The sequence below is a fragment of the Rhizobium mesosinicum genome (genome assembly GCF_019511345.1).
In the GTDB taxonomy this organism is placed as follows: domain Bacteria; phylum Pseudomonadota; class Alphaproteobacteria; order Rhizobiales; family Rhizobiaceae; genus Rhizobium; species Rhizobium mesosinicum.
The window spans coordinates 395,440-509,136 of record NZ_JAEUAK010000002.1 but is presented as its reverse complement, the minus strand read 5'-3'; the positions used below and the strand labels follow the sequence as shown (position 1 = coordinate 509,136).

The following is a 113,697-nucleotide window of genomic DNA, read 5'->3' as shown; positions in this document are numbered from 1 at the left end:
GCGCATCCTGCTGCTGGGCGGTGCGCTTGTCTAGGTTCTTGGCTGTCAGCCGCCATTTCGTATCCGGACGGCGGCGCCACGTACCCGTGCCGGTGCAGGGCGCATCGACCAGCACCTTGTCGCAGCGGCCACGCAGGCTGGACAGGCCCCTGACATCGTCATGGACTTGGACATTGCGCGTTCCGGCGCGCTTCAGCCGCTCGATGATCGGCGCAAGCCGCTTGCGATCGGCATCATAGGCGTGGACCTGGCCCTTGTTGTGCATGGCTGCCGCCATGGCGAGCGTCTTGCCGCCGCCGCCAGCGCAATAATCCAGCACCTGCTCGCCATCCCCGGGCAAAACCAGATCAGCAACGATCTGCGATCCCTCGTCCTGAACTTCGAACCAGCCTTTCTGAAACGAAAGCTCGGCCGTGACGTTAGGAAGACGTGAGGCACCTTCGCCGGCGGGAATCCGGATGCCGTAGCGCGCGATCTTCGCCTCATTCGCGCCGGCGCGTTCCAGCGCCTTGACAGCCTTTTCGCGGGTGGCCTTCAGGATATTGGCGCGCAGATCAAGCGTCGGGCGTCCGGCAAGCGCCTGAGCCTCGGAGAGCCATTCGTCGCCGAAAGCCTGTTCGAAGGAGGATAGCACCCATTCTGGAATATCGCCCTGCACATGCGGGGCAGCGTCGGAAAGAGAGCGGCTCGTAAAGGCCGCGAGTGCGTCGGCGGAAAGCGGCGTCGGCGCGAACTTGTCGTCGGCAAGTTCGGCAGCCAGTGTTTCCGGCGTAAAACCCCATTGGCGGAACATGACGGCATGGGCAATGGCAACGGCGCTGTCGTCGTCCATCAGATAGGCATGGGACAGTCGCATGCGCAGCGCGTCATAGACGATGTTGCCGATCGCCGCCCTGTCGCCGGAACCGGCGAAACGATGGGCGAGGCCCCAGTCCTTCAGCGCATCGGCGACAGGCCTTTTTCGGGCATCGATATCAGCCAGAACCGAAATCGCCCCTTCGAGGCGGCCGCCCAAACGCATTCAAACTTCTCCTGTTGCCTTGGCTGGTGAACGATCCGCGCGGAGAAAGCCTCGGCAAGCCTGATCGGCAGGGCAGATTGTTCACAAGTCTCAACCGCGTGGTTACCCGCGATTGACGGCAAGAGCAAGCGCCGCATCCGGCGCAGGGACTTCGCGGAGGATGTGGCCTCAGCTGATGACTTGGTAGCAGACCTTCGCAGTGCCTGATGAGACCATGCCGATATTCTGCGCGGCAGCGCGCGACAGATCGAGCACGCGACCGCGGATGAACGGGCCACGATCATTGATGCGAACGACGACGCTGCGGCCGTTGTTGCGGTTGGTGACCTTCACCTTGGTGCCGAACGCGAGAGAGCGATGTGCGGCAGTATAGATGGCCGGGTTCATGCGTTCCCCGGAAGCAGTTTTGGAGCGAAGTGCGTACCACGAAGCACCGCCACATCCGTTAGCAGCAAATCCTTCCGCCGGGAGGATGAAAGAGCAGGCTGCAATGGCTGCGGTAGTGATTAGAGAACGGCAGATTTTCTTCAAAACGGATTGTCCCTCAACTATTGAACTTGCGCCTTCGCAGGCGGTGGGGCTTCAATCCGGGGAAAAGTGGCGAAAAAGTGCCGAGCGCGATCACGGAACGTTACATCCTGTAACATTCGTGATTCCAATAACATTGCGGTAGCAGGACACCGCTTTGACGAATTGTGGAAAAAACCCAATGAAATCAGCTAAAATCCGAACGATTTTTTCTGGAAAGCAGTAAACATTTGACGACCGTTGGAAATCACAAAATTTTTTTGCTCACACCGCCATATTTGCTGCCACATTTGCGCAAATTTAGAGGCCGTTAACCATAATGCGGAGCGAAATCGGTTCGCTAAAATAAGAAAGTAGGAAATTTCTACTCTTTTGGGATTATAGCCCTCTCACCCGATTGGAGGGTGCCGTTAGCCCCGCCACCCGTCATTTTGCCAGAGCTGGGCAAGCGACATCGGATAATTTGGGAAGGCAAAATGGAAGCCCGCAGCCTTCAATTTGGCATTCGAAACCCGCTTGTTCTCCCCATAGAACGAGCGTGCCATCGGCGTCATCTCGGCCGTCTCGAAAGGCTGCTCAGGCGGCGGTGCGATGCCCATCAGGCGGGCGGCCTCGACGACGACATCCTGCGGCGGGCCGGGCCGATCGTCGGTGACATTATAAATGCCGCCGAGAGCATGCTCCGACAGAAATCGGGTGGAAGCGCCAATGTCCTCCACGCGGATACGGTTGAAGACCTGGTCCTTCTTGATGATGCGGCGCGCCGTGCCGCAGTCCAGATTGACGAAGGCATTACGTCCCGGCCCGTAAATGCCGGAAAGACGTAATACAGCGGCGGGCACGTTGCGAGCACGCCCGAGCGCAAGCCAGGCCTCTTCAGCGTCCAGACGTTCCTTGGAGCGGCCGGAAACCGGTACGCAAGGCGTTTCCTCGGTCACCCAAGAACCCTTGTGGTCGCCGTAAACGCCGACCGTGGAGAGATAGCCGATCCATTGCAGGTCAGGCAAAAGCGTCGTGCTGTCTTTGCCGAGCAATGTAAGCAGCGGATCGGCATCGCGTGGAGCGATCGACTGCACGAGATGGGTGACATTGGCCATCGCCGCGCGCAGATCGTCGCTCAAGGTTTCGCCGTCGAAGATGAAGGCTTCGATCCCGGCTTTGCGCAACTCTTCGGCTTTCTCTTCGGAACGGGTCGTGCCGGAGATGCGCCTGCCGCTTGCGACAAAAGCTTTGGCGATCGCCGTACCGGAATAACCGCAGCCAAAGATCATCACATGCATCGACCTATCCCCGCCAGTCGCCATTCTTCGAGGACGCCTTCGTCCGACTCATCTTTCCTTTGTGCAGCAAAGGCTGCGAATTCACCAGCCTCCATCAGCCGCGACAACGCCCAAACCGCCATGCCGCGCACGACAGGCGAGGCATCTGCGGCAAGGGCACGACATTGCTCGATCAGGCTACGCTCGCCGGAATTGCCGGCAGCGATCAGTGCATTGCGAATGAAGCGGTCACGCCCGATGCGCTTGATTGGCGAACCGCTGAAGAAGGTACGAAAGGTCGGATCGTCGAGTGTCAGAAGGAACACGATCGAAGGTTCCTTCAAATCCTCACGCGCCTTCAGCTTCATTTCCGACGCTTCGTTTGCAAACTTGTTCCAGGGGCATGCGGCGAGGCAATCGTCGCAGCCGTAAATGCGGTTGCCGATCAGCGGCCTGAACTCGGGATCGATTGGCCCCTTATGCTCGATCGTCAGATACGAGATGCAGCGGCGCGCGTCGATCTGGTAGGGCGCCGGAAAGGCAGCGGTTGGGCAGACATCGAGGCAGGCGCGGCAGGACCCGCAATGATCGGTCTCGGAGCTATCTATATTGAGATCGGCGGTCGTGAACATCGATCCAAGGAAAAGCCAGGAACCGTGCTCGCGGCTGACGAGATTGGTGTGTTTGCCCTGCCAGCCGAGACCGGCGGCCGCGGCCAGCGGCTTTTCCATGACCGGGGCAGTATCGACGAAGACCTTCACATCCGCGCCAGCCTTGGCCGCGAAGCGCGTGGCAATCTCCTTCAGTCGGCCCTTGATCACTTCATGATAGTCGCGGTTGCGGGCGTAGACGGAGATTGCCGCCTTATCTTTCTCTCCGAGAATGCCGCGCGGATCCTCGTCCGGCCCATAATTGAGCCCGAAGACGGCGACCGAGCGCACATCGCTCCAAAGCGTGCGTGGATCGCTACGGCGCTCGCGCGTTTCCGCCATCCATTCCATCGTCCCATGCCTGTTGGCATCGATGAATTGGCCGAGCCGCTCTTTTGCCTCAGGGATCGAATCCGGCCGGGTCACACGGCAGAGATCGAAGCCGAGAGTGACCGCTTCCGCCTTCAGGAAGGCGGTCAAATTGTCGCGGCGCTTGCGCTCTTTTATATCTTCGGCTTTCGGTTCGGGCATCGAACGCCCTCGTTAGAAATCCAGGTCGGCGTAATGGGAGACCGGCGTCAGGCCGCGTACGCGCTCGGTCAGAAGCGGGCGAAAAGACGGGCGCGATTTCAGCCGCTGGTACCAGTCCTTGGCGAGGGGCGATTCCGACCAGTCGATCTCACCGAGATAATCGAGAATGGAGATCGAGGCTGCGGCGGCAAGATCGGCATAACTCATTCGCTCGCCGGCGAGCCATTGGCGCGAGCCCGCTAGCCAGGTGAGATAACGCATATGCTGGCGGATATTGGCGCGTGCCGTCCGCAACATCTTGGAATCCGGGGCGCCACCGCCCTGGTCGGCCGTCATCTGCAGCTTGTAGACGCGCTCGCGTGCCAGCGGCTTGGTGACGTCGTTTTCCATCTTCTGCATGAACCATTCCGTCAAACGGCGGATTTCCGCGCGCTGGAACGGGTCCTCGGCGAGCAACCGGCGGTCGCGTTTCAGCACGCCATGCGTCTCGTCGAGATATTCCGAAATGACGGTCGCGCCACAGAGCGCCCGCATGCTGTCATCGACATAAACAGGCAGTGTGCCGGCCGGGTTGAGCGCCAGGAAGTCCCGGCGCTTCTCCCAGGTCTGTTCCTCGATCAGCTCCGCCTGATAGCCGTATTCCGCCAGAATGAGCCTGACGAAGCGGGATGCGGACGACATGGGATGATGATAAAGCGTGGGCATCGATACTCGGACTTTTGATTGTGGTGCATGGGCTCAAGGGCGCGCCGATTATACCGCCCTAGTCATGACTCATTCGTTGAAGCTATAGGAGTTTGGCCCCTCCAATACAAGCGAATCGGGCTAGACCGCCTGACAAGGGACAAAACATGGCTGCCTGAACGATCGCAACTCCCCGCTCGCCTTTCTTGCCTCCCGCTCTGGCGAATGGTGATTGTGCAGTGCAATATAGCCTGACCGCCACTCCCGTCCGACCGAACCCCAACCGGAGACACTTATGGACTATATAAACTCTATAATTCTGGGCATTATAGAAGGGATCACAGAGTTCCTGCCGATTTCGAGCACTGGCCATCTGATTATTGCGGAACAGTGGCTTGGCGCACGCAGCGAGACATTCAACATCGTCATTCAGGCAGGAGCGATCCTTGCCGTCACGATCATCTATTGGCGCCGCCTGCTCGATCTCCTGCTCGGCTGGCGCGATCCGCAAAACCGTGATTATGCTTTTAAACTGATCGGCGCCTTTCTGATCACTGCCGTCCTCGGGCTGTTGGTCAAGAAGCTCGGGTTCGAACTGCCTGAGAACGCAACCCCGGTTGCCTGGGCGCTCATCATCGGCGGTATCTGGATGATCTTCGCCGAATGGGCCGCTGCCCGCCGCCCGCCGAGCTCCCACATCACCTGGCTCGTCGCCATTCTGGTTGGTATAGCCCAGGTCGTTGCCGGCGTCTTCCCCGGGACGTCCCGCTCCGGCGCCACGATTTTCGTCGCCATGCTGGCCGGCACGGCTAACCGCGCCGCTGCAACCGAATTTGCCTTCCTCGTCGGCATTCCGACCATGTATGCCGCAAGCGCCTTTTCGCTGCTGAAAACCGTCAAGGATGGCGGCGCGGCAAACGAGGACTGGACTGCGCTCGGCATCGCCTTCGTCGTTTCGACCGTCGTCGCCTTCGTCGCCGTCAAGTGGCTGCTGGCCTATATCAGAAGCAACCGCTTCACGGTCTTCGCGATCTATCGCATCATTCTGGGTTTTGTGCTGCTCGGCATGGCGATGGTAGGCATGATCAGCTGAGTCATTACGCGGGCGAGCGAATATGAGTCGCGCGCCGGGATAAAATTAAAGCCGGTTCGAAAGGACCGGCTTTTTATTAGTGGGTAATGGAGGCCGTCGAGCAGGGATCGACGCCGTAAGCCGGCGAGCAGCCGCCCTTCACCGCTGCGACGGAGCCCGGCGCAATGAAGGAGCCTGCGAGGATTACCAGTGCCGCACACGCAAAAAGAAGCGCGATTGACTTACCCATCAGAAATAGCCTTTCACGTGATGCCGCACGCCTGCGAGGCGCTTGAGTCTGTCTGGAGACGCGCGGGGGTGTTTAGTCAGTGGAATAGCAAATAGCAATAAATGTTCCTGCTAAATTTGGTGTTAATTCCAGTAAATTTCCTATGCGTCTTTTATGCAACGTCACACACCATGAGATGCGTCGTAACACGCAAGGCTTGCGCCGGGTTGGCGCCTCGCCAAAATGGAAAACGCCGCCCGCGAAAGGTCGCGAACGGCGCTTGAGTTGTCGGGCGTCGGATTGATCAGGCAGCCTTACCGGAGCCTGTATACTGGCCGTGCGGGCGATACTGCACGAGGTAGGAGTCGAGCACCGAAGTCGCCATCGTCGGCGTGATGCCAAGGCCCCTCAGCGTGCGGCCCTCGGCTTCGGCTTCTTTCGAAACGACGTTGTCATGCTTGAGAAGCTTGACCTGGTCCGGCGTGATCGGCGGCGCGATGAACGGCACCAGCGAGGCGATGCTGCCGATCAGCGATGCGATGCTGAAGGGCAGGGAAACGAGCGGGTTCTTGCGAACTGTGACCTTGAGTATGGTTTCGAGACATTCGCGGAAGGTCAGGACCTCAGGACCGCCAAGTTCATAAATCTTGCCGGTTTCGACCTTGCCGTCGACGGCACGGGCAACGGCCTCGGCGACATCCTCGACGTAAACCGGTTGGAACTTCGTCTTGCCACCGCCGACGAGCGGCAGGACAGGGAACATGCGCGCCATGTCGGCGAACTTGTTGAAGAAGCTGTCTTCCGGACCGAAGACGACAGATGGGCGAAAGATTACCGCATCCGGCTTGATCGACAGGATTGCGGCTTCGGCACGGCCTTTGGTGCGGCCGTAGGTTGAGTTCGAACCGGCGTTGGCGCCGATGGCGGAAATGTGCGTCAACGTTGCACCGGCGTTGCGGGCGGCTTCCGCCACGGCGCGGCCGCCGAATTCCTGCACGGCATCGAATGTGTTGCGGCCGCTCTCGAAGAGAATACCGACGCAGTTGATGACGTGGTCGGCGCCTTCGACAGCCCGGTCGATCGAGTTGCGGTAGCGCAAGTTGGCCTGGACGAAGGAGATCTGGCCGACATTGCCGAGCGGCTGCAGGAAACCCGCAAGGTCGGGGCGGCGCACGGCAACGCGGATGCGATAGCCGCGCTTGGCCAGCACGCGCACGATATGTCTGCCGATGAAGCCGGACCCTCCGAACACGGTGACGAGTGGCGGCAGGTTGGCAAGGGTCATGGCAGGCTCCTCGAAAGGCTTTGAAATGCTGTGATTGCTTTCGTATTAGCCGAATACCGACGCGACGAAAAGGGCCATCGCGCCGCAGTTTTTACCCGTTCGAAACTGGCTCAGACGCCCTCGACTACGACCATTTCCGCGTCGGCCGCCTCACGGCGGATTTTTGCAGCAGCCTGGTATTCGGGCGAATTATAGCAGTCGACTGCATGCTGCATCGAGGGAAACTCGATGACCACGTTGCGGGCGCGCGCCTTGCCTTCAAGCTCGGTGATTGCACCGCCGCGGGCGAGGAAATTCGCCCCGTATTTCTCGAATGCCGGCTTTGCGGTTGCGACGTAATCCTTGTAGCGCTCGAGGTCGCGCACATCGACGCGAGCGATCCAGTATCCCTTGGGCATTTTTGTCTCCCCGTTCAGCGGACGTGTCAGCGGTTCGCCGGCCAGAGCGCGGCGACCATTTCATTGAGGATTGCACGTGCCGCTTCCCGCGGCTCCGGTGCCTTGACGATCGGGCGGGCGACGACGAGATGGGTGGACCCGGCCTTCAGTGCATCCTTAGGCGTCATCACCCGCTTCTGGTCGCCCTTCTCGGCACCTGTCGGGCGGATGCCGGGTGTAACGATCGCCATATCAGGCCCGACGATCTCGCTGACAGCAGCGGATTCTTCGGCGGAGCAGACGATGCCGCCCATACCGGCGGCACGCGCCTGTGCGGCGCGGCGCGCGACCAGTGCCTGCGGATCATACTGATAACCGGCCTCGGCGAGGTCCTCGGCATCCATCGAGGTCAGCACGGTCACGCCGAGCAGGCAGAGGCCGGAGCCCTTCGCTGCCTCGACCGCGGCCTTCATCGCTTTCGGATAGGCATGCAGCGTCAGCATCGACATGCCCATCTTGGCGATGTTTTCGACGCCGGATGCCACCGTGTTGTCGATGTCGAGCAGTTTCATGTCCAGGAAGATCTTCTTGCCGCTGGCGGCAAGGTCGCGGGCAAATTCCAGCCCGCCGGCAAAGACGAGTTGGTAGCCGATCTTGTAGAAGAGAATGTCGTCGCCGAGCGTGGAAACCAATCTTTCCGCTTCGCCAATCGTTGGAACATCCAGTCCGACGATCAACCGCTCGCGTGCGTCCATCTCAATTCATCCCCGCCAGTCTTCGATGGGTGTCCAGTCGCATGATAAGCGCCGATCTGCAAGGCCGAAAGCATAGAGATTGCCGCCGCCGCCCGGCTGGTCGCGATCACGCGCAATCGGCAAGCCCATCAGATGGCATTTGAGCAGCGTCCCGACGCCGCCATGGCCGACAAAGGCGATCGGCGCATTCGCATCATGCGACGACAAGATGCTCTCGACGGCAGAGACGATGCGGTTCTGCGCATCGGCGGCCCGCTCCCAGCCCCTGAAGCTCTCTTGCGGGTGAGCGAAGAACCAGTTGGCCGCCTCTTCGAATTTGTCGGGCGGCAGGAAACCGGTGGCGGAGCGGTCGTTCTCGTGCATGCCATGCACGATCTCGATTTTCCCGCCTGAGGCCGCAGCAAGGATTTCTGCTGTCTCGATCGCCTTGGTCTCATCGCTGGAGACAATGCGGGTCAGCCGCTTCGCCCAAGCGCTCGTCGCAGCCTTGCGGGCGCGCTCCGCGCCGATCTCGGAAAGACCCCATTGGGGAACGGGAACCGCAGGATCGATCTTGACCTGAGGGTGGGTGATATAAAGTCCGAACACTTATCCGCGCCGATAGATCCAGAGTTGAGCCGGAGGAATATTGCGCACGATGAAATCAAAATGATGAATGCTGTAGCGATCGGCATTGGCGACGATCGGCGAGACCGCGCCATAGGAAATCTGCACCATCGGCCGGCCAGCCGGCATGCGGTCGAGCAGGCTTTCCAGGAGCGCGATGCGCGCCTGCATTGGGAAATTCAGCAGCGGTATGCCTGAGATAACGGAGTCGAATTTCTGATCCTTGAGAGAGCCGAGCGTTTTGTCGAGATCGAAGGCATCGCCGTTGATGAAGGTCACATCAGGATAAAGCTGCACGAGATGTTGGTAGAAATCCGTCGAATATTCGATGGCGACGAGCTTTTCCGGTTTCACGCCATGGGCAAGGATCGCCTTGGTGATGGCGCCTGTGCCGGGGCCAAGTTCGAGTACAGGCAGATCCGAATGCGGATTTGCGACACTCGCCATCTTTCGGGCGGTGATCGAAGAGGTCGGTACAATGGAGCCGACAGTTTTCGGCCCCTGCATCATGCCCTTGAAGAAGCGGATCTCCTCGTCGAATTTCCTGCCGAGTCGTTCCTTGAGTCGCAATGCCATGCCGTCCTCCCATGCCTGCTGTTCGTCCTGCCCTTAATTGCAGGAGGGTGAAGCAAAAACAAGAGGCGATGTCGCAATCAGGAAGGTTTAAGACAGGAAGGCGACGCGCGTTTAAACGCGCATCGGCATCAGCACGTAGAGAGCGTCGTCGCCGGCGGTGTCACGCACGAGTGTCGGCGAACCGGCATCGGCCAGAAGGAAGATCGCCTCGTCGCCTGAAAGCTGCGCAGTGATGTCGAGCAGGTATTTGGCATTGAAGCCGATTTCCATCGGATCCGTATCATAGCCGACGGCAACTTCTTCCGTAGCACTGCCGGAATCCGGATTGTTGACGGTGAGCAGCAGCTGGCCGTCGGAAAGTGCGAGCTTTACGGCGCGGCCGCGCTCGGACGAAATGGTGGAAACGCGGTCGACGGCCTGGGCAAAGCTCGTGCAATCGACGCGCATTTCCTTGTCATTATTGGTCGGGATGACGCGCTGATAATCCGGGAAGGTGCCGTCGATCAGCTTCGAGGTCATGACGATGGAGCCGATGGTAAGGCGGATTTTGGCATCGGAGACTTCGACGGTGACGATCGCATCCGGGGTGTCGACGAGCTTCTGCAATTCACCGACCGTCTTGCGCGGAATGATGATGCCTGGCATGCCTTCGGAGCCCGAGGGCGCATCCACATCGGCGCGGGCCAGACGGTGGCCGTCGGTCGCAACGGCGCGCAGCTTCAGGCTGCCCTCGCTTTCGATCGTATGGAAGAAGATGCCGTTCAGATAGTAGCGGGTTTCTTCGGTCGAAATCGCAAACTGCGTGCGATCGATCAGCATCTTCAGATCGCTTGCCTTCAGCTTGAAGGAATGCGTGAAGGTGCCGGCGGTCAGATCGGGGAAGTCGGATTCCGGCAGGCACTGCAGCGAGAATTTCGAGCGGCCGGACTGAACGGTCATCGAGCCGCCATCCTGGGAAGTGGCAAGAAGCACTTCCGCACCATCGGCAAGCTTGCGCACGATGTCGTAAAGAAGATGCGCTGGAACGGTAGTGGCGCCGGGCTGCTCGACATTGGCAGGTGTAGCTTCGGTGATTTCGAGATCGAGGTCAGTGGCCTTCATGTCGAGGTTTTGCCCGTCGGCCTTCAGGAGCACGTTGGACAGGATCGGGATCGTGTTGCGGCGTTCGACCACGCGATGCACGTGGTTCAGCGACTTCAAAAGGTTTGACCGCTCAATAGTAATACGCATGGGATGCTACCGCTTTCGACCTTTATTGTCCGGGCGCCCGGAAGCGCCGCGTCACTGCTTTCCCCTTTGGGAGAGGGGAGTGGACGGGCAAAATGGCAGAACTTTGCCGGCGATTGCAAGAGGCATGGTTGCCCGCAGGCCCGCAAATGCCGTTTTGCAGCGCAATGCTCACAGAAATTGCGGCCCTTGTCGAAGCCACACTGCTCGCCCATAAAAGGAAGAGGCCGGCGGAACGAAAGCGAATGGCATGACGGAAGAGACGACAGCGGAAACTGGCGCCCGGCGCGGTTTTCGCCTGCATAATATCGCGGTGCCGGCGCGCCCGCTCGAACCAGCTCTCTATCTCGTCGCCACACCGATCGGCAATCTCGGCGATGTCACGCTGCGGGCGCTGGAAACGCTGGCCGGTGCCGATGTTTTGGCTTGCGAGGATACACGCGTCACCCGCGTCCTGCTCGATCGTTACGGCATTCAGAACCGCCCCTTCGCCTATCATGAACATAATGCCGATGAGGCCGGGCCACGGCTCCTGCAGGCGCTCGAGGCCGGCAGGTCGGTGGCACTCGTTTCCGATGCCGGCACACCACTTGTCTCCGATCCCGGCTATCGCCTGGCGCAGCAGGCGATCGAGGCCGGTTACCGCGTTATCCCCATTCCCGGCGCTTCCGCGCCGCTTGCGGCTCTCGTCGGCTCAGGGCTGCCGAACGACGCCTTTCTCTTTGCCGGTTTCCTTCCGACCAAGGACAAGGCGCGGCGCGACCGGCTCGCGGAATTCATGAGTGTACCGGCCACGCTGATCTTCTTTGAATCACCTCATCGCATCGGCGCAACGCTGCTGGCCGCCGCTGATGTGCTCGGCACTGAACGCCGGGCCTCGGTCTGCCGCGAACTGACGAAGACCTATGAGGAATTCCGCCGCGGCACGCTTGCCGAACTCGCAGCCCATTATGAAGAGCATGACAATGTGAAGGGTGAGATCGTGTTGGTGATCGGCCCACCGAAAGAGCAGCCTGCCACGGAAGCTGATGTCGACGCGATTCTCACCGATCTCGCAAAATCCCTGCCGACGGCCAAGGCCGCGACCGAGGCCGCCCGCCTGACCGGACTGCCGCGCAAGGTGCTCTACCAGAAGCTTCTCGACATGAAGGCGGCGAATGGCTGACGGCGAAGCAACGCTCCGCAGGAGGAGGGCGCTGCGTCGCGGCGCGGCGGCGGAATATATCGCCGCCATTTTCCTGATACTGAAAGGTTATCGCATTCTCGCCCTGCGGCACCGGACGAAGCTCGGCGAGATCGATATTATCGCCCGTAAGGGGGATCTGGCCGTCTTTGTCGAGGTCAAGGCGCGCGCCGACGAAATGGGCGCGGTGGATGCTGTGTCCTACGCCTCGCAAAAACGCATCCGGGCTGCGAGCGATCTGTGGCTCGCCCGTCAGCGCGATTATGCTCGGCTTTCGCAACGCTATGATATTGTCGCGATAGTGCCGGGGAGGCTGCCTCGCCATTTCCCTGATGCTTTCTAGGATTTTGCTGTGCGTTGTTCTTGCGGCGGTGTCCGCGCAGTCGTCGGCGACCAATAGGCTTTCATTAAAATTTTAGCGTCTGCTTGAACGGGCTTTTACGACTCTTTTGTTATCCACGGTTCAGCTAGGGGTAGCAAACTGGGGGTAATTCATGGCCTTGAAAATGATGCTTGCAACCGCCGTCGCCATGGCTGCGCGGTCCGTGCCTTATGCCGCGTTAAAGCCATCAGGCAAATCTTTCGTCGCGCAGGCAAGCGACCGCATGGTGCTGAAGCCGACGCCGATCAATCCGGACTGGATTATCAGCGGCAATCCGCAGGCGCGCACGGCAGAACATTCCCGCGGCCATGACGATGCATCGCTGACGGCGATCTGGGATTGCACATCGGGCGAATTCCGCTGGCGGTTCGGTTGGGACGAGACGGTCATGATCCTTGAAGGTGAAGTGCACGTCGCCACTGAAGACGGCGTGGAGCGCACACTGCAGACGGGCGATGTCGCCTTCTTCGCCGGTGGCACCTGGGCGAACTGGCGGGTCGACGATTACGTCCGCAAGGTCGCCTTCCTGCGCAGGCCTTTCCCGAAGCCGCTCGCCATTGCCTATCGCCTGCGCAACCTCTTGCGCAACGGCGGCGGCACCGGCATCGCGGCCTGAAAATTGCGCCAGCGGAGGCATGCGAAGCCATTGATTGCCGTTGCGTTTGACGCCTGACCGACCTACATCTGGGCGGCATCAGCTCAAGGGACGGAAATGGCCAAGATCAAGAACGTAGCGGTCCAGATGGACCATGTCTCCGGCATCAATATCGCTGGCGATTCCACCTTCGCCATGAGCCTTGAGGCGCAGGCGCGTGGCTACAAGCTCTTCCATTACACGCCTGACCGCCTGAGTTTGCGCGATGACAAGCTCTATGCCGCCGTCGAGCCGATGGTGCTGCGCGACGTCAAGGGCGATCACTATGAACTCGGAGCGCCTGAGCGCGTCGATCTCTCGACGATGGATGTCGTCCTGCTGCGCCAGGACCCGCCTTTCGACATGTCCTACATTACGTCGACGCATCTTCTGGAGCGCATCCATCCGAAGACGCTCGTCGTCAATGATCCGGGCTGGGTACGCAACTCACCGGAAAAGATCTTCGTCACCGAATTTTCCGACCTGATGCCGAAGACGCTGATCACCAAGGATCCGGGCGAGATCCGCCGCTTCCGCGACGAGATGGGTGATATCATCCTGAAGCCGCTCTACGGCAATGGCGGCGCCGGCGTCTTCCATTCCACCAGGGATGACCGCAACCTGTCCTCGCTGCTCGAAATGTTCGGTCAGCTCTTCCGCGAGCCCTTCATCGCCCAGCAGTACCTGCCTGACGTGCGCAAGGGCGACAAGCGCATCATCCTCGTCGACGGTGAATTTGCCGGCGCGATCAATCGCGTCCCGGCCGAGCATGACAGTCGCTCCAACATGCATGTCGGCGGCCGCGCCGAGCCAACCGAACTGACCGCACGCGAAAAGGAAATCTGCGAACGCATCGGCCCGGCTCTGCGTGAACGCGGCTTCCTGCTCGTCGGCATCGACGTGATCGGCGATTATATGACCGAGATCAACGTGACTTCGCCCACCGGCATCCGCGAAGTGAAGAAGTTCGGCGGCGCCGATATCGCAAGCCTTTTATGGGATGCCATCGAGCGCAAGCGCGGCTAAAGCGAAGCCAAGAACAGACTACAAAAAGTGTCCTTATCGTTCCGCCTTTGATCGCCTCCGTTCCAGAATTGCAACCCGCTGCAATTTGATTGCAGCGGATAGCTGAATTCGTTCGCTTGTCGTTCTTGTTTTATTCCGATTTCCATGCCAGATTGTGACCGCCTTCATAGGTTGGGGTTCAGGGTCACGGGGCAGGGGCATGGTCGCGCGCGTCAGCACGGTTGCATTTCAGGGCATTGAAGGTGTTCCGGTCGAGGTCCAGGTCATGGTCGCTCCCGGTAAAATGGGAATCCAGATCGTCGGGCTTCCTGATAAAGCGGTTGCGGAAAGCCGAGAGCGGGTGCAGGCAGCCCTGCACGCTTCCGGTCTGGCGCTGCCATCCAAGCGCGTGACGGTAAACCTTGCGCCCGCGGACCTTCCCAAAGAAGGCAGTCACTTCGACCTTCCGATCGCGCTTGGTTTGATGGCAGCTCTCGGCGCCATCCCGGCGGATGCCTTGTCCGACTATGTCGTCGTCGGCGAACTCAACCTCGACGGTACGATTGCAGCAATCGCCGGCGCTCTGCCGGCGGCAATCGGTGCCAACGCCAGCGGGAAAGGCCTGATCTGCCCGGCCGAAAGCGGATCCGAGGCCGCCTGGGCTGGGTCTGAGGTCGACATTCTGGCGCCGCGGAGCCTGATAGCACTCGCCAATCATTTCCGCGGCACACAGATCCTTTCGCGCCCGGAACCGTCCATTCGCCCGAATGCCGCCAATTTGCCCGATCTCGCCGAGATCAAGGGACAGGAAAGCGCCAAGCGGGCGCTCGAAGTGGCGGCTGCCGGCGGCCATAACCTCTTGATGGTTGGGCCGCCCGGCTCCGGCAAGTCGATGCTGGCTTCGAGACTGCCATCCATCCTGCCGCCGCTATCGCCCGCCGAATTGCTTGAAGTCTCGATGATCCATTCCATCGCCGGCCAGCTGTCCGGCGGCAAGCTCTCCGACCGCAGGCCCTACCGCACGCCGCACCATTCAGCGACGATGGCAGCCCTTATCGGCGGCGGCCTGCGCGCCAGACCAGGCGAGGCTTCGCTTGCCCATCACGGCGTGCTTTTCCTCGACGAGTTTCCGGAATTCACACCGCAGGTACTCGACGCCTTGCGTCAACCGCTGGAAAGCGGCGAATGCGTCATCGCGCGGGCCAATCACCGCGTCTCCTATCCGGCGCGGATCCAGCTCATTGCGGCCATGAATCCCTGCCGCTGCGGCATGGCGGGCGAACCGGGCCATACATGTGCCCGAGGGCCGCGCTGCATGACCGATTATCAGGCCCGTATTTCCGGCCCGCTGATGGACCGCATCGATATCCGCATCGACGTGCCGGCTGTTTCCGCCGCCGATCTCATCCGGCCGACGGTCGCCGAAGCGAGTGCCGATGTTGCCCGGCGTGTCGCGCGTGCCCGCGACATTCAGCGCGAACGCTATGCTGCTGCAGGCGCTGTGGGCATTTCCACCAATGCCGGATGCTCCACGGCGATGATCGAGAAATTCGCCGAGCCGGATGCCGCGGGATTGCAGCTATTGCGGGATGCCGCAGACAAGATGAAGTTTTCGGCGCGCGGTTACCACCGCGTCCTCAAGGTCGCCCGCACGCTTGCCGACCTCGACGGCAAGGAAATGGTCGGACGTATTCACCTCGCCGAGGCTATCTCCTACCGCGTTGCTGGCGCGCGGTTGACGGCAGCGGCATGAGGTTGAGTGAGTGGTGAGCAGTGAGTAGCAACTCGCAATGATTGGCAAGCCAAAGCGATTTGCGGCAGGCACCGAAAGCAGCCTCAGTCGCTACTCGCTACTCGCTACTCACTACTCACTAATTTCCCTTCAGCTTCCGAGGCCTTCGAACAACGCCGTCGAAAGATAGCGCTCGGCAAAGGACGGGATGATGACGACAATGTTCTTGCCGGCATTTTCCGGACGGCGGCCGACCTCGATTGCCGCCGTCAGCGCCGCACCGGAGGAGATGCCGACAGGCACGCCTTCAAGTCTGGCGACGAGCCGTGCCTGCTGGAATGCGTCGTCATTGCTGACGGTGACGACCTCGTCATAGATGCTGGTATCGAGGATCTTTGGCGCGAAGCCTGCACCGATGCCCTGGATCTTGTGCGGGCCGGGCGTACCGCCTGACAGTACGGGCGAATCCGCCGGCTCGACGGCCACGATCCGGATATCCGGCTTGCGGCTCTTCAGCACCTGGCCGACGCCGGTGATCGTGCCGCCGGTGCCGATGCCGGCAACGAAGATATCGACGTTGCCATCGGTGTCGTTCCAGATCTCCTCAGCTGTTGTCTTGCGGTGGATTTCCGGGTTGGCCGGGTTTTCGAACTGCTGCGGGATGACCGCGTCGGGGAGCGAAGCGGCGAGTTCCTCCGCTTTGGCAATCGCTCCCTTCATGCCCTTCGGCCCTTCGGTCAGCACCAGTTCGGCGCCGAGCAGCGCCAGCATCTTGCGGCGCTCGACGGACATGGTTTCCGGCATGGTGAGGATCAGCCGGTAACCTTTGGCAGCCGCAGCGAAGGCAAGCGCGATGCCGGTATTGCCCGAAGTCGGTTCGATCAGCACCGTCTTGCCGGGAGAAATCTTGCCCTGCGTTTCCAGGCTCTCGATCATGGCAACGCCGATGCGGTCCTTCACCGAGGCGATCGGGTTGAAGAATTCCAGCTTGGCAAGGAGGTTGGCCACCACGCCCTTTTCTTTGGCGAGTTTGTCGAGACGAACGAGCGGCGTGTCGCCTATTGTGTCCGTTATCGAGGAATAGATACGGCCGCGGCCTGGTTTGTGCGACATGGTGCTCTCCCTTTGAAATCCATCCTGAAATCTGCAGAGAGAATAGGGTCAAAGTGGCGGTGAGACCAGAGTGGCTTCACCTGCCGGCCGCTTGAGCTGGAGAAAAAATCCTTTGAGAACCGTTCGTTGCCGAATGTTTATTTCAGGCAGCACGCGTGGCGATGAAGGCTGCTGTGCCTGCCAGGATGCTGGCGGCGACGCGATTCAGAACCTGCAATGCGCGTGGCTGTTTCAGCATCGTGCGGGCGCGCGACGCAAGCAGCATATAGGGAACGAGCACGATCATCAGCACCGCGAAAGTGACGGCGAGCAGGATGAGATACTCGCGCATGCCGATGCTGTTCAAATCGATCAGCGTCGGCACCAGCGCCACATAGAAGAGCATGGTCTTCGGGTTTCCGAGCGTCACCAGCAGGCCGGACAGGAACGACATGCCTGCACTGCTGGATTTCTTCGCGGCAATATCCTGCGGCAGCAGGCCGGCCGCCCAGAGCTTCCAGGCGATGTAGCCGAGATAGAGAGCACCGGCGATCTTGATGATGAGGAATATTTCGGTGAAAGTCTGCGCCACGAAGGCAAGGCCGAGGATGACCGCGGTCAGATAGGTCACGTCGCCGAGCACCAGGCCGAGGCCCATGAAGAAGGTCTCGCGGAAATTCGAGCCGAGCGCGCGGGCGACGATTGCCGTGATCCCCGGGCCGGGAATGGCGGCGGCGATGAACAGGGCTCCGGCATAGGCGATCAGGACGGTAAGGCTCATCTTCATATCCACTGACTTGCGGATACTTCTATAGGCGGGTGAGGCGGGCCTCATCAATCGCCTGGCGCTGATCTGTCCATAACCATAAGGAATAGGTCGGCTGAACCATGATCTACTTGGAAACCGATCACGCCTTGCTATTTTCCCTGTCGCAAGCGGCCGCTGACACGGCCCGCCGCGGCTTCCCAAAGCTGTCGGCGCAGACGGTTTTCATCACCAAGGAGAGAATATATGTCGCCTACCTCAGCCGAAGCCCGCAGACGTTCGCCGCTCAAGACCCCTTCCGACCTGCCGACCAACGCGATCACCGATATTTCGGCCGCGCTGACCGGGCTGCTCGCCGATGTCTTCACGCTCTACGTCAAGACCAAGAACTTCCACTGGCACATGTCCGGCCCGCATTTTCGCGATTACCATCTGCTGCTCGACGAGCAGGCGGAACAGATCTTCGATATGACCGACGAGGTCGCCGAACGCGCCCGCAAGATCGGCGGCACGACGCTACGCTCGATCGGCCAGATCGCCCGCCAGCAGCGCATTCCGGACAATGATGCTGACTATGTCACCCCCGAGGACATGCTCTCGGAACTGCGCGAAGACAACCTTCACCTCGTCTCCATCCTGCGCGAAGTGCACGAAGTCTGCGACGAACATAATGACGTTGCGACCGCCAGCCTGATCGAGAACTGGATCGACCAGAGCGAACGCCGCACCTGGTTCCTGTTCGAAACGACGCGCCAAGCGAAGTAACACGTAAGCCAAACTAGTGGCTCACCGTCCGGCTGCCGGCAGGCGAATAAGTCTCGCCGGCGACCAGCCCAGATTCATGCCGGCGGCGGCGAGCAGAATAACTGCCGCCCCGGCAATCTGCATTGGCTGCAATGCGTGGCCGAAAGCGAAGCGGTCGACCAGGATGGCAGCGACCGGATAGATGAAAGACAAGGCGCCGGTCAGATGCGTCGGCAGTTTCTGGATCGCGCCATAGAGCAACACATACATAAGACCGGTGTGGACGACGCCGACCGCGATCAGGATCATCCAGGAACTGGTATCGGCAGGTAGGTTGGAAAAATCGGTCATCGGCGCCAGCATGACGATGCCGGTCGAAACTTGGATCAGCGCGATCAGATGCGGCGGCGTGCCGCGCAGCCATTTGGCGGCAAGCGCGGCGAGTGCATAGAAGAATGCAGCCCCCAGCGCCATTAGGATGCCGAGACCGTAGCTGCCGGAGACGGCATCGCTATTTGGTTTCGCCTCGACGATAGCAGCCATGCCGGCAAAGGAAAGCCCGAGCCAGAAGAGCTTGGTGCCTGTGATCTTCTCCCCGAGAAAGAGCGCGCCGAGCGCAAGCAGCATGAAAGGCTGAGTGTTGTAGACAGTCGTCGCGATCGAGATCGACGCATGCGAATAGGAGGCGAACAACAGCAGCCAGTTGGAGACGATGGCGATACCGCCGAAGACAGCGATGCCGAGCGACCGCACGCTGATGATACCAGGCTTCAGCAGGCCGAGCGCAGTGCAGACCACCAGCAGGGTCAGTGCGCCGAAGAAGCAGCGCCAGAAGACTACGCCGCTGACGGGCTGGCCCGACGTGACGACGAACCAGCCGATCGTTCCCGAGATCAGCATCGCTGCCGTCATCTCTGCTGTGCCTCTTTTGATCTCACCCTGCATCGCCATCTCCATTCGTTAGCGGGAAATTGTATTGCGGCATCGCAGCATTTTCTATAAGCTGAAAAAGGGAAAGGCTGGATAAACCTAATCTTGTTAGGAGTTTTTGCCATGTTGGCTAACGAGATGCAGGCAGTCGATGATATTGACCGCGCAATGATAGAGGCGCTGGCCGGAAATTCGCGTATTTCCCTAAAGGAACTCGCCCAGGCTGTAGGACTTTCTTCGCCGAGCGCGGCAGAGCGTCTGCGTCGGCTTGAGGATCGTGGGGTGGTGACGCTCTTCACCATCGATCTCGATCCGGCCGCGATCGGCTATCCTCTCCAGGCGATCGTGCGGGTGCGCCCGCTGCCCGGCCAACTCCATATCGTCGAGCGCATTATTCAGGACACACCCGAATTCATCGAATGCGACAAGGTGACCGGAGACGATTGCTTCATCGCACGCCTCGTCGTCCGTTCGATGGGTGAGCTCGACAGCATTCTCGACAAGGTGGCCGAGCGGGCGGAGACCAATACGTCGATGATCAAATCCTCGCCGGTCAAGCGGCGCCTGCCGCCCCTGATACGAAAAAAATAGCCTCAGAAATCCGCCATTGGCGACAGCATGGCGGGATGATCGACGCTTGTCTCCTCAAGTCCACGCAGCATCAGGCATGTTCCGCCTCCGTAAGGCATCGCCTCGCCTGACCAGCCGAGCCGGTCAGGGCGGAAGAGCGCCTCGACTGTCGTTGCCCGGATGCCGAGACCGGAAAGGACGACGGCGAGTGAAGGGATCTCCGCCGCGACCACGTCGAGAAGAACGACGTGGCCGGGTACCGGCATCCTCCATGCGACGATGGCCTTGCTCTCTTCCAGATAGCTCAAGCGAACATCGGGATCGAGCTGCGTGTTGATGAGGAACATCGCAGCGCTGCTGGCAACGGCGAGCGTCTCCGAAACTGGCTTGCGGTTCCTCAGCAGGCCCTGAAGCAGGGCGAGATCATCTGCATCGCGCGGCTGAAGAGGCCGTGATACGGCGGCACCTTCAGACATTGGTGCAGCGCCTACATACTTGTGAAGCGGAAGCGAGCGGAAACCGTAGGGCTCATAAAGCGCCGGCTTATCCGTGTAGAGGATGATGGCCTCGAAACCCCGCGCCTCACACCAGGCAAGCGCCTTGCCGGTCACGTCGCGATAGAGACCGCGGCCGCGCCATGGCGCGCGGACCGCGCCGGACTGAAAGGCGGCGGCATTGACGAGCCTGCCGTTGAGGACAAAAGGCATGGCGAAGGCGGAGAGATTGGCGGCGAGCAGACCTTCATTCGTAAACCAGCCGAACGGCATGCTGGTCGGGTCCGGGCCGCCAAGTTCGCGCAGCGGATCGATATCGATGCCGAACGTATCATCGAGCAGGGAGACGAGAGAGCTCCAGGCCGCGGGATCGCCGAAATAATCCTGCCGGAAGGTAAGCCCGCCGGAATCGACGACGCTCATACCCCGGTCGAGCCGAAGCCGCCGGCGCCGCGTGCGGTTTCGGTCGTCTCCGAGACTTCGACGATGCGGGTCTGAATGAATGGTGCAATCACCATCTGCGCGATGCGCATGCCGCGCGTGATGGTGAAATCCTCCTCGCCATGATTGACGAGAATGACCTTCACTTCGCCGCGATAATCGCAGTCGACGGTACCGGGCGCATTGAGGCAGGTGACGCCGTTCTTGGCCGCGAGACCGGAACGCGGGCGCACCTGGCCCTCGAAACCCTCAGGAATTTCAAAGACGAAGCCCGTCGGAATGAGCGCGCGTTTGCCCGGCGCCAGCACCAGCGGCTTGTCCTCGTCGATCGCCGCGCGCAGGTCCATGCCGGCTGCACCACGCGTTTCATAGGTGGGCAGATCCAGGCCCTGGCCGTTCGGCAGGCGGATCAAATTGAGGGTTGGGCGGGTATCTGTGTGAATGGTCATGCGGCATTACTTCGTGCCTCATGCCGCAAGGTCAATTGCAATGGCGCGCTTTAATCGCTAGATACGCCGCAATTCCACAGGATTCACATCATGGCCGAAAGTCTCGCCGAGGCGGTCTCCCGCCGTCGCACATTCGCTATTATCGCACACCCGGATGCGGGTAAGACGACGCTCACGGAAAAGCTGTTGCTTTTCGGTGGCGCTATCCAGCTCGCCGGTGAAGTGAAGGCGAAGAAGGATCGCATGCAGACCCGCTCGGACTGGATGAAGATCGAGCGCGAGCGCGGCATCTCGGTCGTCACCTCAGTTATGACCTTCGAATATGAAGGCAATGTCTTCAATATTCTCGATACGCCCGGTCACGAAGACTTCGCTGACGATACCTACCGCACGCTGACGGCAGTCGACGCCGCCGTCATGGTGATCGACGCCGCCAAAGGTATCGAGCCGCGTACACTGAAGCTTTTCGAAGTCTGCCGCATGCGCGACATTCCGATCATCACCTTCATCAACAAGATGGACCGCGAAAGCCGCGATCCCTTCGAGATTCTGGATGAGGTCGAAGAGAAGCTGGCACTGGATACCGCCCCGATCACCTGGCCGATCGGCCGCTCCAAGACCTTCTGCGGCTCCTATCACTTGAAGGAAAATACGGTGCGCGGCTCCGATACGGAAGTCGACGTTACCCCCGTCAACGGACCGCAGAGCGTTGCCGATCGGCTGCCGGAAAATGAACGTGATGCCTTTATCGAAGAAGTGGAACTGGCGATCGAAGCCTGCCGACCCTTCGATCGTGAATCCTTCCTCGAAGGCCACATGACGCCGGTTTTCTTCGGCTCGGCCCTGCGCAATTTCGGGGTTCGCGACCTCATCAACGCGCTCGGCGATTTCGCGCCGCCGCCGCGCGACCAGGTCGCCGATATCAGAACCGTGCATGCCGCCGAAGACAGGATGACGGCCTTCGTCTTCAAGATCCAGGCGAACATGGACCCGAACCATCGCGACCGTATCGCCTTTGCCCGCATCTGCTCCGGCAAACTGGAGCGCGGCATGAAGGCCCGGCTGGCACGTACCGGCAAGCAGCTTGGTCTCACCGCGCCGCAGTTCTTCTTCGCCTCGCAGCGCCAGCTCGCCGATACGGCCTTTGCCGGCGATGTAGTCGGCATTCCGAACCATGGCACGCTGCGCATCGGCGATACGCTGACGGAAGGCGAAAGCCTGGTCTTCCAGGGCGTGCCGAATTTCTCGCCGGAAATCCTGCGCCGCGTTCGACTGGAAGATGCCATGAAGGCCAAGAAGCTGAAGGAAGCCCTGCAGCAGATGGCCGAAGAAGGCGTCGTCCAGCTCTTCCAGCCGGAAGATGGCTCGCCGGCTATCGTCGGTGTCGTCGGCGCGCTGCAGCTCGATGTCCTGAAGGAGCGCCTGATGGCCGAATACGGCCTGCCCGTCTCCTTCGAAATGTCGCGCTTCTCCGTCTGCCGCTGGATTTCGTCCGATCAGGCTGCTGAACTCGACAAGTTCCTCACCGTCAAGCGCGGGGATATCGCCCGTGATCTCGATGGCGACCCGGTCTTCCTGGCGCAGGATGGTTTCTCGCTGCGCTACGAGGCGGAGCGCTATCCGGCGATCAAGATGGTGGCGATCAAGGAATATCACGCGGCCAAGGCCGCCTGATCACGCCGCCAGCCGTTCGGCAAGGAACTCGACGACGCGACTCCGGAGGGCAATTGCCCCCGTCTGTGTGGCATCAGCATCGTTGTCGTGATGCTGCGGCGGTCCAGCCGGGCAGCAGACGCGCCAGCCAGCGGCTGCGCCTGTCTGGCGCACGAAAGGCGCGCATGCTGCGCTCGATGGCATGGCGCTCGGCAAGCCGCTGCTGGCCTTCGTGCATGTCGAGGCCGCGGGCTGGGGCAAAAGCGAAAGGCTGATGCAGCTCTGCCGCTTTCCCGAGGTGGAGGGGATGCATTGGGTTGCCGGCGATGCCAGCGTTATCTTCAAGTTGGCTCAGGAAGCCCTCGCGCACTGGAAGCCTTTCTCTCGCAAGTTCATGCCGTTCCCGGTGTGACAGGTACAAAGAGCTATGTGGCCCTTTCCACCTATCTTGAGCGGCCGGTTCAAGCGGATATGACGGCGGACTGGCCGGAAAACCCGCTGCCGGCCTGAAGTGCCGCAGCGCTGCACAACCGCGACAGCGCCATGCCATGGCGCCGTTCTTGCAGAGAGCAGTCTATGGTGGCGCGCCTGGCAGACCGTTCAGGCGGCGAGGTCGCCCAGGAAGTCATCGCACCAGCGCGAGACATCGTGCTCCAGCAGATGATTCATCATTCGCCGCCAGCGGTCGCGGCGCTCGTCGAGCGGCATATTGAGGCCGCGCGCCAGCGCGTTGGATGTACCGACGATGTCGTAGGGATTAACCAGCAGTGCGCCGTTCAGTTCACGCGCCGCGCCGGCAAAACGGGAAAGCACCAGCACACCCGGATCATCTGGATCCTGCGCGGCAACATATTCTTTGGCGACGAGGTTCATGCCGTCGCGCAAGGGCGTAACGAGGCCGACTTTGGCGAGCCGGTACAGGCCGGCAAGTACCGGGCGGCTGACAGAACGGTTGATATAGCGGATCGGCACCCAGTCGACCGTGCCGAGTGCACCGTTCACGCGGCCGGCCTGTTCGGCGACCATGCGCTGCATCGCCTCGTATTCAGGCACTTCCGAACGGGATTTCGGCGTGATCTGCAGATAGGTGACCTTGCGCTGATGCGCCGGGTTGTTGGTGACGAAATGTTCGAATGCGTCGATGCGCTGAGTGATACCCTTGGAATAATCCAGCCGGTCGACGCCGATGATGAGACTGCGGTCTTCGATGCTCTGCTGTGCCTTCAAGACCATGCTGTGGCTGCCGGCCCTCCTGGCAAATTCAGCGAAGGCGGCCGTCTCGATAGCGATCGGATAGGCGCCGCCGCGGAACGTGCGTTCGCCGGCGATGAAACGCCCTTCGTCGATCATGTCACCCATCTCCTCGCGGCGGAGGCAGCCCGCGAAGTTTTCGAGGTCATGATCGGTCTGGAAGCCGACGAGATCGTAGGCGGCAAGCCCCCGCATGATTTCCTCATGGACGGGCATGGCGAAAAGCACGTCGGCCGGCGGCCAGGGGATGTGCAGGAAGAAGCCGATCTTGTTCTTGATGCCCATCCGCCGTAACTCGGCGGCGAGCGGGATCAGATGGTAGTCGTGGACCCAGATGATGTCGTCAGGCTTGATCAGAGGCGCCAGCCGATGCGCGAAGAAGCGGTTGACACGGAAATAGCCGGCCATTTCCGTACGCCCATATTCTGCGAGATCCAGCCGGTAATGACAGATCGGCCAGAGCATGCGGTTGGCGAAACCGAAGTAATATTCGTCGACATCCTTGGATGTCAGGTCGGTCAGTGCATAGGTGATGTTGCCCCGCTGCTCGATTGAAAGCGGGCCGGGTTCGCCTTCTTCGTTGATCCTTCCCGACCAACCCATCCAGATGCCGCCGCGCTTTTCGAGGGCGGCTTCCAGCGCCACGGCAAGCCCTCCGGCGGACGCGGCCCCCTTTTTTTCCTGCACGGGGACGCGGTTGGAAACGACGACAAGTCGGCTCATGAAAAATTCCTTTCATTGGAAATAACTGCAAAGACGCAATCAGCCGGCAAAACGCGCGACGATCTCGCGGACCGCTTCCGCGGAAGGCAGAGTGCCGCGAGCGGCGGTCTCGGCAGACGGCGGGCCGACGCGGATGGAGTAACCGCCGAGCCGGTTCGCCATGCTGAACATCGCCTCGTCGGTGACATCGTCTCCGATGGCGATCGGATGACGACCGCGGAAGGCTGGAGTTGCGAGAAAACTCTCCAATGCATCGCCCTTGTTGGCTCTGGCGGGCCGGATTTCGAGAACCATCTTGCCATGCTGCAGGGTCCAATCCGGTCCTGCGCGGTTCAGGAAACGCTGCATAAGTTCAGTCAGTTCCGCCTGCCGCGCCGGCGCAAGGCGGAAATGTGCAGCGACAGCCGCGCCCTTATCCTCGATGACGATGCCCGTCCAGCCCGCCGTTTCTGCCCGAAGCGCGATCTTCAGTCTCTCGAACTCGCCTGTCGGCTCCACCTTGAAGATGCTGCCGTCAGGGCTGCGGCGCTCGGCTCCATGTAGTCCGGCGGTGGGAAACTGGTATGGAGCAAAGAGGCGGTCGGCATAGGTAAGACCTCGCCCCGTCACCAGAGCCAACGCCCTGCCCAGCCTCTGCGACACCGCGTCGAGCTGCGCAGGAAGTGCCGGCGGCACGAATATCTCATCCGGTGTCGGCGCAAGATCGAGGAGCGTGCCGTCGATATCGAGGAAGAGTGCGCCGTTTTGAAGATAAGAAGAGAGTGTGGAGAGGGTTTCTTCCTGCCGGGAGGCGCTGCCGGATGGCGGAGCTTCTGGTAGCTGATTGCTATTTGCCATGCCGGAGAAAATAGGTCAGTGCGCCCCTCCGGCAACCCTTGATCGTCTTCAATCCGCCGGCGGGTTGGCGGGATGCTTGGCATAAAAGGCCTTTGCATCCGTCGTGAATGCGGCGCGCTGGCCGGCGGTCGTGTAGAACATATGCCCGCCACGATAGAGTTTCAGCGATACACGATTCCCCGCAAGGGACGGCGGCAAGTGATCCACCACATAGCGGCTGACGCCATAGGGCGTCACGAGATCGCTGTAGCCATGGGCGATCAGCAGGTGGAAGGACGGATTGGAGGCGAGCATCTGCCTGATATCGTCGGTGGCGCTCGCCTGGAAACGTGAACCACCGCCGCGGCCGCCGCCCCACTCCCAGCGCTGGCTGATGTCATTTTCGAGCAGCGTGTAGGTCATCTCGGTCTTGAAGCCGAGCTCGTTGCGGGCATAGTCGGCAAAGGCGCCGCCATAGGCCCTGGTAAAGCCGTCGAGGATCGCATCGTCGCCTCGGTCGTAATCGGATTCCGGATAGGGGTCAGGTGTTGCGAAGGCAGCATCGTATGGGCTCATGACCTCGCCCGGCTGCTTGCCGGAGTGCTTCGCGTAGGCATCGCCGAGAAAGCCGCGATTGCGGGTGACGACTTCAAGCGGAATGCCTGTGAGATCGGAGACCCTGTTGTAGAAGCTTGTTGCCGCATCGCCTGTCGGTGCAGGGCCGGCGAGCGTCGTGAGGTAGTCTCCAAGCGCGAACCTTTCAGCATCACGCTGGCCGGATTCGCTGAAGCGCTTGCGCCGGTCGGCTTCGGCGGCTGCCAATGAGGGGAATTCCAGCGCAGCACCCAGCGCGAAGTGGTCGGCATCGAACATCAGCTGACCTTCGAGCAGCGGCGAAAGCATGACGGTGCCGGCGATGATGATGCCCTGGCTCTGCTGCAGGGCCGAGGCGACCTTGGCGGCGCGGAAACCCCCATAGCTTTCGCCGAGCAGATATTTTGGAGAATTGCCGCGGTTATTGTGCGCGACGTAGAGGGCGATCACCTTCGCCATCGTCTGCGCGTCGGTGCCGACATTGTAATAGTTCGAGGCGTCATCCGCCTTCACCGTACGGCTCCAGCCGGTGCCGATAGGATCGATCAGCACCAGATCGGTGAAATCGAGCCAGCTATGCGGGTTGTCAACGAGCTTCGCATTTGCGCCGTCACGGCCGTCAGGCCCGAAATCGAGTATACGCGGGCCGACAAGTCCAAGATGCAGGAAGGCGGAAGCCGCACCAGGCCCCCCGTTGAAAACGAAGGTGATCGGCCGGTCCGGCCCGGCATCCTTGGCTACATAAGCGGTATAGAAGATTGCAGCGTTCTGTCCGCCATCCTGGCCGAAGAGATCAAGCGTGCCTGCCGTGGCCGTATAGGCGATCGTGCGTCCATCGGCCGTCCTCAGTTCGTGATCGGTGACGGAATCGCCCGGCAGCAGCTTGAGGACGCCTTCGCGTGGAGAGCCCTGTGCTGCAGGAGCGCGTCGTTCGCCAGCCTCCTGCGCAAATGAGAAGGCGGGCGCGAGCGTAGCGGTCAGCGCGGCGAACAGAAGCACGGATCGGAAGCGCAAAGATTTTCCTCCGGTGGGTCAGAATGCGGCTGAGATAGGGTAGCAGCCGGATTCCTTCGATGGAGATCAAGAGATGGTGATAAGAAGGTGAGCCCGGCTCATTCGACCTTCTCGATCGTGCGCGCTTTCACATGCAGCGCCCGGCCGGCCCGCCACCCATTGAAGGCGGCGCCCAGGCCGAGTGCGATGAAAAGCACCGCGCACCAGGCGAAACTTCCAGTCCAACCGCGGATCAGACCGACGATGAACGGGCCGATGGCGGCAAGCAGATAGCCCACACATTGCGCCATGCCGGAAAGGTGAGCGGCGATATGCGGATCGCGCGAACGCAGCACGATGGCTGTCATCGCCGCGGCGATCAGCCCGCCCTGACCGATACCCTGCAGCACGGCCCAGACCCAGACGGTGGAAAGCGGCGCAAAGAGGAGGCCGAGAAGTGCGACGACGGCGAAGGCGCAGAGCGTCACGTTGATGAGGCGCTGATCCCTACCGCGTACCGCGATATGCGGCACGACGAGACAGGCGGCGGCCTGTACCATCACGGAGACCGAGACGATGCCGCCGGCCACAACGCCGTCAAGTCCGCGTTCGCGCAGGATCGGCACCAGCCAGCCGAAGACGCAATAGGCAAGCGCCGATTGCAGGCCCATGAAAAGCGTGACCTGCCAGGCGAGCTTGTCCCGCCACAGACCATCGACACGGAAACCGCTGCGCCGCGCCTGTCGACTGCTCGCAAAGACCTGCGGCAGCCAGATCAGCCCAACGAGGAGGGCAGGCAGTGACCAGATGGCGAGCGCGCCTTGCAGCGAGCCGCCGAGCGCATGTTCGATCGGTAGCGTCAGGCCGGCGGCACCGGCGGCGCCCGCGCAGAGCGCCATCGTATAGAGGCCGGTCATCAGCGCCGTATTCGCGGCGAAGTCGCGTTTCACCAGCCCGGGCAGCAGCACGTTGCCGATGGCGATCGCAGCACCGGCAAGCGCCGTGCCGAAAAAGAGCAGCGGGACGGAGGAAAGACCGCGCAGCGCCGTACCGAGCGTCAGCAGCAGGAGCACACCGAGCAGCGTCCGCTCCGAGCCGATGCGCTGGGCAAGCCGCGGCGCCAGCGGCGAGAAAGCGCCGAGGCAAACGACGGGCAAGGTCGTCAGCAGACTGGTGCCGAGGGGCGACAGGCCGAGTTCGGTGCGGATTTCCGGCAGCAGAGCGGAAGCGCTGGAAAACACCGGCCGCAGATTGAAGGCGATCAACACGAGGCTGGCACCGAGCAGGAAGCGGGCCGTCGTGCTCTGCTTCTGTGGCGGCAGTGGTACAGGCACGCTGTCGATTTCGGCATCGATCATCGCCTCGTCGACTGCGTCGAACGAGGATGTGGCATTTTGTATGGGCATTGTCATGAAAGAAGCATTCGGTCGAGGGAGGAAAGGATGGGGGCCATGAAGTCTCGCACGGCTGCATCGGCCTTGTCGGGGCTGCCGGTTTCGATAGCGTCGACGATCGACTGGTGTGCTTGCATGTCAGGCTCGGGAATCGCCTTGTCGAGTGTGGCGGCAATCGTTTCCGCGATCGAGGCGGAGAAGAAATCATAGATCTCGATCATGGCCCGGTTACCGGAGGCGGCTATGACGGCCTTGTGGAAGGCAAGGTCGCGTTCGATGAACCCTGCCGCATCGCCGCCTTCATAATTGCCGCGTTCGGCAAGCAACGCACGAAGCCCGGCGATGATGCCGGGTGTCTTGCGGATGGCGACGAGCCGTGCGCCTTCGACATCAAGCGCGCAGCGCGCCTCGAACTGGTCGCGTAGGCTGGTGCGCCGCGCCATGGTGAGCGCACGGCTGTTATCGGTGGTCGAAAGCACATAGGTGCCGGAGCCCTGCCGCGTTTCCAAAAGGCCCTGCGACACGAGGACACGCACAGCCTCTCGCACTGTGCCGCGACTGACCGAAAGCATGGCCGAAAGTGAGGTCTCGTTTGGCAGTTTCTCTCCGACCGCCCAGCGTTTGGCAAGTATCTCGTTGCGGATCGCTTCCGTGGCGGTGTCGGCAAGATTGGTCTTGTTGAGAGGTTGCACTGGTTTAACTCATAAAGTCATCAGATGACTATACGAATAAAGCTCTTCCGCTCATGCGTCAACGGGCAATGAAGGCAATAAAAAAGGGCCGCTTTCGCGACCCTTTCCATGAGGTTTGGCCTGTAACCGGCCCGGACCGTCTCATGCGGCCCTAGGAAGGTGGGGTTTAGAGCGAGGGCTGCCTCGCCTTCATCACCACTTCCATGCCTGTTACGAGGTCCGAAAACTCATTAGACATTGGATCACCTTCCTTTCGTTACGTTGATAATGACTTAAAAGTAGGCGGATTTTCCCGAGATGCAAGAGCAAAGTGCATGGCTGTTTTTTAGCCGGCGTCTGGTTATGTCGTTCAATTGCCTGATTTTCCACCGCCGCAATCACGCAATTTCACATCGTTTTTGCGGAAAGTGATCTCGGCCAGCGTCAGGAATTTGTCATCATTGCCTTGCAAATCGGGTGCCTGTTAAGTCCTTATTAGCCGTAGCGTCGGACAATCCAAGACGTTTTCAGCATTCCTGCCGCAGCAGGCGGCGGGCCGGAGCAAGAGCATGTGTCGCTGGGCAGCCTATCGTGGAGACCCCCTCTATCTGGAGGAACTGGTATCCTCGCCCGCCCATTCCCTGATCGAGCAATCCCACTGCGCCACCCGCGCCAAAACGGCGACGAATGGCGATGGTTTCGGCGTCGCCTGGTACGGTGACCGGCCTGAACCTGGCCGCTACCGCGATATTCTGCCGGCATGGTCCGACTGCAACCTGAAGAGCCTGGCCCGGCAGATCCGCTCGCCGCTGTTCCTCGCCCATGTGAGGGCCGCGACCGGCGGCGGCACGCGACGCGACAACTGCCATCCATTCACGCACGAAACCTGGTCCTTCATGCATAACGGCCAGATCTCCGGCTTCGAGCGTCTGCGTCGGCCGATGGAAACCATGCTCGACGACGAGCTCTTTAATGCCCGCAGCGGCACGACGGATTCCGAACTCATGTTCCTGCTCGCTCTGCAGTTCGGCCTCCGGGATGCGCCGGTCGCCGCTGTGGCCCGGACCATCGCCTTCGTCGAAGGCCTGGCGGAAAATATCCTTGGCTCCGCGCTGCTTCGCTTCACCGCGGCCTTCTCGGACGGGAAGTCTCTTTACGCGGTCCGCTATGCCACTGACTGCAAGGCGCCGACGCTCTATGCCTCGCCCCTAGCCAATGGCTACTGCCTCGTGTCCGAGCCGCTGACTGACGATGGTGATGTCTGGCAGGAAATCCCTAATGGGAGTGCGGTGATCGTCAGTGCCGATGGTCTCCAGATTAAGGCTTTCCAGCCGGAAGAGCCTGCAGCCAAACGGCTGGAACCTCTCTCTATCTCTGCATAAGCTGTTCGGCGATCAGCGCCGCTAGCCGTTCCGCCACCTCGTCCTTGGATAGATCCGGCCATTGTTCGATGCCGTCGCGGCGGATGAGTTTTACGCTGTTGCGCGTACCCCCCATGATGCCGGTCGACGGCGAGACGTCATTGGCGACGATCAGGTCCGCGCCTTTGCGCTCCAGCTTCAGCCTGGCATTGGCTTCGACATCCTGTGTCTCCGCAGCAAACCCGATCACCAGCTTCGGACGCGTCGTGTGATGACCGACGGTCTTGAGAATATCCGGGTTCTCCGTCAGCGCCAGCGTCGGAATGGATTCGCCCGGATGCTTCTTGAGCTTCTGGTCGGCAGCCGAAGCGACGCGCCAGTCGGCAACCGCAGCCACCATCACTGCGACATCGGCGGGAAGGGCAGCGAGAACGGCATCGCGCATCTCTTCGGCCCGCTCGACATGCAGCATCCGGACGCCGACGGGATCGGGAATGGTGACCGGACCGGACACCAGCGTCACATCCGCCCCGAGCCGCGCAAGCGCCGCGGCAATGGCATGGCCTTGCCGGCCGGAGGAGCGATTGGCGATATAGCGCACCGGATCGATCGGCTCGTGCGTCGGGCCTGAGGTGACGATCGCTTTTTTGCCGGCAAGCGGCTTCGGACCATCATCGAGCAGGGCCTCGGCAGCGGCGACGATTTCCAGCGGTTCGGCCATGCGGCCCGTGCCGGTTTCCCGGCTTTCCGCCATCTCGCCGGCAGCAGGGCCGATGAAGCGGATGCCGTCGCGCCGCAATGTCTCGATATTGCGTTTCGTCGCCGGATGCGCCCACATCCTCGGGTTCATCGCGGGTGCCGCGAGCACCGGCCGATCGGTGGCGAGCAGCACCGTGGTGGCGAGGTCATCGGCTAATCCGTTGGCCATCTTCGCCATGAGATCGGCTGTTGCGGGCGCGACCAGCACCAGATCGCAATCGCGCGCCAGCCGGATATGGCCGACGTCCTGCTCGTCCTGTCGGGAGAAGAGATCGGTAAAGACATGGTCTGCAGCAAGCGCGCCAACGGCAAGCGAGGTCACGAATTCCTGCGCACCCTTCGTCATGATCGGGCGCACGGAGGCGCCGCGTTCGCGCAGGCGGCGGATGAGATCCAGGCTCTTATAGGCCGCGATGCCGCCCGAGATGATGAGGAGGATGCGTTTGCCGCTGAGAGCCATGGTTTTTTCCCGTCGCTTCTTTGACCGAGCAAAACCCTAAGCCTTTGGCGGAAAACATGCAATCGCAGCACTCAGGCTTTGCTCTGCTCGGCCCAACGATCGTAATCGCCATGCCGACGCCGATCGGCATCTGAAACTCCAATGATATCGGGCCAGGCAGGAAAAGGAGGAGCAGCGGTCGCGAACGGTTGTAGCCTAGCCGATATGTCCTATCGCGTGCCCTGCCAGGAGCCTGCCTTGCGTCAAGGCGAGCTCGACCTGGTAAGTCGTCGCAATTGATGCGATGATGTCACTAATAATATGACAGAAGCGCACTTCAGTCATAGATCGAGTGACGGCATAGTGAGGCCAATCCAGAAAGGAGTTGCTTCATGTTTGCTGTAACCGGAATGACTGGCCAGGTCGGCGCCGCTGTCGCCGATCATCTGCTGAAGGATGGCGCGAAGGTCCGCGCCGTCGTGAGAAATCCCGAAAAGGCTGCGGGCTGGAAGGAGCGCGGCTGCACGCTGGCCGTCGCCGACATGAACGACGTTGTAACGCTGACATCAGCCTTCAGGGGCGCGGAGGCCGTCTTTCTCGTCATCCCTCCGCTTTTCGATCCCTCGCCGGGCTTCCCGGAGGTGAAAGGCATGCTGGCAACGCTGAAAGCCGCGCTCGAAGCGGCACGGCCCGGAAAGCTCGTCTGCCTGTCGACGGTTGGCGCGCAGGCCACGCAGCCGAACCTGTTGAGCCAGCTTGGCATTGTCGAGAAGGAGCTTTCGACACTCTCCATTCCGGTCGCTTTCCTGCGCGCTGGCTGGTTCATGGAAAATGCAGCGTGGGATGTGGCGCCGGCCCGCGAAAGCGGCGTCATTGCGAGCTTCCTTCAGCCGCTCGACCGTGCCGTGCCGATGATTGCTGTCGACGATATCGGCGCGCTTGGCGCCAAGATGCTGCGGGAGGAATGGCAGGGTGTACGCGTGGTAGAGCTGGAAGGTCCCGAGCGTGTCAGCCCGGCCATGATTGCTGCTGCCTTCGCCAAGGCGCTAGACAAGCCGGTGACGGCGGAAGCCGTGCCTCAGGAGAGTTGGGAAGAGCTGTTCCGTGCCCAGGGCATGAAGAATCCCGAGCCTCGCATGCGCATGCTCGACGGCTTCAACGAAGGTTGGATCGACTTTGAGGGCGGCCGCGAGAAATCGGTGAAGGGTGCGACGACAATCGAAACGGCCATTCGCCGGCTTGTCACCGGCGCATGAAAGCAATGGCCGCGGTCAAAAGAAACCGCGGCCATTGCTTGAGCCCCTGATATCAATGGTCTTAAAGGTTGCTCATGCCCCCGTCGATGATCAGTTCGCTGCCGACGATGTAGGCAGCCTCATCCGAGGCGAAGAAGACGATAGTTTTGGCGACTTCGTTTACGTCGCCGAACCGGCCGGCCGGAATTTGCGATTGGATCTGAGCTGCCATGGCCTTGGCGTCGGCCTCCGACATGCCGAGCTTGCCGTAGAGCGGTGTGGCGATCGGGCCGGGGCTGATGGCGTTGACCCGGATGCCGCGGCCGATCAATTCTCCGGAGAGCGTCTTGGCGAGCGTCAGCAATGCGCCCTTCGTCAGCGCATAGACGCTGGAATTCGGCATGCCGATATGAGCGTTGATCGAGGTGTTGAGCACGATCGAAGCCTTCTTCGAAAAGATCGGCAGCAACGCCTGGATCAGGAAGTAAGGGCCTTTAACGTTGATCGCGAACGACTTGTCGAAAGCAGCTTCGCTCCAGCCTTCGACCGGGTTGAATTCGGCGATGCCGGCATTGACGAAGAGGATGTCGAGCGTGCCAAAGGCGTTCTTTACAGCTTCGGCAACAGCCGCCTGACCGGCAACATTGCCGGCATCGGCCTGGATGACGAGAACCTTGTCGCCGAGTTCGGCGCGGGCGGCTTCCACACTTTTTGCGCTGCTGCCGGTAATGGCGACGCGTGCGCCCTCGGCGATAAATTGGCGGGCGGTCTCAAGTCCGATGCCGCTGGTGCCGCCGGTGATTAGGGCTGTCTTGTTTGCGAGACGGGTCATTGTGTTGTTCCTTGGGATATGGGGCGGGTGCTAGCCCCTTGATGATCGGACTGTGCTGTAGAAGGCCGGCACAATAACCTGCTGGTTTCAGAAGCGTTCATAACCTGCAGCAGATAATCGCCCATAGCCATCAGGTGCGGGTGATCGAGGCACCGCCATCGACCAGCGAAGCCGTACCCGTGACGAAGCTCGCGTCGTCGGAGGCGAGATAAAGCACCGAGCGGGCAAGCTCTTCCGGCGCTGCGACGCGCTTCAGCGCATGCAGGTTGGTAATGAAGGACTGCTTATCCGAAGTGTCGTTCATTTCGCGATACATGTCCGTATCGACAGCACCAGGCAGGATGGCATTGACGCGGATATTCTGCGGACCGTATTCGGCAGCGAGCGCCTGCGTGAGCCCGATGAGGCCGGACTTGCTGGCGGCATAGGCTGCCACACCCGGGAAGGAGAAGCTATAGCCGATAAAGGTCGAGGTGAAGATCACCGAGCCATTGCCATGCTTGGCCATTTCAGCGATCTGATGCTTGGCGGCTAGGAAAGAGGCAGTCAGATTGATCGCCACTGTGTCGACAAAGCCTGCTTCTGAAACTTCGGTGCTCGGACCCGCCTCGCCGATCGTGCCGGCATTGTTGAAGGCGATATCGAGCTTGCCGTAATTTTTGACGGCGGCTGTGACCAGCGCCTTGTGATAATCTTCCGAGCGGACGTCGCCGGCAATGGCGACAGCGTCACCACCGGCAAACTTGATTTCATTGACGAGGCTGTCGAGTTCGGCCCGGCGGCGCGCACCGACGACGACCTTGGCGCCTTCGGCGGCGAAAAGCTTGGCGGTTACGCGACCGATACCCGAGCTCGCGCCGGTGACGATTGCGACTTTGTCGATCAGACGATTCATTGTTCCATCTCCTGACTTTGGGTTGGATCGGCATTGCCGTCCCGTTGCGATGATTGGAAGATGGCACTTCTCCTTCGTTCGGATTAGTCTCCTAAAGGCGGAGTTCGAATTCGGAAAAGCCGAACGATGATGAAGATCGAGGGGATTGCGGCTTTTGTCGCCGTGGTGGAGGCCGGATCGGTCAGCGAGGCCGCGCGACGGCTGCGTCTGTCCAAGTCGGTTGTCAGCGAAAGACTGGCGGAACTGGAGAAGACACTGGGCGCCATGCTCGTCCACCGCACCACGCGCAAGCTGACACTGACGGAAGATGGAGCAGCCTTTCTGGAACGCGCCGGGCGCATCGTCCGCGAGATGGAAGACGCCGCGGCCGATATGGCGGAGCGCCGAGGCACGCTTTCTGGGCCATTGCGCATCGCGGCCCCCGTCAGCTTTGGCCGCCTGCATCTCGGCCCGGCCCTCTATCCGTTTTTGAAGGCGCATCCGCAGATCGCACTGACGCTCGATATGGATGACAGGCGCGTGGATCCGGCCTCGGATGGCTATGATGCCATCATCCGCCACGGTGCTATCGCCGATACGAGGCTGGTCGCCTGGAAGCTCGCCCGTAGCCGCCGGCTGCTCGTCGCCTCGCCCGATTATATCGAGCGTCACGGCAAGCCCGGCTCGCTGTCCGATCTCAATGATCATCGCGGTGTCTTCTATACCAACCGCGGTGCCGCCGATTGGCGCTTCCAGACGGAGGAGGGCGCGGTCGTCATCCGCGCCATGCTCGGTCTCGGCATCAACAATGGCGATATGCTGCATGATGCCGCGATCGAAGGCCTCGGCATTGCGCTGTTGCCAACCTTTATCGCCGGTCCGACAATTCGGGACGGTCGGCTGATAGAGATCGATGTCGGCGCCAAGCCCGAACCGGAATTCATCTACATGGCCCATCCTGAAGGCCGAAACCCCTCGGCCAAACTGCGCGCCATCGCAGATCATTTGAAAAAGACCTTCGGTGATCCGCCCTATTGGGATCCGGATTTCTAATTCAGAAGGCTCATCAGATTTTCGGTTACGGGAGATCGCTGGCTGCGCAGCACGGCAAGCGCCAGCCGTGCCACAGCGGGCGGTCCGTCGATCGGCCGGTAGGCGACGCCGGCAAGTTTGATCTGCGAAATCGAAGCCGGCACGATGGAGACGCCGAGATCGGCCGCGACGAGATTGACGACCGAGGAGATTTGCGGCGCTTCCTGCGCTACCGTCAGTTCGAAGCCCGCCTCGCGGCAGGCGCGCACCACATCGTCATAAAGGCTGAGACCGACTAGCCGCGGGAAGAGGATGAAGGGCTCTATCGCCAGCAAGGCAAGCGCCAGCGTCTTCCGCTTCGCCAGCGGATGGCTTGCCGGCAGGGCGACGACCATCGCTTCGTCCGGCAAGCGCTTCAGCCTGACGCCATCGGGATCGTCGAGGCCCGGCCGCATAAAGGCCGCATCCACTTCGCCGCGTTCGAGCTTCTGCATCAGGCCGAGCGTGTTCATCTCCGTCAGTGAAAGCTGCACATCCGGCCAGCGAGCCTGAAAACGGCGGATCGTCTTGCTGACAATGGGGTTGAAGGCGGAAGAAGCAGTGAAACCGAGCGATAACCGGCCGGTCTCGCCGCGATTGGCGCTCTGCGCCGCCAGCCGTGCTTTCTCGGCTGCCGCGAGTGACGCTTTCGCTTCCGACAGGAAGGCGGCGCCGGCTGCGGTCAGTTCCGCCCCATGCGGCACGCGATGGAAGAGCATCGCGCCGATTTCCGTTTCAAGATCGCGGATTTGCTGGCTGAGCGGCGGCTGACCGATGCCGATGCGTGCGGCTGCCCGCGTGAAATTACCCTCCTCAGCCACCGCCAAAAAATACCTTAGATGCCGCAGCTCCACCGCTATCTCCAAAACATATCGAGATCTCCTATTTCATATATTGGACAAATGGAGGCGGTCTGACTAGATCGGAGGCAGGAAGGAATTGATATGTCCGACTCTGCAATCCAAGACGTTGCCGGCCTGCAAACGCCCGATGAAGACCATCAGAAACTCTATCTCGCACGCGGTACCGGCCCCTATCGCCGTGCCAGCCTGGCGCTCTTCCTCTCAGGCTTTGCCACCTTCTCGCTGCTCTATTGCGTGCAGCCGTTATTGCCGATTTTTTCGCAGGAGTTTTCCATCAGCCCTGCCGAAAGCTCGCTGGCGCTGTCGCTTTCCACCGGCTTTCTGGCGATCGCCATCGTCTGTGCGGCCGCAGTTTCGGAAGCGCTCGGGCGGCGCAGCCTCATGTCCATCTCGTTGGTCGGTGCAGCACTGTTGACGGTCGCCGCGGCTCTTGCCCCGGACTGGCACCTGATACTGGTCATCCGTGCGCTGCAAGGCTTCGTGCTCGGCGGTGTTCCGGCGGTTGCCATGGCCTATCTTGCAGAGGAGATCGATCCGCGCGGCCTCGGTGCCACCATGGGCCTCTATGTCGGCGGTACGGCCTTCGGCGGCATGTCGGGCCGCGTGCTGACGGGCATCTTCGCCGAATACCTCTCTTGGCGGCCGGCCCTATTCCTGATCGGCGCCATCGGCCTTGCCGCCGCAACTGGCTTCATTGCCCTTCTGCCGCCATCGCGCAATTTCGTAGGCCGCGCCGGCTTTGATCCCCAGTTCCACTTGAAGGCGTGGATGGGGCATCTGAGAAATCCGGCGCTGCCTTTCATCTTCACCATCGCCTTCTTCGCGATGGGCTCCTTCGTGACGATCTACAATTACGCCGGTTTCCGTCTCGTCGCATCGCCCTATGGGCTCAACCAAACGGAACTTGGCCTGATCTTCACCGTCTATCTCTTTGGAATCGGCGCGTCCTCGGTTGGCGGCATCCTCGGTGACCGGCTTGGCCATTTCACGATACTCTCAATCGGCATCGTCATCACGGCAGCAGGCTGCGCGCTGACGCTCTCGGCCTCCTTGCCGCTCATCATCCTTGGCATTGTCGTGCTGACGAGCGGTTTCTTCATGACACATTCGGTGGCAAGCGGCCTCGTCGGCAAGTACGCCGCCGGCACCAAAGGGCACGCCTCCTCGCTTTATATGCTCGCCTATTACATCGGCTCCAGCGTCATGGGTTCCGCAGGCGGCTGGTTTTGGGCGATGGAGGGGTGGACCGCGGTCGTGATTTTCACGCTCATCCTGATGGCGCTCGCTTTCTTTTCCGCGCTCGCGGCGCAGCGGCTGGTGCTGCGCCCGTCTTGACTTCCGATCCGGAGCGATTAATTTAACCGACAGGTTAAATATTGGAGCGGAGAAACGTCGTGAAGAAAACCTACCATGGAAGCTGCCACTGCGGCGCCGTCGCCTATGAGGCCGGGCTCGACCTTTCGGCCGGTACCTTCAAATGCAACTGCTCGATCTGCCGCAAGAAGCGCAGCTGGCTGGCGATCGTGCAGCCGGCCGATTTCCGTCTGGTGTCAGGCCGCGATGATTTGCGTGAATACCTCTTTGGCTCCCGCTCGATCCATCATCTCTTCTGCGAGAATTGTGGCGTTGCTTCCTTTGCCCGCAACGACAACGAAACGATGGGCCCCTTCATCGCCGTTGCCGTCAATTGCCTCGACGATGCGAGCGCCGAAGAACTTGCCGCGGCACCGATTGCCTATTTCGACGGCCTGCATGACCGCTACGACGCTGAGCCTGCGGAAAAGCGGCTTCTATGACAATGGCTTTCAGCCAAGCCGGATATAAGGCACATCCTTCTTCGCCACTTCGTCCAGCGCCTCGTCATAACCGGCATCGGCATAACGCATGACGCCGAGTGCCGTATCGTTGGTCAGCGCGTGCTCGAGGCGTTGGTCGGCGGCTTCGGAGCCGTCGGCCACGACGGTGACGCCGCAGCTCGTCATATAACCGGCATAACCGCCGCCGCCGGAGTGGACGACGACAAGGTCGGCCATCGAGGAGCAGAGCATCATTGCGTCGAGGAGCGGCCAGTCAGCAATGGCGTCTGAGCCGTCCTTCATACCCTCGGTCATGATGTTCGGATGCGCCATTGCGCCGGCATCGAGATGGTCGCGCGAGAAGGCGACTGGCCCCTTGAGCTCGCCAATGGCGACCAGTTCGTTGACGCGCCGCGCCAGTGCCGTGCGCTCGCCATGGCCGAGCCAGGCGATACGCGCCGGGAGCCCCTCGAAGGGAATGTGTTCGCGCGCCAGCCGAATCCAGTTGGTGATGATCTTGTTGTCGGGGAACATCTCCAAGAGCAGGTCATCGATGCGAGCGATATCACTTTCCTCACCTGAGAGCGCCATCCAGCGGAAGGGACCGATGGCGCGGGCAAAGAGCGGGCGCAGATAGGCTTCGGTAAAGATCGGGATGTCGAAAGCATTGGCAACGCCGCCCTCGCGGGCCTGCGTGCGGATGAGATTGCCGTTGTCGAAGACTTCCGCACCGCGCTTCTGGAATTCCAGCATGGCGGTCACATGCTCGACGATTGAAGCGCGGCTGGCGGCCATGAGTTGACCTTGGCCCTCGTCGCGCAGGCCTTTCACCTGATCGAGGCTCATACCTTTCGGCACATAGCCGTAGACGAGATCATGCGCCGAAGTCTGGTCGGTGACGACGTCGGGCACGATGCCGCGCCTGGCGATCTCCGGATAGATCTCTGCTGCATTGCCGACGAGACCGACAGAAAGCGCACGCTTTTCCTTCACGGCTGCGTCGATGATCGCGAGCGCGCTGTCGAGATCGGGCGCGATCTCCTGCAGGTAGCCGATCTGTTGGCGCTTGCGGGCGCGTTCGGGATCGATATCGACACAAAGGATCGCAGCGCCCGCCATGCGGCCGGCAAGCGGCTGCGCGCCGCCCATGCCGCCAAGCCCTGCCGTCAGCACGAACCGGCCGGAGAGATCGCCGCCGAAACGGCGCTCGGCAATGCGCATGAAGATTTCGTAGGTGCCCTGAATAACCCCCTGGCTGCCGATATATTGCCAGGCGCCGGCTGTCAGCCCGCCCCAGCAGATCAGCCCCCTGCGCTGCAATTCGTAGAAGACCTCGGCTTTCGCCCATTGGCCGACGATGTTGCAATTCGCCATGATGACAAGCGGCGCCTTGGCATGGGTCTTCACGAGGCCGATCGGCTTGCCGGACTGGATGAGCAGCGTCTGATCCTCATCCATTTCGGTGAGCGCCTTGACGATGCCCCGATGCGCCGCCCAGTTGCGCGCCGCCTTGCCGAGCGCAGCATAGACCACGAGATTGTCGGGGTCTTCGCCGACCGAGAGCACATTTTCCAGAAGCCGCAGCAGCGCTTCCTGCCGCCAGCCTTTGGCGCGCAGCTCCGGTCCGCCGGGGATAGGAAATTTCGGATGGCGGGGATTGGGCTTCGGCATCTTGGGTTCCTCGTCGTTTCGTCAGCGGCGCCTTGAAGGGCACTGGTTCATTTGGCAGGCATCGGTTCCACATAGGCAAGCGCCGCGTCGATGAGGCGTCGCCGCATGGCATCGTCGCCATAGACATCGGCATTGGCGCGCACCCAGCCATGCATGATCCGCTCGCCTGAAAGCATCTGAATCACGCCGGGCAGAACCAGCGCCCAGCCGTCATTGCCCTTGCCGAGACGGAGAAGCATGCCGTCCTGACGCGCGCAGCAGAGAAGGTTGCCGTTGAGCATGAAGGCCCAGCCGCCAAACATGGATTTTTCGGTCAGCCCCGGCCGGTCGCCGAGTTCCTCGCGCATCAGTTCTTCCAGGCCGGGATCGCGTGCCATGGCTCAAGCCCTCGTCTCCAGTGCATAGCGTGCTATCTCGATACCCATCGCCTTTTCGACAGGCGGATAGACGGTCGGATCGAGCACGCTGGCCGACAGCGGAATGATGTCCTTCGGCACGTGCAGGATAAAGACGTGCATGCCGCCCTTGAGCTGCCCGACGGAGAGCGGCTCGCCCTCCTCGGAGAGCGTGGTTATGACCGCCGGGAAGGTTGCGACGCGCCTGCCGTCGGCATCGTCGACAGCCATGTATTCGTTCATCACATGCAGTGTCACGGCCTTGTCGCTAGCGCCGACCGTGATCGTGCCGATGTCGAAGGCCTCCTTGGTGTAGACGACATCCTTCTTGGTGATCGTGCCCTCGGCCAGGATATGGCCGCCTGTCGTCTTGCAGATCGCATCGATGATCGCCGAACCGCCGCGCTTTTCCGCTTCGATGATCGCCTCGCCGAGCTTCAGCGCCATGGAGATGCCGCCGAGTGCGGCATTCCTGCGGACATATGAGGCCCGAAGCGGATTGCGGCAACTGGCGATGAAGCCGCCGGACTGGTCCGCCGCCGCCCGCAGCACCGGAGAAATCTTCGCCGTTGCGCCCTTGACGACCAACTCGATATAGCGGTCTTCAGCCCGGTTGCCGCCAACGGCCGTCTGGATCATCTGTTCCGGCGAACCTGCCATACCGATCGATCCCATGTCGCCGGTCGGATGGGCGCGGATATCGCCAACGGCATCCACGACCTTGGTGCCGAGGATGGCCGAAGGCAGCCAGCCGTTCAGCGTCGAAGACTTGCCGTTCTGGCCGATGATGAGGCCTGACAGCTTTTCGCCAAGCGCCTCCTGGAGAAGCTGCACGGACTTCACATAGTCTATGCCTTGCATTTCCCAGGGCGTGGTGGACGCCGGTGCGCCGATCGCCGCTGCCGTGGCGATCCAGTCGTTGTCGCTGAGTTCCTCGATGGAGACGAGTTCCGGCTTGCCGACATTGACGGCAGCATAACCGAGCATGCGGCCGTGATCGGCCCAGCCGCCGCCGCCGGCCGCATAGACTGAACCGCCCTTGACGGCGGCCTCCACGTCCTTCTCAACCAGTATGCGTCCCATTATCCTTCTCCGTCGTAAGTGTCCTGTCCATCTCGCGCACCGCCTCGAAAAGCACGGCAGCGCCGAGTGCTATATCGTCGTTTTCAGCCCATTCATCCGGCGAGTGGCTGCGGCCCTCCCTGCAAGGCACGAAGATCATCGCAGCTGGCGCAACCCGGGCGATCCAGGCCGTATCGTGGCCCGCACCCGAGGCCATGAAGCGGTGTTTGGCACCGACGGTCTCGCAGGCCCGTTCCAAAATCGAAAGCAGGCTCCCATCGCTCGGTGTGGGGAAATTGTCGGAGATGCGGTTGGGCGGTGCGATCGTCACACCAAAGGCCAAAGCGAGCTTTTCCGTATGGCCGTCCAGCCAGCGGCAAAAGGCCTCCATGTCCGCGCGGATTTCGGCGCGCCCGTCGATCAGCAATACAACACGCGACGGCACGACATTGGCGGCATTCGGCTCGATGCGAAACTCGCCGACAGTCGCTGCAAAATGGCCGGGCGTCTTGGCAAGCTCGCTTGCGGCATTGCGGACATCGAGCACGATCTGCGCAGCGGCTACCAGCGCATCGGCGCGCGAATCCATCGGCGTCGTGCCGGCATGGTCGGCGCGGCCCTCGACGGTGATCTCGATGCGGGTGATGCCCGAGATCGCCGTGACGATACCGATATCCTTGCGCTCGTTTTCGAGAACAGGACCCTGCTCGATATGCAGTTCGAGGAAACCGGCAATATCCGGCTTGTTCTCATGGGTCAGGACGCCTGGCGATCCCCCGACCTCGGCGATCGCCTCTCCGAGCTCCCGACCATCGACGCTGCGAGACAGCCATGCCTGCGGCAATTGCCCGGTCAGGCCGCGGCTGCCGATGCAGGAAACGCCGAAGATGCTGACCTCCTCGGCCAGAAAATCGACAATCTCCAGATCATGGTCGAGATGGATCTCCTGTTCACGCAGCGCCCGCGCCACTTCGAGCGCCGCAGCGACGCCGGCAACGCCGTCGAAGCGCCCACCGTCGGGCACAGTGTCGGAATGGGAGCCGAGCATGATAATGCCCGAGCCAGGCTTTGCGCCTTCGCGCCGGCCGATGAGATTGCCTGATGCGTCGATGCGGGTATCGAGGCCGATCGCCCGCATGCGAGCCTCAAGATAGGCGCGGCCTTCGAGGAAAAGCGGTGAAAATGCCCGTCGCGTCCACGGATGCCCCGGCTCGGTGATGGCGGAAAGAGCTTCGATATCGGCGGAAATCCGGCCGGGGTTGACGGGCAGGTTGCGGCTCATGCCAGCACCTGTCGTGGAAGCGGGCGCACGAAACGACCGGCGCCGGGCTCGGCCAGGACCTTCGATCCTTCGGTGATCTTTTCACCGCGCAGCCAGGCTGCCGAAACCGTCCACGGCAGGCGGATACCGTTATAAGGGCTCCAGCCGATGACATTGTTGCCGCTCGCTGAAGCGTCATAGACCGCCTCATTGGGTTCCAGCACGACGATGTCGGCATCCTTGCCCGATCCCAGCGCGCCCTTGATATGGTCCAGGCGGAAATGTTTTGCCGGATTTTCGGCCATCAGCTTTGCCGCCCAGGTCAGGGGAATGCCGCGCTCCAAGGCGCCCTTGACGAAGAGCGGTACCATAACCTCGAGTCCAGGGACGCCAGACGCATTCGCAAGCATGTCGGGATTGGTCTTGCGATTTTCCGACCAGCTCACGTGATCGGTCGAAACCAGCCAGACATTGCCTTCGGCGACCTTGCGCCAGAGCGTCTCGACTTCGGCGCGCGGTCGCACCGGCGGATTGATCTTCGCCTTGCCGCCAAGCCGCTTCACGTCGTTTTCTTCATCGAGCGTCAGGTAATGAATGCAACATTCCACCGTCGCTTCGAAGCCGTCGCGGCGATAGGCCCGCGCGATGTCGTAACCGCGTCCGAGCGAGCAATGCACGACATGGGACGGGCAGCCGGTATTGGCACCGGTCTCGAAGATCGTGTGCATGGCAAGCAGCTCGGTGATCGGCGGGCGCGACAGGCCATGGGCGCGCCAGTCGGTAACGCCGCTTGCCTTCACCTGCTCCATATAGGTGCGGACCGCCTCGTCATCCTCGTTGTGCACACCAGCCGTCAGACCGGTTGGGGCGATGGCCGCAAAACAGGCTTCGAGAAGGGCGGGCGGAATGCGCGGGAAGCGTTTGGGATCGGTGCCGAAGGTAGAAAACTTGAAGGCGGCAACGCCTGCCGCCACCATCTCGGCGATGCGGGCAGCACCCTCCGCGGGATCGACCGTGCCGTAGAGGGCAAAATCGACGCGCGCCTGCGGGCCGGCATGATCGACCTTCTTCTTCACCGCTTCGGCTGAGCAGACGAGATTGCCTTCGTCATAAGGCATGTCGACGATGGTGGTGACGCCGCCGGCAGCGGCCGAGCGCGTCGACCAGATGAAATCCTCCTGGTCCTTCTGGGAAAGCGAGTGGACCTGCGCATCGATAGCGCCCGGCAGGATCAGTGCCTCGCCGAGCAGGTGCCGTTCTTTGGCCGCCGGCGGCACGCCGATACCGACTTCAGCGATCTTTCCGTCGTAAACGGCCACATAGCCGCCCTCGACAATACGCTCCGGCAACACCACTGTGCCCTGCAGAACAAGATCGAAATCCATGCCGCGTCTCCCTCGGTAGGTTCGAAATTCAGATGATGACTGTTTCCTGCGTCAGTCGCTCCTCGATGCGCTCGAGCGACCCGAGTGCAAAGAAATCATCAAAGGAGGCGATCGGCACCCGCTCGATCAGCTTGGAGAGAAACGCATCCGAGCCGAGTTCCTCTTCGATCGCCTCGACCTCGGCCGAAAGCGGCCGATCGACCGTATAGAAGTCCGCATGTTTACGCACGACCTCATAGAGCATGCCGGCAACGCCTTTCGGCGTGTCGCCGATAATATCGATCGCCTGTGCCGAAAGCAGGGCTTCCAATGCGGCGAGACGCTTCAGCGCTCGCATCTGCCGGTCGAAACGTTCGATGACGAGCGGCAGAAAGGCTGCCTCATCCTCAAGACCGGCCGCAACGACGAGCGATTGCGCCGAAACCGGGTTCGACATGGAAAGTACGCGCGAGAAAATCTCCCCTGCAAGCTTGATGATCGGTCCGAAGCCGGTCGCGATGCGGCCGGGGGGCACGAGATTGACCGGCAGGCCACGCCGCTGTCCGTTGCCGAGCAGGACACAGCGGTTGAAGGCGTTTCGCGCCGCATGTGCCATGCAGAGTGCCGCCGATTCCAGCAGAATGGTCACGTCGAGGGGCAGGGAGCCTCCCGATGTCATCACCCGTCCTTCGACGACGACGGGATTGTCGTCGGAGCGACCCGTCGCGGCCAGAATCTTGTGGCCCGTCGAAAGCAGGTTTTCGATAACGGCGCCGAATACCTGGGCGATCATGCGCAGGCTGAGCGCATCCTGCACATGGGTTGCGACCGGCCATTCCCATTCGTCCGAAGCATTGCACAGCCAGGCGCCGATCAGCGCTTCCCGTGCCGTGCCGACATGACGCACGGCACGCCAGGGATCGCGCGAAGCGCCAAGCGCGCCAGACGCCATCATGCCTGTGGCAAGCAGGATGCGGATCGAGGCCGCGGCATTGCGCGTCGTCTCGGCGGCAGCGGCAAAACTGACGGCATTGACACTGAGTGAGGCGAGGCTGTCGCGCGGCGCCATTTTTACCGGCTCCATGCCGGCGGCCCGGAAGGCTTCGGCGGCCTGCATGCGGTTGCCGCGATAGATCGCCTCGCCGACGCCCGTCAGCACTGCGCCGATCTGGCCCATCAAGCCGATATCGGCGCAGCCGATCGAGCCAGTGCGGCGCACGACCGGAATGACGTCCGCCTTCAGCATCCGCATATAGGCGTCGATGAGGTCAGGGGTGCAGCCGACCTGGCCGGTCAGCGCCGTGTTGACGCGCATCGCCATCGCATTGCGTACGACATTGCAGGAAAAAGGTGTGCCGGTTCCGAAGTGGTGGGCGCGCACGAGACCGAGGTTGAAAGCGTCGAGATCTTCCGGTGACCATTCGACATCCTTCATGGCGCCGACGCCTGTCGTCGCCCCGTAGACCGGCATACCGGATTCGATGGCATCCTCGACAATCGTGCGCGCGATCTTTACGCGCTGCATGCCGATCGCCGAGGCTGAAAGCGCAACCTTGCCGGACCCGATCCTCACCATCTCGGCAAAGCTGAATGGCTGGCCGCTCAGTTCTATTCCCGGCCGTTCGTGCTTCATGTGCTCATCTCCATAGAGGCGAGACTAAGCGAGCCTCATCTCTGACGGGATATCCCAAATGCCGAACACATCATGCTTTTGTTGGCGTCCCATCAACTCAGTATCCAGGCAATATAGAGAAGCGTGAGCGCAATGATCCAGAGTGCCACTTTCGCAGAGCGGTTATGGCGTGCTTCCGCCTTGCCTATGGCCTCGGCGGTCTGTTCGTCGAAGCGCAACCCGTGTTCGCTCATATGAAGAAGCTGATGGTGGAATTTCTCGGTCTGGGCGGCAATCTCGGGCGCGGCTTCGGCAAGCTTCACGGCCGCCTTCAGCCCGTCTTTGAGATCGGTGACGATGCGCTTCGGGCCGAGATTGTTCTTGATCCAGTCGCCGACAACGGGCTCGGAGGCCTTCCACATATTGAAACGCGGATTGAGCATACGCGAGACGCCTTCGACGACGACCATCGTCTTCTGCAGCATCACGAGCTCGGGCCGCGTCTGCATGTCGAAAAGCTCAGTCACCTCGAAAAGCAGCGTCAGGAGTTTGCCCATGGAGATGGTTTCGGCCGGCTGGCCATGGATCGGCTCGCCGATCGCGCGGATCGCCTGGGCAAAGCTCTCGACATTGTGGTGGCCAGGTACATAACCTGCCTCGAAATGCACTTCCGCCACCCGGATATAGTCCCGGGTAATGAAGCCGTAGAGGATCTCGGCAAGGAAGCGGCGCTCCTTCTTCCCGAGACGCCCGACAATGCCCATGTCGACGGCAACGATCATGCCGTCGGAATCGACGAAGAGATTGCCCGGATGCATGTCGGCATGGAAGAAGCCGTCGCGCAGCGTATGTCGTAGGAAGGACTGGATCAGCGTGTCCGCAAGCTCGTTGAGATCGTGGCCGGCGGCACGCAGGCCTTCGACATCGGACATTTTGACGCCGTCGATCCACTCCATGGTAATGACGTCGCGGCCGGTGCGTTCCCAGTCCACCTTCGGCACGCGGAAGCCCGGATCCTTTTCGGTATTCTCGGCAATCTCGGAAAGGGCGGCCGCCTCAAGGCGCAGGTCCATCTCCACCTTGGTGGTCTGTTCCAGCGTTTTCGTCACCTCCACCGGCCGCAGGCGTCTGCTGGCCGGCATCAAGCGTTCCTGCATATGGGCGACGAGATACATCGCCTCGATATCATGGGCAAACCGCGACCGGACACCGGGTCGCACGACCTTCACGGCAACCTTCTTGGGTCCTGTCGGCGTATCGACCTCCGCCGGATGCACCTGCGCAATGGAAGCCGCTGCAATCGGATCGCCGAAGCTCGCGTAGAGATCGGCCATCGATCGTCCTAGAGAGCCTTCGATATTCGCCTTGGCCGCTGCCGCAGGGAAGAAGGCCATCCGGTCCTGAAGCTGCGACAGGTCGTCGGCGAACTCGACGCCGACGACATCAGGACGCGTCGCGAGGAATTGACCGATCTTTACATAGGACGGCCCAAGCCGCTCGACGGCTTTCGCCAATCGGTCGCTGCGCTTCTGATATTTGCTGCGACTGCGGGCGAACATCCCGACGAAGGATTTCGCCAGACTGACGGATGGCGGCAGGCCCTCCGAAGGCAGCGCCGAAATGACGCCCTCGCGCACCAAAATCCAGCCGACCCTTGCGAGCCTGAAATATGCCCCGAAAGCACTCATGCGGATCAGAGCTTCCAGCCGGAATGCAGCGCTGCGATGCCGCCGGTATAATTCGTGTATGTCACGCGCGAGAAGCCGGCCGTCCGGATCATTGCCGCGAAATTCTCCTGGTTCGGGAACTTGCGGATCGATTCCACCAGATACTGGTAAGGCTCGGCATCACCGGTGATCGCCTTGCCGAATTTCGGAATGGCATTGAACGACCAGGCATCATAGACCTTGTCGAGAACCGGTAGCTCCACTTCCGAAAATTCGAGCACCAGCAGACGGCCGCCCCGCTTCAGCACGCGATAGGCCTCCGAGAGAGCGACCTCGATTCGCGGCACGTTGCGGATGCCGAAGGCGATCGTATAGGCATCGAAACTGTTCGCCTCGAAAGGAAGGTCCTCGGCATTGGCTTCCACGAAGGTGATGTTGTCGGAAAGCTTCTTCTTTTCCGCCCGCTCGGCGCCGACACCGAGCATCGAGCCGTTGATGTCGAGCACGGTCGCATGCGCCTGGCGGTTCGATGCTTCGACGATGCGGAAGGCGATATCACCTGTGCCGCCGGCAACGTCGAGCACCTTGTAGCCGGGCTCCTTGCGCGGGTTCAGAGCGGCAATCATGGCGTCTTTCCAGACGCGGTGCATGCCCATGGACATGACGTCGTTCATAATGTCATAGCGCTTGGCGACCTTGTGGAAGACCTCGTTGACGAGGCCCTGCTTCTCACCGGTCGGCACCTCGCGGAAGCCGTAGGATGTTTCCATGCCGCCATCGGCGGAGGTCCGGCTGTCTGGCATCAAGCTACTCCGTTCACATCAAGAATTCGGCGCGGCGACCATAGCGAAAGTGTGGCGGCGGCGCTATCTGTGGGCCACGGTCCGCCCGCGGCACGTTGGCGCTATAGCGCACATCGCAGGCGGTTGAAACACGTTAGACATAGATGGGTTAAGATGCCGGAATTGCCAGAAGTCGAAACGGTGAAGCGCGGCCTGACGCCGGCAATGGAAGGGGCGCGCATCGAAAGACTGGAACTGCGCCGCGGCGACCTGCGGTTTCCTTTCCCCCAGGATTTCGAAGCCCAGGTCTCCGGCCGCACGATCATCGGCCTCGGGCGGCGGGCCAAGTACCTGCTGATCGATCTCGACAGCGGCAAGACGATCATTTCTCATCTCGGCATGTCCGGCTCTTTCAGGATCGAGCAGGGGCAGCTATCCGCCACGCCGGGCGATTTTCACCACGTGCGTTCAAAGGATGAGAAGCACGATCACGCCATCTTCCATCTGGATGGCGAGGGCGGCCCGCGCCGCGTCATCTACAATGATCCGCGCCGCTTCGGCTTCATGGACATTGCCGACCGCTCTGAACTCGACGCCAGCCCCTTTCTGTTCGGCCTGGGGCCGGAGCCGACAGGCAATGAGCTGTCGGCCGCCTATCTGGCCGAACGTTTCCAAGGCAAGGCGCAGCCGCTGAAGAGCGCGTTGCTCGACCAGAAGACCATCGCAGGGCTCGGCAATATATACGTCTGCGAGGCGCTCTGGCGGGCGCATCTGTTGCCGACGCGCACAGCCGGCGCGCTGGTGACGAAGACGGGCAAGCCGAAGGAGGCGCTGAACCTGCTTGTGACCTCGATCCGCGATGTCATCGCCGATGCGATCGCCGCCGGCGGATCGTCGCTGCGCGATCATATCCAGACGGATGGTTCGCTCGGCTACTTCCAGCATTCCTTTTCCGTCTATGATCGTGAAGGTCTTGCTTGCCGCACACCGGGCTGTGGCGGTACGGTCTCGCGCATCGTGCAGGCTGGCCGTTCCACCTTCTATTGTTCCGCCTGCCAGAAATAGGAGAGCGCCATGGCCTATGAAACACTTCTTGTCGAAACCCGCGGCAATGTCGGCCTCATCACGTTGAACCGGCCGCAGGCGCTGAATGCGTTGAATTCAACCGTGCTCAAGGAATTGAAGCAGGCCTATGCGGCCTTTCATATCGATGACGGTATCGGCGCGATCGTGCTGACCGGCTCCGAGCGGGCCTTTGCCGCCGGCGCCGATATCAAGGAAATGCAGCCGCTCGAATTCGCCGAGGTCTATAAGAACGATTTCATCAGCGGCTGGGACGAGATCGCCAAGGCCCGCAAGCCGATCATCGCCGCCGTCAGCGGCTTTGCGCTCGGTGGCGGCTGCGAGCTTGCCATGCTCTGCGATTTCATCATCGCCTCGGAGACGGCAAAGTTCGGCCAGCCGGAGATCACGCTGGGCGTCATTCCCGGCATCGGTGGTTCGCAGCGTCTGACGCGGGCGGTCGGCAAGGCCAAGGCGATGGACCTCATCCTGACCGGCCGGATGATGGATGCGGCGGAAGCCGAGCGCTCGGGACTCGTTTCACGTGTGGTGGTACCTGAACGGCTGCTGGACGAAGCGATGGAAGCGGCAACCAAGATCGCATCCCTGTCGCACCCATCGGTGCTGATGGCGAAGGAGGCGGTCAGCCGCGCCTTTGAGACGACGCTGGAAGAGGGGCTGCGTTTCGAGCGCCGTCTCTTCCAGAGCCTCTTTGCGACCGAGGATCAGAAAGAAGGCATGGCCGCCTTCATCGAGAAGCGCAAACCGGTCTTCAAGAACAGGTGAGCGGGCGGCGGCTGGAAAGGGGCTTTTCGTCGAAAATGCGCGTTGACGTGGCGCGGCTTTAGCGTTATATGCCCGCCCACGGTTCGGAAAGCCGCCTAGGTTTTCCACTAATGCTCCCGTATTGCTGAATTGAGTGGCCGCAGGGCCAGCGCGGCAATGGCGGAGTTTTGTTCGAATTCTTGAGAGAGGCATCCATGGCCAATACAACTTCGGCGAAAAAGGCGACCCGCAAGATCGCACGCCGCACCGCAGTCAACAAGGCTCGCCGTTCGCGCGTTCGCACCTACGTTCGCCAGGTCGAAGAGGCACTCGCCGCTGGTGATGCCGCCAAGGCGAAAGAAGCCTTCATCGCCGCCGAGCCCGAGTTGGCGCGCGCCGCAAGCAAGGGCGTTCTGCATGCCAATACGGCATCCCGCAAGGTTTCGCGCCTCGCTGCTCGTGTGAAGGCTCTTTCGGCTTCCGCGAACGCCTAAATATCTCATTAACGAATTGCTCGTTATGATTAGCCCGGTAATTTTACCGGGCTTTTTCGATTCCACCGCCTGCCACGAGTATGGTTAATCCGGAGACGATTTCGTGTCAGAGGCATGACAGGAAAAATTGTTTTAAAACAATGGTTTACGCAAGGATCTTTTTAGGGCTTGCGACTCTGGTCACCCAGCCCGTGGCCCTAAATGAGTCAAGCAGATTTTTTCTTTTTTCTTTTTATGCGTGTCCAAAATACCCCACTTGGGGAATCTCCTTGATTCAAAAGCGATTCTTTTTTGACGGTGGTGTGACGCCCTAAAAGGGCCGCCGGAGTCAATGGCCGCCTGTAAATTTTGCGTAAAATTCATCGTTGATCTTGCCTTTTGATCCTGCCTAAATGGCGTCCAGCAAAGGGCGCGGACATCACCTGCAGAAGTCAGTCCAAACTGCCACGTCGGCAGGATGATGGTACTGTGTCACTTGCGACGGAGCGGACAGCTTCCGTTTTCTCACGCACTCGACGGCATTGTACCGTGACGTGGCTGTCACGGGGCGGGGACGTTTTGTGCGCTCCGCGGCCGCACGTATTGCGCGAGGCCAGGAGAAGGGCAGGGGAAAGTGTAACATTGCGTTCGGGCTTGCGGGCGAAAAACGAGGATCGGCCGCCAGCCTGACATAGAGCGTTTAACGGTTGTCGCATGACCGCGACCGCCGCAGGGGCTCTGTGTCAGTCTCGAAAGGGACAGTGTTTGAGTGAACCGGCATGCCGGGCGGATCATGAGGATGCCGCCGGCTTTGTCAAAGCGGGGAATGATCGGGCGGCTGTCAACGAATGACCGCCCGAGGAAATGAAAGGCGGCATTATGCAGATGAATTCGATGACCACGGGTGCGCTGGATAACGGGGAAGCTGCACCGCAGTCTTTCGGTTCCATCGACCTGGGCGCAACGGAAGAAAAGGGCGAGATGAAGCATGGCGTTCTCTTCGACCGCGTCAGCGCGCGTCTGAAGGCACAAGTCGGCCCGGACGTCTACGCAAGCTGGTTCGCACGACTCAAGCTTCATTCGGTCTCCAAGAGTGTCGTTCGTCTCACCGTTCCCACGACCTTTCTGAAATCGTGGATCAACAATCGCTATCTCGATCTCATCGTCGGCCTGTTCCAGGCAGAAGATCCCGAAATCCTGAAGGTCGAGATTCTTGTGCGCACGGCAACGCGCACCGGCGTGAAGGCGCTGGACGAGGCAGTTGCCGTCGAGCCGGTGGCCCAGCCCACCCAGCTTCGCCGCCCGGCATCTGCCCAGCCGGCGGGGCAGATCGTTCAGCAGGCCGTTTCGGCCGCCGCTGCGGCGCGCCCGGCAAGTGTCGGTTCGCCGCTCTTCGGCTCGCCGCTGGATTCCCGCTTCACCTTCGACACCTTCGTTGAGGGCAGCTCCAACCGCGTGGCGCTCGCCGCCGCAAAGACCATTGCGGAAGCAGGTCAGGGCGCCGTGCGCTTCAACCCGCTCTTCCTTCATGCGACCGTCGGCCTCGGCAAGACCCATCTGCTGCAGGCGATCGCCAATGCTGCCGTGCAGAACCCGCGTGGCCTGCGCGTCGTCTATCTGACGGCCGAATACTTCATGTGGCGCTTCGCGACCGCGATCCGTGACAACGACGCGCTGACGCTGAAGGACTCGCTGCGCAACATCGATCTTCTGATTATCGACGACATGCAGTTCCTGCAGGGCAAGATGATCCAGCATGAGTTCTGCCACCTGTTGAACATGCTGCTCGACAGCGCCAAGCAGGTCGTCGTCGCAGCCGATCGTGCGCCGTGGGAGCTGGAATCGCTCGACCCGCGCGTCCGTTCGCGTTTGCAGGGCGGCGTGGCGATCGAGCTCGATGCCCCGGATTACGAGATGCGTCTTGAAATCCTCAAGCGCCGTTTGACGGCCGCACGCCTGGAGGATCCGTCCCTGGAAATACCGGCCGAGCTGCTGCAGCATGTCGCCCGCAACATCACTGCGAGCGGCCGCGAACTGGAAGGTGCCTTCAACCAGTTGATCTTCCGCCGCTCCTTTGAGCCGAACCTGTCGATCGAGCGCGTGGACGAGCTGCTGGCTCATCTCGTCGGTTCCGGCGAGCCGCGTCGTGTGCGTATCGAGGACATCCAGCGTATCGTCGCGCGTCACTACAACGTTTCGCGCCAGGAACTGGTCTCGAATCGCCGCACGCGCGTCATCGTCAAGCCGCGCCAGATCGCCATGTATCTGGCGAAGACGCTAACGCCACGCTCCTTCCCGGAGATCGGCCGCCGCTTCGGCGGACGCGATCACACAACGGTTTTGCACGCCGTACGCAAGATCGAGGAGTTGATCACGGGAGATACGAAGCTTTCCCATGAGATCGAGCTTCTGAAGCGCCTCATCAACGAATAAGCGGTGTACAATCATCGCGTTCCGGCAGCCGGGAGCAGTTCCGGCTGTTTTCTTTTATAAGCGTTTCATTCTATATAGCCCCCACGTGAAAAATACGCCGGTGAAGAACGTCGGCATTGGGAGGACATCAATGAGTTTCGAACGGGTTGCCGTGATCGGCCTGGGCAAGGTCGGACGGCTGGCGGCAACGCTTTTGCACGAGGGTGGCTTCGAGGTTATCGGTGTCGACGCGCAACTGCCCGTGGGTGACTTGCCGTTCAAATGCCGGGCTGGCGATATCACCGACGTCTCGGTCGTCGGCGAGCTGCTGTCGAGCGTCGAAGCGGTCCTGTCCTGCTTGCCCTATCATTTGAATATCGAGCTGGCGCGGGCTGCCCATCTCGCGGGCATTCACTACTTCGACCTGACCGAGGATGTACCGACTACCAATTTCATCATCGAGCTTTCCAAGACCGCCCGCGGACTGATGGCGCCGCAATGCGGCCTTGCGCCAGGCTTCGTCGGCATCGTCGGCGCAAGCCTTGCCGATGGCTTCGATCGCTGCCGCTCGATCCGCATGCGCGTCGGCGCTCTGCCGCAGCATCCGACCGGCCTTCTGGGCTATGCCTTCAACTGGTCGCCAGAGGGCGTGGTCAATGAATATCTGAACGACTGCGAGGTTATCGAGGGGGGCGTGCGCAAGCTTGTCTCACCGATGGAATGGCACGAGACGATCTATGTCGGCGGCGTCAAGCTAGAGGCCTTTACGACCTCCGGCGGCCTCGGGACCATGTGCGACACCATGCTGGGCAAGGTCGACAACCTCGACTACAAGACGATGCGTTATCCAGGTCACATGGAGCTGATGAATTTCTTCTTCCATGAGCTCCTGATGCGCGATCGCCGTCAGCTCGCCGGCGAAATCCTGACCAACGCCAAGCCGCCGGTCGATGACGACGTCGTCTATGTGCATGTCGCGGCTGAAGGCACGGTCAATGGCGCCCTGCGCCGCAAGGAGTTCGTTCGCGCGTACCGTCCGATCGAAATTGCCGGAGCCCGACGTACGGCAATCGCGTGGACGACCTCGGCATCGGTGGTTGCGGTCATCGAAATGGTCCGCGACGGCCTGCTGCCGGCCGGTGGCTTCCTGCATCAGGAACACATTCCGCTGGACATGTTCCTGAAGACACCGACGGGCAGCTTGTTCAAGGCGGGTGCCACAAGCAGAGATTAGAGCCTTTCCTGGTTAGATTGAAGCATTCTGTTGGCTCAAACGGAGTCGGATGGTCGACCCGGCCGGCGCGCGTCGTAGCCCATATCTACGGCCAAGCCGGCCGGCCGATCAGACGGCCCGTTTCAGCCAACCCCGGTGGTTTGCTTGCAAACCAGCTACGGCGGCGCATCTTTGCGCCATCAAAGGCGATCGGCTCGGACGTACCTGCAGGTATGCCCTTCGCCAATCGCCTTTGCCCTGACACAAACCTGCTCCGGCAGAATACTGTAATCTAACCAGGAACGGCTCTAGGCTTTCGCTTCTGAAAGCAGCCAGCGACGGAAGGCTGCGACCGCCGGGCGCTCCAGTGCTGTACCCGGATAAACCAGATGGTAGGCAAGCTTGCTCGTGAGTCCCAGTGGGAATGGCGCGACGAGGCGCCCTTCGGCAAGCTCCTTCTCAAGGAAGGAGCGGCGCATCAGCGCCACACCGAAACCCGATTTCATCGCCTCGAAGGCGCCGTTCCCGTCGCTGAAGATCGGGCCTCGGGAGGCATCCACCTTTGTGGCGCCCGCAGCGGCCAGCCAGAGCTGCCAGTCGCGGCGGTAGACGTCGTGGATGAGCTGGTATCCCGCGAGCTGATCGGGCGAAGGATCGGCGCCCAGCGCCGCCGCAATCGCAGGTATGCAGACCGGCACCAATTCGTCATCCACCAATCGCTCGCTGATTAATCCCTCATAACCGCCAAGCCCGTGGCGGATGGCGAGGTCGATGCCGTCGCGCTCGAAATCGAACATGCGATGGGAGGCGCTGATACGAACATCGATATCAGGATGCGTGTCCTCGAAGCGCTGAAGCCGCGGCAGCAGCCAGTGCGTTGCGAAACCTGCCGTACAGGTGAGCGTCAGCGCATTGCCGCGCCGCCGCGCAGTCAGCGAGGCCGTCGCCTCGCGCACCAGCTGGAAGGCGGTGCGCAGGGTGGCAAAATAATCCATGCCCTCCGCCGTCAGCAGAATTTGCCGGGTCCGCCGCTCGAACAGCGAAACGCCAAGTGAAGCTTCGAGATCGCGAATCTGCAGGCTGACGGCACCGGGTGTGACGTGCAGTTCGTGCGCGGCCTGCGTCATGCTGAGATGACGTGCGGTCGCCTCGAAGGCGCGCAGAGCCGATAGCGACGGCAGGGGATCGACCATGGTTTAGTTCAGCTCAATCATGCGAGGAGAAATGCTCGTTTGTCAGACGGCAAAGAATACTAATAAAAGACGATATGTCTGGCAAATTCATACAGGCGAGCGCGAGAAAACGCTTTAGCAAAACTCGATGAAGGAGACTGTCATGTCCATTCAGAAGTCCATGGGAGCTGCAGAATGGGTCATGCTGCTTGTATTGTCGCTTCTCTGGGGCGGCTCCTTCTTCTTCAACGGCATTCTCGTAAAGGCGCTGCCACCTCTCACTATCGTGACCGGCCGTGTGCTGCTTGCCGCTATCGCACTTAATCTGATCGTGCGCGCCATGGGCCACACCATGCCGCGCGACAGGCAGAGCTGGATCGCTTTCTTCGGCATGGGGTTCCTGAACAATATGATTCCCTTCTGTCTGATCGTCTGGGGTCAGACACATATTGCGAGCGGCCTCGCTTCGATCCTCAACGCCACGACGCCGCTCTTTGCCGTGGTCGTTGCTCACGCGCTGACGGCGGATGAAAAGCTGACGGCGAACCGTCTCTTCGGCGTGATCGTCGGGTTCGCCGGTGTGGCCTATATGATTGGTTTCGACGCCTTGAAGGATATCGGCTCGAACGTGCTTGCCCAGCTCGCGGTCCTCGGTGCGGCCTTTTCCTATTCGCTGGCCGGCATCTGGGGACGGCGGTTCCGTCGGATGGGCCTTGCTCCGCTCATTCCGGCGGCCGGGCAGGTGACCGCTTCCACCGTGCTGATGCTGCCGGTCGCGCTGATCGTTGATCGGCCCTGGACGCTCCCCATACCCTCTGGCGAAACCTGGCTGGCGCTGCTCGGCCTCGCGATCCTCTCCACCGCCGTGGCCTATGTGCTCTTCTTCCGCATCCTGGCGACGGCGGGCGCTACGAATCTGATGTTGGTGACCTTTCTGATCCCTGTCAGTGCTATCCTGCTTGGCGCCGCAGCACTCGGCGAGCAATTGCAGATCAAGCATCTGATCGGCATGGCACTGATTGCGGTGGGGCTTGCGGCGATCGATGGACGGCTCGTCAATTTCAGAAAGAGGCACGCTGCCTGACGCGGCAAGAGCACTTCCAGCTTAAGTGCGCGGCGATTTTGCACCTGGAATTGCTTAAATCAAAGAGAATAGAGCATTCCAGCGTTTCGAAGATTAAGGGATGTTCTAGCAGGCGAGGTCAGCGACGACGGAATCAAGGATCAGCATGCCTGCCGGCGTACAGCGCAGGCGGGAATTGCCGATCCGCTCGATGAAGCCGTGTTCCAGTAAAAATTCTTCGCGCTTCGGATCGAGCTCGCGGCCGGAAAGCTGCTGCCACCGGGCAAGATCGACGCCTTCCTTCAGGCGCAGTCCCATCAGCAGCAATTCATCGGCCTGTTCATCGAGACCAAGACGCTCTTGCTCGATGAGACCGTGCCCGTCGCGTTCGACGAGTTCCAACCAGGCTTCCGGCTTGCGCTCCGCAGCGGTCGCAATCTTTTCTGGCCCGCGCGTCAGGCGCCCATGCGCGCCGGGGCCGATGCCGGCATAATCGCCATAGCGCCAGTAAGTGAGGTTGTGGCGGCTCTCGGCGCCCGGCCGGGCATGATTGGACACCTCATAGGCCGGCAATCCTTCCCGCTCGGTGATCTCCTGCGTGGCCTCATAGAGTGCGGCGGACTGGTCCCCATCAGGTACGATCAGCTTTCCCGCCTTGTGGAGGCCGTAGAAGGGCGTGCCCTCCTCGATGGTAAGCTGGTAGAGCGAAAGATGATCGACCGCATAAGAGATCGCTTCCTTCAATTCGCGCTCCCATTCCTCCACCGTCTGGTTCGGCCTGGCATAGATCAGGTCGAAAGACATGCGCGGGAAAATGTCGCGCGCCAGTCTGATCGCCTTCAGTGCGTCGGCAACGTCATGCAGTCGTCCGAGGAATTTGAGATCGTGATCGTTCAGTGCCTGCACGCCGAGCGAGACGCGGTTGACACCGGCAGCGCGATAGCCGCGGAAGCGGTCGGCCTCGACGCTGGAGGGGTTGGCCTCCATCGTGATCTCGATACCTTCAGGCACGTGCCAATGCCGTGAAATGCCGTTCATGATCGCGGCGACCGTTTCCGGTTTCATCAACGAGGGCGTGCCACCGCCGAAGAAGATGCTGGTGACCGTCTTTGGCCCGCTCATGATCCGGGCAGCCATGATCTCCTTCAGGAAAGCCGCGACATAGCGCTCCTGATCGACCGGCTGATGGCGGACATGGCTGTTGAAATCGCAATAGGGACACTTCGCCGCGCAGAAAGGCCAATGCACATAGATTCCGAAACCGGGCTCGCCGGTATCGGGCAGAAGCTTTGCATCGGGCATCAGCGCAGGCGGTTCGATCATATTCAAAGCTTGGCCTTATGCTTCCAGGCAGGTTTCGACAAAGAGCTTGAAGGCCCGGGCGCGGTGCGACAGCGCCTGCGGCTTGCCGATACTCCAGCCGTGCTTTTCCTCCGCACTCATCTCGCCGAAAGTCGCATCATAACCTTCCGGCTGGAAGATCGGATCATAGCCGAAGCCCTGTGTTCCGCGCGGCGGCCAGACGACGGCGCCTTCGACTTCGCCGCGGAAAAGCTCCGTATGGCCATCCGGCCAGGCAAGGCAGAGCACGCTGACGAAACGCGCTGTGCGCTGCTCGGGCTTCGTGGCGCCGGCCTTTTCCAACGCGTTTTCAATCTTCTCCATAGCCATGGCGAAATCGCGGGTGCCATTGCCGGTCTCTGCCCAGTCGGCAGTATAGACGCCGGGATCGCCGCCAAGTGCGTCGACCACGAGGCCGGAATCGTCTGATAGCGCGGGCATGCCGGAGGCTTGAGCCGAGGCAAGCGCCTTGATCGTGGCATTCTCCTCGAAGGTCGTCCCGGTTTCCTTGGGCTCGATGAAATTGAGTTCGGCGGCTGATTTGGCGGTGAAGCCGAGCGGCCCGATCAGATCCTGGATCTCGCGAATCTTGCCCTGATTATGGCTGGCAACGACGATAGTCTTGGTTTCAAGCTCACGCATAAAATATCCTTATCCCATGCCCCAGATTTTCGCCTCCGCGCATTCCAGGCTATTGCCCGAGGGATCGCGGAAATAAATCGATCGGCCGCCCTGCGGCCAGTGAACCTCGGATTCGATGCCGATGCCGGCGGCTTTCAGCTTCTCCGCCATCGCATCGAGACTGTCTCCCGAAACCCTGAAGCAGGCATGACCTTTTCCGATGGTGCCATGTGGCGGAACCTGCAGGCTGTCGGGTGCCGGTGGCTTCACCGTTTCCTCCGGGTTGAAGATCAGGAGCACGTCTGGTCCGCAGCGGAAGAATATATGGCGGTTATCTGAACGTGCGATCTTATCGAGGCCGAGCACAGTCCCATAGAAGGCCTCGGCCGCATCGAGATCGGTTGCGTAGAGCGCGGTTTCAAGAATGCCTTCGATGGGTTGTGCCATTACCCGCCCTTTGTCGGCCTTGCCCCCGGAAGCAGGGACGAGGAAATTCACTAACGAGGCTTGAATGGAAGCCTCAGGCGATCGCCTGCTTCTGCAAGTCGACCAGTTCGGAAATGCCTGCCTTGGCAAGGCCCATCAGCGAGGAGAATTCTTCCTCGCTGAAAGGCGTGCCTTCTGCCGTGCCCTGAATCTCCACGATGCCGCCGGCGCCTGTCATGACGAAATTGGCATCGGTCTCCGCCGAGGAATCTTCGAGATAATCGAGGTCAATCACCGGTTGGTTGGCGAAGATGCCGCAGGAGATTGCTGCGACATGATCCTTCAGCACGCGGTCGGCCTTGATCATGTTGCGCGTTTCCATCCAGCGCAGGCAGTCATAAAGCGCAATCCAGCCGCCGGTGATCGAGGCCGTGCGCGTGCCGCCATCCGCCTGGATGACATCGCAGTCGAGCGTGATCTGGCGTTCGCCGAGCGCCGTCAGATCGACGACGGCGCGCAGCGAGCGGCCGATGAGGCGCTGGATTTCCTGCGTGCGGCCGCCCTGCTTGCCGGCTGCGGCTTCGCGCTTCATGCGTTCGCCGGTCGCGCGCGGCAGCATGCCATATTCGGCGGTGACCCAGCCCTTGCCGGTGTTGCGCAGCCACGGCGGAGTCTTGTCTTCCAAGCTCGCCGTGCAGAGCACATGCGTGTCACCGAACTTCACCAGGCAGGAGCCTTCCGCGTGCTTGGAAAAATTGCGCTCGAAAGAGACCTTGCGCATCTGGTCGGTTTTTCTGCCTGAAGGCCGCATTCTTTTCTCCTGAAACATGATGCCGAAAAGCGGGAGCGCTTCTTGGGCGGTGTCATGCATGCATGTATCGTCGCCAGCTTCTACGATTGGCTGCGAGCATTTGCAAATTCCCTTTTGCCACGGGGGCAGATTGGCTATATTTCCCTCACATCATTCAGTGCGGGTGCGAAAGTTCATGAGCTACAGGTCGACATCAATTTCGGATGCCGTGGCCGCGCTGGATGAACGATCGAAGGAAATCTTCCGGCGCATCGTCGAAGGCTATCTGGAACATGGCGAACCGCTCGGCTCTCGCAATCTCTCGCGTCTTCTTCCCATGTCGCTGTCGCCGGCCTCCGTTCGCAATGTCATGAGCGATCTGGAGGAGCTCGGGCTTATCTATTCTCCGCATGTCAGCGCCGGCCGCCTGCCGACCCAGGTCGGACTGCGCTTCTTCGTCGATGCTTTCATGCAGGTCGGCGATCTCTCAGTCGAGGAGCGTGCCAGCATCGACCGCCAGATCCGGGCTGGAAGCCGCGACAATCCGGTAGAATCGATGATGAACGAGGCAAGCCGCATGCTCTCGGGCATCTCGCGCGGTGCCGGCCTCGTCATCACTTCCAAGAGCGACCCGGTTCTGAAACATGTCGAGTTCATCCGTCTGGAACCAACCAAGGCGCTGGCTGTTCTTGTCGGCGATCACGACCAGGTGGAAAACCGCATCATAGAACTGCCTGCGGGCGTCACCTCTTCGCAACTTACCGAAGCTGCCAATTTTCTCAATGCGCACATGACCGGGCAGACGTTGCCGGAATTGCGTCTGCAATTGAGCCGCCTGAAAGATGAAGTTCGCCATGAACTCGACGCGCTGTCGCGGGATCTTGTGGAACGTGGGATTGCCGTATGGGCCGGCAGCTCGGACGAGACCAAACCGGCGCAGCTCATCATCCGCGGCCGCGCAAACCTTCTGGAAGGCGTGGGCGCGGAAGACCTCGACCGGCTGCGCCTGCTCTTCGACGACCTGGAGAAGAAGGACAGCTTGATCGAGCTCCTGAACCTTGCTGAAAGCGGGCCGGGGGTGCGCATCTTCATCGGCTCGGAAAACAAGCTGTTCTCGCTGTCGGGCTCGTCACTGATCGTCGCACCTTATCGCGATGAAGATGACCGCATCGTCGGCGCTGTCGGTGTCATAGGCCCGACCCGGCTCAATTATTCCCGTATCGTCCCGATGGTGGACTATACCGCCCAGCTCGTTTCGCGCCTTTCGCGCGGCTCTCTCTGAAATACTTCGCAAAACCGCTCGAATCTTCGCTTCTTCGTCACGCAGACTTGATTTTTTCCGGCCAAACATCGATATCGGGCGCATCTGAAAAGACACTAACCGGAGACCGTCATGACCGATGAAACGACGCAGAACGGACCTGACGCAACTGCGGCAGAAGCCGCAGCCGACGCTGCCGCAAACGTCGAAAATGAAGCCGTGAAAGAAGCTGCCGCAAGCGAGCCCGATCCGCTTGAGCTTCTAAAGGCTGAAAATGCCGAACTGCGCGACCGCTACCTGCGGCTCGCTGCCGAAATGGACAATCTGCGCCGCCGCACGGAGCGCGAGGTCAAAGATGCCAAGTCCTATTCCGTCGCAGGTTTCGCCCGCGACATGCTGGCCGTCTCGGACAACCTGCGCCGTGCGCTCGATGCCATTCCTGCCGAAGTGAAGGAAACGGCAGATGCCGGCCTGACGACGCTGATCGAAGGTGTCGAAATGACCGAGCGTTCCATGCTTTCGGCTCTGGAGCGCCACGGCGTTCGCAAGCTGGAGCCGGTCGGCCAGAAGTTCGACCCGAATTTCCATCAGGCGATGTTCGAGGTGCCGAATACCGAAGTGCCGAACAACACGGTCGTGCAGGTCGTACAGGCCGGCTTCTCCATCGGCGAGCGCGTGCTGCGCCCGGCCATGGTCGGCGTCGCCAAGGGCGGTCCGAAGCTCGTGGAAGCCGAGGCCAACTCGGTGCTGGACGAGAAGGACGCCTGAAACAAAGAGGATGCCTGACAATTGAAAAAGGCCGCATCGGCGGCCTTTTTCATATCCGTCTTCGGTTGCAGGCTATATTCGGGCAAAGCGCTCGATCAGCAGATCGAAGAAGCCGTCGGCATCCACGTAGCGCATGACCTTCGCATTGTGCTTGCGGTCGGTCACGTGCCACCAGTCGACGACGGTCATGCCGACAGTCAGCTCCGACGCGACCTCGATCTCGACATTGCAATCCCGGCCCTTGAAGAGCTCAGGCTTCAGCAGGTAGGCGACCGTGGTCGGATCGTGTAGCGGACCGCCGTCCGAGCCGTATTTTTCTATGTCGAAGCGCTCGAAAAATTCCAGCATCTCCACCATCGCCTTGGCAGGCGCGGTGCCGATTTCGGCCATGCGCTTGATGCGGTCCTTGCGGGTCAGGAGCTGGTGTGTCACGTCGAGCGGCATCATGACGACGGGCACACCCGAACGGAATACGATATCGGCGGCTTCCGGATCGACATAGATGTTGAATTCAGCAGCTGGCGTAATGTTGCCGCCCTCAAAGAAGCCGCCGCCCATCATGACGAGTTCGCGGATCCGCGGCACGATGTCGGGCGCTTTCTGAAAGGCCAGGCCGATATTGGTCAGCGGTCCGAGCGTGCAGAGCGTGATTGTGCCCGCCGGCTCGCGTCGCAGCGTTTCGATGATGAAATCGACGGAATGCTGGGCCTGCAGCGGCATCGTCGGTTCAGGAAGCGTCGGGCCATCGAGGCCCGTCTTGCCGTGCACGTGCTCGGCGGTGACCAGCTTGCGGGCGATCGGCCGGTCGGCGCCGGCAAAGACCTTGATGTCGGTCCGCTGGCAAAGCTCGCAGATGATGCGTGCATTGCGGCTTGTCAAAGACAGCGGCACGTTGCCCGCGACGGTGGTGATGCCCAGCACGTCAATCTCTTCCGTGCTGCCGAAGGCCAGCATGATCGCGGCAGCGTCGTCTTGGCCAGGGTCCGTATCGATGATGATCTTTCTCGGTTCTGCCATCCGAATCGTTCCATTCTCTGGTGCGCGGCGTTCCAGCATGCACCTTCTCATTGTCTTCACGCGCCCGTCGCAAATCAGCACGGTGCGCCGCGGCATGTTTTGATGCGGGGCGCTGCGTCCTTTGTCAAGGAAGCGGTCTCGTGCGGCTTTACATTAAAGTGCCGGAAGCCCGGCCGGCGGTCATCACGCCTTGCAGCAGGCGCCGGTCGTCCCCATATTGGCGGTATCCGGATGCTGCATGTGAGGTCCGGAGAGGTCGCTTGCATCAAGGACTTTGGAAGATGAGCCGTATCACCCCTTTCGCCAGCCCGCTGCTTTTGGGCTTCGATGCCATGGAAAAGACGCTCGAGCGGATTTCCAAGGCGAGCGACGGTTATCCGCCCTATAATATCGAACGTATCGCCGCAGGCCATGAAGCGCCTGAGCGGCTTCGCATCACGCTTGCGGTTGCCGGTTTCACCGAGGAAGAGCTCGATGTGTCCATCGAGGAAAACCAACTCCTGATCCGCGGCCGCCAGGTCGATCAGGGCGAGCGCGATTACCTCTACCGCGGTATCGCGGCGAGACAATTCCAGCGCACCTTCGTTCTCGCCGACGGCATGCAGGTCTTAGGCGCGAGCCTCAAGAACGGTCTGCTCTCGGTTGATCTAATTCGCCCGGAACCGGCGCGAATGATCAAGAAAATTAACATTTCGGTTTCACAGTAGCACAACGGTTTGTTGAACCGTTGGTCCCTTCTCTCGGAGGAACAGGAATGTTGATGAAAGAAGCCACGTCGCGTCTGACCAAGTCTGAACTTGCCGGCATCGGCAATGGCGAGGTCGCCTATATCCGCAAAATACGCAACGAAGAGGTTGCCAGGTGCTTCCCCGAGGCGCCGGATATCGATCCAAGCGTCGATCTCTGGGCACTGTTCGGCGCCGATGGTACGCCGATCCTGCTGACCGATAATCGCTCCAGCACCTTCTTCAAGGCAGCTGAAGACGAACTGAAGACAGTCAGCCTGCATTGATCGAAACCGGCCTGCCGAACGGCTGGCCGCCGAATGCATGTGTGAAGATCGTAATGGGCGATGCAAGGGACTGACGTCAGTCCCTTGCCCATACGATAGCTGCTTGCGGCATTTCCCTTTTCTCGAAAAATTTCACTCAACGGCAATGCCGTCGAAATTGACCCGTCTAAGCGGGTTAGACGCGTTTGAAGGTGAGATAGGCCGATGAGCGGCCCTCACGACGGGCCTTGGCTTCATAGCGGGTGCTCGGCCAGCCCTCGTAGGGCGTCAGCCAGTCAGCGGCATTCTGCGCCATCCATTCGAAGCCGCCATGGTCGCGGCATTTCAGGAGCGTCCAGTTCACATAGGTGTCTATGTCGGACGCAAAGCAGAACAGCCCGCCCGGCTTCAGCACCCGGTGGAAACGGTCGAGATTGGTCTTCGAGACGAAGCGCCGCTTCCAGTGCTTGCGCTTCGGCCAGGGATCCGGATAGAGCAGATCGATCTGATCGAGGCAATGATCGGGAAGCCAGTCGAGAAGCTGTGTCGCGTCATCATTATAGACACGCACGTTGCGAGCACCCGTTTCGTCGACGCGGGCAAGCAGCTTCTGCATGGAGTTTACAAAGGGCTCGACGCCGATAAAGCCCGTCGAAGGCATCTCCAGCGCGCGGTGGATCAAATGCTCGCCACCGCCGAAGCCGATCTCCAGCCGCAATCTTTCGACTGTATCAGGGAAGAGCCTCTTCAGCGGCTCGGGGGGAGCCGCCGAAAGATCGATGATGAACGCCGGAAGCAGCGTAGCGAGTCGGTCGGCCTGCTGTTCACGCAGGGCTTTCCCCTTGCGGCGACCGAAGAAGGCTTCGGTCGCCCGGCTCCGGCGTTCCATGTCCGTCATGCAGCAGCCTTGGTCCTGACGGCGTCCTTGAGCGCCTTCACGAGGTCCGTGCGCTCCCAGGAGAACGAGCCGTCGCGGCCGGCCTTGCGGCCGAAATGGCCGTAAGCCGAGGTCTTGGCATAGATCGGCTTGTTCAGATCGAGATGACGGCGGATGCCCGACGGCGACAGGTCCATGTTCTGGCGGATCGCGGCTTCGACCTGATCTTCGGAAACACCCTTGCCGGTACCGTGGAGGTCGACATAGATCGACAGCGGCTGAGCAACACCGATGGCGTAGGAGAGCTGGATCGTGCAACGGTCGGCAAGGCCGGCAGCTACGACGTTCTTGGCGAGGTAGCGGGCAGCATAGGCTGCCGAACGGTCGACCTTGGTCGTGTCCTTGCCGGAGAATGCGCCACCGCCATGCGGAGCAGCACCGCCGTAGGTGTCGACGATGATCTTGCGGCCGGTGAGGCCGGCGTCACCGTCCGGGCCGCCGATGACGAACTTGCCGGTGGGATTGATGTACCACTTGCAATCGGCGGCAATCTTCAGATCGCCGAGCGCTTCGCGGATATAGGGTTCGACGACGCTGCGGACCTTCTTCGAATCCCAGCTGTCGTCCAGATGCTGGGTGGAAAGAACGATCGACGTGGCTTCCGCCGGCTTGCCGTCCACATAGCGTACGGTCACCTGGCTCTTGGCGTCGGGGCCGAGCTTGGCGACTTCGCCTTCACCCTTCTTGCGGGCGACGGCAAGCAGCTGAAGGATCTTGTGGGAATAGTAGATGGGCGCCGGCATGAGATCCGGCGTTTCCTTGCAGGCGTAGCCGAACATGATGCCCTGGTCGCCGGCGCCTTCGTCGCCCTGCTGGTCGGCCGCGCTGTCCACGCCCTGGGCGATGTCAGCCGACTGGGAATGTAGCAGGACGTCGATCTTGGCCTTCTTCCAGTGGAAGCCGTCCTGCTCGTAACCGATGTCCTTGATGGCGCGACGAGCCGCAGCCTTGAACTTCGACGGGTTGATGACGTCGTTGCCGTCCTTGTCCTTTTTCATCAGGCTGGGCGGCAGACGAACTTCGCCGGCGATGACGACGCGGTTGGTCGTCGCGAGGGTTTCGCAGGCAATGCGCACGCCCCACGGATTGATGCCGGTCTTTGCCGCTTCGCGGTAGACCAGATCGACAATCTCGTCGGAGATGCGGTCACACACCTTGTCCGGGTGACCTTCGGCAACAGATTCGCTGGTAAAGAGATAGTTCGCGCGCATTCCGGGATTCCCCTCAAAGAACAAAAGCAGTTAGTAGGTACTCAGTTCGCATTCGAATGACAAGCACAGAAGGACATAAATATATCTTTATATCAGTGGCGAGATGACAAATTTTGCCTCAAAAACGCAAAAAAGCGGCCTTTTGAGCCGCCTTAAGCTTCCGAGCGTGAGGACGCTCAGTCGGAGTCTGCTTCCGCCGCGAGCGCCTTCACCAGTTCGACGACCTTACGTCGAACCTTGGGATCGGTGATCTTTACAAATGCGCGGTTGAGCTGGAGTCCTTCCGAAGAGGAGAGGAAATCGACGACGTAGTTCGAGCTGGAGGTTTCGGACATGCCGGTCAAGGCACCGGAATGCTCGCCGGGAGCATCTTCGAAGAAGAAAGAAACGGGAACGTTGAGGATGCTTGAGATGTTTTGGAGGCGGCTGGCACCAACGCGGTTGGTGCCTTTCTCATATTTCTGGATTTGCTGAAAGGTGATGCCGAGGCTTTCGCCGAGCTTCTCCTGGCTCATGCCCAACATGGTACGGCGAAGTCGAATGCGGCTACCGACATGGATGTCGATAGGATTCGGCTTCTTCTTATTTTCAATCATGGTCGTGCCCTAGCAAAGAAAAATTCAACTCTGTTCTAACCGGCATGCCCTGACCTCATTCCGTAACGCCACGTTGCAAGTCGCGATAACCCAGCTTGAAACATACGTTACTAACGCCGATTGCTGCCACTATGCAATTTTAGGGGTTTTCGGTCAATTCAACCTGAAAATTAAACCCTTGCGAGAAATTAGCGCAATGCCTATCAGCAACGTTTCAGTCAACCAGAAGTACGTTTGGTGGGGATATGAGCTTCCCGTGTTTTTCCCCCATCCATCGAGGGTTGCATCAATATACCCCATTTCATCCAATCTTAGACCTGCAACGATTTCGCCGCGTGCGTCTACAACCGCTGAAATTCCACTATTTGCATCGCGAATCAGCGGCAAACCGGTCTCGACTGCTCGTACGCGTGCCTGCTGGAAATGTTGGTAGGGGCCAGGTGTCGAGCCGAACCAGCTGTCATTCGTGATGTTGAGAATGGCATTCGCTTGTGTGATGTCACCGGTCATTTCGTCCGGGAAGATGATCTCGTAGCAGACGAGCGGATAGAATTTCAGCCCGTTCGGAAGATTGAGCAGATGACGGCTGGCGGCCGCCGAAAAACCACCAGGCATCTCCACTACATTCTGGACACCGAGCTCGTTGAACATGTCCTCGAAGGGAAGATATTCGCCGAAGGGAACGAGGTGTACCTTGTCTGAGGCGGCGACGATCTGTCCCCGCCCGTCTATCACATAAATCGAATTATAATAGCGGGTGGGATAGCCGGGACCGAGTTCTTCAGCGCGCACGGCGCCTGCGATCAGGATCTGGTCGTCGTCGAGCGTATCGGCAATCCGCGTCAGCGCATCCTTGTTGTCGGTGAGGATGAAGGGTATCGAGGTTTCCGGCCAGACGATGATGTCGGGCCTCTTGCCGCCTTCCTTGGGCGGTTCCGTCGAAAGTTTGAGATGTGTCTCGAAGATCGCCTCGCGGTCCGAGTCATTGTCCATCTTGGCGGTCTGTTCGATTGCAGGCTGGACCAGGCGGACCACGGGCCGCTTGTCTTCGGGCAATGCCTCAGGCTTCGGTGTGAGATAGAGGATATAGGCGCCGTAACCGAGATGCGCCGCAAAGAGGATTGCCGCAAGGCTGACGCCGAGTTTTGCTCCCTGCCGCGTTCCGATGAGAGCAGGGGCAGCAAAGACGAAGACCGAAAGAGCCGTCACCCCCATCGTGCCGATCACATGCGCGGACTGCATCATGACAGGCATGGGCATCATGGCATAGCCGATGGCGTTCCAAGGAAAACCGGTGAAGATGAAGCTGCGTAGCCACTCAAACAGGCCGAAGCTGGCAGCAAGTGCTGCAATCCGCCCCATGCCATCGGACCAGAAGATACGGGCGAGAGCCGCAGCCAGCCCGTAAAAGACGGCAAGACAGGCCGGAAGCCCGAGGATCGCGAGCGGCAAAGCCCAGGCGAACTCCTCTGAATCGATCATTAGCGCATGTCCAAGCCACCAGAGCCCGGCAACGAAATAACCGAAGCCGAACAGCCAGCCCGCGACAAAGGCCGGCCAGAGCCTGCCGGGAAAGCTGCTTTCCGGCGAGGCGGCTGCCCCGTCGATCAGCCAGACGAGCAGCGTGAAGGAAATGAACATCGCGGCGAAGAAGCCGACGGGAGGCAGCGCCAGGACGCCGAAGGCACCTGCTGCGATCGCAAGTAGTGACCGTTTGAAACCCCAGACGAGGATAATCCTGTCCGCAAGCCGCTCCATACGCACTCCCATCAAAGCCGCGAATCAATCCAATCGCAGTCTTTCAAAAAAGCGCGCGCTTGTCGTCTTACGGAAAGGTCAGTTTGCTGCCGATTCCGCCGACCGATCATCGTTTCCGTCGCCAATAGGCGATCCGTCACCATCCGCCTTGGCACGGCGGCGGATTGCCTGGCGCTTGCGGGTGATGCGCACCCGCTTGATGCGGCGCGGATCGGCGTCGAGAATGTGGAATTCGAAATCCGGCAGGGCCTGAACGACTTCTCCGCGCACAGGAATGCGCCCCAGGGCCGAGAAGATCAGGCCGCCGAGCGTATCGACCTCGTCGATCTGCTCATTGATGTCGAAATCCGGACCGATGGCTTCGGCAATCTCCTCGAGTTCGACCCGGGCGTCGGCAACGAAGACGTCTTCCGAAACCCGTTTGAACATGACTTCCTCATCGTCATGTTCATCATCGATATCGCCGATCACCATCTCCACAATGTCTTCATGCGAGGCGAGGCCGTCAGTGCCGCCATATTCGTCAATGACCAGCGCCATCTGCGTGCGGTTCACCTGCATGCGGCGCAGAAGATCGGACGCCAGCATCGAAGGCGGCACGAAGAGGATCTGCCTGATAATGCCTGTCTCGGCGAGCGTCTTCTGAAGATCGACGCGTGCGAGATCGAAATTCGGTTTAGCCGAACGCGGCGCCTTCTGGATATTCTCCGGAGAAACGTCGATAGCCGGTGCGCCCGCCGCAGGCTTCGTGCCGCTGCGGCGCTTGTTGCGCGCCTGCTTGGCGACATAGGAAAGAAGATCGCGGATATGCACCATGCCGCGCGGGTCATCGAGCGTTTCGGCATAAACCGGCATGCGCGAACGACCGCTTTCCTCGAAGAGGATCATCAGTTCGCCGATGGTGATGTTCTGGTCGACTGCCTCGATATCGGCACGTGGCACCATCACGTCGGCAACGCGCACTTCGCGGAAGCGCAGGATGTTATGAAGCATTGCCCGCTCGTCGGGCGAAAAGGCATCGGCTGCAGCCGGATCAGTCATCAGCGCGTCTATGTCTTCGCGCAGGCGTGAGCCCTGTTGCGGTCGCAGCATGCGTGCTGCGCGTGACCAGAAGGATTGCGGTCGGTGTCGACTACTGCCACCCTCGTCGGAAGAGGAGGATTGGTCGGAGTCCCTGGCGTCTGACGCCGGCTTCGTTGAAAAGTCGCTCATGGTTCCATTTTAAGGTCTTGACCCTCGTAGGGGTCAGATAGGCCGAGTACTGCCAAAATGCGAGTCTCCAGCCCCTCCATAATTTCGGCTTCGTCATTTTTCATATGGTCGTAGCCGAGCAGATGCAAGAAACCGTGCACCATAAGATGGGTCAGATGATCGTAAACGCTTTTTTCGAGCTCTTGCGCCTCTCGCTCCACCGTTTCCCTGGCAATGATGATATCGCCGAGCATCGGGCCGGGCATCTGGCCGGGCTTCACCGGAAAAGCCGGGAATGACAGCACGTTGGTCGGCTTGTCCTTGCCGCGCCATTCCGCGTTGATGTCCTGGATCGAGGCATCGTCAGTGAAGACGAGCGAAACTTCCGGTGGCATCTTGGGGAAGGGCTGCTGTTCTTCTTCCCGCAGGTAAGTGACAGCCGCACCCAGCACCCGTTCGCCAAGGGCATGCAACACATCTTCGGCGGGCCAGCCCGTGTCCTCGATGCTGATCTGTATATCGAGATCGGCCATCAGTCCTGCTGGCTAGCCTCTTCGTTTGCCGCTACATAGGTCGCATCATAGGCCTTGACGATGCGGCCGACCAGCGGATGACGCACGACGTCGATATCCTTGAAGCGCGTGATTGAGATGCCCTCGACTTCGTTCAGCAAGTGCAGCGCTTCCACGAGGCCGGATTTGACGCCGCGCGGCAGGTCGATCTGACTCGGATCGCCGGTGATGATCATACGCGAATTCTCGCCGAGACGCGTCAGGAACATCTTCATCTGCATCGCGGTCGTGTTTTGCGCCTCGTCGAGGATGATGGCGGCATTGGCAAGTGTACGGCCGCGCATGAAGGCGAGCGGCGCGATTTCGATGACGCCGGCAGTGATCGCCCGTTCGACCTTGTCGCCCGGGATCATGTCGTAAAGCGCGTCATAAAGCGGGCGGAGATAAGGATCGACCTTTTCCTTCATATCGCCGGGCAGGAAGCCCAGACGTTCGCCGGCTTCCACGGCCGGTCGCGAGAGGATGATTTTCTCGACCGCGCCGCGCTCCAGAAGCTGGGCGGCATGAGCGACGGCCAGATAGGTCTTGCCCGTACCGGCCGGCCCGACGCCGAACACCATCTCCGAGCGCTCGAGCGCCCGCATATAGGCATCTTGTGTCGGCGTGCGCGCGATGATCGTCTTCTTGCGCGTCGAAATCTGCGCCATCGTCAATTTGGCTTTTTTCTCCATCGTCGGCAGCGTGAGCTGATCGTCCGCAGCAACCGCCATGCGAATTGCGCCTTCAACGTCTGAACGCTCCACACTGCCGCCTTTCTGGAGTTTTTCATAGAGGTAATCGAGTGTGCGCCGCGCCTGATTGGTCGCCAGCACATCGCCGGTGATGACAACGGAGTTACCTCGCGCTCGCGCATCGATATGAAGCCGCTGTTCCAAGAGCTTCAGATTCTGATCGAACTGTCCGAAAAGTTCGCTGGCGAACCGGTTGTTCTCGAACGTCAGGACGAAGTGATTGGCGTCGCTCGCTATGCGTGGGTGGCGCGGTGAAGAAGAAACCAATTCTTGTCCGTTCAAGCGGTCGAGCTCCCTGGGTTAGACCTCAGCCTCTGCGCGTTCGGCAAACAGGCTGTTGGTTCCGGTTCCTGTGATTCGCACTTTAATAATGTCACCGATTTGCGATGCTTTTGCATCAACATTCACGGACTGCAGCCATGGTGAACGGCCGATAAGCTGGCCAGGCATACGGCCGGGCTTTTCCAGGAGAAGATCGATTTCCTTGCCGATGCAGGACTCGTTGAATTCCTGCGTCTGCTTGAGAAGCAGCGCCTGCAGGCGTTCCAGCCGTTCTGCCTTGATTTCTTCCGGCACCTGATCCTTCAATTCCGCCCCGGGCGTACCCGGCCGCGTTGAATATTTGAACGAGAAGGCCTGTGCATAACGGACCTCCTCAACGAGTTTTAGTGTATCCTCAAATTCCCGGTCTGTCTCCCCCGGAAAGCCGGTAATGAAGTCGCCCGAGAGCGCGATATCGGGACGGGCCTTGCGGATGCGCTCGATGAGGGAAAGATATTCGGCTGCCGTGTGACGGCGGTTCATGGCTTTTAGAATGCGGTCCGAACCGGATTGAACCGGAAGGTGTAGATAGGGCATGAGCGTGCGAAGGTCGCGATGCGCCTCGATCAGCCGATCGTCCATGTCGCGCGGATGACTGGTCGTGTAGCGAAGCCGTGCAAGACCGGGGATATCGGCAAGCCGATAGAGCAAGTCGCCAAGGCTCCACTCTTCGCCTTTCGGGCCAGCGCCGTGCCAGGCATTGACGTTCTGGCCGAGCAGGGTGATTTCGCGCACGCCGGCGGCAATCAGCTTCATCGCCTCCTCGACGATCTGCGAGACCGGCCGCGAGACTTCCGAGCCGCGCGTATAGGGCACGACACAGAAGGTGCAGAACTTGTCGCAACCTTCCTGCACGGTCAGGAACGAGGTCACGCCACGGGCGCGGATCTTCTGCATCTCGGCGAGCGGCAGATGCTCGAACTTGTCCTCGATCGCATATTCCGTGTCGACGACGCGGTGACCTTCTTTGGCGCGGCGCAGCGCCTCTGGCAGCCGGTGATAAGTCTGGGGGCCGATAACGACATCGACAGCTGGCGCCCGGCGCAGGATTTCCTCTCCTTCCGCCTGCGCGACACAGCCGGTGACGCCGATCATCATCTCGCGGCCGTCGGCAGCCTTGCGCTTTTTCATCTCGCGCAGGCGCCCGAGCGCGGAATAGACCTTCTCGGCCGCCTTTTCACGAATATGGCAGGTGTTGAGCAGAACGAGATCCGCCTCTTCCATGTCCTCGGTGGACTCGTAGCCGTCGCGGGCAAGAGCATCGCTCATGCGCGTCGAGTCATAGACGTTCATCTGGCAGCCATAGGTCTTGATGAAAACCTTGCGGCTGTTGGAGCCATCGCGGAGGGAAACCTCCGGGGCCTGGAGAATAGCGCTGTCCTGGGTCATGGCCCGTTATCTAGTTGTTTTTGGCGCGCGAGAAAAGGGTATCTCGCTCAGGCGATATCGCGGCCGCGCAGGCTGCTGTTCAGCAGGTTGCGGACGCTGGCAGCGATCGTCGCGCTGACGTCCTTGCGATTGGTCTTTTCGCCATATTCGATCGCCTCTCCGAAGGAAACTTCAGCATCGATCGCGCCGCATTTCAAGATGTCGATCAGATGCGGCAGAAGCTCGATATCGCCGGGCCAGGCTGCGAGCGGGCGGTGATAGCGGCCCATGGCGATACCGTGCACCTGCGTATAGGCGATGGAAACCGGCTGGACCATGACGGTACCGGTCGGCGAATGGGGCACGGCCATTGCGGCCGCTCCAAAGAGCGACGATTTGACCTCCAGCAAGCGGTTGCCGTCGGACGTCGTTCCCTCGGGAAAGAGCACGACGATTTCGCCGTCCACCATGCGTGCGGCGATCTCGCTCGCCTGGTGCCCGGTGCGGCGTTTTTCCTCCCGCACAACAAAGACGCTCTTCTGCAGCTTGGCAAGCGTGCCAAAAATCGGCCAGTCCCGCACTTCGATCTTAGCGATAAAGGCGACGTCGGCCACGGCGGACATGACCATGATGTCCATCCATGAGGAATGGTTGGAGCAGAGCATCAGCGGCCGGCGACTCTCAAGCGTGCCGCGCACCCGGATGCGAATGCCGAGACAGTAGCAGACGATACGATGCCAGCGCCGGGGCAGGGTGCGCCTGAGTTTCCAGTCGAAGCGCAGCGCCAGGACCTGCAGCGGTATGAGCAGGACGCTGACGACGATGATGACGGTCAGCGCGAAGGCAATGCGCAGCCAGACGATCAAATACGGCGCTCCCGGACTGCCATGATATCAGAGTTCGTCTTTCTTCAGCGGAATTCCGTAGAGTTCCAGGCGGTGATCCACCAGCTTGAAGCCGTGCTCGCGAGCGATCCGCTCCTGCAGCGCCTCGATTTCTGGCGAGCGGAATTCGATGACGACGCCGGTCTTCAGGTCGATCAGATGGTCATGGTGTTCTTCTGGCACCGTCTCGTAACGCGAGCGGCCGTCACGGAAATCGTGGCGGGCGATAATGCCGGCATCCTCGAACAGCTTCACCGTGCGATAGACCGTCGAGATGGAAATCTTGGCGTCGACCTTGACCGACCGGCGATAAAGCTCTTCGACATCGGGATGATCTGCGGAATCCTCAAGAATGCGCGCGATCACCCGGCGCTGCTCGGTCATGCGCATGCCGCGTTCAGCGCAAAGCTCCTCGAGGGTCTTGGCTACCTCAGTCATGGCTGCCTTCTCTTTATCCTGTCGAGAGGGGGAACTACCGAAGAACGCGCTTCATGACAAGCGCCGTAGAGGTCTCCCCATTGGCGTCCTTGTAATAGCCCTTGCGCTCGCCAGCCTGCTCGAAGCCGAGTTTGCGATAGAGCCCAAGGGCGGCGATATTGCCGTTGTCAACCTCCAGGAACATGCTTTCGCCGCCGCGAAGACGTGCCTCGCGCATGGCGGCCTGCATCAGCCGCCAGCCGAGGCCGGAACGCGCGACCTTCGCCTGCACGGCGAGCGTCAGGATTTCCGCCTCGCCCGCCACCTGGCGCGCGAGGATGAAGCCCGGCAGGCTCTTTTTCAGGATAGCATTGGTCTGGCGGGCGACGAAGCCAAAGACGGTATTCTGTGACAGGAGGCTGTGGAATTCGCCGTCACCCCAAGGGCGGGCGAAGCGTTCGCCATGCAGGAGGGAAACGTCGGAGCAATCCTCCGGCTCCATGGCGACGATTTCGAATTCCGGTTTCAGCGTCAGATAGGCTTCCAGCATCGTCATACTCTTGCAATCGCATACCCGGCCTGCGGCTTGGCGTCGGGTCCGCGCAGATAAAGGGGCTTCGGCTTTCCGGCATTTGGGTTCGCGGCAGCACCGAGGCGCGCCACGATGGAGATCGGGAAGGAGCTGGCATATTCGCCCGTTATACCGGGTTTCAGCAACGGAGTCGCCGAACCGGTGATCTCGCCATCGAAACCGGCAGCGAAGACCTGCGCTTCGGCAATGCTGACCGCGCGGGCTTCATCAAGTGGTGAGCCGTCGGCAGCAAAAGACTGAAGATAGATTTCCTCCCGCTTGGCATCCATCGCCGCGAGTACTGCGCGGCCAGGTGTCTTCTCGCGCTGGGCAGCGGCCATGACTTCGAGCGTCGTGATGCCGACCGCGGGAACATTAAGGGAAAGCGCAAAGCCGCGGGCTGCAGCGACACCGACGCGGATACCGGTAAAGGAGCCGGGGCCGATGGTAACGGCAAGGCGCCTGACATCCGAAAGTGCGACGCCCGCCTGATCCAGCGCGCGGTCGACGATACCCATCAGATGTTCAGCATGCCCCTTGCCGATCATGTCCGATGCCTCCCCCAGCACCGTATTCCTGCCGCTGTCATAGATAGCGGCAGCGCAATCCACACCTGCCGTGTCGAGCGCCAGAACGATCATGCCATCAATTTCCGAATAAACTATTGTCGCCTATCCATAAATCCGGCTGGCCGAACCCCAGACGAACGGCCGGACGCATCAGAGATTTTAAGCGGCAATCACTTCCTGCACTTCCGGAACGAAATGGCGCAGCAGGTTCTGGACGCCGTGCTTCAGCGTTGCCGTCGAAGACGGGCAGCCGGCGCAGGACCCTTTCATGTTGAGGTAAACCTTGCCGTCCTTGAATCCACGGAAGGTGATGTCGCCGCCATCCTGAGCAACAGCCGGACGTACACGGGTCTCCAGCAGTTCCTTGATAGTCAGCACGATCGACTCGTCGCCCTCATCGAAGAATTCATCGCCGGCATCAACCTCTTCCGACAGGACCGAGGCATCGCCCATGACCGGCTTGCCGGACATGAAATGCTCCATGATCGAGCCGAGAATAGCCGGCTTCAGATGCTGCCATTCGGCATTATCCTTGGAGACGGAGATGAAATCGTAGCCGAAATAGACGCCGGTCACGCCCGCAATTTCGAAGAGACGGGCAGCGAGCGGCGAAGCCTGAGCTTCATCGGCACTGCGGAATTCGGCCGTGCCGTTTTCCATCACCACCTTGCCGGGAAGGAACTTCTGCGTGGCAGGATTTGGGGTGGCTTCGGTCTGAATGAACATCTCGCTCTCCATGCGGCGGGCCGGGACCTCTACCGTCTTTAGAATTCTTCAAAAGAAAATAAGCCTATTGTCGGGCCGATTCAAGAGACTGATACTCAAGAAATGGCTTAACAGAGGGCATCGATTTCCTCGTTGGTCAGCGTGTCCGGAAGCACAGTGACGGGAATGGGAAAAGCAGCTCCGCGTCCTGCGACGGACGAAACCAGCGGTCCCGGTCCCTCCTTGGCGGAGCTTGCGGCAAGCACGAGGATGGCGACGTCCCGGTCTTCCTCGATGACGGCATTGATCTGCTCGGCCGAGTTGCCCTCGCGGATGACGATCTCAGGCTCGATGCCGATCGTCTCGCGCACGATCTGTGCAGCCTTGGCGACGGTGGCTTCCGCCTCCTCGCGGGCTTCCGCCCGCATGATCTCCTCGACGCCGAGCCATTGCTGGAAATCGCCTTCCGGAATCACATAGAGAAGAATGAGGCCGCCATTGGAATTCTTGGCGCGCCGTCCGGCATAGTGGACGGCGCGTTGGCATTCTGGTGTCCCGTCTATCACCGCCATGAATTTGCGGCGGTGACCTTCGAGCCGTGAGAGTCGCTTTGATACCATGACGCGAACTCTGACACCTGTGACCAAAAATTTGCAAGCCCCCGTTTTGCACGGGAGCTCTGCATGCGATCGGACTAGTAGAGGAAGCCGATGATCTCGCGAAGTTCGCGCATCGTCACGTCGGCGCGTGCTTTTGCACGCTCGTTGCCGTTGCGCAGGATCGCGTCGATATGGCTCGTATCGTTCGTCAACCGGCGCATTTCGCCTGTTATCGGCGAGAGGACCTGTACAGCTAGATCGATCAGCGCCGGCTTGAAGACGGAGAACTGCTGGCCGCCGAATTCGGCGAGCACCTGTTCCCTCGTCTTGTCGGCGAGTGCAGCATAGATCGAGACGAGGTTTTCAGCCTCCGGCCGGTTTTCAAGGCCGGCCACTTCGCTCGGCAAGCCATCCGGATCGGTCTTGGCCTTGCGAATCTTCTTGGAGATCGCGTCCTCGTCGTCCATCAGGTTGATGCGCGAAAGGTCAGACGGGTCGGACTTCGACATCTTCTTCGTGCCGTCGCGCAGCGACATGACGCGCGGCGCCGGCCCGCCGATCAGCGGTTCGACCATCGGGAAATAGGCATGTACCGGCTCGTCGCCAACGGTGATGTCGATCCCGTAATCCGTCTTGCGGATATGTGAGGCATAATCGAGATTGAACTTCATCGCGATGTCACGCGTCAGCTCGAGGTGCTGCTTCTGGTCCTCGCCGACGGGCACATGCGTGGCGCGGTAGACGAGAATGTCGGCAGCCATCAGGCTCGGGTAGGCGTAGAGACCGAGCGAAGCCTGCTCGCGGTCCTTGCCGGCCTTGTCCTTGAACTGCGTCATGCGGTTCATCCAGCCGAGGCGGGCGACACAGTTGAAGATCCAGGCGAGTTCTGCGTGCTGCGGTACGGCGGACTGATTGAAGACGATATGCTTTTCGGCATCGATGCCGGAAGCGATGAAAGCGGCTGCGATCGAACGCGTCTGCGACAGCATGTCCTCGTGGACGAGCTGCGCGGTCAGCGCATGCAGATCGACGACGCAATAGATGCAGTCGTTACCGTCCTGGAGCTGCACGAAGCGGCGGATCGCGCCGAGATAATTGCCGAGATGCAGGTTGCCCGTCGGCTGAACGCCGGAGAATACGAGCTTCTTGAATTCGCCCATGATGTTGTCCTCGATTAGGCTGGTGGAGGGCCCCAGGGCCAAAGGCCCATGTTGCTAACGCGGGCGCTTATGCACGCGCTCCCGGTCGCAATCAAGAGGCGGCGGGTGCAGCGTGTTGGATGAGATCGAAGGTGTTGCCGTAAGGATCCGCAAAGACCGCGACGATGCCGTAGACCTCGTGTCGCGGCTCCTCCAGAAAGCGCACCCCGGCACCGAGCATCGCTGCGTGATCGCGTGCAAAATCATCGGTTTTTAGGAAGAAGCCGACACGCCCGCCCGTCTGATTTCCGACGGCGGCTCGCTGCGCTTCATTTGCCGCCTGCGCCAGCAAAAACGCCGCCCCATCCCCGCCCTTCGGCTTGACGACGACCCAGCGCTTGCCTTCCGGCTGTACGTCATCCTGAAGGCATTCGAAGCCGAGGACCTCACAATAGAAGGCTTTGGCGCGGTCATAATCATCGATGACGAGGGTGACGAGAAACAGAGATTGGATCATGAGATCTCCAGATTCGGATGTTTATTCCATTTAGACGCAGAAAAGCGCCCGGTTTTACGCCAAATTGATCAGCATGTTTAGCTAGAATTGAGTATAAAATTTCATAGAAAAGCTTTCTTTGAACTGAAAATCCTCGCGCCGGGCTGGCGGCCCAACGGGCCGTCGGGATGACCGATCGGAGGAACCATGCAGAACGCTAGTATGCTCGCCATGGCAGGCCTTTTCGCCCTACAATCAGCAACGACAGCTGTCGGTCAAGACAATCGACGACAGACTTCCCAACTTCCCAAACACGAGACGCGTATTGCTTACACGATGCAGACCGTCAGCGTTCGCGCCGGCTGTTTTCCGGCGCGATTGCGGGCGGTCTTGTCGCATATAGCGGCAAAGACGGGGCACCGTCCGATGATAACGTCGGGCTTTCGGCCGCATCCTCGCCGCCACGGCTCCCTGCACGGAAAGTGTATGGCAGCCGATATCAGGATTCCCGGACTGTCGGAGCGAACGATTATCGCGGCCGCGAAAACCGCGCCCGGGATAGGCGGGATCGGCAGCTACTGCAACGGCATCATCCATGTCGATGTCGGGCCGCAGCGACGATGGGTCGATTGCTAGTAAAATTCTAGTGGTTTTGCGCGCGAACTGCGTGAAAACTAAAACTTAGAGTATCCCCCTTCCTTGGAAGGAACCGGAGATACTCTGATATCAGGCGTCTTTCACCGGCGCCGGCTTGCGGTTGAGGTTGCGGCGGATCATGCCGAGGTCCGCCCCGCCGATCAGAAAGGCGGTCGCGAAGTAGACGACCATCGAAATCGCAATCAGCAGACCAAGCGTGCCGACCTTAGTCAGCAGCGGTGCGCCCGAGGCAAGCCAGGGCGCCCAGTGCTGCTTGAGGTAGAAGATGACAGCGCCCATGACGGCAGAGGCGACAATCAGCAGGACGGCGCGTTTGGCAAGCGCCCATTCCCATGTCAGATGGCCGCGGCGCAGAAGCGTTGTGAAGAGCAGCACGGTGCTGATCCAGCCTGCTGTCGCTTCCGCTACCGCAATGCCCGGTGCGCCCATATAGGGGAAGAGCGTCAGCGCGGTCGCGCAGTTAGCGGCGACCGCGATTGCCGAAAACCGCATCGGCGTCTTGGTATCCTCGCGGGCATAGAAGCCTGGCTGCAGCGCCTTAATGAGCACGAAGGCCGGCAGCCCGACGCCGTAGATCGCAAGGATCGAGCCGACGATCAGGGTGTTTTGCTCATGGAAGGCGCCGCGCTCATAGAGCACACGGATGATCTCGTCCGACAGGATCCACAGCGCGAAACCGGCGGGAATTGTCAGGAACATCACAAATTCGATCGATCGGTTTTGCAGGAAGGCGGCCTCGCGTAACGCTCCGCCCTTCAGCGCCCGAGCAAGCTCGGGCAGCAGAACCACACCGACGGCGACGCCGACGACGCCGAGCGGAAGCTGGTAGATGCGGTCGGCATATTGCAGGGCGGCGATGGCGCCTTCGCGGGAAGAGGCGATTGCCTGGCCGATGAGCTGGTTGATCTGCGTAATACCGCCGGTGACGGCCGCCGGAACGGCAAGGATTAGCAGCCGCTTGACGTTGGGCGTCATCTTTGGAAAGCGGAAGCCGATGCTCATGCCGGCATGCAGGACACCGAGATAGACGACGACGAGCTGCAGGACGCCGGCGACCAGCACACCCCAGGAAAGATACCAGGCCGTCGCCAATGGTTCGGCGCCGGTATAGAGTGCGTAGAAGAGCGCGCCGATCATCACCACGTTGAGGAAGATAGGCGCGACGGCCGCAGCGAAAAAATGATGCAGCGAATTCAGCATACCGCTCATCATCGCCGTCAGAGACATGCACATGAGATAAGGGAACATCACTGCCGCCATGCGGATAGTGATCCCGAATTTCTCCGGGTCATCAGCAAAACCCGGCGCGATGACGAAACGCACCAACAGCGGCATGGAGAGTTCCATCACGATGGTGATGAGCAGCAGGACGGAGAACAGCACCCCGAAGACTTCTTCCGAAAAGCGCTTGGCGCCATCAGTGCCGTTCGCTTCGATCTCCTTGGCAAAGAGCGGCACGAAGGCGGCGTTGAAAGCGCCTTCGGCAAAGAGCCTGCGGAAGAGGTTCGGGAAACGGAAGGCGGCATAGAAGACGTCCGCCATCGGCCCGGTGCCGAGAGCGGCTGCCATCAGCGTTTCGCGGGCAAAACCGAAGATGCGGCTTCCGAGCGTGGCGCCGCCGACCGTGGCGAATTTCTTGACGAGGCTCATGCGGGCGAATCGGCTTTCTTTTCGGCGGCAGTAGCGGCAGGGGCGATGATGCCTGATGGCATGCGTTCGCGCAGTTCGTCCTGCTCCTCGGCCATGACCGCTTTCATACGGGCAGTGATATTGGCGCGCTTGCTGTCACCGGAGATCTTCTGGCCGACAAGATCGGTGACATAGAACGTATCGATGACTTTTTCACCGAAGGTGGTGATGCGGGCCGACTGGATGTCGAGCGACAGATCGGACAGGACAGCGGTCATTTCCGACAGCAAGCCCGGCCGGTCGAGGCATTCGACCTCGATGACGGTGAACTTGTTCGAGAGGCTATTGGTTATCGCCACCGACGGCGGAATGATGAAGGCCTTGCTCTTCTTGCGGTTCTTCGCGCGGGTGGCGATCACATCGGGCAGGCGCTTGCGGCCGGAAAGCACGTCCTCGATCATCCGGCCGATCGTGCCTGCACGGCGAAGCTCGTCCTCGTCGTTCGGAAATTCGCGGCTGACATGGATCGTATCGAGCGCCCGTCCATCAGAGGTCGTGAAGATCTGCGCATCGACGATGTTGGCCCCGGCTGCCGCACATGCGCCGGCAATGACGGCGAGCAGGCGCGGGTGGTCGGGCGAGAGAACGGTGATTTCGGTGATCGCGTGGAAGCTGTCGGTGCGCACTGTGGTTGCCAGCGCCTGGCCCGCCTTGTCCGCCTGGCGGATAAAATGCGCATGGCGGACCTGGTCTTCCAGCGGCACGGAAAGCAGATAGGGCTGGTAGTGCAGCTTGGTATAGGTGCGGCGGTCCTTCTGGCTCCAGTCGGAAAGCGCGGCGTAGAGCGCTTCGGCCGCCGCCTGCGCGCGCTCCTTGCGGGACACTTCCGAGAAGCCGCCGGCAAGCAGCAGTTCCGTCTCGTAATAGAGCGTGCGCAGCAGCTGGCCTTTCCAGCCGTTCCAGACACCCGGACCGACAGCGCGGATGTCGCAGATCGTCAGGATGATCAGCATCTTCAGGCGGTCGAGAGACTGAACACGGTCGGCAAAATCGGTGATCGTCTTGCGGTCCGTCAGGTCGCGCGTCTGGGCGACCATCGACATGGTCAGATGTTCTTCGATCAGCCAGACGACGATCTCGGTCTGCTTCTGCGACAGGCCGAAGCGGGCACTGAGCTTGCGGGCGACACGCGCACCGGCAATCGAATGGTCTTCCTGACGGCCCTTGGCAATGTCGTGCAGCAGTACGGCGACGTAAAGTGCTTCGCGGTCCTCGATATGCGGCATCAGCTTGTTGGCGAGCGGATGCAACTCCTCCGCCTTGCCCTTATCGATCTCCGAGAGAACATCGATGGCGCGGATCAGATGCTCGTCGACTGTATAGTGATGATACATATTGAATTGCATCATCGCGACGATCTTGCCGAATTCGGGAATGAAGCGGCCGAGCACGCCGGCCTCGTTCATGCGCCGCAGGATGAGTGCGGGATCGCGCTTGGACGTCAGGATCGACAGGAAAAGCCGGTTGGCCTCGTCATTTTCGCGCAGGTTGTTGTTGATGAGGCCGAGCGAACGGGTGACGCGCTTCAGCGCATCGGGATGGAATTCCAGTCCGTTGATATCGGCCACATGGAACAGGCGGATGATGCTGACCGGATCGCGCTTGAATACTTCGGAATTGGCGAGCGTGATGCGGCCGCGATCCTCCACGAACTCGACGCTGCCGGGGATCTTGCGATTGCGATGGGTGAAGCGGCTGATGACGCCCGTCAGCCCAGGGATCGATTTCGCCTGCTGGTCTTCGAGTGCCGCGCAGAGGATGCGAGTTAGATCGCCCACATCTTTAGCGACCAGGAAATAGTGTTTCATGAAACGCTCGACGGCCGAAAGGCCGGGGCGGGAATGATAGCCGAGCGCCTCTGCGATCTCGCGCTGGATATCGAAGGAAAGACGCTCCTCCGCTTTGCCGGTCAGAAAATGCATATGGCAGCGCACGGCCCAGAGAAAATCGTCGGCCTTTTTGAGAAGCCGGTACTCCTGCTTCGACAACACGCCGAGCGGCACCAGATCGGCCGGGTCGCGGACGTGGTAGTAATATTTCGAAATCCAGAAGAGCGTATGCAGGTCGCGAAGGCCGCCCTTGCCTTCCTTGACGTTCGGTTCGACGAGGTAGCGCGTATCGCCGGCCTTGCGGTGGCGTTCGTCGCGTTCGGCAAGTTTGGCAGCGATAAATTCCGGTCCTGTTCCGGTGACGATTTCCTTGTCGAAGCGGGATTCCAGCTCCGTTTCCAACGACTGCAGCCCGCAGATAAAGCGCATTTCCAGAATGGCGGTGCGGATGGTCATGTCGGACTTGGAAAGAGCGATACATTCATCGACGGTGCGGGTCGCGTGGCCGACCTTGAAGCCCATGTCCCACAGCATATAGAGCATGAACTCCACGGCCTTGTGCGTCTCTTCCGCCGGCTTGGGCAGGAAGAGGAAGAGCAGGTCGATATCCGAGCCCGGCGCGAGCGTGTCGCGACCATAGCCGCCGACTGCCGTGACCGCAAACTTGTCCTTCTGCTTCGGGAAGACATGCGCGGTTGCGAAATTATAGAGAGCGGTGATGATCTGGTCCTGCAGCCAGGAAATGCGATGAGCGCAATCAAGCCCGCCGCCTTGGGCGTCGAGCAGTTCCCGCGCCTTCTTGCGCCCTTCGACGCTGGCTTTTTTCAGAGCGGCAAGAAGATCGTTCCGCAGCATGTCGGGACGATTGCGGTTGGCTTCGGCAATGGCGTCACATTGGCCCTGCAGCAGTTCCACATCGAGGATCTCGGAGAAGTCGATGTCGTGCGTCACCATCGGCCGGGCGGTTATCTCTTCGGTCCGAGCCGCTTGCTCATGGCGCGCCTCTTGTTTGATCTGCATGCGCTATAGCCTCTTTGCCCGCGGATTGACACGGGTCTTCATATTCCATGAACCTTTAAATTTGGCGAAATGGTGTTGGCAAGCCGTTGGTGACGGACGCTTTGCCGCAAGCTCTCAGGCTGAAGCCTGCGTAAGCAGCGTATCGAGAACCTGCCGCGTCTCGCTCATGATGCCGTTAAGCGTCGCCTTGTCGCATTCACGGTAGCCGGCATCGACGATCGCGCCGCTGAGCTCGCCGATGACAAGGCAAGAACCGGTGATTTTCGCCATGCCGATCGGCGTATTCCAGCCGCGTGCCTCCAGATTACCATCGGATTGTTTCATGATTTCGAGCATCGAGACGATGACGGAGAGGCGCTGGGTTTCCTGAAGCAGTTTTTCCATAAACACGAAGGCGCTGCTCCTATTTCATCTTCTTTTTAAGGTCGTAAAGCGCATCGAGCGCCTCGCGTGGCGTCATGTCGTCGAGACTCATCGCCTTCAGGGCTTCTTCCACCTTGGAAGGCCCGCGCGATGTTTCCTCGCGGCGCACCGCGACCTGGAAAAGCGGCAGGTCGTCGATGAGCTGGCTCGCCGGGTTCTTGCGATCAGCATCTTCAAGCCGGGTCAGCACATCACGCGCTCGAGCCACGACAGAGGCCGGCAGGCCGGCAAGCCGCGCCACCTGAATGCCGTAGGAGCGGTCGGCCGCACCCGGTCCGACCTCGTGCAGGAAGATGACATCGCCGTCCCACTCCTTCACGCGCATCGTCGCGTTCGATAGCCGGGCTAGCTTTTCCGAAAGCACGGTAAGCTCATGGAAATGCGTGGCGAAAAGCCCGCGGCAGCGATTGGCTTCGTGCAGATGCTCGACAGCGGCCCAGGCAATGGAAAGGCCGTCGAACGTCGCAGTACCGCGGCCGATCTCGTCGAGAATGACGAGGGAGCGATCGGTAGCCTGGTTGAGGATTGCAGCCGTCTCGACCATTTCCACCATGAAGGTGGAACGCCCGCGCGCCAGATCATCGGAAGCGCCGACGCGCGAAAACAGCCGGTCGACGATACCGATATGCGCCGATGCGGCCGGCACGAAGGAGCCCATCTGGGCAAGAATGACAATCAACGCGTTCTGGCGCAGGAAGGTCGATTTGCCGCCCATATTCGGCCCGGTCAGCAGCCAAATCGCGCCATCCTTGCCGTCAGAGACCGGCGACAGATCGCAATTATTAGCGACAAAGGGACCGATAGACTGTCGACGCAGTGCCTGTTCGACGACGGGATGGCGCCCGCCTTCGATCGCAAACATCTTCGAGCCGTCGACCAGCGGCCGGCAATAGGCCTGTTCCTCCGCAAGCAGCGCCAGACCTGCCGCGACATCGATGACGGAAAGCGCCCGCGCGCCGGCCTTGATGGCCTCGGCCTCGGCAACGATCGCTGCCGTCATCCGGTCGAAAGCTTCGAGCTCGATCTGCAGCGCGCGGTCGGCGGCATTGGCGATGCGGCTTTCGAGGTCGGCAAGCTCGGTCGTGGTGAACCGCATGGCATTTGCCATCGTCTGCCGGTGGATGAAGCGAGCCTTCGCCTCTGCCGTATCGGTCATCGGTCCGGCGTTGCCGGCGGTGACTTCGATGAAGTAACCGAGGATATTGTTATGCTTTATTTTCAGCGACTTGATGCCGGTTTCATCGGCATATTGCAGTTGCAGGCCAGCAATGACCCGGCGCGACTGGTCGCGCAGCGCCCTGACTTCGTCGAGGTCGGCATCGGCGCCGTTGCGCAGGAAGCCGCCATCGCGTTTCAGAAGCGGCAGTTCTTCGGCCAGCTTATCTGCAAGCAAGGCCTCGAGCTCGGACGGCAGAGCCTGCAGCTCCAGACGCGCCTGTTCCAATTCCTCCGGCAGCATCGCGCTTCCCAATAGATCGGCGATATGCGCGGCAGCGCCGAGCCCTTGGCGAATGGCCCAGAGATCACGCGGACCGCCGCGGTCGAGTGCCAGGCGAGAGAGCGCCCGCGGCATGTCGGGAACGTGTTTCAGCGCGTCGCGCAGGTCGCCGCTGAGCGACGGTTCCTGCATCAGGAAGCCAATCGAATCCAGGCGCTCGTTGATGCGAGCAGGATCGGTGAGCGGCGACATCAGCCGTTCGGCGAGCAGCCGTGCCCCACCGCCAGTCGTCGTTCGATCGATCGCCCTCAGCAGCGTACCATTGCGATCACCGGAGAGCGTGCGCACAAGCTCCAGGTTGGCACGTGTGGCCGGATCGATGAACAGCGTCGAGGCGCCGCTCTCCCGTTCCGGCCGGCCAAGCGGCGGCCGCTCGGCGATCTGCGTCTTCTCCACATAGGCGACGGCCGCTGCCGCTGCCGCGAGCTCGGCGCGCGAAAAACTGCCGAAACCGTCGAGCGTGGAGACACCAAAATAGCGTGCTATGCGGATTTCTGCCGTCGCGCTGTCGAAAAGCACGGACGGCTGTGGAACGGCGGTGCGGCCGAGAACGTCGAAAACCGGCTTCAGCTCGCCGTCGTAAAACATCGTATCCGGCACGATGAGTTCACGCGGATCGATACGCAGGATATCGGCGAGCAGTCGCGATGCATCCGTTTCTGCCAATCGGAAGACACCCGTGGAAATATCGATCCAGGCAAGCGCCAGCATCGGCTCGGAAGAGCCGCGGATACGCGACAGCGTCATCAGATAGTTCGATTCCGAGGGGGAAAGCAGCTTCTCCTCGGTAATGGTGCCTGGCGTAACAAGGCGGACGACATCGCGTTTGACGACAGATTTTGAGCCGCGCTTTTTGGCTTCCGCCGGGTCTTCCACCTGCTCGCAGACGGCGACGCGGTAACCGAGCCCGATCAGCTTCTGCAGGTAGTCGTCGGCCGCATGCACAGGCACGCCGCACATCGCAATATCCTGCCCCATGTGCTGACCACGCTTGGTGAGCGTGATGCCGAGCGCGCGTGAAGCCTCGAGTGCGTCCTCGAAGAACAGCTCGTAAAAATCGCCCATGCGATAGAAGAGCAGCGAATCCGGATTGTTCGCCTTGATCTCGATATACTGTTCCATCATCGGCGTCGCCGAGGCGCGGCTTTCCTCAGTCGCGAGCTCGGCTGCCGAGAAGGCTTCGTTTCTGCTGTCTATTCGCGCGTTCACGGAGGTGCAGTTTTTCCCAAAAAAACAGGTGCCAACCCTATCCGCGCGCCGCTATAGATGACAACAGCAATTGGGAAAGAGGAAAACGTCACCCACAGACGTTTGGAGGAGGCATGTCGCAGATGGAGAAGAAAGAACGGCCGGTGACCTCTGTTACCGACAAGGAAGCGCTCGAATTTCACGCGATGGGCCGGCCCGGCAAGCTGGAGATCAACCCGACCAAGCCGATGGCGACGCAGCGCGACCTCTCGCTGGCCTATTCTCCCGGTGTCGCTGTGCCGGTCAAAGCCATCGCCACTGATCCTGCTAGTGCCTACGACTATACGACCCGCGGCAATATGGTTGCCGTCATCTCCAACGGAACCGCCATCCTTGGCCTCGGCAATCTCGGAGCGTTGGCTTCCAAGCCGGTCATGGAAGGCAAGTCGGTCCTCTTCAAGCGTTTCGCTGATGTCGATTCCATCGATCTCGAGGTAGACACCGAAAATATCGACGAATTCATCAATTGCGTGCGCTTTCTCGGCCCGTCCTTCGGCGGCATCAATCTGGAAGACATCAAGGCGCCGGACTGTTTCGTCATAGAAAGCCGCCTGCGCGAGTTGATGGATATTCCTGTATTCCATGACGATCAGCACGGCACGGCAATCATCGCTGCCGCCGGTCTTATCAATGCGCTCGAACTGACCGGGCGGGATCTCAAAACCACCAAGCTCGTCTGCAACGGTGCGGGTGCTGCCGCCATCGCCTGCGTCGAACTCATCAAGTCGATGGGCTTTGCGCCGGAAAATATCATCCTCTGTGATACCAAGGGCGTCATCTATCAGGGCCGCACCGAAGGCATGAACCAGTGGAAGTCGGCGCATGCGGCAAAGACCGATACCTGCACGCTGGAAGAAGCCATGCAGGGCGCAGATGTGGTTTTGGGTCTGTCGCAGAAGGGTGCCTTCTCCGAAGAGATGATCCGCTCCATGGCCGACCGGCCGATCATCTTTGCCATGGCCAATCCCGATCCGGAAATCACGCCGGAAGAAGTTGCCCGCATCCGTGATGACGCCATCATGGCGACTGGCCGCTCGGACTATCCGAACCAGGTCAACAACGTGCTGGGCTTCCCCTATATTTTCCGCGGCGCGCTCGACGTCCGTGCTACGACCATCAACGATGCGATGAAGATCGCTGCCGTCAAGGCGCTCGCAAATCTGGCGCGCGAAGACGTGCCCGACGATGTCGCCGCCGCCTATCAGGGTAACCGCCCTCGTTTTGGCGCTCAATATATCATTCCGGTTCCCTTCGATCCGCGCCTGATATCCGCCATTCCGGCCGCGGTTGCCGAGGCGGCGATCGAAAGCGGCGTCGCCCGCAAGATCATCACCGACATGGCTGGCTACAAGCGAGAGTTGTCGGCCCGCCGCGATCCGATCGCCTCCACGCTCGCCAGCCTTTATGAGCGTGTGCGCCGTCACCCGAAGCGGGTGGTTTTCGCCGAGGCCGAAGAGGAGCAGGTGCTCCGCGCAGCCATGTCATACGCCAATCAGCAGCTTGGCACCGCCATTCTGCTCGGCCGCGAGGATCTGATCCGTGCAACGGCAGAGCGTGCCGGCATCGATCTCAATCGTCCGGGTCTTCAAATCGTCAACGCTCGTATCTCGACCCGCGTCGATGCCTATATCGATTATCTCTACGCCCGACTGCAGCGCAAAGGCTACCTGCACCGCGACGCGCAGCGCCTCATCCATAATGACCGCAACCATTTCGCCGCCACCATGGTGGCGCTTGGCGATGCCGACGGCATGGTGACGGGTATCACCCGCAACTATTCGACGGCGCTGGACGATGTGCGCCGGTGCATCGATCAGAAGCCTGGCCACCGCGTCATCGGCGTGTCGATCGCTCTTTGCCGCGGACGTACGGTCTTCGTTGCCGACACTGCGGTTCATGATATGCCGACGGCGGAGGAGCTTGCCGATATTGCGGGGGAGGCTGCCGGTCTCGCGCGCCGCATGGGCTATCAGCCGCGCGTCGCGTTGCTTGCCTATTCCACCTTCGGCCATCCCTCGGGTGAGCGTTCCGAACGCGTGCGCGAAGCCGTGAAGATCCTCGACAAGCATCGCGTCGATTTCGAATATGATGGTGAAATGGCCGCCGACGTCGCCCTGAACCGCAAGGTGATGGAGCAATATCCCTTCTGCCGCCTCTCCGGCCCGGCCAATGTCCTCGTGATGCCGGCATTCCACTCGGCATCGATCTCGACCAAGATGCTGCAGGAACTCGGCGGCTCGACAGTCATTGGCCCGATCCTCGTCGGTCTCGACAAGGCGGTGCAGATCACCTCGATGGGCGCCAAGGACAGCGATATCGTCAACATGGCTGCCATCGCGGCCTATGCAGCCGGTTCGTGATAACAGGAAGGGCGGACCGCGTGCGTGGTCCGCCTTCGGACGGCCTAACCTGCAAAAGCGATCAGGTTATCATCTGGATCGCAAACGATGAATATTCGCGCGCCCCAGGCTCCGGCCACCCGGCACCGTTGGCGATGCGCCCTACTGAAAACGCCGAAACAGAATGAATTGACGAGACAGTCGTCAAGCAATCGCCTCAGCTTGCGAAACGGCCTGCATCCGCGCCGTAATAGTTCAGATACCGGTCGGAAATGCTGGAGATCGGCAGCACGATCAGCACGTCGGTCGTATTGAACGCCTGATCGACGACCGCGCTGGAGCCGACCATCGCGCCGAGACGCAGGTAACCCTTGATGAGCGGCGGTAGTGCCATCAGCGCCTTCTTTGGGTTCACGCCTTCGGCCGGCATCAGGTCCATGTCCCGGGCCAGATGCGGCAGGGCGCCAACGGCCCACTCGTTCTTGGCGAGCACGCTGTGATAGAGGAAGGACAGTGCCAGCGCATGGCTTTCCGGGTGAACGCCCGGGAAGGAGGCGCAGCCGAACATGGCGCTCATGCCGTGTTTCAGCGCATAGGCCCAATTGCCCTGCCAGAGCAGTTCCACCGTGCGCTTGGTGCGGTACTGCGGCAGCACGCAGGAGCGGCCGAGTTCCATGAAGCGCTTGTCGGGATGACGGGCAATGAGCTCGTCGATCGCAAATTCCGAAGCCGAGTAAAAGCCGCCATTGGCCATGGCGACGTCCTGCCTAAGCAGACGGTAGGTGCCAACGATCTGATCTTCGGCATCGCCTTCAATCGATCGGTCGAGAACGAGAAGGTGGTCGCAGAAGGCGTCATAGGCATCGAAGTCCCGCTCGCGGCGCATCGCGTCCGCCGGCAGCTGGGCCTTCATTTCCTCGACGAAAACGCGATAGCGCACAGCCTGCGCGGCATCGATCTCCCGCGCGCTGCGGGCAAGGCGTGTCTCCAGATTACCGATGCGGCCGAGAACATCGCCTTCCTTCGGCGCAGCAGCCGCCGATGGCCGAGCGGCCTCGGCAGTGGCGTCACAATTAAGGATGTCAACAGACATAGCGATTCTCCCGTCTCCGGCTTATCACACGCCATAAAACACTTATGTACGACAGGAAAGTGACATACCGACTTTATGCACGCAAGAAGCGTGCCGATCTTCCCAGCTTCAGCGTACCTCAGCCCGACGGGCCGAAAGAGCAACAACTGCCTGTACTTCGGTGAGCAGCCTGACCGGATCCACCGGTTTTACCATGACCCGATTGGCGCCGTTGAGCAAGACCTGCCGCCGTGATTCGTCGCTCTTGTCCGCGGTCAGAACGATCACCGGTACGGGCTGAAGATCGAGCCGCCGTTCGTGTCCTCGCAGGCGTCCGAGCATGTCGATGCCGTTGCCGCCGGGCATGGAGAGATCGCTGATGATGATATCAGGCCTGTCGTCACCCAGCGCATAATCCAGCAGAGTTTCGAAATCGTCCACATGCCTGACGGAGTGGCCGCCTTTTTCCAGCATGACGCGCACCAGCATGGCGTTGATCGGATCGTCCTCACCGAGGAGGACGGAAAGACCGCCGCCCATCGCCGTCCGTTCTGCAATGGATGGGCCGAGGCCAGGCTGGTTGTCGTTCAGCGCATCACGCTTTTCCATGCCGCGCATGCGTCCGCGCAGCACGTCGATCAGCGACTGCTCGCGCAGCGGCCGGATCAGCCACGCATCGAAGAGGTCGAGCGAATAGGAATTACGCTCCTCCGGATTGACGAGCAGCACCTTGCGCAGGCCGAGTGCGGCGATCTCCGTGCGATCGGCAATATGCAGCGAGAATTCTTCGGACATGCGGTGATCGACGATGATATCGGTCGGTCGCTCGCCGCTGCGGGCGAGCGACAGCAGGCTCTCGCGCGCTGCGTCGCCGCCGGCGACAAGGTGGCAGCGCCCGCCGAGCGTCGTGATCGTCTCGGCGATCGCCGTGCGCGCTGCACCCGCCGGGGCTAGCAGCACGATGCTGTTTCCCGCCAGCAATGCGTTCCGGCTGGCTTTATCCTCTTGCGAAAGTTCAACAGGGAAGCGGATGGTAAATTGGCTGCCCTTGCCCCTCTCGCTTGCAACTGTCAGCGAACCGCCGAATTCTCGCATGATACGGGCGGAGATCGCAAGGCCAAGCCCGGTGCCGTTGCTCTTCTGGGCAAGCGAACCGCCTTGTTCGAACTCCCCGAATATGCGCGCCTGCTCCTCTGCCGCCATGCCAGGGCCGGTATCGGTGACTGATATCAGCAGCTCGCCAGCGCCTCTCGAAACGCGGATGAAGACGCCGCCTGCCTGCGTGAACTTGACGGCATTGCCGATGACGTTGAAAAGCACCTGCCGCAGCCGGGCCGGATCGAAGCTCATCAGCTCCGGCACGTCGGAGGAAACGGTCGCACCGATCTCGATGCCCTTCTCATGGGCGCGATGGGCTAGCATCTCCACGACGCTTTCGACGAGCTTGCGCAGCGATTCCGAGCGCGGATGGAGCTGGAAGCGGCCAACCTCGATGGTGGAGAAGTCGAGCAGATCCTCGACCAGCTGCGTCAGCGCATGACCGGACTGGCGGATGCTGGTTAGATAGTTCTGCTGTTCTTGCGTCAACTTCGTTTCGGAAATCAGATGGGCCATGCCGAGAATGCCTGACAGAGGCGTGCGGATTTCATGGCTGACGGTGGCGAGCAGCCGCGATTTGGCAGCGCTGTTATATTCGGCCTTCTGCAGCGCCTCCTCGCGGCGCTCGGCTGCAAGCCGCTCTTCGGTCACATCGCGTGCGATGCTCTGCAGAAGCAGGCGCCCGTTTGCCGGATCGCGAGTCACGACATCGTGCCAGAGATAGATGCGTTGCCCGGCCGGTGTCGAAATCTCCACATCGTAACGGTGCGGCTGCGGGCCGGGACGGAAGGCGAGGCCGATCTCTTCGCAGGTCTGGCCTTCGGGTGTCGCGCGCCCGGTGAGATTACGGAACGTCTCATTTGCGCCGATGATCCGCCGGTCCATCATACGGGTGACGACGATATCCCCGAGCACGTCGTGGACTGTACCGAGCAGGCCGGTCACATCGATGCGTTCTGACGTTTCCCGGCCGCGGCCGCCCGGTCTATATCTATTCTTGAAAAGAAGGGCGAGGTAGCCGACGATGGCGGCAAGCAGGATAAGGCCGAGACCGGCCAGAAGTGAATCACCCCAGTGGAAGAGAAGCAATAATAGGATCGCCGTCAGCAAGCCCACTCCGCCGAGCCAATAGAAGAGCAAGGGCTGATGAGGGCGAAGAGGAGGGGGCGACACGAATTGACCCGCTGTTCGGCCTCGATCAGACCTAACGGCGGCTCCGCCGAATGTAGCGGACAATCGTTCCTGAAACTGCGCCAGACTCTGCATGCAAATCAGCTAACATATTGCCCGTTCCGAATGTTTTCAGGAATCCGCTAAAAATTTAGTGATCCGTGTTTTTCGGCTTCGGCAGCATCTCATCGAGAATGACGCAGCCGGCGCCGACGGTGATGAAGCTGTCCGCAAGATTAAACACGGCGAAGGACCAGGTTTCCGTGTGAAAGAGGATGTAGTCGATGACATGTCCATAGGCGAAACGGTCGACGAGGTTGCCGATTGCTCCGGCAATGATGAGCGCATAGCCGAGATGGGCCAGCCAGCGGTCCTTGGCGGTGCGGCGCCAGAGATAAAGCACGAAGGCGACGATGATCAGACGCATGCCGACGATGAACCAGCCATCCATGCCAGAAAGCATCGAAAAGGCGACGCCGAGATTGTAGGTGCGGTAAAGGGCCAGCATCGGAATGACGGGCACGGCTTCCTGCAGCGGCAGATAGCGATCGACGGCGATCTTGACGATCTGGTCTAGGATAACGGCGATCACGATGAAGATCAGGATCGGCAGAGGTCGCGAGAAGAGCGCCGGGCGTGCGGTCGTCTGGTCAGTCATTTGCCCTCGGTCAGTGAGAGGAGATGGCGGCGTGCCTCGAAAAGCATGACGGCTGTGGCAACCGCGAGATTGAGAGAATCGGCGCGGCCTTGCTGCGGAATGCGGGCAAGCGCATCCGCTTGCCTCGCAAGCTGATCCGGCAGCCCGGATTGTTCATTGCCCATCAGCAGCACGACCGGCTTCTTCCTGTAGTCGATCGTACGATAATCGACAGAGCCGGCAAGATGGGTCGCGACGATCGAAACGCCAGCCTGCTTCTTCCAGGCGATGAATTCCTCCGCCGTTGCGCGGGAAACCGGAACCGCGAAAATCGAGCCCATCGTAGCGCGCACCGTTTCCAGCGAAAAAGGATCGGTCGTCTCGCCGACGAGGATGATACCGGAGGCGCCGGCAGCATCGGCAGTGCGGATGATCGTTCCGAGATTGCCGGGATCGCGCACACGGTCGAGCGCCACCCAGGTCTCACCCTCCTCCGGCCGGATATCCTTCAGCGCCCTCCAGCGGCTTTCGAAGATGCCGACCACCATCTGCGGATTGTCACGACGAGTGATCGAGGAGATCACTTTCTCGTTGACTTCGAGCACGAGCCCGCCCGACGCGACGGTCTTTGCCGCCATCTGCTCGACGAGTGACTTGCCCTTGGCGGCCTTCGCGTAAACGAGCGTGCGGATCGTCCAGCCGAGCTCGATCGCATCGATGACGAGCTTCAGACCTTCGGCGATGAAGGTGCCGCTCTCCTCGCGCGACTTCTTGTTCGTCAGCGCCTTGATGTCTTTGATGATCGGATTGGCAAGCGAGGTGACTTCCTTCACCTGCCCGACCCTGCGGGGGCCGCGATCATGGAATTCGTTCATTTCGGCACCCAGCGGGAAAAGAGAGAGGTGGAAAGCGCCCGGCCGGGTGTTTTGCCGTCCAGGCCCGCTTCACGAATGACGAGTTCGCCGGATTCGACGACGCCGCCGGCGCCGCGCATCGTCTCGCGCATCAGTTCATGGATGGAATAGAAGCTTGCCCGGATCGAATAGGCCGTCAGCACGAGGCCAACCGCCTTCGGCGACAGGATTTCCCGGCAGATGTCCAGCATCAGCGGCAAATGCTCGAAGAGATGCCAGACTTCGCCGTTCGGTCCGCGGCCGAATTTCGGCGGATCGGTAAGGATGATGTCGTACTGGCTGCCGCGGCGTTCTTCGCGCAGGATGAATTTCATCGCGTCCTCGCAGATCCAGCGGATCGGCAACTTTTCCATGCGCCCTAGCGCCTGGTTTTCACGCGCCCAGCCGATCGCCTTCTTCGAGGCATCGACATGGGTGACCTCTGCGCCGGCCGCTGCGGCGACTAGCGAGGCGACGCCCGTATAACCGAAGAGGTTCAATACCTTCAGCGGACGGCCGGCGCTCTCCACCTGGTGCTTCATCCAGGCCCAGTGGACGATCTGCTCCGGGAAGACGCCGACATGCCGGAAGGAGGTGAAACGGCCGAAGAAATCGACACCGAGCAGGTTGAGCGGCCAGGTTTCTCCAAGCGCTTGCTTCGGAAAACGCCAGCGGCCTGTGCCTTCTTCATCCGTATCGCCGGTGAAGGCAGCATCCACCTTCTCCCAGACATGGGTGGGCAGCGTTGGCTGCCAAAGCGCCTGTCCCTCGGGCCGCACGATCCGGTATGGCCCATATTGCTCAAGCTTCTGGCCATTGCCGCTGTCGATCAGATGGAAATCGCCGGCACCAGTCGATTCTAGGATGACAGGTACGCGCTCTGCCGGCCGCTCGCCGTGGCGTGCCGTGAGCGGGCGTTCGATTACCGCTGGAACGGCTGCCGGCGGCCGCTGTTCGCGCGCCGGTGCCCCCTTAATGGCCGTCTTTTCCGGCTTTGCAGGCCGCACATCGGAGCGGCGTCCGCCGGAAGGGCCTGCCGCCACCTTCGCGCCAGGCCGGCGTTCTCTTTGTTTCAACGTGGTCTTCCGCGTATTGAATTCACTTGAGCCAGTGCAAATAGCATCCCGCCCGACCTTGGCAAAGCGCTTTCCCCTTATGATATGGTTCGGCCATGGAAACGGGGAACTGCTGATGGACCTGATCGGGGAGGAACGCATTGCTGCACCGCGGGACATAGTATGGGCTGCCATGAACGATCCCGATATCATCAGGCGGTGCATTCCAGGCTGCCAGAGCGTGGAAAAGCTGTCACCCACGCAATTCCTGGCAACGGTGAAAGTTGGCTTCGGCCTGTTTTCGGTGACGTTTAACGGCGAGATCAGGCTTTCGAATGTCGATGCGCCGCGCAGGTACACCATCGCCGCGGAAGGGCGGGGCGGCATTGCCGGCTTTGCCAGGGGCGAAGCCGATGTCGCCCTGGAGGACGAGGGCCTGCATACACTGCTGCGTTATAAAGCTGATGGGGACACCGGCGGCCGGCTCGCCGAACTCGGCGGCAGATTGATCCGTGCCACATTGGAAAAGCTCGCCCGCCGCTTTTGGGGAAATTTCAATGCCGCGATTATTGAAAAGGCTGCAAGCTAGGCACCATGCATAACTCGTTTCACGAAAGATCCATGAACTGGAAAATCCGGCCGAACCGCCCCGAAGACACGATAAAGCTTGCGGAAATCTATCTGTCCGTTCGGCGGCAGACTTTTACCTGGGTCGACCCCGGCAAATTTCACAGAGAGGACTTTGCCGCCCATACCAATGGCGAAGTCGTCTCCGTCTGTGAGGCACCTGACGGCAGGATAGCCGGTTTCATCTCGATCTGGGCGGCGGATGATTTCATCCATATGCTCTATGTCCTGCCCGAATTTCAGGGCAAAGGCGCGGGAGCCGCCTTGCTGCAATCGCTTCCCGCCTGGCCGAGACACACATATCGGCTGAAATGCCTCGTCAACAACAGTCACGCCAAGGCCTTCTATCTGGCGCACGGCTTCCAGGTCACCGGCAGGGGCGCCTCGACCGAAGGCGATTATGAAGAGCTGAGTTTCACTCCCGCAGCGACGGAATAACGGCAATCACCGCGAGGGTAACTGCCCGGCGATCTCTTCCGCCCGCGTCTTGTGGCGGTCAGCTTCGCCCTGCCAGCGGATTGCTTCCTTAGCTTCGACGCGTGCGCGCCTGCGGTGTTTGCCTTGATTGAACCAGGTCGCAGCAGAGCCCACCAGCATGCCGATGATGAAGGCAATCAGCAGGAAAACGAAGAAGGGCGCGGCCAGGGAAAGAACCTGATCTTCCGGCCGGAACGGATTGAAGGCGAGCGTCACATTCTGCCGATTGGCGACGCAGAAGATGATCAGGATGACCCCAAGCGGCAGCAAAATCAAAAGGTTGATAATCTTCTTGGTCATATCGTTCTCCGCGCCGGTTTGGCGAAGGCAAGCTTCATGGACGCCAGAATAGAAGTGCGGCGGCGAAGTTCAAGTGCGGCGTGATGCCCGTTTCAGAGGATCAATCCTCTTCGTCTGCCTGTCCGGGATTCAGGCGCTCGCGCAGCTCTTTGCCGGTCTTGAAGAAGGGAACCCACTTCTCCTCGACGAAGACCGTATCGCCGGTGCGCGGATTGCGACCGGAGCGGGAAGGGCGGTTCTTCACGGAAAATGCGCCGAAGCCGCGCAGTTCGACACGGTTGCCGGCGGCAAGCGCATCAGTGATCTCGTCGAGGACCGCGTTGACGATATTTTCCACATCCCGATGGTAGAGATGCGGATTGCGTGCCGCAACTATCTGCACCAATTCGGACTTGATCACGGTCGCCCCCTTAAATTATTGATTTCTTATTCAATCCTGGCCAACCTGCCAAACTGAAAGCAGCCCGTCAAGGAGCAACTTTGGGGGCAGGATGCCGTTCAGATCCTGGCCTTTGACAAGATCGCCATAACCAAGGATCGTAATCAACCGAGAAACAGCTCCAGCGAGCAGAAAGGGCGTATTGCTCTTCTTGTCCCAGTCGACGACCGGCAGTTTGGCGCTGACGTTTCGCGAGGTCAGATAGGCGCGGATTTCCGGCTCTCCGCCGACGGCGTCAATGAGCTTCACCTTGAGCGCTTGTCGGCCTGTGTAGATAGTTCCATCGGCAAGCTTCAGCACCTCATCGTGCGGCAATTTGCGCCGGTCCGCTACGAGGTTGACGAACCAATCGTAGCTGTCGAGAACCATGTTGCGGATCATGGCCTTGGCTTCTTCACTGGTATCGTGGAACGGCGAGGGTTCGGCCTTGAGCGGAGAGGATTTGATCTCCTGCAGCGAGACGCCCAGCTTGTCGAGAAGTGGCTGGACCTGCGGATATTGGAAGATGACGCCGATCGAGCCGGTGATCGAACTTTCGCCGGCGATGATCGTATCGCCTGCCGTGGCGATCATGTAGCCGGCGGAAGCTGCAAGCGTCCTGACATCGGAGACGACGGGCTTCTTCTCCGCAATAGCCCGGATCGCCTTGAAAATCTTTTCGCCGCCATAAGTCGTGCCGCCGGGCGAGGAAATCGAGATCACGACTGCCTTGACCTGATCATTGTCCTTGATCTTTTCCAGCCGCTCGAGCAGTTCGTCATCGTCGGTGATCAGCCCCGAGACCGTCACATGGGCAACGTGCGGGCGTGCGGTGCTGCCTTCGCTGAAGGCAAAATTATAAAGCGCAAAGCCGAGCGCAACGAGCAGCACGACCGCGGCAAGGCGCCAGAAGCCAAGCCTGCGGCGCAACAGCCGGCGGTCTGCGATGATCGAGCTGTCCATTTCAACCTCCAGAGATGCAACCCAGCGGTCGCCGCTGAGGAGATAAGGCGCAAGCTGCCGCGAGAAAATGCCCGGAAACCCGCTATTTTCGGTTTAGTTGCTTGTTGCAGAAAAAAATCCATATTGGCAAGCCAATGTAATAATGCGAAACGAACTGTGATTGGCGCCGGCATCGCTATATAAGCGGCGCAATCATCACACACGGACCAGGCATATGCTCGATACCCTCAGGAATAACGGGAAGCCCGCATACGCAGGGCCAAAGGACAGCGCCTATGGCCTTGCCCGGTTCCATTCCACGCGTGTCCGTCGCCTGAAGTTTTTGCTGCCGGTCGCAGCTCTCATTATTTCCTTCATCTTCATTGCGGTCTCGGTGATCCGCACATACCTGCCGGAAACCATCAAGATCGAAGGCGCCAAGATCGAAAACGGCAAGGTCGTGATGGAAAAGCCAGCGATCGCCGGACGTAACTCCGACGGCATCAACTATTCGATGCTCGCCGAACGCGCTCTTCAGGACATCCGCAATCCCGACCTCATCACGCTCGAGACGATCAAGGCTGCCGTACCGATGAATGACGGCCTGATGGCTCGCGTCACTGCCGCAACGGCAGATTTCAATCGCGCGACCGACAACCTTCACATGACGGCGCCCTTCACGCTCGTCTTAAGCAGCGGTCTGGTTGCGAATTTTCAGTCCGCCCATCTCGATATCAAGGGCGGAAACATGTCAACGGACGATCCTGTCAGAATTACCAAGGACAATACTTCGATTGTTGCGCGCACCATGAATATAACGGATAAGGGGCGCGCGATCACATTCGAGGGGAATGTTCGCATGAATGTTGAATCGTCCACCATCCATAAACAGGGCACCTAAAGAGCCGGGTCACATGACAAAAGATTGTCGCATTTCAACTTGCAAGACTGGCGTAGCTTTCATCACCGGCGCGCTTGCCTTCGTTCTGTCGGTCGCGGGGGCGGCCGCCCAGTCGACGACGATGCCAGGTATGAAACTTTCCAGTGATCAGCCGATCCAGATTGAAAGCAACAAACTGGAAATCCATGACCAGGAGCACACGGCGCTCTTTACCGGCGACGTCAAGGTCGTTCAGGGTACGACGACGCTACAGGCCGGCAAGATGACGGTCTACTACAAGGACAAGGCGAAGCAACCCCAAACGGGCGGCGCTGCCCAGCCTGCACCTGCTGCCCAGCCGGCACAGGCTGCTGCCGAACAATCGAACTCGCTTGCTTCGGGCAGCGCGGATATCGACAAGATTCTGGTGACCGATAAGGTCTACCTGACCTCGGGAACGCAGACCGCAACAGCCGATGACGGCAATTTCGACATGACCTCGCAAGTCTTTATCCTTACCGGCAAGAAGGTCGTGCTGACCGATGGTCCGAACGTCTTTACCGGCTGCCAGCTCACGGTCCACATGGCGACAGGTCAGGCGGAGCTTGAAAGCTGCGGTGGTCGTGTCCAGATTCAGCTCGACCCGAAATCGCAGCCGAGTCAGCAGCCAAAGCAGAACTGAGAAGTCGGCCTTTCACGTGAAGCTATTCTCCTTATCCACCAAGTCCGGCAGAGCCGCGACGGAAGCCGCCGCTCCTGTCGACAAGGCCCGTTATCAGGGGACGCTGATCGCACGCGGTCTGACCAAGACCTATGCGACGCGCCGTGTCGTCAATGGCGTTTCTCTGGTCGTGCGGCGTGGTGAGGCTGTCGGTCTCCTGGGACCGAACGGCGCCGGCAAGACCACCTGTTTCTACATGATCACCGGTCTCGTGCCGGTCGATGAGGGAACGATTGAAATCGACGGCAACGACGTGACGACGATGCCCATGTATCGCCGCTCCCGCCTCGGCGTCGGCTACCTGCCGCAGGAAGCCTCGATCTTCCGTGGGCTGACGGTCGAGGAGAATATCCGCGCCGTCCTCGAGGTTCATGAAAAGGACAAGGCCGCACGCGAGCGCAAGCTCGACGAACTGCTCGAGGAGTTTCACATCGCAAAGCTCCGCAAGAGTGCTGCTGTGGCTCTCTCGGGCGGTGAGCGCCGACGCCTGGAAATTGCCCGTGCGCTTGCAACCGACCCGACCTTCATGCTGCTCGACGAGCCCTTTGCCGGCGTCGACCCGATCTCGGTTGCCGATATTCAGAACCTTGTGCATCATTTGACGGCACGCGGCATCGGTGTTTTGATCACCGATCACAATGTGCGTGAGACGTTGGGACTGATCGACCGCGCTTATATTATTCATGCCGGCGAAGTGCTGACCCATGGACGTGCGAACGATATCGTCAACAATCCGGAAGTCCGCCGGCTTTATCTGGGCGACAATTTCAGTCTCTGAACCAGTCCTGGGCGACAGAAAATTGCGGCTGCGGTATAGGTTCCGCTTGACCAAATAAGATAAAAAAGCAATTTTTGGGCCAACTTGGAATTCCGCAGGCTGAAGCCTTGATCAGACGCGGTTTTCTGGAGGAGTGAGGGAGTTTCGCGTCCGCCATGGCCCTGTCTGCCAATCTTTTCTTGCGACAGAACCAGTCCCTGGTGATGACACCGCAACTGATGCAATCCATCCAGTTGCTGCAGATGACGCATGTCGAACTCACTCAGTTCATTGCCCAGGAAGTGGAGAAGAACCCTCTTCTGGAATTTCCCTCGGATGAGGGCGAGGCCGGCGAACGCGGCGAGGCTGCGGACGAACCATACCCCCGCCAAACGGATGATGCGGGTGACGGCGAATATGAGGATCGTGGTGAAACGCTGTCCGGCGACTGGTACGATAATGGCAGCTCAAGCCGGCTGAGCGACGAGCTGGATTCCAACTACACCAATGTCTTCCCTGATGACGGCGCGCCGCAGCGCCTCGACGCGCCGGAACTCATCAGCCAGTGGAAATCGATGCCGGGCAGCGCCAACGGTGCTGACAACTATGATCTCGATGATTTCGTCGCCGGTCAGATCTCGTTGCGCGACCATCTTGCCCAGCAGATACCCTTCATACTGCCCGATATGGCCGATCGCCTGATTGCCCGGAATCTGGTCGATCAGCTCGATGACGCCGGTTATCTGCAGGCAGATGTCGCGGAGGCTGGCGAGCGTCTCGGTACCGATGCAGAAGATATCGAGCGCGTGCTCTCAGCGCTGCAGACGCTCGATCCACCCGGCGTCTTTGCCCGTAGCCTTGCCGAATGCCTGGCAATTCAGCTTCGCCAGAAGGATCGTTTCGACCCCGCCATGCAGGCACTGGTCGAAAATCTCGAACTGCTGGCACGGCGTGACTTCATCACTCTGAAGCGCCTCTGCGGCGTCGATGAGGAAGACCTGCTCGAGATGCTCGCCGAAATTCGCCAACTCAATCCGAAGCCAGGCAGCGGTTTTGAGGCTGGCGTTTCAGAGGCGATCATGCCTGACGTCGTCGTCCGCCCTTCGTCGGATGGCGCCTGGCTGGTCGAGCTCAATCCGGATACGTTGCCGCGGGTCCTCGTCAATCAGTCTTATTTTTCGCATGTGGCGAAGAACGGCGAGGATCATGCCTTCCTCTCCGAATGTCTGCAGAGCGCCAACTGGCTGACGCGCAGCCTCGACCAGCGCGCCAAGACCATCATGAAGGTCGCAAGCGAGATCGTGCGCCAGCAGGATGCCTTCCTCTTACACGGAGTGGATCATCTGCGGCCACTGAACCTGAAAACGGTGGCCGAGGCGATCAAGATGCATGAATCGACGGTCAGCCGAGTCACCTCGAATAAATACATGCTGACGCCACGCGGCCTCTTCGAGCTGAAGTATTTTTTCACGGTTTCGATCAGCTCCGTCGAGGGCGGCGACAGCCATTCTGCCGAAGCAGTTCGCCACAAGATTCGCGCGCTGATCCTGCAAGAAAGTCCAGATGCAGTGCTCTCCGACGACGACATCGTCGATATGCTCAAGGAGGGTGGGATCGATCTCGCCCGTCGGACAGTCGCCAAATACCGAGAGGCGATGAACATCGCCTCCTCCGTCCAGCGTCGCAGGGAAAAACGCGCGCTGGCGAAGGTCGCCGGCTTCTGAGTTGCAACGCAAGGACGAGGCTTATGGCAACCGCCTGGAACCGTGTATGGCAGAGACTCCCTAATTTCATAGTTGCCGCTACACGTTTTCCGTGTGCACCGAGTTTCGTCGCGCCAAGCTATTGACTTTCCGGAAAGCTGTCGCTAGAAGCCCGCCGCAATCGGAGCAGCGAAGGGCATCCGGGCATTATCCCCATCATCCTCATGGCGCCAGGGACACGCAGACTTGAGCTCATCTTGCTTGAGATTGCGCGAAGTGCTTGGATGAGGTTGAGGCTTGGCGTAAACTGATACCCGCAAACGACCATAAGAAGGGAAACTCCATGAGTGTGCGTGTATCCGGTAAACATATGGAAATTGGTGACTCGTTCCGTCAAAAGATTGAGGACCAAATTGGTTTGGCCGTCACGAAATACTTCGACGGGGGATATTCCGGCCAGGTGATCGTGGAAAAGTCGAATTCTCGGTTTTCCGCCGATTGCAAGCTTCATCTCGATAGTGGCGTCGTGCTGCATGCCGCAGGCGAGGCCATGGATCCGCAGATTGCCTTCGATGCGGCATCCGAGCGTATCGAGAAGCGCCTGCGCCGCTACAAGCGGAAGCTCAAGGATCACCACGCCGGAAATCATCTGAACGGCAACGGCTTTGCAGAAGTCGCCTATACCGTCATGGACGCGGTTCCCGATCATGAAGACGAGGTCCCGGACGATTTCGCTCCGGCCATCGTCGCCGAAAGCACGAAGCAGCTCAAGACGATGTCTGTCGCAACCGCCGTCATGGCGCTTGACATGACCGACGAGCCGCTTCTCCTGTTCCGCAGCCCCGGCAAGGAACAAATCAACATCGTTTACCGTCGTCACGACGGAAATATTGGCTGGATCGATTCGGCCAATATCAAAGGCTGAGATCAGGGCGAGGGAGCGGCGCAGGGTGCTGCTCTCTCAAACTCCTGATTTCGGCGACAGAAGGAAAAAGAAATGGCATTGGCAGATTTGCTGCACCAGGATGCGATCATTCCCGCCCTCAGGGTAAATTCCAAGAAACAGTTGCTTCAGGAATTGGCAGCAAAAGCCTCCAGGACTACGGGGCTTTCCGAGCGGGAAATCTTCGATGTGATCCTGCAGCGCGAACGTCTGGGTTCGACCGGCGTCGGCAACGGCATCGCCATTCCCCACGGCAAGCTCGTCAATATCCACTCCATCGTCGGTATTTTCGCTCGGCTGGAACAGCCCGTCGACTTCGAGGCGTTGGACGACCAGCCCGTCGATCTGGTGTTCCTGCTTCTGGCGCCCGAAGGTGCGGGCGCCGATCATCTGAAGGCGCTTTCACGCATCGCCCGCGTCCTGCGCGACCATGATCTGGTCGCCAAGTTACGCGCGACCGATTCCGCATCCGCGATTTATGCCTTCCTCAACGAAGAGCAGACGTCGAACGCTGCCTGACGTCTGACGATCTACCCTGAATGCAAAAGGCGCCCGAGGGATCAGGCGCCTTTTTCTTGCCATGCGATCAGCAATTAGAACTCTTCCCAATTATCCTGAGCAACTGCGGCCGAGCCATAAGACTGGGCAACGGCACGGCGCGGTGCCGGAGCAGTTGCGCGTGGCGCTGACGAAGCCGGCGAGCGCATCTGCTGTGCGGTGGAGCGCAGCGCCGTCGCAGCATTGACCTGGCCCGAGACGCGGAAGCGGCTGACGAGCGCTTTCAGCGTCTGCGCCTCGTCGTTCAGCGCCACGCTGGCTGCCGTGGTTTCTTCCACCATTGCGGCGTTCTGCTGCGTGACCTGATCCATCTGGTTCACGGCCTGATTGATCTCCTTCAGGCCGACGGCCTGCTCGCTGGCCGAGGCCGAGATTTGACGGATAAGCCCGTTGATGCCCATTACCTGTTCGGCGATCTTGTGCAGCGTATCGCCGGCGCGGCCGACGAGATCGACGCCTTCCTTGACCTGGACGGCCGAGGTGTTGATGAGTGTCTTGATCTCCTTGGCGGCATTTGCCGAACGCTGAGCGAGTTCCCTGACTTCCTGTGCCACGACCGCGAAGCCCTTGCCTGCTTCGCCGGCACGCGCCGCTTCGACACCCGCATTCAGAGCCAGGAGATTCGTCTGGAAAGCGATCTCGTCGATGACGCCGATGATGCGCGAAACTTCCGTCGAGGATTGTTCGATGCCGTGCATGGAGGCAATCGCTTTCTTGACGACTTCACCTGACTTCTCGGCGTCTTCGCAGGCGAGATTGACATTGTCGGCTGCCGTACGGGCATTCTCGGCGCTGGAATTGACCTGGGCAGTCAGCTCGTTGAGCGCCGCTGCCGTCTCTTCGAGGCTTGCCGCCTGCTGCTCGGTACGCTTGGCGAGATCGGAGGCGCTGTTGCTGATTTCGCCTGTGCCGGAGCCGATGTTGACGACGCTGAGGTTCATCGTGTTGATGGTTTCCTCGAGGCTTGCAAGAGCGGCATTGAAGTCCTGCTTGAGCTTGCCGTATTCGCCTGGGAATTCTTCTGTGATGCGGTGGCTGAGATTGCCCTGTGACAGTTCGGAAAGGCCCGCGCCGACGATCGAGACGATGTGACGCTGCAGGTTGACCGATTGTTGACGTTCCGATTCCGAGCGGCCGCGTTCGGTTTCGGCGGCAAGGCGCTGGTTGTCCGCCTCGGCTTCGAGGCGCCGAGTATCCGCAAGCGCGAAGCGGAAACCTTCAAGCGCCTTGGCGACCGATCCGATTTCGTCGGCACGGTTCTGGCCGGTGACCGTTTCGTCGTATTTCCCGTCGCTCAGCCCCTTGACGCTGGAAACGAGACCGGCGAGCGGACGCTGAACAAGCGTGCGGACGGCGAAATAGAGCGCGAGCAGCACGGCACCGAGCACGATGATGCCGTTGATGATCATCATGAAGGTCTGGTCCTGAACCGGCGCATTCATTGCCGCATGCGGGACGTCGACCAGCACGACCCAGTTGGCGTTCAGGCCGGGAACGGCGAAGGGATAGACGACGCGGTCGAAGGGATCGAGGCCGTCGAAGTTCAGGTTCTTGACGAGGCCGACCTTCATGGACGAAAGCGCAGCCTTTACGTCAGCCGAGCCGGGGTTGTCGCCATAGGGCTTGGACATCAGGTCGGGGAGCGGAGCAACGATCCAGTTGCCGTTCTGGGCGATCAGCGTCACACGGCCGGAGCCGAAGGGTCGCAGCGCCTGCACCTTGTCGGTGAGCGACTTCAGCGAAATATCGACACCTTCCACACCGATCATCTTGCCGCCGGACATCACCGGATAAGCAATCGAGGTCAGCAGGGTCGGAACATCGGTGCCTTCTGCGAGGTAGGGCGCCGTGATTGCGCCCTTGCCGCTATCGGCAGCAAGCTTCCACCATTCGGCAGTGTAATCGTTGTCGAAGGTCGAGAACTGGATGTCGCCGGTCCTGTTCTTCGACCAATAAGGCGTGAAGGCGCCGACCTTGTTGGTGCCTTCGTCGTTGTTGTTGGCGATCTCCGTGGTCTTGCCGTCAAATGCGCCGAGCTGCTCGCAGAACCAGCTGCCGAAGGCAAATGCGTTCTGTTCGAGGTTGGACTTCAAGATGCTGATGATGCCCTTGCGGTCGAGGATCTTGCCTTCATGTCCGCGCCCGACGACGCCCGACATGGTACGGGCAGCGCTCGCCAACTCGCCGACATTAGCGGCGATCTCATTGGCGATCGACTTGGCTTCCGAGTTTGCCTGATCCAGCGTGAGGGTCTGAACCCGATTACGGGTCTGATCGATGAGGAAGAGGTTTGAAGCGACAAGAACCAGGGCGATGGCGACACCGGTAATGACGATGAGTTTCGCCGCAAGCGATTTCATTCTGAAAATGAACATGTGTTCCTCGGGCAAGGACGCGCCGAAAGGCCATTCTTCGGCACAGCGGGTAAGGCGTCGCTCCGTCATGGAGCAGCCACAAATAGGGGCGAACCACTATCGCGGATGGACGAGGTTCGATCACGGGAATGATCGCCGGAAATCTCTTAAATTTGAATGAAATTCGCTATATTTCGGCCGCAAAACCGGGGCGCAACCCTAAAACGAGGGGTGCCGTTTCGTCGACTGTTCGTGGTTAGGTCAGATTATAGTCTGTCTGCGACTTCGGCGGCGAGCGGGATGGAGGGTTGTGCTCCCGGCTTCAGGCAGGCGAGCGAGCCGGCGACCGCTGCACGGCGTAGAGCCGAGTTGAAATCCAGCCCTTCATCGAGGCTTGCTGCGAAGTAGCCGCAGAACGTATCGCCGGCGCCGACCGTGTCGACGGGTTCGATGACGAGGCCCTGTGCACGCGCGATCTGACCATCCCGGATCGCGATGACGCCATCGCCGCCGAGCGTGACGATCAGGGTCTGGGCGGTCTCGGCATGCAGGCGCTCCAACGCCGCCTCACGATCGCCCGCACTCATGTTCTCCTGTCCCGCCAGCCGCTCGAATTCAGTCTCGTTGGCAATGACGATGTCGGCCAGCCGGCCGAGGCGCGGCGCATCCGGAATGAGCGGGGCAAGATTGAGAATGCTGGTGATGCCCTTGGCGCGAGAAGCGGCAAGCGCGCGCTCGACGGCCTCGACCGGAACCTCGAGCTGCAGCATCAGGATATCGCCCCCGCTCATGGCATCGACGGCAGCCTCTGCATTGTCGCCGTTCACCTCGCCGTTCGCGCCGGGAATGACTGCGATCATGTTCTCGCCGTCGCCGCCGACGAGAATGAGGGCTACGCCGGTCGCTCCGTCGACATGGCTGACACGGGAAAGATCGGTGCCGGCGCCGTCGAGCAGTTCGAGTGCACCTTCGGCAAATGCATCCTTGCCGACAGCGCCTGCCATGTGGACATAACGGCCTGCCCGCCGGGCAGCGAGTGCCTGATTTGCGCCCTTGCCGCCGGCAGCCGTGGCAAAGCTGTTACCGGCAACTGTCTCGCCGGGCTTCGGCAGGCGCTCGGTGGTGGCGATAAGGTCCATGTTGATGGAGCCGAAAACTGTGATCATGGCATGTTCGTCCTTGCTTCGGGTCGCGACACTGCCGAAGCGATCACTCCTCGTCAACTACCCTGAGCTTGAGCAGTCCGGTCCTGCTTTCGACTGATTTCGCCGGCGGCTCGCTCACCTGTGCTTGCTTGCCGTCGCCGCCTGCTTCGAATTCCAGCGCTTCGATCTTCGCGCCTCGCTTTGTGAGCTTGTCCGCCGAGGTGATGATCTGGTCCACATCGCGCTGCGTCTGGGAGAAGTGCCCCTGCAACTTGCGCACCCGCTCGTCCAGCCGGCCGAGATCATCCATCAGGAGGGCGACTTCGCCTTGAATGACATGCGCCTGCGCCCGCATGCGCTGGTCTTTCAGAACGGCCTGAATGACTTGGATCGACAGCATAAGGAGCGAAGGCGAGACGATAACGACGCGCGCGCGGTGAGCCTTCTGCACGATCGCCTCGAAATTTTCGTGAATTTCAGCAAAGATCGATTCCGAAGGAACGAAGAGGAAAGCCGTGTCCTGCGTCTCGCCCTGGATCAGATATTTCTCTGAAATATCCTTGATGTGCACTTCCATATCACGGCGAAACTGCTGACCGGCAAGCTTACCGGCATCCGTGCTGCCTGCATCGCGGATCGCGTTCCAAGCCTCGAGCGGAAACTTCGCGTCGATCACCAGCGGCGGTGCACCGTTCGGCATCCTGATCGTGCAGTCCGGTCGCGAGCCATTCGATAGCGTCTGCTGGAAAGCATAGGAGCCCATGGGCAGGCCGTCGGCGACAATTGTCTCCATACGCGACTGGCCGAAGGCGCCACGCGTCTGCTTGTTGGAAAGAATGGCCTGCAGCCCGACGACATCCTTGGCGAGCGTTTGAATATTGTTCTGGGCGATATCGATCACCGCCAGGCGCTCCTGCAGCTTCTGCAGGTTGTCGTGCGTCGATTTGGTCTGCTCGGTCAGCGTCGAGTTCATGCGCTGTGACATGCCGTCGAGGCGCTGGTTGATCGCATGGTTGAGCTCGGCCTGCCGTGCACCGAAGACTTCCGTCATGGTCGAGATGCGTCCCTGCATCTCCGCCTGTATTTTCAGAAGTTCTGCCATGCGCGCCTCGCTTTCGGCGGCGCGAAGATTGGCCTCTTCCGCTTCCTCGCGGCGGATGCCCGCATTGCGCAAGGCAAACACGATTGTCACGAGGATGAGAACGGCGAGTGCGCCGCCAGCAAGTGCAAGCACGCCGGGGCTCATTATCGGCAAGGAAATAGTGAGTGAGTCGGATGTGGTGGTCATGCTGCACCATAACAAAATAAGCGGCAATATCCAGATCAAAACGTGAACAATCTACGCCGTATCATCAGTGCGAATGACGCTAATTTGCTGTAGCGGAAGAAAATCGGTCGCACGTTTAACGATTGCTAAACCATATTCGCCAAATCTTGCGCTGCAATTCCCTCCGCATCCGCGCCAGATAGAGATCCCCATGACTTCCCAGCAGACTGATAATGCCCTCAGGCAGCGCCTTGCCTTCATTGAGCTTGACGATGAGGCACGCAAGAACCTGCGGGAGCTGCGGCCGGCGATCTTGGAACTTCTCGGCGACGCGCTCGACAAGTTCTACGACAAGCTTGCAAAGACGCCGGCGGTAGCAGGCTTCTTCTCCGACAAGGCGCATATGGGCCACGCCAAGAAGCGCCAGCAGGAGCATTGGGGCAATCTTTCGGGCGGTAATTTCGATGATAGCTATGTGAATGGTGTCACGGCCGTCGGCCGCGCTCATGCCCGCATCGGCCTGGAGCCGCGCTGGTATATCGGCGGCTATGCGCTTCTCATGTCGGAACTGGTCAGAGGCCTGATGGAAAAGCAGTGGCCATCGTTCTTTGCTCGCCAGCAGGGAAAGGGGCTTGCCGAAAAGCTGACCGTCGTCATCAAGGCGGCAATGCTCGATATGGACTATTCCATCTCGGTTTACCTGGAAGCGCTTGATGAAAAGCGCCGCGTGCTGGAAGAAGAGCGCGCCCGGGCCGAAGCCGATCAGGCGCTGGCGCTGGAACATCTGCGCCGCGGCCTGGAAGCGTTGTCGCGCGGTGACCTGGAAGCAACGCTACCCTCCGATCTGCCCGGCGATTTCCGTGAAATGGCCGAGGACTACAACAGGGCTGTCAGTGCGCTGCGTGATTCCTTTACGTCCGTCCGCGCGACGTCCGGCCACATTCTCGAAGGCGCCGACGTGATGTCAAAGGCCACCGACGATCTCGCCTTGCGCACCGCGCAACAGGCAGCCGGCGTCGAGGAAAGCTCGGCGGCCCTCCAGCAGCTTTCCGTCAGCGTCAGCCAGACCGCTGCCAATGCCGAGAAGGCGTCGAGCGCCGTGCGGGAAACGCAGGAGAAGGCCAAGAATTCCGGCGAACTCGTCACCAGCGCCGTCTCAGCCATGGCGGGTATCGAGAAGTCCTCCACCGAAATCGCCAAGATCATCGGCGTCATCGATGAGATCGCTTTCCAGACCAACCTGCTGGCACTGAACGCCGGCGTCGAAGCTGCGCGTGCCGGCGATGCAGGCAAGGGCTTTGCAGTCGTCGCGCAGGAAGTCCGCCAGCTTGCCCAGCGCACCGCCGATGCCGCCAAGGAAATCAAGAATCTGATCTCCCAAAGCTCGACGCAGGTGAACGAGGGCGTCAACATCGTCAGCAGCACCGGTGAAGCACTGAGCGATATGATCGCCCGCATCGACATCATCAACAGCTTCGTCGCCGATATCGCCGCAGCCGCCCGCGATCAGGCGACGGGGGTGAACGAGGTCAGCGTCGCAATCCGCAATATGGACACGATCACTCAGCAGAATTCCGGCATGGTGGAGCGTACGTCCGCCGAAACCCGCAGGCTGAAGGATGAGGTCGAAAACCTCATCGAGCTCCTGCAGCGTTTCCGCGCACGCGCTGAAAGCCGGCAGGCGGCCGGTGCCGCACGCCGCGCGGCCTGAGCTATCGAGGCAAAAACCCGGGCAGGCGTTGCAAAAAACCGCAATCCCTGCCCGGCGGATAATTCCCTAGTGTGAAAAGATGGGTTATGGGAACGCCATGACCATCAAGCCACTCATCATTCTTCCCGATCCCGTTCTCCGTCAGGTTTCCAAGCCGTTCGAGCGGGTCGATGCCGACCTCCAGCGTCTGTCCGACGACATGCTGGAGACCATGTACGATGCGCCCGGCATCGGCCTTGCCGCAATCCAGATCGGCGTCCCGCGCCGAATGCTCGTCATCGACCTGTCGAAGGAAGGTGAAGAAAAGCAGCCGCTCGTCTTCATCAATCCGGAAATCGTCAGCTCTTCGGACGATCGTTCCGTCTATGAGGAAGGCTGCCTTTCCATTCCGGATTATTATGCAGAAGTCGAACGCCCTGCGAAGGTGACGGTCAAATATCTGGACCGCGAAGGCAAGGAACAAAGCGTCGAGGCCGACGGACTTCTGGCGACCTGTCTCCAGCACGAGATCGACCACCTGAACGGCGTGCTCTTCATCGATCATATCTCGCGGCTGAAGCGCGAAATGGTGATCAAGAAGTTCACCAAGGCTGCCAAATCCAAGGTGCTCTGAACGGGCTGGCAGCCTTGCATACGAAAGATTTCGAGCGGGCTTGCTTATGAGTCGCAAACCCGTTTGAAGACGGTTGATCCCCAATTGGCGAGATAGAATGTCTCTTCGTATCGTGTTCATGGGAACGCCCGATTTTTCCGTACCGACGCTGCGCTTGCTCGTCGAAGCCGGCCACCGGATCGTTGCCGTCTATACGCAGCCGCCGCGGCCGGGTGGACGGCGCGGGCTCGACCTTCAGAAATCGCCGGTACACCAAGCCGCCGAGCTGCTTGGCCTGCCGGTCTTTACGCCGGTCAATTTCAAGGACCCTGAAGAGCGTGAGCGCTTTCGCGCGCTCGGTGCCGATGTCGGCGTCGTCGTCGCCTATGGACTGCTGTTGCCCGAGGCGATCCTGACCGGCACGCGCTACGGCTGCTATAACGGCCATGCCTCGCTGCTGCCGCGCTGGCGCGGCGCTGCCCCCATCCAGCGGGCGATCATGGCCGGTGACGAAAAGACCGGCATGATGGTCATGAAGATGGACAAGGGCCTCGATACCGGCGACGTGGCGCTGACGCGCGAAGTCGAGATCGGCCCCAACATGACGGCGGGCGAGCTGCACGACAGGCTGATGCAAACAGGCGCAAAGGCGATCGCCGAGGCCATGGTCAAGCTGGAGATGGACGATCTGCCGCTGACCCCGCAGGCGGCCGAAGGCGTGCTTTATGCCGCCAAGATCGACAAGGCAGAAACGCGTATCGATTTCAGCCGCGACGCCAAGGATGTTCACAATCATATCCGCGGCCTCTCACCTTTCCCGGGCGCTTGGTTCGAGCTTGAGAGCAATGGCAAGGCGGAGCGCGTCAAGGTGCTCGGTTCCGAGCGTGCAACGGGTGCGGGCATAGCCGGCACGCTCCTGACCGATGACCTCGTGGTTGCCTGCGGCACCGCCGCCGTTCGGCTTACGAAGCTTCAGAAAGCCGGCGGCAAACCGCTCGCCGCTGCCGACTTCCTGCGTGGCACGCCGCTTCCTGCGGGCACGAGGCTCGCCTGATGTCGAGATACCGCATGATCGTCGAATATGACGGCGGCCCCTATGTCGGATGGCAGCGACAGGACAACGGGCCCTCGGTGCAGGGCGCGATTGAAAAAGCGATCTTCTCGGCAAGCGGCGACACCGCCTCCGTCCGCGGCGCGGGGCGCACCGATTCCGGCGTCCACGCCATGGGGCAGGTCGTCCATGCCGATCTTTCGAAGGACTGGTCTCCCTTCAAGTTGCAGAACGCGCTGAATGCCCATCTGAAGCTCGCAGGGGAGAAAGTGGCGATCCTTGGTGTCGAGGTGGCGAGCGAATTCTTCGACGCCCGCTTCTCTGCGCTCCGCCGGCATTATCTCTACCGCATCATCAGCCGCCGCGCGCCGCTGGCGCTGGAGGCGGGCAAGGCATGGTGGGTACCGAAGACGCTCGATCATGAAGTCATGCATGCCGCAGCCCAGACACTCGTCGGCAGGCACGATTTCTCGACTTTCCGTTCGGCGCACTGCCAGGCGAACAGCCCCGTGCGCACACTCGATCGGCTGGATGTGACCCGTAATGGCGAACTGATCGAGATCCGCGCTACTGCCCAGAGCTTCCTGCACAATCAGATCCGCTCCTTCGCGGGAACTCTGAAGCTTGCAGGTGAGGGCAAGTGGACCCCTGACGATGTGCGCGCGGCGTTGGACGCGCGTGACCGCAAGGCCTGCGGTCCCGTGGCGCCGCCGGACGGGCTCTATTTCATGCAGGTGGATTATCCCGCGGTGATCGCCGATCGACGCAAACAAGCGGATGAAAACGATGATGGTGAGGATCTGTCCTAATCCAGCCTGCGGCACGCCGCCAACACGCTGGCCGTGTCTGTCCGGGAATTTCCTCCCCCAGAACCTTCGCCAAGGAAGATGGCGAAGCCGTCAGACCGCGCTGATCACGCCGGAGAAATGCCGAGGAAGTTGAATAAATAGTCCGACACCATCATCGGCGGCACCATCAGCGCCAGAGTGAGGGCGCTGACCATAAGGAGGTGCCCGTGGCAGATCATCCGCAGAACGCGCGCCAGTACGAAAATTTGCGCCAGCACAAAAACGAGCAGCAGCAATCGTACGATGTCGATAGAACCCGGCAGAAAGAAGACAAGCGACAGCAACAATCCGTTGATGTAGGCGAGCGGCACGTTGAGCCAGTTGACGCCGACGACAACAGGCGCAAAACGCTCGCCCATGCGCAAGGCAAGCAGGACAAGGCCAGCAAAGATCAGCGGAACGATCCAGTTGCTAAGCTCGATGAGCCCTAACCGGAAGTAGAATGGGTAGCCGACATCAGCCTCCGGTGGCATCGATCTGAGATAGCCATTGCGCAACGTAAGCCAGGAAATACCCGTCGGCGGCAGGCACCAGAGCATCGCCCAGAAGGAGCGGTTGACGCCGCGATCCGATAGATCCAGGAACCGGAAACCGCGCGGGTCGAGCTTGATCAGCAGCCAGATGCCGGCGAGATAATATTGAACCTCTCTAAAGCCCGGCATTCTCAGACCCCGGCATTTCCAAACCAACGTTCGATGAAGGTCTCGTAGATCGCCGTCAGTGTCTCCAGATCGGCAACCGCTACCCGTTCGTCGACCATGTGCATGGTCTGACCGACAAGGCCGAATTCCACGACCGGGCAATAATCCTTGATGAACCGGGCATCCGACGTGCCGCCCGTGGTCGACAGCGCCGGCGATGCGCCGGTGACGCTTTCGACCGCCGAGGACAGCGCGGCGATCAGCGCATTGTTGCGGGTCAGAAAAACATGGCTCGGGCGGTCGGCCCAGATGATCTCGTATTTCACTGGCGTGCGGCCCGGCCGCAACACCCCTTCCGCCGCTGCCGCATCGAGGCGCCGGATGATTTCAGCCCGCAGCGTATCTGCCGTCCAGATGTCGTTGAAGCGGATGTTGAAGCTCGCAGAAGCCTTGGCTGGAATGACGTTGGTCGCCGGATTGCCGACATCGACAGTCGTCACTTCGAGATTGGACGGCTGGAAATTGTCCGTTCCGCCGTCAAAGGGCGGCTCCATCAGCGCCTGGGTGAGTTGCAGGATGCCGCGCACCGGATTGTCGGCAAGATGCGGATAGGCCGCATGCCCCTGCACACCATGCACGACGATCTTGCCGGACAGCGAACCGCGCCTGCCGATCTTGATCATGTCGCCGAGCTTGTTCGGATTGGTCGGCTCGCCGACGACGCAGGCATCCCATGTCTCTCCGCGCTCTGTCGCCCACCGCAACAGCTTGATCGTCCCGTTGATCGACGGGCCTTCCTCGTCACCGGTGATCAGGAAGGAGATCGAGCCCTTCGGCGGGCCATGTTTTTCGACATGCCGGGCAACGGCTGCTGCAAAACAGGCAATGCCTCCTTTCATGTCGACAGCGCCACGGCCGAAAAGCTCGCCACCGGCAATCTCGGCGGCAAAGGGCGGATGGGTCCATGCACCTTCATCTCCCGCGGGCACGACGTCTGTATGCCCCGCAAACATCAGATGCGGCCCCTCGGTACCGAGGCGGGCATAAAGATTCTCAACGTCGGGCGTACCGGCCTCTTTGGCAACCATCCTGTCGACTTTGAAACCGAGCGGCAAAAGCATGGCTTCCAGCGCGGAAAGTGCACCACCTTCTGCCGGCGTCACGGACGGGCAGCGGATCAGGATCTGAAGATTGGCAACAGGATTCGTGGCGGTCATGGCGGTCGAATTATCCGGTGGGAATGGCAAAGACGTGGCAAGGCGTGAGGCTGCCTCGCCTAAAAGACGCCGATTATTTACCGAATCAATCTCGGGCTGTCATCAATCTCGGAGCA

At 60.5% G+C, this 113,697-nt stretch carries 112 protein-coding genes and 1 pseudogene (2 of these 113 cut by a window edge); 39 read left to right on the top strand and 74 right to left on the bottom strand.

Going from position 1 to position 113,697, the window contains the following annotated elements; translation table 11 throughout:
* From JNB85_RS06455 to JNB85_RS06435, 5 genes are all read right to left on the bottom strand, one after another.
* Positions 1–1,021: the 5' portion of an RsmB/NOP family class I SAM-dependent RNA methyltransferase gene (locus JNB85_RS06455; RefSeq protein WP_220333528.1), read on the bottom strand. It extends 269 nt beyond the left edge of the window; 1,021 of the gene's 1,290 nt are visible here — the first part of the coding sequence; its start codon is at positions 1,019–1,021; its stop codon lies beyond the left edge, outside the window.
* 168 nt (positions 1,022–1,189) lie between these two features.
* Positions 1,190–1,552, bottom strand: coding sequence for a septal ring lytic transglycosylase RlpA family protein (locus JNB85_RS06450; protein WP_192728438.1), 363 nt, complete (start codon positions 1,550–1,552; stop codon positions 1,190–1,192).
* A 407-nt stretch (positions 1,553–1,959) separates the two neighbouring features.
* Entirely contained in the window at positions 1,960–2,829 is an 870-nt protein-coding gene (locus JNB85_RS06445; protein WP_220333527.1) for an SDR family oxidoreductase, read from the bottom strand.
* Positions 2,820–3,989 (bottom strand): tRNA epoxyqueuosine(34) reductase QueG, encoded by a 1,170-nt coding sequence (gene queG, locus JNB85_RS06440; protein ID WP_220333526.1) that lies wholly within the window; start codon positions 3,987–3,989, stop codon positions 2,820–2,822. Before queG ends, JNB85_RS06445 begins: the two co-directional genes overlap by 10 nt.
* Positions 3,990–4,001: 12 nt before the next feature.
* Positions 4,002–4,694: a glutathione S-transferase family protein gene (locus tag JNB85_RS06435; protein WP_192728435.1), complete on the bottom strand. Its 693-nt coding sequence runs from the start codon at positions 4,692–4,694 to the stop codon at positions 4,002–4,004.
* Between the two features lie 274 nt (positions 4,695–4,968).
* Here JNB85_RS06435 and JNB85_RS06430 point away from each other — a divergent pair, with 274 nt between their 5' ends.
* Positions 4,969–5,766, top strand: a complete 798-nt coding sequence (locus JNB85_RS06430) for an undecaprenyl-diphosphate phosphatase (protein ID WP_220333525.1) — start codon at positions 4,969–4,971, stop codon at positions 5,764–5,766.
* A 76-nt stretch (positions 5,767–5,842) separates the two neighbouring features.
* On the opposite strand, the gene JNB85_RS06425 is transcribed toward JNB85_RS06430, so the two are convergent.
* The 7 genes from JNB85_RS06425 to dnaN form a co-directional block, all read right to left on the bottom strand.
* Entirely contained in the window at positions 5,843–5,995 is a 153-nt protein-coding gene (locus tag JNB85_RS06425) for a hypothetical protein (RefSeq protein ID WP_165911864.1), read from the bottom strand.
* A gap of 283 nt (positions 5,996–6,278) precedes the next feature.
* A complete protein-coding gene (locus tag JNB85_RS06420) occupies positions 6,279–7,259 on the bottom strand; it encodes a complex I NDUFA9 subunit family protein (protein ID WP_220333524.1) in 981 nt (326 codons plus the stop codon).
* A gap of 110 nt (positions 7,260–7,369) precedes the next feature.
* Complete coding sequence (locus tag JNB85_RS06415) at positions 7,370–7,657, bottom strand: DUF1330 domain-containing protein (protein WP_220333523.1); 288 nt, start codon at positions 7,655–7,657, stop codon at positions 7,370–7,372.
* A 26-nt stretch (positions 7,658–7,683) separates the two neighbouring features.
* Positions 7,684–8,391 (bottom strand): orotidine-5'-phosphate decarboxylase, encoded by a 708-nt coding sequence (gene pyrF, locus JNB85_RS06410; protein ID WP_220333522.1) that lies wholly within the window; start codon positions 8,389–8,391, stop codon positions 7,684–7,686.
* A 6-nt stretch (positions 8,392–8,397) separates the two neighbouring features.
* The gene (locus JNB85_RS06405; protein ID WP_220333521.1) at positions 8,398–8,979 is read right to left on the bottom strand and encodes a histidine phosphatase family protein; all 582 of its coding nucleotides are present in this window, start codon (positions 8,977–8,979) and stop codon (positions 8,398–8,400) included.
* Positions 8,980–9,573 (bottom strand): phospholipid N-methyltransferase PmtA, encoded by a 594-nt coding sequence (pmtA, locus tag JNB85_RS06400; RefSeq protein ID WP_183745975.1) that lies wholly within the window; start codon positions 9,571–9,573, stop codon positions 8,980–8,982.
* A 111-nt stretch (positions 9,574–9,684) separates the two neighbouring features.
* Positions 9,685–10,803, bottom strand: coding sequence for a DNA polymerase III subunit beta (gene dnaN / locus JNB85_RS06395; RefSeq protein ID WP_220333520.1), 1,119 nt, complete (start codon positions 10,801–10,803; stop codon positions 9,685–9,687).
* 247 nt (positions 10,804–11,050) lie between these two features.
* Here dnaN and rsmI point away from each other — a divergent pair, with 247 nt between their 5' ends.
* The 5 genes from rsmI (at position 11,051) to JNB85_RS06370 (ending at position 15,757) form a co-directional block, all read left to right on the top strand.
* A complete protein-coding gene (rsmI, locus tag JNB85_RS06390; protein WP_220333519.1) occupies positions 11,051–11,965 on the top strand; it encodes a 16S rRNA (cytidine(1402)-2'-O)-methyltransferase in 915 nt (304 codons plus the stop codon).
* Positions 11,958–12,326 carry a YraN family protein gene (locus tag JNB85_RS06385; protein ID WP_220333518.1) on the top strand — a complete coding sequence of 123 codons (369 nt, stop codon included), beginning with the start codon at positions 11,958–11,960 and terminating at the stop codon, positions 12,324–12,326. The genes rsmI and JNB85_RS06385 overlap by 8 nt, the downstream gene beginning before the upstream one ends.
* A 151-nt stretch (positions 12,327–12,477) precedes the next feature.
* Positions 12,478–12,981, top strand: a complete 504-nt coding sequence (locus tag JNB85_RS06380; RefSeq protein WP_220333517.1) for a cupin domain-containing protein — start codon at positions 12,478–12,480, stop codon at positions 12,979–12,981.
* 96 nt (positions 12,982–13,077) lie between these two features.
* On the top strand, positions 13,078–14,025 hold the full coding sequence (gene gshB, locus JNB85_RS06375) for a glutathione synthase (RefSeq protein WP_220333516.1): 948 nt from the start codon (positions 13,078–13,080) through the stop codon (positions 14,023–14,025).
* A 199-nt stretch (positions 14,026–14,224) separates the two neighbouring features.
* Positions 14,225–15,757: a YifB family Mg chelatase-like AAA ATPase gene (locus JNB85_RS06370; protein WP_220333515.1), complete on the top strand. Its 1,533-nt coding sequence runs from the start codon at positions 14,225–14,227 to the stop codon at positions 15,755–15,757.
* A 129-nt stretch (positions 15,758–15,886) separates the two neighbouring features.
* Here the strand turns inward: JNB85_RS06370 and cysK are convergent, their stop codons facing one another.
* Together cysK and JNB85_RS06360 are read right to left on the bottom strand one after the other, a co-directional pair.
* A complete protein-coding gene (gene cysK / locus JNB85_RS06365) occupies positions 15,887–16,849 on the bottom strand; it encodes a cysteine synthase A (protein ID WP_220333514.1) in 963 nt (320 codons plus the stop codon).
* Between the two features lie 142 nt (positions 16,850–16,991).
* Positions 16,992–17,609 carry a LysE family translocator gene (locus JNB85_RS06360; RefSeq protein WP_220333513.1) on the bottom strand — a complete coding sequence of 206 codons (618 nt, stop codon included), beginning with the start codon at positions 17,607–17,609 and terminating at the stop codon, positions 16,992–16,994.
* Positions 17,610–17,840: 231 nt separating this feature from the next.
* Between JNB85_RS06360 and JNB85_RS06355 the strand changes: the two genes are divergently transcribed.
* Positions 17,841–18,359, top strand: coding sequence for a Dps family protein (locus JNB85_RS06355; RefSeq protein ID WP_220333512.1), 519 nt, complete (start codon positions 17,841–17,843; stop codon positions 18,357–18,359).
* A 21-nt stretch (positions 18,360–18,380) separates the two neighbouring features.
* Here the strand turns inward: JNB85_RS06355 and JNB85_RS06350 are convergent, their stop codons facing one another.
* Positions 18,381–19,283, bottom strand: coding sequence for a DMT family transporter (locus JNB85_RS06350; RefSeq protein ID WP_220333511.1), 903 nt, complete (start codon positions 19,281–19,283; stop codon positions 18,381–18,383).
* A 108-nt stretch (positions 19,284–19,391) separates the two neighbouring features.
* Between JNB85_RS06350 and JNB85_RS06345 the strand changes: the two genes are divergently transcribed.
* Positions 19,392–19,859, top strand: coding sequence for an Lrp/AsnC family transcriptional regulator (locus JNB85_RS06345; RefSeq protein ID WP_376776545.1), 468 nt, complete (start codon positions 19,392–19,394; stop codon positions 19,857–19,859).
* A gap of 2 nt (positions 19,860–19,861) precedes the next feature.
* Here JNB85_RS06345 and JNB85_RS06340 read toward each other — a convergent pair whose 3' ends face one another.
* Positions 19,862–20,755, bottom strand: a complete 894-nt coding sequence (locus JNB85_RS06340) for a GNAT family N-acetyltransferase (protein ID WP_220333510.1) — start codon at positions 20,753–20,755, stop codon at positions 19,862–19,864.
* Positions 20,752–21,222, bottom strand: coding sequence for a dUTP diphosphatase (gene dut, locus JNB85_RS06335; RefSeq protein WP_220333509.1), 471 nt, complete (start codon positions 21,220–21,222; stop codon positions 20,752–20,754). Before dut ends, JNB85_RS06340 begins: the two co-directional genes overlap by 4 nt.
* 90 nt (positions 21,223–21,312) lie before the next feature.
* On the opposite strand from dut, the gene JNB85_RS06330 reads away from it, so the two are divergent.
* Entirely contained in the window at positions 21,313–22,896 is a 1,584-nt protein-coding gene (locus JNB85_RS06330; protein ID WP_220333508.1) for a peptide chain release factor 3, read from the top strand.
* A 128-nt stretch (positions 22,897–23,024) separates the two neighbouring features.
* A pseudogene (locus JNB85_RS06325) lies at positions 23,025–23,385 on the top strand (Lrp/AsnC family transcriptional regulator); the annotation flags it as partial.
* Between the two features lie 90 nt (positions 23,386–23,475).
* On the opposite strand, the gene otsA reads toward JNB85_RS06325, so the two are convergent.
* From otsA to JNB85_RS06300, 5 genes are all read right to left on the bottom strand, one after another.
* A complete protein-coding gene (gene otsA, locus JNB85_RS06320) occupies positions 23,476–24,849 on the bottom strand; it encodes an alpha,alpha-trehalose-phosphate synthase (UDP-forming) (RefSeq protein WP_220333507.1) in 1,374 nt (457 codons plus the stop codon).
* Between the two features lie 39 nt (positions 24,850–24,888).
* A complete protein-coding gene (gene otsB, locus JNB85_RS06315; RefSeq protein WP_220333506.1) occupies positions 24,889–25,686 on the bottom strand; it encodes a trehalose-phosphatase in 798 nt (265 codons plus the stop codon).
* 48 nt (positions 25,687–25,734) lie between these two features.
* Positions 25,735–27,273: a S10 family peptidase gene (locus JNB85_RS06310; RefSeq protein ID WP_220333505.1), complete on the bottom strand. Its 1,539-nt coding sequence runs from the start codon at positions 27,271–27,273 to the stop codon at positions 25,735–25,737.
* Positions 27,274–27,371: 98 nt separating this feature from the next.
* Positions 27,372–28,664: a CynX/NimT family MFS transporter gene (locus JNB85_RS06305; RefSeq protein ID WP_220333504.1), complete on the bottom strand. Its 1,293-nt coding sequence runs from the start codon at positions 28,662–28,664 to the stop codon at positions 27,372–27,374.
* The gene (locus tag JNB85_RS06300) at positions 28,661–29,338 is read right to left on the bottom strand and encodes a FadR/GntR family transcriptional regulator (RefSeq protein ID WP_220333503.1); all 678 of its coding nucleotides are present in this window, start codon (positions 29,336–29,338) and stop codon (positions 28,661–28,663) included. Before JNB85_RS06300 ends, JNB85_RS06305 begins: the two co-directional genes overlap by 4 nt.
* A 548-nt stretch (positions 29,339–29,886) precedes the next feature.
* Between JNB85_RS06300 and JNB85_RS06295 the strand changes: the two genes are divergently transcribed.
* Positions 29,887–30,699, top strand: a complete 813-nt coding sequence (locus JNB85_RS06295) for a class II glutamine amidotransferase (protein WP_220333502.1) — start codon at positions 29,887–29,889, stop codon at positions 30,697–30,699.
* Here JNB85_RS06295 and coaBC read toward each other — a convergent pair.
* Positions 30,686–31,897, bottom strand: a complete 1,212-nt coding sequence (gene coaBC / locus JNB85_RS06290) for a bifunctional phosphopantothenoylcysteine decarboxylase/phosphopantothenate--cysteine ligase CoaBC (protein ID WP_220333501.1) — start codon at positions 31,895–31,897, stop codon at positions 30,686–30,688. The genes JNB85_RS06295 and coaBC overlap by 14 nt on opposite strands.
* 371 nt (positions 31,898–32,268) lie before the next feature.
* Here coaBC and JNB85_RS06285 point away from each other — a divergent pair, with 371 nt between their 5' ends.
* A complete protein-coding gene (locus tag JNB85_RS06285; RefSeq protein WP_220333500.1) occupies positions 32,269–33,132 on the top strand; it encodes an NmrA family NAD(P)-binding protein in 864 nt (287 codons plus the stop codon).
* A 61-nt stretch (positions 33,133–33,193) separates the two neighbouring features.
* On the opposite strand, the gene JNB85_RS06280 is transcribed toward JNB85_RS06285, so the two are convergent.
* Positions 33,194–33,943 (bottom strand): SDR family oxidoreductase, encoded by a 750-nt coding sequence (locus tag JNB85_RS06280; RefSeq protein ID WP_220333499.1) that lies wholly within the window; start codon positions 33,941–33,943, stop codon positions 33,194–33,196.
* A 130-nt stretch (positions 33,944–34,073) separates the two neighbouring features.
* Entirely contained in the window at positions 34,074–34,838 is a 765-nt protein-coding gene (locus JNB85_RS06275; protein ID WP_220333498.1) for an SDR family oxidoreductase, read from the bottom strand.
* A gap of 126 nt (positions 34,839–34,964) precedes the next feature.
* On the opposite strand from JNB85_RS06275, the gene JNB85_RS06270 reads away from it, so the two are divergent.
* Entirely contained in the window at positions 34,965–35,870 is a 906-nt protein-coding gene (locus tag JNB85_RS06270) for a LysR family transcriptional regulator (RefSeq protein ID WP_220333497.1), read from the top strand.
* On the opposite strand, the gene JNB85_RS06265 is transcribed toward JNB85_RS06270, so the two are convergent.
* Positions 35,867–36,742, bottom strand: a complete 876-nt coding sequence (locus JNB85_RS06265; protein WP_220333496.1) for a LysR family transcriptional regulator — start codon at positions 36,740–36,742, stop codon at positions 35,867–35,869. The genes JNB85_RS06270 and JNB85_RS06265 overlap by 4 nt on opposite strands.
* Positions 36,743–36,832: 90 nt before the next feature.
* Between JNB85_RS06265 and JNB85_RS06260 the strand changes: the two genes are divergently transcribed.
* Positions 36,833–38,086: an MFS transporter gene (locus tag JNB85_RS06260; protein WP_220333495.1), complete on the top strand. Its 1,254-nt coding sequence runs from the start codon at positions 36,833–36,835 to the stop codon at positions 38,084–38,086.
* A gap of 59 nt (positions 38,087–38,145) precedes the next feature.
* Positions 38,146–38,547 carry a GFA family protein gene (locus tag JNB85_RS06255; RefSeq protein WP_220333494.1) on the top strand — a complete coding sequence of 134 codons (402 nt, stop codon included), beginning with the start codon at positions 38,146–38,148 and terminating at the stop codon, positions 38,545–38,547.
* A gap of 9 nt (positions 38,548–38,556) precedes the next feature.
* On the opposite strand, the gene JNB85_RS06250 is transcribed toward JNB85_RS06255, so the two are convergent.
* The 8 genes from JNB85_RS06250 to ubiE all read right to left on the bottom strand — a co-directional run bounded on the left by JNB85_RS06250 (position 38,557) and on the right by ubiE (position 48,382).
* Complete coding sequence (locus tag JNB85_RS06250) at positions 38,557–40,218, bottom strand: urocanate hydratase (RefSeq protein ID WP_220333493.1); 1,662 nt, start codon at positions 40,216–40,218, stop codon at positions 38,557–38,559.
* A 47-nt stretch (positions 40,219–40,265) separates the two neighbouring features.
* Positions 40,266–40,595, bottom strand: a complete 330-nt coding sequence (locus JNB85_RS06245) for a TfoX/Sxy family protein (RefSeq protein ID WP_220333492.1) — start codon at positions 40,593–40,595, stop codon at positions 40,266–40,268.
* A gap of 3 nt (positions 40,596–40,598) precedes the next feature.
* Entirely contained in the window at positions 40,599–41,696 is a 1,098-nt protein-coding gene (locus tag JNB85_RS06240) for a DUF917 domain-containing protein (protein WP_220333491.1), read from the bottom strand.
* Positions 41,677–42,957 carry a Zn-dependent hydrolase gene (locus tag JNB85_RS06235; protein WP_220333490.1) on the bottom strand — a complete coding sequence of 427 codons (1,281 nt, stop codon included), beginning with the start codon at positions 42,955–42,957 and terminating at the stop codon, positions 41,677–41,679. Before JNB85_RS06235 ends, JNB85_RS06240 begins: the two co-directional genes overlap by 20 nt.
* Positions 42,954–44,321 (bottom strand): dihydroorotase, encoded by a 1,368-nt coding sequence (locus JNB85_RS06230; protein WP_220333489.1) that lies wholly within the window; start codon positions 44,319–44,321, stop codon positions 42,954–42,956. Before JNB85_RS06230 ends, JNB85_RS06235 begins: the two co-directional genes overlap by 4 nt.
* 28 nt (positions 44,322–44,349) lie before the next feature.
* The gene (locus JNB85_RS06225; RefSeq protein WP_220333488.1) at positions 44,350–45,933 is read right to left on the bottom strand and encodes an aromatic amino acid lyase; all 1,584 of its coding nucleotides are present in this window, start codon (positions 45,931–45,933) and stop codon (positions 44,350–44,352) included.
* Between the two features lie 92 nt (positions 45,934–46,025).
* On the bottom strand, positions 46,026–47,600 hold the full coding sequence (ubiB, locus tag JNB85_RS06220; protein WP_220333487.1) for a 2-polyprenylphenol 6-hydroxylase: 1,575 nt from the start codon (positions 47,598–47,600) through the stop codon (positions 46,026–46,028).
* A gap of 5 nt (positions 47,601–47,605) precedes the next feature.
* The gene (gene ubiE, locus JNB85_RS06215; protein WP_183746082.1) at positions 47,606–48,382 is read right to left on the bottom strand and encodes a bifunctional demethylmenaquinone methyltransferase/2-methoxy-6-polyprenyl-1,4-benzoquinol methylase UbiE; all 777 of its coding nucleotides are present in this window, start codon (positions 48,380–48,382) and stop codon (positions 47,606–47,608) included.
* 153 nt (positions 48,383–48,535) lie between these two features.
* Here ubiE and mutM point away from each other — a divergent pair, with 153 nt between their 5' ends.
* The 5 genes from mutM (at position 48,536) to JNB85_RS06190 (ending at position 54,307) form a co-directional block, all read left to right on the top strand.
* On the top strand, positions 48,536–49,426 hold the full coding sequence (gene mutM, locus JNB85_RS06210; RefSeq protein WP_220333486.1) for a bifunctional DNA-formamidopyrimidine glycosylase/DNA-(apurinic or apyrimidinic site) lyase: 891 nt from the start codon (positions 48,536–48,538) through the stop codon (positions 49,424–49,426).
* Positions 49,427–49,435: 9 nt separating this feature from the next.
* Entirely contained in the window at positions 49,436–50,209 is a 774-nt protein-coding gene (locus JNB85_RS06205) for an enoyl-CoA hydratase (protein ID WP_220333485.1), read from the top strand.
* A 194-nt stretch (positions 50,210–50,403) separates the two neighbouring features.
* The gene (rpsT, locus tag JNB85_RS06200; protein ID WP_007814867.1) at positions 50,404–50,682 is read left to right on the top strand and encodes a 30S ribosomal protein S20; all 279 of its coding nucleotides are present in this window, start codon (positions 50,404–50,406) and stop codon (positions 50,680–50,682) included.
* A gap of 858 nt (positions 50,683–51,540) precedes the next feature.
* Positions 51,541–53,094, top strand: a complete 1,554-nt coding sequence (gene dnaA / locus JNB85_RS06195) for a chromosomal replication initiator protein DnaA (protein WP_220333484.1) — start codon at positions 51,541–51,543, stop codon at positions 53,092–53,094.
* Positions 53,095–53,224: 130 nt separating this feature from the next.
* The gene (locus tag JNB85_RS06190; RefSeq protein WP_220333483.1) at positions 53,225–54,307 is read left to right on the top strand and encodes a saccharopine dehydrogenase family protein; all 1,083 of its coding nucleotides are present in this window, start codon (positions 53,225–53,227) and stop codon (positions 54,305–54,307) included.
* A 287-nt stretch (positions 54,308–54,594) separates the two neighbouring features.
* On the opposite strand, the gene gcvA is transcribed toward JNB85_RS06190, so the two are convergent.
* Positions 54,595–55,479: a transcriptional regulator GcvA gene (gene gcvA / locus JNB85_RS06185; RefSeq protein ID WP_220333482.1), complete on the bottom strand. Its 885-nt coding sequence runs from the start codon at positions 55,477–55,479 to the stop codon at positions 54,595–54,597.
* 142 nt (positions 55,480–55,621) lie between these two features.
* Between gcvA and JNB85_RS06180 the strand changes: the two genes are divergently transcribed.
* Positions 55,622–56,542, top strand: a complete 921-nt coding sequence (locus JNB85_RS06180; protein WP_220333481.1) for a DMT family transporter — start codon at positions 55,622–55,624, stop codon at positions 56,540–56,542.
* A 105-nt stretch (positions 56,543–56,647) separates the two neighbouring features.
* Here JNB85_RS06180 and hemW read toward each other — a convergent pair whose 3' ends face one another.
* The 4 genes from hemW to rph form a co-directional block, all read right to left on the bottom strand.
* Positions 56,648–57,844 (bottom strand): radical SAM family heme chaperone HemW, encoded by a 1,197-nt coding sequence (hemW, locus tag JNB85_RS06175; RefSeq protein WP_220333480.1) that lies wholly within the window; start codon positions 57,842–57,844, stop codon positions 56,648–56,650.
* Between the two features lie 15 nt (positions 57,845–57,859).
* Positions 57,860–58,504 carry an RdgB/HAM1 family non-canonical purine NTP pyrophosphatase gene (rdgB, locus tag JNB85_RS06170; RefSeq protein WP_220333479.1) on the bottom strand — a complete coding sequence of 215 codons (645 nt, stop codon included), beginning with the start codon at positions 58,502–58,504 and terminating at the stop codon, positions 57,860–57,862.
* 9 nt (positions 58,505–58,513) lie between these two features.
* Positions 58,514–58,930, bottom strand: coding sequence for a VOC family protein (locus tag JNB85_RS06165; RefSeq protein WP_220333478.1), 417 nt, complete (start codon positions 58,928–58,930; stop codon positions 58,514–58,516).
* A 73-nt stretch (positions 58,931–59,003) separates the two neighbouring features.
* Positions 59,004–59,720 (bottom strand): ribonuclease PH, encoded by a 717-nt coding sequence (gene rph / locus JNB85_RS06160; RefSeq protein WP_220333477.1) that lies wholly within the window; start codon positions 59,718–59,720, stop codon positions 59,004–59,006.
* Between the two features lie 175 nt (positions 59,721–59,895).
* Between rph and hrcA the strand changes: the two genes are divergently transcribed.
* Positions 59,896–60,981 (top strand): heat-inducible transcriptional repressor HrcA, encoded by a 1,086-nt coding sequence (gene hrcA, locus JNB85_RS06155; protein WP_220333476.1) that lies wholly within the window; start codon positions 59,896–59,898, stop codon positions 60,979–60,981.
* Between the two features lie 111 nt (positions 60,982–61,092).
* Positions 61,093–61,728 (top strand): nucleotide exchange factor GrpE, encoded by a 636-nt coding sequence (gene grpE, locus JNB85_RS06150; RefSeq protein WP_220333475.1) that lies wholly within the window; start codon positions 61,093–61,095, stop codon positions 61,726–61,728.
* A 72-nt stretch (positions 61,729–61,800) separates the two neighbouring features.
* Here the strand turns inward: grpE and JNB85_RS06145 are convergent, their stop codons facing one another.
* Positions 61,801–62,745 (bottom strand): nucleoside hydrolase, encoded by a 945-nt coding sequence (locus tag JNB85_RS06145; protein ID WP_220333474.1) that lies wholly within the window; start codon positions 62,743–62,745, stop codon positions 61,801–61,803.
* Positions 62,746–63,026: 281 nt separating this feature from the next.
* Between JNB85_RS06145 and JNB85_RS06140 the strand changes: the two genes are divergently transcribed.
* Both JNB85_RS06140 and JNB85_RS06135 read left to right on the top strand, forming a co-directional pair.
* Complete coding sequence (locus tag JNB85_RS06140; protein ID WP_220333473.1) at positions 63,027–63,452, top strand: Hsp20 family protein; 426 nt, start codon at positions 63,027–63,029, stop codon at positions 63,450–63,452.
* Between the two features lie 47 nt (positions 63,453–63,499).
* Positions 63,500–63,757, top strand: coding sequence for a BQ00720 family protein (locus tag JNB85_RS06135; protein ID WP_113298330.1), 258 nt, complete (start codon positions 63,500–63,502; stop codon positions 63,755–63,757).
* Between the two features lie 175 nt (positions 63,758–63,932).
* On the opposite strand, the gene trmB is transcribed toward JNB85_RS06135, so the two are convergent.
* From trmB to JNB85_RS06055, 16 genes are all read right to left on the bottom strand, one after another.
* A complete protein-coding gene (gene trmB, locus JNB85_RS06130) occupies positions 63,933–64,634 on the bottom strand; it encodes a tRNA (guanine(46)-N(7))-methyltransferase TrmB (protein ID WP_220333472.1) in 702 nt (233 codons plus the stop codon).
* Positions 64,631–65,884 carry a methionine adenosyltransferase gene (metK, locus tag JNB85_RS06125; protein ID WP_220333471.1) on the bottom strand — a complete coding sequence of 418 codons (1,254 nt, stop codon included), beginning with the start codon at positions 65,882–65,884 and terminating at the stop codon, positions 64,631–64,633. The genes trmB and metK overlap by 4 nt, the downstream gene beginning before the upstream one ends.
* Before the next feature lie 176 nt (positions 65,885–66,060).
* A complete protein-coding gene (locus JNB85_RS06120; protein ID WP_220333470.1) occupies positions 66,061–66,480 on the bottom strand; it encodes a helix-turn-helix domain-containing protein in 420 nt (139 codons plus the stop codon).
* A 153-nt stretch (positions 66,481–66,633) separates the two neighbouring features.
* On the bottom strand, positions 66,634–68,238 hold the full coding sequence (gene lnt / locus JNB85_RS06115) for an apolipoprotein N-acyltransferase (protein ID WP_220333469.1): 1,605 nt from the start codon (positions 68,236–68,238) through the stop codon (positions 66,634–66,636).
* A gap of 78 nt (positions 68,239–68,316) precedes the next feature.
* Complete coding sequence (locus JNB85_RS06110; RefSeq protein WP_220333468.1) at positions 68,317–69,450, bottom strand: hemolysin family protein; 1,134 nt, start codon at positions 69,448–69,450, stop codon at positions 68,317–68,319.
* Positions 69,447–69,962 (bottom strand): rRNA maturation RNase YbeY, encoded by a 516-nt coding sequence (ybeY, locus tag JNB85_RS06105; RefSeq protein WP_183746141.1) that lies wholly within the window; start codon positions 69,960–69,962, stop codon positions 69,447–69,449. The genes JNB85_RS06110 and ybeY overlap by 4 nt, the downstream gene beginning before the upstream one ends.
* Positions 69,962–71,014: a PhoH family protein gene (locus JNB85_RS06100; RefSeq protein WP_220333467.1), complete on the bottom strand. Its 1,053-nt coding sequence runs from the start codon at positions 71,012–71,014 to the stop codon at positions 69,962–69,964. The genes ybeY and JNB85_RS06100 overlap by 1 nt, the downstream gene beginning before the upstream one ends.
* An 18-nt stretch (positions 71,015–71,032) precedes the next feature.
* Entirely contained in the window at positions 71,033–72,442 is a 1,410-nt protein-coding gene (gene miaB, locus JNB85_RS06095; RefSeq protein ID WP_220333466.1) for a tRNA (N6-isopentenyl adenosine(37)-C2)-methylthiotransferase MiaB, read from the bottom strand.
* 47 nt (positions 72,443–72,489) lie between these two features.
* Entirely contained in the window at positions 72,490–73,287 is a 798-nt protein-coding gene (gene olsA, locus JNB85_RS06090; RefSeq protein WP_220333465.1) for a lyso-ornithine lipid O-acyltransferase, read from the bottom strand.
* Between the two features lie 27 nt (positions 73,288–73,314).
* The gene (locus JNB85_RS06085) at positions 73,315–73,743 is read right to left on the bottom strand and encodes a Fur family transcriptional regulator (RefSeq protein WP_183746154.1); all 429 of its coding nucleotides are present in this window, start codon (positions 73,741–73,743) and stop codon (positions 73,315–73,317) included.
* 34 nt (positions 73,744–73,777) lie between these two features.
* The gene (locus tag JNB85_RS06080) at positions 73,778–74,278 is read right to left on the bottom strand and encodes a GNAT family N-acetyltransferase (RefSeq protein ID WP_220333464.1); all 501 of its coding nucleotides are present in this window, start codon (positions 74,276–74,278) and stop codon (positions 73,778–73,780) included.
* Entirely contained in the window at positions 74,275–74,934 is a 660-nt protein-coding gene (tsaB, locus tag JNB85_RS06075) for a tRNA (adenosine(37)-N6)-threonylcarbamoyltransferase complex dimerization subunit type 1 TsaB (RefSeq protein ID WP_220333463.1), read from the bottom strand. The genes JNB85_RS06080 and tsaB overlap by 4 nt, the downstream gene beginning before the upstream one ends.
* Positions 74,935–75,021: 87 nt before the next feature.
* A complete protein-coding gene (locus JNB85_RS06070; RefSeq protein ID WP_220333462.1) occupies positions 75,022–75,588 on the bottom strand; it encodes a NifU family protein in 567 nt (188 codons plus the stop codon).
* A gap of 107 nt (positions 75,589–75,695) precedes the next feature.
* Entirely contained in the window at positions 75,696–76,187 is a 492-nt protein-coding gene (locus JNB85_RS06065) for a universal stress protein (RefSeq protein WP_112541815.1), read from the bottom strand.
* Positions 76,188–76,261: 74 nt separating this feature from the next.
* On the bottom strand, positions 76,262–77,326 hold the full coding sequence (gene trpS / locus JNB85_RS06060) for a tryptophan--tRNA ligase (RefSeq protein ID WP_220333461.1): 1,065 nt from the start codon (positions 77,324–77,326) through the stop codon (positions 76,262–76,264).
* A gap of 91 nt (positions 77,327–77,417) precedes the next feature.
* Positions 77,418–77,822 (bottom strand): VOC family protein, encoded by a 405-nt coding sequence (locus JNB85_RS06055; RefSeq protein ID WP_220333460.1) that lies wholly within the window; start codon positions 77,820–77,822, stop codon positions 77,418–77,420.
* A 186-nt stretch (positions 77,823–78,008) separates the two neighbouring features.
* On the opposite strand from JNB85_RS06055, the gene JNB85_RS06050 reads away from it, so the two are divergent.
* A complete protein-coding gene (locus JNB85_RS06050; protein WP_220333459.1) occupies positions 78,009–78,437 on the top strand; it encodes a YcbK family protein in 429 nt (142 codons plus the stop codon).
* Between the two features lie 90 nt (positions 78,438–78,527).
* Here JNB85_RS06050 and murJ read toward each other — a convergent pair whose 3' ends face one another.
* The 4 genes from murJ to mutS all read right to left on the bottom strand — a co-directional run bounded on the left by murJ (position 78,528) and on the right by mutS (position 86,126).
* Positions 78,528–80,108, bottom strand: coding sequence for a murein biosynthesis integral membrane protein MurJ (gene murJ / locus JNB85_RS06045; protein WP_220333458.1), 1,581 nt, complete (start codon positions 80,106–80,108; stop codon positions 78,528–78,530).
* A complete protein-coding gene (locus tag JNB85_RS06040) occupies positions 80,105–82,996 on the bottom strand; it encodes a [protein-PII] uridylyltransferase (protein WP_220333457.1) in 2,892 nt (963 codons plus the stop codon). The genes murJ and JNB85_RS06040 overlap by 4 nt, the downstream gene beginning before the upstream one ends.
* Positions 82,997–83,110: 114 nt before the next feature.
* Positions 83,111–83,386, bottom strand: coding sequence for a hypothetical protein (locus JNB85_RS06035; protein WP_220333456.1), 276 nt, complete (start codon positions 83,384–83,386; stop codon positions 83,111–83,113).
* A gap of 13 nt (positions 83,387–83,399) precedes the next feature.
* Positions 83,400–86,126, bottom strand: coding sequence for a DNA mismatch repair protein MutS (gene mutS, locus JNB85_RS06030; RefSeq protein ID WP_220333455.1), 2,727 nt, complete (start codon positions 86,124–86,126; stop codon positions 83,400–83,402).
* A gap of 113 nt (positions 86,127–86,239) precedes the next feature.
* Here mutS and JNB85_RS06025 point away from each other — a divergent pair, with 113 nt between their 5' ends.
* Positions 86,240–88,525 carry an NADP-dependent malic enzyme gene (locus JNB85_RS06025; protein ID WP_220333454.1) on the top strand — a complete coding sequence of 762 codons (2,286 nt, stop codon included), beginning with the start codon at positions 86,240–86,242 and terminating at the stop codon, positions 88,523–88,525.
* 196 nt (positions 88,526–88,721) lie between these two features.
* Here JNB85_RS06025 and olsB read toward each other — a convergent pair whose 3' ends face one another.
* The 5 genes from olsB to JNB85_RS06000 form a co-directional block, all read right to left on the bottom strand.
* Positions 88,722–89,597: a l-ornithine N(alpha)-acyltransferase gene (gene olsB, locus JNB85_RS06020; RefSeq protein WP_220333453.1), complete on the bottom strand. Its 876-nt coding sequence runs from the start codon at positions 89,595–89,597 to the stop codon at positions 88,722–88,724.
* A 108-nt stretch (positions 89,598–89,705) separates the two neighbouring features.
* Positions 89,706–91,940: a hybrid sensor histidine kinase/response regulator gene (locus tag JNB85_RS06015; RefSeq protein ID WP_220333452.1), complete on the bottom strand. Its 2,235-nt coding sequence runs from the start codon at positions 91,938–91,940 to the stop codon at positions 89,706–89,708.
* 55 nt (positions 91,941–91,995) lie between these two features.
* Positions 91,996–92,502, bottom strand: coding sequence for a signal peptidase II (gene lspA / locus JNB85_RS06010; protein ID WP_220333451.1), 507 nt, complete (start codon positions 92,500–92,502; stop codon positions 91,996–91,998).
* The gene (locus tag JNB85_RS06005; RefSeq protein ID WP_220333450.1) at positions 92,499–93,356 is read right to left on the bottom strand and encodes a TrmH family RNA methyltransferase; all 858 of its coding nucleotides are present in this window, start codon (positions 93,354–93,356) and stop codon (positions 92,499–92,501) included. The genes lspA and JNB85_RS06005 overlap by 4 nt, the downstream gene beginning before the upstream one ends.
* Positions 93,353–94,450 carry a class I SAM-dependent methyltransferase gene (locus JNB85_RS06000; protein WP_220333449.1) on the bottom strand — a complete coding sequence of 366 codons (1,098 nt, stop codon included), beginning with the start codon at positions 94,448–94,450 and terminating at the stop codon, positions 93,353–93,355. Before JNB85_RS06000 ends, JNB85_RS06005 begins: the two co-directional genes overlap by 4 nt.
* Before the next feature lie 115 nt (positions 94,451–94,565).
* Here JNB85_RS06000 and JNB85_RS05995 point away from each other — a divergent pair, with 115 nt between their 5' ends.
* Positions 94,566–95,018: an SRPBCC family protein gene (locus JNB85_RS05995; protein ID WP_220333448.1), complete on the top strand. Its 453-nt coding sequence runs from the start codon at positions 94,566–94,568 to the stop codon at positions 95,016–95,018.
* Between the two features lie 32 nt (positions 95,019–95,050).
* Positions 95,051–95,494 carry a GNAT family N-acetyltransferase gene (locus JNB85_RS05990; RefSeq protein ID WP_220333447.1) on the top strand — a complete coding sequence of 148 codons (444 nt, stop codon included), beginning with the start codon at positions 95,051–95,053 and terminating at the stop codon, positions 95,492–95,494.
* 6 nt (positions 95,495–95,500) lie between these two features.
* Here JNB85_RS05990 and JNB85_RS05985 read toward each other — a convergent pair whose 3' ends face one another.
* The 3 genes from JNB85_RS05985 to sppA form a co-directional block, all read right to left on the bottom strand.
* The gene (locus tag JNB85_RS05985; protein WP_220333446.1) at positions 95,501–95,833 is read right to left on the bottom strand and encodes a LapA family protein; all 333 of its coding nucleotides are present in this window, start codon (positions 95,831–95,833) and stop codon (positions 95,501–95,503) included.
* A gap of 100 nt (positions 95,834–95,933) precedes the next feature.
* A complete protein-coding gene (locus JNB85_RS05980) occupies positions 95,934–96,233 on the bottom strand; it encodes an integration host factor subunit beta (RefSeq protein ID WP_003544934.1) in 300 nt (99 codons plus the stop codon).
* 30 nt (positions 96,234–96,263) lie between these two features.
* Positions 96,264–97,214, bottom strand: coding sequence for a signal peptide peptidase SppA (sppA, locus tag JNB85_RS05975; protein WP_220333445.1), 951 nt, complete (start codon positions 97,212–97,214; stop codon positions 96,264–96,266).
* Between the two features lie 214 nt (positions 97,215–97,428).
* Between sppA and lptC the strand changes: the two genes are divergently transcribed.
* The 6 genes from lptC to ptsN all read left to right on the top strand — a co-directional run bounded on the left by lptC (position 97,429) and on the right by ptsN (position 102,716).
* Entirely contained in the window at positions 97,429–98,094 is a 666-nt protein-coding gene (gene lptC, locus JNB85_RS05970; RefSeq protein ID WP_220333444.1) for an LPS export ABC transporter periplasmic protein LptC, read from the top strand.
* A 13-nt stretch (positions 98,095–98,107) separates the two neighbouring features.
* On the top strand, positions 98,108–98,755 hold the full coding sequence (locus JNB85_RS05965) for an LptA/OstA family protein (protein WP_183746222.1): 648 nt from the start codon (positions 98,108–98,110) through the stop codon (positions 98,753–98,755).
* Between the two features lie 16 nt (positions 98,756–98,771).
* A complete protein-coding gene (gene lptB, locus JNB85_RS05960; protein ID WP_183823351.1) occupies positions 98,772–99,572 on the top strand; it encodes an LPS export ABC transporter ATP-binding protein in 801 nt (266 codons plus the stop codon).
* A 155-nt stretch (positions 99,573–99,727) separates the two neighbouring features.
* A complete protein-coding gene (gene rpoN / locus JNB85_RS05955; RefSeq protein WP_220333443.1) occupies positions 99,728–101,275 on the top strand; it encodes an RNA polymerase factor sigma-54 in 1,548 nt (515 codons plus the stop codon).
* Positions 101,276–101,597: 322 nt separating this feature from the next.
* Positions 101,598–102,179 (top strand): ribosome hibernation-promoting factor, HPF/YfiA family, encoded by a 582-nt coding sequence (gene hpf, locus JNB85_RS05950; protein WP_183746508.1) that lies wholly within the window; start codon positions 101,598–101,600, stop codon positions 102,177–102,179.
* A 72-nt stretch (positions 102,180–102,251) separates the two neighbouring features.
* Positions 102,252–102,716, top strand: a complete 465-nt coding sequence (gene ptsN, locus JNB85_RS05945) for a PTS IIA-like nitrogen regulatory protein PtsN (RefSeq protein ID WP_029868958.1) — start codon at positions 102,252–102,254, stop codon at positions 102,714–102,716.
* 74 nt (positions 102,717–102,790) lie between these two features.
* On the opposite strand, the gene JNB85_RS05940 is transcribed toward ptsN, so the two are convergent.
* The 3 genes from JNB85_RS05940 to JNB85_RS05930 all read right to left on the bottom strand — a co-directional run bounded on the left by JNB85_RS05940 (position 102,791) and on the right by JNB85_RS05930 (position 107,542).
* Entirely contained in the window at positions 102,791–105,130 is a 2,340-nt protein-coding gene (locus JNB85_RS05940; RefSeq protein ID WP_220333442.1) for a methyl-accepting chemotaxis protein, read from the bottom strand.
* Positions 105,131–105,375: 245 nt separating this feature from the next.
* Entirely contained in the window at positions 105,376–106,275 is a 900-nt protein-coding gene (locus tag JNB85_RS05935) for a ribokinase (protein WP_220333441.1), read from the bottom strand.
* Positions 106,276–106,318: 43 nt separating this feature from the next.
* Entirely contained in the window at positions 106,319–107,542 is a 1,224-nt protein-coding gene (locus JNB85_RS05930; RefSeq protein ID WP_220333440.1) for a DNA recombination protein RmuC, read from the bottom strand.
* Positions 107,543–107,732: 190 nt separating this feature from the next.
* Between JNB85_RS05930 and JNB85_RS05925 the strand changes: the two genes are divergently transcribed.
* From JNB85_RS05925 to truA, 4 genes are all read left to right on the top strand, one after another.
* Positions 107,733–109,232, top strand: a complete 1,500-nt coding sequence (locus JNB85_RS05925; RefSeq protein ID WP_220333439.1) for a globin-coupled sensor protein — start codon at positions 107,733–107,735, stop codon at positions 109,230–109,232.
* A gap of 97 nt (positions 109,233–109,329) precedes the next feature.
* Positions 109,330–109,845: a peptide deformylase gene (def, locus tag JNB85_RS05920; protein ID WP_220333438.1), complete on the top strand. Its 516-nt coding sequence runs from the start codon at positions 109,330–109,332 to the stop codon at positions 109,843–109,845.
* 97 nt (positions 109,846–109,942) lie between these two features.
* Positions 109,943–110,878, top strand: a complete 936-nt coding sequence (gene fmt, locus JNB85_RS05915; protein WP_220333437.1) for a methionyl-tRNA formyltransferase — start codon at positions 109,943–109,945, stop codon at positions 110,876–110,878.
* Positions 110,878–111,684 (top strand): tRNA pseudouridine(38-40) synthase TruA, encoded by an 807-nt coding sequence (truA, locus tag JNB85_RS05910; RefSeq protein WP_220333436.1) that lies wholly within the window; start codon positions 110,878–110,880, stop codon positions 111,682–111,684. The genes fmt and truA overlap by 1 nt, the downstream gene beginning before the upstream one ends.
* A 104-nt stretch (positions 111,685–111,788) precedes the next feature.
* Here the strand turns inward: truA and JNB85_RS05905 are convergent, their stop codons facing one another.
* From JNB85_RS05905 to dapD, 3 genes are all read right to left on the bottom strand, one after another.
* Positions 111,789–112,385, bottom strand: a complete 597-nt coding sequence (locus JNB85_RS05905; protein WP_220333435.1) for a hypothetical protein — start codon at positions 112,383–112,385, stop codon at positions 111,789–111,791.
* Between the two features lie 2 nt (positions 112,386–112,387).
* Positions 112,388–113,581: a succinyl-diaminopimelate desuccinylase gene (gene dapE, locus JNB85_RS05900; protein WP_220333434.1), complete on the bottom strand. Its 1,194-nt coding sequence runs from the start codon at positions 113,579–113,581 to the stop codon at positions 112,388–112,390.
* 102 nt (positions 113,582–113,683) lie between these two features.
* Positions 113,684–113,697, bottom strand: the 3' portion of a protein-coding gene (dapD, locus tag JNB85_RS05895; RefSeq protein WP_220333433.1) for a 2,3,4,5-tetrahydropyridine-2,6-dicarboxylate N-succinyltransferase. Its footprint extends 844 nt past the window's final position; 14 of the gene's 858 nt are visible here — the last part of the coding sequence; its start codon lies beyond the right edge, outside the window — the gene reads right to left on this strand; its stop codon occupies positions 113,684–113,686.

Coding starts and splice junctions, on each gene's coding strand:
- JNB85_RS06445 (WP_220333527.1), bottom strand. CDS start 2,829: ATGCATGTGATGATCTTTGGCTGCGGTTATTCCGGTACGGCGATCGCC.
- queG (WP_220333526.1), bottom strand. CDS start 3,989: ATGCCCGAACCGAAAGCCGAAGATATAAAAGAGCGCAAGCGCCGCGAC.
- JNB85_RS06435 (WP_192728435.1), bottom strand. CDS start 4,694: ATGCCCACGCTTTATCATCATCCCATGTCGTCCGCATCCCGCTTCGTC.
- JNB85_RS06430 (WP_220333525.1), top strand. CDS start 4,969: ATGGACTATATAAACTCTATAATTCTGGGCATTATAGAAGGGATCACA.
- JNB85_RS06425 (WP_165911864.1), bottom strand. CDS start 5,995: ATGGGTAAGTCAATCGCGCTTCTTTTTGCGTGTGCGGCACTGGTAATC.
- JNB85_RS06420 (WP_220333524.1), bottom strand. CDS start 7,259: ATGACCCTTGCCAACCTGCCGCCACTCGTCACCGTGTTCGGAGGGTCC.
- JNB85_RS06415 (WP_220333523.1), bottom strand. CDS start 7,657: ATGCCCAAGGGATACTGGATCGCTCGCGTCGATGTGCGCGACCTCGAG.
- pyrF (WP_220333522.1), bottom strand. CDS start 8,391: ATGGACGCACGCGAGCGGTTGATCGTCGGACTGGATGTTCCAACGATT.
- pmtA (WP_183745975.1), bottom strand. CDS start 9,573: ATGGCATTGCGACTCAAGGAACGACTCGGCAGGAAATTCGACGAGGAG.
- dnaN (WP_220333520.1), bottom strand. CDS start 10,803: ATGCGTATTACTATTGAGCGGTCAAACCTTTTGAAGTCGCTGAACCAC.
- rsmI (WP_220333519.1), top strand. CDS start 11,051: ATGACGGAAGAGACGACAGCGGAAACTGGCGCCCGGCGCGGTTTTCGC.
- JNB85_RS06385 (WP_220333518.1), top strand. CDS start 11,958: ATGGCTGACGGCGAAGCAACGCTCCGCAGGAGGAGGGCGCTGCGTCGC.
- JNB85_RS06380 (WP_220333517.1), top strand. CDS start 12,478: ATGGCCTTGAAAATGATGCTTGCAACCGCCGTCGCCATGGCTGCGCGG.
- gshB (WP_220333516.1), top strand. CDS start 13,078: ATGGCCAAGATCAAGAACGTAGCGGTCCAGATGGACCATGTCTCCGGC.
- JNB85_RS06370 (WP_220333515.1), top strand. CDS start 14,225: ATGGTCGCGCGCGTCAGCACGGTTGCATTTCAGGGCATTGAAGGTGTT.
- cysK (WP_220333514.1), bottom strand. CDS start 16,849: ATGTCGCACAAACCAGGCCGCGGCCGTATCTATTCCTCGATAACGGAC.
- JNB85_RS06360 (WP_220333513.1), bottom strand. CDS start 17,609: ATGAGCCTTACCGTCCTGATCGCCTATGCCGGAGCCCTGTTCATCGCC.
- JNB85_RS06355 (WP_220333512.1), top strand. CDS start 17,841: ATGTCGCCTACCTCAGCCGAAGCCCGCAGACGTTCGCCGCTCAAGACC.
- JNB85_RS06350 (WP_220333511.1), bottom strand. CDS start 19,283: ATGCAGGGTGAGATCAAAAGAGGCACAGCAGAGATGACGGCAGCGATG.
- JNB85_RS06345 (WP_376776545.1), top strand. CDS start 19,392: ATGTTGGCTAACGAGATGCAGGCAGTCGATGATATTGACCGCGCAATG.
- JNB85_RS06340 (WP_220333510.1), bottom strand. CDS start 20,755: ATGAGCGTCGTCGATTCCGGCGGGCTTACCTTCCGGCAGGATTATTTC.
- dut (WP_220333509.1), bottom strand. CDS start 21,222: ATGACCATTCACACAGATACCCGCCCAACCCTCAATTTGATCCGCCTG.
- JNB85_RS06330 (WP_220333508.1), top strand. CDS start 21,313: ATGGCCGAAAGTCTCGCCGAGGCGGTCTCCCGCCGTCGCACATTCGCT.
- otsA (WP_220333507.1), bottom strand. CDS start 24,849: ATGAGCCGACTTGTCGTCGTTTCCAACCGCGTCCCCGTGCAGGAAAAA.
- otsB (WP_220333506.1), bottom strand. CDS start 25,686: ATGGCAAATAGCAATCAGCTACCAGAAGCTCCGCCATCCGGCAGCGCC.
- JNB85_RS06305 (WP_220333504.1), bottom strand. CDS start 28,664: ATGACAATGCCCATACAAAATGCCACATCCTCGTTCGACGCAGTCGAC.
- JNB85_RS06295 (WP_220333502.1), top strand. CDS start 29,887: ATGTGTCGCTGGGCAGCCTATCGTGGAGACCCCCTCTATCTGGAGGAA.
- coaBC (WP_220333501.1), bottom strand. CDS start 31,897: ATGGCTCTCAGCGGCAAACGCATCCTCCTCATCATCTCGGGCGGCATC.
- JNB85_RS06285 (WP_220333500.1), top strand. CDS start 32,269: ATGTTTGCTGTAACCGGAATGACTGGCCAGGTCGGCGCCGCTGTCGCC.
- JNB85_RS06280 (WP_220333499.1), bottom strand. CDS start 33,943: ATGACCCGTCTCGCAAACAAGACAGCCCTAATCACCGGCGGCACCAGC.
- JNB85_RS06275 (WP_220333498.1), bottom strand. CDS start 34,838: ATGAATCGTCTGATCGACAAAGTCGCAATCGTCACCGGCGCGAGCTCG.
- JNB85_RS06270 (WP_220333497.1), top strand. CDS start 34,965: ATGATGAAGATCGAGGGGATTGCGGCTTTTGTCGCCGTGGTGGAGGCC.
- JNB85_RS06260 (WP_220333495.1), top strand. CDS start 36,833: ATGTCCGACTCTGCAATCCAAGACGTTGCCGGCCTGCAAACGCCCGAT.
- JNB85_RS06250 (WP_220333493.1), bottom strand. CDS start 40,218: ATGCCGAAGCCCAATCCCCGCCATCCGAAATTTCCTATCCCCGGCGGA.
- JNB85_RS06245 (WP_220333492.1), bottom strand. CDS start 40,595: ATGGCACGCGATCCCGGCCTGGAAGAACTGATGCGCGAGGAACTCGGC.
- JNB85_RS06240 (WP_220333491.1), bottom strand. CDS start 41,696: ATGGGACGCATACTGGTTGAGAAGGACGTGGAGGCCGCCGTCAAGGGC.
- JNB85_RS06235 (WP_220333490.1), bottom strand. CDS start 42,957: ATGAGCCGCAACCTGCCCGTCAACCCCGGCCGGATTTCCGCCGATATC.
- JNB85_RS06230 (WP_220333489.1), bottom strand. CDS start 44,321: ATGGATTTCGATCTTGTTCTGCAGGGCACAGTGGTGTTGCCGGAGCGT.
- JNB85_RS06225 (WP_220333488.1), bottom strand. CDS start 45,933: ATGAAGCACGAACGGCCGGGAATAGAACTGAGCGGCCAGCCATTCAGC.
- ubiB (WP_220333487.1), bottom strand. CDS start 47,600: ATGAGTGCTTTCGGGGCATATTTCAGGCTCGCAAGGGTCGGCTGGATT.
- ubiE (WP_183746082.1), bottom strand. CDS start 48,382: ATGCCAGACAGCCGGACCTCCGCCGATGGCGGCATGGAAACATCCTAC.
- mutM (WP_220333486.1), top strand. CDS start 48,536: ATGCCGGAATTGCCAGAAGTCGAAACGGTGAAGCGCGGCCTGACGCCG.
- JNB85_RS06205 (WP_220333485.1), top strand. CDS start 49,436: ATGGCCTATGAAACACTTCTTGTCGAAACCCGCGGCAATGTCGGCCTC.
- rpsT (WP_007814867.1), top strand. CDS start 50,404: ATGGCCAATACAACTTCGGCGAAAAAGGCGACCCGCAAGATCGCACGC.
- dnaA (WP_220333484.1), top strand. CDS start 51,541: ATGCAGATGAATTCGATGACCACGGGTGCGCTGGATAACGGGGAAGCT.
- JNB85_RS06190 (WP_220333483.1), top strand. CDS start 53,225: ATGAGTTTCGAACGGGTTGCCGTGATCGGCCTGGGCAAGGTCGGACGG.
- gcvA (WP_220333482.1), bottom strand. CDS start 55,479: ATGGTCGATCCCCTGCCGTCGCTATCGGCTCTGCGCGCCTTCGAGGCG.
- JNB85_RS06180 (WP_220333481.1), top strand. CDS start 55,622: ATGTCCATTCAGAAGTCCATGGGAGCTGCAGAATGGGTCATGCTGCTT.
- hemW (WP_220333480.1), bottom strand. CDS start 57,844: ATGATCGAACCGCCTGCGCTGATGCCCGATGCAAAGCTTCTGCCCGAT.
- rdgB (WP_220333479.1), bottom strand. CDS start 58,504: ATGCGTGAGCTTGAAACCAAGACTATCGTCGTTGCCAGCCATAATCAG.
- JNB85_RS06165 (WP_220333478.1), bottom strand. CDS start 58,930: ATGGCACAACCCATCGAAGGCATTCTTGAAACCGCGCTCTACGCAACC.
- rph (WP_220333477.1), bottom strand. CDS start 59,720: ATGCGGCCTTCAGGCAGAAAAACCGACCAGATGCGCAAGGTCTCTTTC.
- hrcA (WP_220333476.1), top strand. CDS start 59,896: ATGAGCTACAGGTCGACATCAATTTCGGATGCCGTGGCCGCGCTGGAT.
- grpE (WP_220333475.1), top strand. CDS start 61,093: ATGACCGATGAAACGACGCAGAACGGACCTGACGCAACTGCGGCAGAA.
- JNB85_RS06145 (WP_220333474.1), bottom strand. CDS start 62,745: ATGGCAGAACCGAGAAAGATCATCATCGATACGGACCCTGGCCAAGAC.
- JNB85_RS06140 (WP_220333473.1), top strand. CDS start 63,027: ATGAGCCGTATCACCCCTTTCGCCAGCCCGCTGCTTTTGGGCTTCGAT.
- JNB85_RS06135 (WP_113298330.1), top strand. CDS start 63,500: ATGTTGATGAAAGAAGCCACGTCGCGTCTGACCAAGTCTGAACTTGCC.
- trmB (WP_220333472.1), bottom strand. CDS start 64,634: ATGACGGACATGGAACGCCGGAGCCGGGCGACCGAAGCCTTCTTCGGT.
- metK (WP_220333471.1), bottom strand. CDS start 65,884: ATGCGCGCGAACTATCTCTTTACCAGCGAATCTGTTGCCGAAGGTCAC.
- JNB85_RS06120 (WP_220333470.1), bottom strand. CDS start 66,480: ATGATTGAAAATAAGAAGAAGCCGAATCCTATCGACATCCATGTCGGT.
- lnt (WP_220333469.1), bottom strand. CDS start 68,238: ATGGAGCGGCTTGCGGACAGGATTATCCTCGTCTGGGGTTTCAAACGG.
- JNB85_RS06110 (WP_220333468.1), bottom strand. CDS start 69,450: ATGAGCGACTTTTCAACGAAGCCGGCGTCAGACGCCAGGGACTCCGAC.
- ybeY (WP_183746141.1), bottom strand. CDS start 69,962: ATGGCCGATCTCGATATACAGATCAGCATCGAGGACACGGGCTGGCCC.
- miaB (WP_220333466.1), bottom strand. CDS start 72,442: ATGACCCAGGACAGCGCTATTCTCCAGGCCCCGGAGGTTTCCCTCCGC.
- JNB85_RS06085 (WP_183746154.1), bottom strand. CDS start 73,743: ATGACTGAGGTAGCCAAGACCCTCGAGGAGCTTTGCGCTGAACGCGGC.
- JNB85_RS06080 (WP_220333464.1), bottom strand. CDS start 74,278: ATGACGATGCTGGAAGCCTATCTGACGCTGAAACCGGAATTCGAAATC.
- tsaB (WP_220333463.1), bottom strand. CDS start 74,934: ATGATCGTTCTGGCGCTCGACACGGCAGGTGTGGATTGCGCTGCCGCT.
- JNB85_RS06070 (WP_220333462.1), bottom strand. CDS start 75,588: ATGTTCATTCAGACCGAAGCCACCCCAAATCCTGCCACGCAGAAGTTC.
- JNB85_RS06065 (WP_112541815.1), bottom strand. CDS start 76,187: ATGGTATCAAAGCGACTCTCACGGCTCGAAGGTCACCGCCGCAAATTC.
- trpS (WP_220333461.1), bottom strand. CDS start 77,326: ATGGGCGAATTCAAGAAGCTCGTATTCTCCGGCGTTCAGCCGACGGGC.
- JNB85_RS06055 (WP_220333460.1), bottom strand. CDS start 77,822: ATGATCCAATCTCTGTTTCTCGTCACCCTCGTCATCGATGATTATGAC.
- JNB85_RS06050 (WP_220333459.1), top strand. CDS start 78,009: ATGCAGAACGCTAGTATGCTCGCCATGGCAGGCCTTTTCGCCCTACAA.
- murJ (WP_220333458.1), bottom strand. CDS start 80,108: ATGAGCCTCGTCAAGAAATTCGCCACGGTCGGCGGCGCCACGCTCGGA.
- JNB85_RS06040 (WP_220333457.1), bottom strand. CDS start 82,996: ATGCAGATCAAACAAGAGGCGCGCCATGAGCAAGCGGCTCGGACCGAA.
- JNB85_RS06025 (WP_220333454.1), top strand. CDS start 86,240: ATGTCGCAGATGGAGAAGAAAGAACGGCCGGTGACCTCTGTTACCGAC.
- olsB (WP_220333453.1), bottom strand. CDS start 89,597: ATGTCTGTTGACATCCTTAATTGTGACGCCACTGCCGAGGCCGCTCGG.
- JNB85_RS06015 (WP_220333452.1), bottom strand. CDS start 91,940: ATGCAGAGTCTGGCGCAGTTTCAGGAACGATTGTCCGCTACATTCGGC.
- lspA (WP_220333451.1), bottom strand. CDS start 92,502: ATGACTGACCAGACGACCGCACGCCCGGCGCTCTTCTCGCGACCTCTG.
- JNB85_RS06005 (WP_220333450.1), bottom strand. CDS start 93,356: ATGAACGAATTCCATGATCGCGGCCCCCGCAGGGTCGGGCAGGTGAAG.
- JNB85_RS05995 (WP_220333448.1), top strand. CDS start 94,566: ATGGACCTGATCGGGGAGGAACGCATTGCTGCACCGCGGGACATAGTA.
- JNB85_RS05990 (WP_220333447.1), top strand. CDS start 95,051: ATGAACTGGAAAATCCGGCCGAACCGCCCCGAAGACACGATAAAGCTT.
- JNB85_RS05985 (WP_220333446.1), bottom strand. CDS start 95,833: ATGACCAAGAAGATTATCAACCTTTTGATTTTGCTGCCGCTTGGGGTC.
- sppA (WP_220333445.1), bottom strand. CDS start 97,214: ATGGACAGCTCGATCATCGCAGACCGCCGGCTGTTGCGCCGCAGGCTT.
- lptC (WP_220333444.1), top strand. CDS start 97,429: ATGCTCGATACCCTCAGGAATAACGGGAAGCCCGCATACGCAGGGCCA.
- JNB85_RS05965 (WP_183746222.1), top strand. CDS start 98,108: ATGACAAAAGATTGTCGCATTTCAACTTGCAAGACTGGCGTAGCTTTC.
- rpoN (WP_220333443.1), top strand. CDS start 99,728: ATGGCCCTGTCTGCCAATCTTTTCTTGCGACAGAACCAGTCCCTGGTG.
- hpf (WP_183746508.1), top strand. CDS start 101,598: ATGAGTGTGCGTGTATCCGGTAAACATATGGAAATTGGTGACTCGTTC.
- ptsN (WP_029868958.1), top strand. CDS start 102,252: ATGGCATTGGCAGATTTGCTGCACCAGGATGCGATCATTCCCGCCCTC.
- JNB85_RS05940 (WP_220333442.1), bottom strand. CDS start 105,130: ATGTTCATTTTCAGAATGAAATCGCTTGCGGCGAAACTCATCGTCATT.
- JNB85_RS05935 (WP_220333441.1), bottom strand. CDS start 106,275: ATGATCACAGTTTTCGGCTCCATCAACATGGACCTTATCGCCACCACC.
- JNB85_RS05930 (WP_220333440.1), bottom strand. CDS start 107,542: ATGACCACCACATCCGACTCACTCACTATTTCCTTGCCGATAATGAGC.
- JNB85_RS05925 (WP_220333439.1), top strand. CDS start 107,733: ATGACTTCCCAGCAGACTGATAATGCCCTCAGGCAGCGCCTTGCCTTC.
- def (WP_220333438.1), top strand. CDS start 109,330: ATGACCATCAAGCCACTCATCATTCTTCCCGATCCCGTTCTCCGTCAG.
- fmt (WP_220333437.1), top strand. CDS start 109,943: ATGTCTCTTCGTATCGTGTTCATGGGAACGCCCGATTTTTCCGTACCG.
- truA (WP_220333436.1), top strand. CDS start 110,878: ATGTCGAGATACCGCATGATCGTCGAATATGACGGCGGCCCCTATGTC.
- JNB85_RS05905 (WP_220333435.1), bottom strand. CDS start 112,385: ATGCCGGGCTTTAGAGAGGTTCAATATTATCTCGCCGGCATCTGGCTG.
- dapE (WP_220333434.1), bottom strand. CDS start 113,581: ATGACCGCCACGAATCCTGTTGCCAATCTTCAGATCCTGATCCGCTGC.